Origin of the sequence: Mesorhizobium sp. M0317, from assembly GCF_040321555.1 — a bacterium.
GTDB lineage: Bacteria > Pseudomonadota > Alphaproteobacteria > Rhizobiales > Rhizobiaceae > Mesorhizobium.
Window position 1 is genome coordinate 1 of record NZ_JAMYRV010000023.1, and the last position, 97,843, is coordinate 97,843.

General features: G+C 60.7%; 94 protein-coding genes and 2 pseudogenes. 55 read left to right on the top strand and 41 right to left on the bottom strand.

The window, feature by feature from the left end:
• Nucleotides 1-125 precede the first annotated feature (125 nt).
• From NKI88_RS17085 to NKI88_RS17095, 3 genes are read right to left on the bottom strand one after another with little or no spacing between them, the layout of a single operon-like run.
• Nucleotides 126-647 (bottom strand): ferritin-like domain-containing protein, encoded by a 522-nt coding sequence (locus NKI88_RS17085; RefSeq protein ID WP_023687824.1) that lies wholly within the window; start codon nt 645-647, stop codon nt 126-128.
• Between the two features lie 47 nt (nt 648-694).
• Complete coding sequence (gene glf, locus NKI88_RS17090) at nt 695-1,837, bottom strand: UDP-galactopyranose mutase (RefSeq protein WP_023681140.1); 1,143 nt, start codon at nt 1,835-1,837, stop codon at nt 695-697.
• Nucleotides 1,838-1,839: 2 nt separating this feature from the next.
• Nucleotides 1,840-3,012, bottom strand: coding sequence for a glycosyltransferase family protein (locus NKI88_RS17095; RefSeq protein ID WP_023691418.1), 1,173 nt, complete (start codon nt 3,010-3,012; stop codon nt 1,840-1,842).
• A gap of 353 nt (nt 3,013-3,365) precedes the next feature.
• Here NKI88_RS17095 and NKI88_RS17100 point away from each other — a divergent pair, with 353 nt between their 5' ends.
• Nucleotides 3,366-4,283 carry a glycoside hydrolase family protein gene (locus NKI88_RS17100; protein ID WP_023691417.1) on the top strand — a complete coding sequence of 306 codons (918 nt, stop codon included), beginning with the start codon at nt 3,366-3,368 and terminating at the stop codon, nt 4,281-4,283.
• A 183-nt stretch (nt 4,284-4,466) separates the two neighbouring features.
• Here the strand turns inward: NKI88_RS17100 and NKI88_RS17105 are convergent, their stop codons facing one another.
• Nucleotides 4,467-4,769, bottom strand: coding sequence for a hypothetical protein (locus NKI88_RS17105; RefSeq protein WP_155923928.1), 303 nt, complete (start codon nt 4,767-4,769; stop codon nt 4,467-4,469).
• Nucleotides 4,770-4,785: 16 nt separating this feature from the next.
• Here NKI88_RS17105 and NKI88_RS17110 point away from each other — a divergent pair, with 16 nt between their 5' ends.
• Both NKI88_RS17110 and NKI88_RS17115 read left to right on the top strand, forming a co-directional pair.
• Nucleotides 4,786-5,295: a pyridoxamine 5'-phosphate oxidase family protein gene (locus NKI88_RS17110; protein WP_352656271.1), complete on the top strand. Its 510-nt coding sequence runs from the start codon at nt 4,786-4,788 to the stop codon at nt 5,293-5,295.
• A gap of 40 nt (nt 5,296-5,335) precedes the next feature.
• Nucleotides 5,336-5,935 carry a cupin gene (locus NKI88_RS17115; RefSeq protein ID WP_023691414.1) on the top strand — a complete coding sequence of 200 codons (600 nt, stop codon included), beginning with the start codon at nt 5,336-5,338 and terminating at the stop codon, nt 5,933-5,935.
• Between the two features lies 1 nt (nt 5,936).
• On the opposite strand, the gene NKI88_RS17120 is transcribed toward NKI88_RS17115, so the two are convergent.
• The 6 genes from NKI88_RS17120 to NKI88_RS17145 form a co-directional block, all read right to left on the bottom strand.
• Nucleotides 5,937-6,233 (bottom strand): SemiSWEET family sugar transporter, encoded by a 297-nt coding sequence (locus tag NKI88_RS17120; protein WP_023681146.1) that lies wholly within the window; start codon nt 6,231-6,233, stop codon nt 5,937-5,939.
• Between the two features lie 15 nt (nt 6,234-6,248).
• On the bottom strand, nt 6,249-6,818 hold the full coding sequence (locus tag NKI88_RS17125; protein ID WP_031207947.1) for a hypothetical protein: 570 nt from the start codon (nt 6,816-6,818) through the stop codon (nt 6,249-6,251).
• Between the two features lie 114 nt (nt 6,819-6,932).
• Nucleotides 6,933-7,709 (bottom strand): exodeoxyribonuclease III, encoded by a 777-nt coding sequence (gene xth / locus NKI88_RS17130; protein WP_023696334.1) that lies wholly within the window; start codon nt 7,707-7,709, stop codon nt 6,933-6,935.
• Nucleotides 7,710-7,777: 68 nt separating this feature from the next.
• Entirely contained in the window at nt 7,778-7,990 is a 213-nt protein-coding gene (locus NKI88_RS17135; protein ID WP_245259911.1) for a hypothetical protein, read from the bottom strand.
• Nucleotides 7,987-8,142, bottom strand: a complete 156-nt coding sequence (locus tag NKI88_RS17140; protein WP_155923313.1) for a hypothetical protein — start codon at nt 8,140-8,142, stop codon at nt 7,987-7,989. The genes NKI88_RS17135 and NKI88_RS17140 overlap by 4 nt, the downstream gene beginning before the upstream one ends.
• A gap of 63 nt (nt 8,143-8,205) precedes the next feature.
• Nucleotides 8,206-8,733, bottom strand: coding sequence for a YciE/YciF ferroxidase family protein (locus tag NKI88_RS17145; protein WP_023681150.1), 528 nt, complete (start codon nt 8,731-8,733; stop codon nt 8,206-8,208).
• Nucleotides 8,734-9,156: 423 nt separating this feature from the next.
• On the opposite strand from NKI88_RS17145, the gene NKI88_RS17150 reads away from it, so the two are divergent.
• The gene (locus NKI88_RS17150; protein ID WP_352500317.1) at nt 9,157-10,557 is read left to right on the top strand and encodes a phospholipase D family protein; all 1,401 of its coding nucleotides are present in this window, start codon (nt 9,157-9,159) and stop codon (nt 10,555-10,557) included.
• A gap of 91 nt (nt 10,558-10,648) precedes the next feature.
• On the opposite strand, the gene NKI88_RS17155 is transcribed toward NKI88_RS17150, so the two are convergent.
• Together NKI88_RS17155 and NKI88_RS17160 are read right to left on the bottom strand one after the other, a co-directional pair.
• Nucleotides 10,649-10,945, bottom strand: coding sequence for a hypothetical protein (locus NKI88_RS17155; protein WP_023668045.1), 297 nt, complete (start codon nt 10,943-10,945; stop codon nt 10,649-10,651).
• 73 nt (nt 10,946-11,018) lie between these two features.
• Complete coding sequence (locus NKI88_RS17160) at nt 11,019-12,011, bottom strand: YihY/virulence factor BrkB family protein (RefSeq protein ID WP_352656274.1); 993 nt, start codon at nt 12,009-12,011, stop codon at nt 11,019-11,021.
• Nucleotides 12,012-12,203: 192 nt separating this feature from the next.
• On the opposite strand from NKI88_RS17160, the gene NKI88_RS17165 reads away from it, so the two are divergent.
• From NKI88_RS17165 to ligD, 3 genes are all read left to right on the top strand, one after another.
• Entirely contained in the window at nt 12,204-12,428 is a 225-nt protein-coding gene (locus NKI88_RS17165) for a hypothetical protein (RefSeq protein ID WP_155921617.1), read from the top strand.
• Complete coding sequence (locus NKI88_RS17170; protein WP_023817832.1) at nt 12,425-12,718, top strand: hypothetical protein; 294 nt, start codon at nt 12,425-12,427, stop codon at nt 12,716-12,718. Before NKI88_RS17165 ends, NKI88_RS17170 begins: the two co-directional genes overlap by 4 nt.
• 164 nt (nt 12,719-12,882) lie before the next feature.
• Nucleotides 12,883-15,525, top strand: coding sequence for a DNA ligase D (gene ligD, locus NKI88_RS17175; protein WP_352656276.1), 2,643 nt, complete (start codon nt 12,883-12,885; stop codon nt 15,523-15,525).
• Here ligD and NKI88_RS17180 read toward each other — a convergent pair.
• Entirely contained in the window at nt 15,505-16,389 is an 885-nt protein-coding gene (locus tag NKI88_RS17180; RefSeq protein ID WP_352656278.1) for an alpha/beta fold hydrolase, read from the bottom strand. The two genes, ligD and NKI88_RS17180, sit on opposite strands and share 21 nt — an antisense overlap.
• A 174-nt stretch (nt 16,390-16,563) precedes the next feature.
• The gene (locus tag NKI88_RS17185) at nt 16,564-17,034 is read right to left on the bottom strand and encodes a GFA family protein (protein WP_352656280.1); all 471 of its coding nucleotides are present in this window, start codon (nt 17,032-17,034) and stop codon (nt 16,564-16,566) included.
• A 703-nt stretch (nt 17,035-17,737) separates the two neighbouring features.
• Between NKI88_RS17185 and NKI88_RS17190 the strand changes: the two genes are divergently transcribed.
• From NKI88_RS17190 to NKI88_RS17200, 3 genes are all read left to right on the top strand, one after another.
• Complete coding sequence (locus NKI88_RS17190; protein ID WP_352656282.1) at nt 17,738-19,225, top strand: alpha,alpha-trehalose-phosphate synthase (UDP-forming); 1,488 nt, start codon at nt 17,738-17,740, stop codon at nt 19,223-19,225.
• 247 nt (nt 19,226-19,472) lie between these two features.
• Nucleotides 19,473-19,637 (top strand): hypothetical protein, encoded by a 165-nt coding sequence (locus NKI88_RS17195; protein ID WP_023729495.1) that lies wholly within the window; start codon nt 19,473-19,475, stop codon nt 19,635-19,637.
• Between the two features lie 340 nt (nt 19,638-19,977).
• The gene (locus tag NKI88_RS17200) at nt 19,978-20,241 is read left to right on the top strand and encodes a hypothetical protein (protein WP_023681159.1); all 264 of its coding nucleotides are present in this window, start codon (nt 19,978-19,980) and stop codon (nt 20,239-20,241) included.
• A 228-nt stretch (nt 20,242-20,469) separates the two neighbouring features.
• Here NKI88_RS17200 and NKI88_RS17205 read toward each other — a convergent pair whose 3' ends face one another.
• Both NKI88_RS17205 and NKI88_RS17210 read right to left on the bottom strand, forming a co-directional pair.
• Nucleotides 20,470-20,760 (bottom strand): hypothetical protein, encoded by a 291-nt coding sequence (locus tag NKI88_RS17205; RefSeq protein WP_031197822.1) that lies wholly within the window; start codon nt 20,758-20,760, stop codon nt 20,470-20,472.
• Nucleotides 20,761-20,762: 2 nt separating this feature from the next.
• A complete protein-coding gene (locus NKI88_RS17210) occupies nt 20,763-21,329 on the bottom strand; it encodes a response regulator (RefSeq protein WP_023668059.1) in 567 nt (188 codons plus the stop codon).
• Nucleotides 21,330-21,475: 146 nt separating this feature from the next.
• Between NKI88_RS17210 and NKI88_RS17215 the strand changes: the two genes are divergently transcribed.
• Both NKI88_RS17215 and NKI88_RS17220 read left to right on the top strand, forming a co-directional pair.
• Nucleotides 21,476-24,589 (top strand): CheR family methyltransferase, encoded by a 3,114-nt coding sequence (locus tag NKI88_RS17215; RefSeq protein ID WP_023729494.1) that lies wholly within the window; start codon nt 21,476-21,478, stop codon nt 24,587-24,589.
• Nucleotides 24,586-25,002, top strand: coding sequence for a response regulator (locus tag NKI88_RS17220; protein WP_023804850.1), 417 nt, complete (start codon nt 24,586-24,588; stop codon nt 25,000-25,002). The genes NKI88_RS17215 and NKI88_RS17220 overlap by 4 nt, the downstream gene beginning before the upstream one ends.
• A gap of 177 nt (nt 25,003-25,179) precedes the next feature.
• Here the strand turns inward: NKI88_RS17220 and NKI88_RS17225 are convergent, their stop codons facing one another.
• The 4 genes and pseudogenes from NKI88_RS17225 to NKI88_RS17240 form a co-directional block, all read right to left on the bottom strand.
• The gene (locus NKI88_RS17225; RefSeq protein WP_023681163.1) at nt 25,180-25,428 is read right to left on the bottom strand and encodes a hypothetical protein; all 249 of its coding nucleotides are present in this window, start codon (nt 25,426-25,428) and stop codon (nt 25,180-25,182) included.
• A 90-nt stretch (nt 25,429-25,518) separates the two neighbouring features.
• Nucleotides 25,519-25,921, bottom strand: a pseudogene (locus tag NKI88_RS17230) (SDR family NAD(P)-dependent oxidoreductase); the annotation flags it as partial.
• Between the two features lie 255 nt (nt 25,922-26,176).
• Nucleotides 26,177-26,487 (bottom strand): annotated as a pseudogene (locus tag NKI88_RS17235) (glutathione-dependent formaldehyde dehydrogenase); the annotation flags it as partial.
• Between the two features lie 37 nt (nt 26,488-26,524).
• Nucleotides 26,525-27,310, bottom strand: coding sequence for an SDR family NAD(P)-dependent oxidoreductase (locus NKI88_RS17240; protein WP_352656285.1), 786 nt, complete (start codon nt 27,308-27,310; stop codon nt 26,525-26,527).
• A 529-nt stretch (nt 27,311-27,839) separates the two neighbouring features.
• On the opposite strand from NKI88_RS17240, the gene NKI88_RS17245 reads away from it, so the two are divergent.
• From NKI88_RS17245 to NKI88_RS17260, 4 genes are read left to right on the top strand one after another with little or no spacing between them, the layout of a single operon-like run.
• Nucleotides 27,840-28,301 carry a hypothetical protein gene (locus NKI88_RS17245; RefSeq protein ID WP_352656287.1) on the top strand — a complete coding sequence of 154 codons (462 nt, stop codon included), beginning with the start codon at nt 27,840-27,842 and terminating at the stop codon, nt 28,299-28,301.
• The gene (locus NKI88_RS17250) at nt 28,298-29,518 is read left to right on the top strand and encodes an NRAMP family divalent metal transporter (protein WP_352656289.1); all 1,221 of its coding nucleotides are present in this window, start codon (nt 28,298-28,300) and stop codon (nt 29,516-29,518) included. Before NKI88_RS17245 ends, NKI88_RS17250 begins: the two co-directional genes overlap by 4 nt.
• Nucleotides 29,518-29,877, top strand: a complete 360-nt coding sequence (locus NKI88_RS17255) for a hypothetical protein (RefSeq protein ID WP_023668067.1) — start codon at nt 29,518-29,520, stop codon at nt 29,875-29,877. Before NKI88_RS17250 ends, NKI88_RS17255 begins: the two co-directional genes overlap by 1 nt.
• A 2-nt stretch (nt 29,878-29,879) precedes the next feature.
• The gene (locus NKI88_RS17260) at nt 29,880-30,212 is read left to right on the top strand and encodes a hypothetical protein (protein WP_023681169.1); all 333 of its coding nucleotides are present in this window, start codon (nt 29,880-29,882) and stop codon (nt 30,210-30,212) included.
• Between the two features lie 79 nt (nt 30,213-30,291).
• On the opposite strand, the gene NKI88_RS17265 is transcribed toward NKI88_RS17260, so the two are convergent.
• A complete protein-coding gene (locus NKI88_RS17265; RefSeq protein ID WP_023681170.1) occupies nt 30,292-30,867 on the bottom strand; it encodes a GNAT family N-acetyltransferase in 576 nt (191 codons plus the stop codon).
• Nucleotides 30,868-31,068: 201 nt separating this feature from the next.
• On the opposite strand from NKI88_RS17265, the gene NKI88_RS17270 reads away from it, so the two are divergent.
• From NKI88_RS17270 to NKI88_RS17290, 5 genes are all read left to right on the top strand, one after another.
• Nucleotides 31,069-31,389, top strand: a complete 321-nt coding sequence (locus NKI88_RS17270) for a hypothetical protein (RefSeq protein WP_031195797.1) — start codon at nt 31,069-31,071, stop codon at nt 31,387-31,389.
• A 632-nt stretch (nt 31,390-32,021) separates the two neighbouring features.
• Nucleotides 32,022-32,432 carry a DUF427 domain-containing protein gene (locus NKI88_RS17275; protein WP_023704637.1) on the top strand — a complete coding sequence of 137 codons (411 nt, stop codon included), beginning with the start codon at nt 32,022-32,024 and terminating at the stop codon, nt 32,430-32,432.
• A gap of 40 nt (nt 32,433-32,472) precedes the next feature.
• Nucleotides 32,473-32,892, top strand: coding sequence for an HD domain-containing protein (locus NKI88_RS17280; RefSeq protein ID WP_023714626.1), 420 nt, complete (start codon nt 32,473-32,475; stop codon nt 32,890-32,892).
• 330 nt (nt 32,893-33,222) lie between these two features.
• Entirely contained in the window at nt 33,223-33,729 is a 507-nt protein-coding gene (locus NKI88_RS17285) for a YciE/YciF ferroxidase family protein (RefSeq protein WP_023668075.1), read from the top strand.
• Between the two features lie 128 nt (nt 33,730-33,857).
• Nucleotides 33,858-34,904, top strand: coding sequence for an ATP-dependent DNA ligase (locus tag NKI88_RS17290; RefSeq protein WP_023815880.1), 1,047 nt, complete (start codon nt 33,858-33,860; stop codon nt 34,902-34,904).
• Between the two features lie 654 nt (nt 34,905-35,558).
• On the opposite strand, the gene ku is transcribed toward NKI88_RS17290, so the two are convergent.
• Complete coding sequence (ku, locus tag NKI88_RS17295; RefSeq protein ID WP_023681176.1) at nt 35,559-36,386, bottom strand: non-homologous end joining protein Ku; 828 nt, start codon at nt 36,384-36,386, stop codon at nt 35,559-35,561.
• Between the two features lie 212 nt (nt 36,387-36,598).
• Between ku and NKI88_RS17300 the strand changes: the two genes are divergently transcribed.
• From NKI88_RS17300 to NKI88_RS17325, 6 genes are all read left to right on the top strand, one after another.
• Nucleotides 36,599-37,084 (top strand): DUF6894 family protein, encoded by a 486-nt coding sequence (locus tag NKI88_RS17300; RefSeq protein ID WP_156933725.1) that lies wholly within the window; start codon nt 36,599-36,601, stop codon nt 37,082-37,084.
• 23 nt (nt 37,085-37,107) lie between these two features.
• The gene (locus NKI88_RS17305; RefSeq protein WP_352656293.1) at nt 37,108-37,728 is read left to right on the top strand and encodes a cysteine hydrolase family protein; all 621 of its coding nucleotides are present in this window, start codon (nt 37,108-37,110) and stop codon (nt 37,726-37,728) included.
• Between the two features lie 314 nt (nt 37,729-38,042).
• Nucleotides 38,043-38,300 (top strand): hypothetical protein, encoded by a 258-nt coding sequence (locus tag NKI88_RS17310; RefSeq protein ID WP_352656295.1) that lies wholly within the window; start codon nt 38,043-38,045, stop codon nt 38,298-38,300.
• Nucleotides 38,301-38,702, top strand: a complete 402-nt coding sequence (locus tag NKI88_RS17315; RefSeq protein ID WP_352656297.1) for a response regulator — start codon at nt 38,301-38,303, stop codon at nt 38,700-38,702.
• 181 nt (nt 38,703-38,883) lie between these two features.
• On the top strand, nt 38,884-44,595 hold the full coding sequence (locus NKI88_RS17320) for a HAMP domain-containing protein (RefSeq protein ID WP_031198412.1): 5,712 nt from the start codon (nt 38,884-38,886) through the stop codon (nt 44,593-44,595).
• A 10-nt stretch (nt 44,596-44,605) separates the two neighbouring features.
• The gene (locus tag NKI88_RS17325) at nt 44,606-46,681 is read left to right on the top strand and encodes a PAS domain-containing hybrid sensor histidine kinase/response regulator (protein ID WP_352656299.1); all 2,076 of its coding nucleotides are present in this window, start codon (nt 44,606-44,608) and stop codon (nt 46,679-46,681) included.
• 84 nt (nt 46,682-46,765) lie between these two features.
• Here NKI88_RS17325 and NKI88_RS17330 read toward each other — a convergent pair whose 3' ends face one another.
• The 7 genes from NKI88_RS17330 to NKI88_RS17360 all read right to left on the bottom strand — a co-directional run bounded on the left by NKI88_RS17330 (nt 46,766) and on the right by NKI88_RS17360 (nt 52,408).
• Nucleotides 46,766-47,194, bottom strand: coding sequence for a GFA family protein (locus NKI88_RS17330; protein WP_081726065.1), 429 nt, complete (start codon nt 47,192-47,194; stop codon nt 46,766-46,768).
• Nucleotides 47,187-47,378 (bottom strand): PPC domain-containing DNA-binding protein, encoded by a 192-nt coding sequence (locus NKI88_RS17335; RefSeq protein ID WP_023815879.1) that lies wholly within the window; start codon nt 47,376-47,378, stop codon nt 47,187-47,189. Before NKI88_RS17335 ends, NKI88_RS17330 begins: the two co-directional genes overlap by 8 nt.
• A 27-nt stretch (nt 47,379-47,405) precedes the next feature.
• Nucleotides 47,406-47,723, bottom strand: coding sequence for a plasmid stabilization protein (locus NKI88_RS17340; RefSeq protein WP_352656302.1), 318 nt, complete (start codon nt 47,721-47,723; stop codon nt 47,406-47,408).
• 269 nt (nt 47,724-47,992) lie between these two features.
• Nucleotides 47,993-48,964: an SDR family oxidoreductase gene (locus tag NKI88_RS17345; protein ID WP_023687856.1), complete on the bottom strand. Its 972-nt coding sequence runs from the start codon at nt 48,962-48,964 to the stop codon at nt 47,993-47,995.
• A gap of 183 nt (nt 48,965-49,147) precedes the next feature.
• Nucleotides 49,148-49,789 carry a hypothetical protein gene (locus NKI88_RS17350; RefSeq protein ID WP_352512503.1) on the bottom strand — a complete coding sequence of 214 codons (642 nt, stop codon included), beginning with the start codon at nt 49,787-49,789 and terminating at the stop codon, nt 49,148-49,150.
• Nucleotides 49,790-50,239: 450 nt separating this feature from the next.
• Complete coding sequence (gene ftsZ / locus NKI88_RS17355; RefSeq protein ID WP_023702103.1) at nt 50,240-51,220, bottom strand: cell division protein FtsZ; 981 nt, start codon at nt 51,218-51,220, stop codon at nt 50,240-50,242.
• A gap of 318 nt (nt 51,221-51,538) precedes the next feature.
• Nucleotides 51,539-52,408, bottom strand: a complete 870-nt coding sequence (locus NKI88_RS17360; RefSeq protein WP_352512505.1) for a LysR family transcriptional regulator — start codon at nt 52,406-52,408, stop codon at nt 51,539-51,541.
• Nucleotides 52,409-52,642: 234 nt separating this feature from the next.
• Here NKI88_RS17360 and NKI88_RS17365 point away from each other — a divergent pair, with 234 nt between their 5' ends.
• Together NKI88_RS17365 and NKI88_RS17370 are read left to right on the top strand one after the other, a co-directional pair.
• Nucleotides 52,643-52,798, top strand: a complete 156-nt coding sequence (locus tag NKI88_RS17365) for a YjiS-like domain-containing protein (RefSeq protein WP_023681184.1) — start codon at nt 52,643-52,645, stop codon at nt 52,796-52,798.
• 141 nt (nt 52,799-52,939) lie between these two features.
• A complete protein-coding gene (locus NKI88_RS17370) occupies nt 52,940-54,037 on the top strand; it encodes a DUF930 domain-containing protein (protein ID WP_352656304.1) in 1,098 nt (365 codons plus the stop codon).
• A 71-nt stretch (nt 54,038-54,108) separates the two neighbouring features.
• Here the strand turns inward: NKI88_RS17370 and NKI88_RS17375 are convergent, their stop codons facing one another.
• The 6 genes from NKI88_RS17375 to NKI88_RS17400 form a co-directional block, all read right to left on the bottom strand.
• Nucleotides 54,109-54,852: a ribonuclease activity regulator RraA gene (locus tag NKI88_RS17375; RefSeq protein WP_023752140.1), complete on the bottom strand. Its 744-nt coding sequence runs from the start codon at nt 54,850-54,852 to the stop codon at nt 54,109-54,111.
• 23 nt (nt 54,853-54,875) lie between these two features.
• The gene (locus NKI88_RS17380) at nt 54,876-56,039 is read right to left on the bottom strand and encodes a mandelate racemase/muconate lactonizing enzyme family protein (RefSeq protein WP_352512509.1); all 1,164 of its coding nucleotides are present in this window, start codon (nt 56,037-56,039) and stop codon (nt 54,876-54,878) included.
• A gap of 31 nt (nt 56,040-56,070) precedes the next feature.
• A complete protein-coding gene (locus NKI88_RS17385) occupies nt 56,071-57,168 on the bottom strand; it encodes an ABC transporter ATP-binding protein (protein ID WP_027048644.1) in 1,098 nt (365 codons plus the stop codon).
• Between the two features lie 123 nt (nt 57,169-57,291).
• Nucleotides 57,292-58,182, bottom strand: a complete 891-nt coding sequence (locus NKI88_RS17390; RefSeq protein WP_352656306.1) for a carbohydrate ABC transporter permease — start codon at nt 58,180-58,182, stop codon at nt 57,292-57,294.
• Nucleotides 58,179-59,138 (bottom strand): carbohydrate ABC transporter permease, encoded by a 960-nt coding sequence (locus NKI88_RS17395; RefSeq protein ID WP_023681191.1) that lies wholly within the window; start codon nt 59,136-59,138, stop codon nt 58,179-58,181. Before NKI88_RS17395 ends, NKI88_RS17390 begins: the two co-directional genes overlap by 4 nt.
• Before the next feature lie 81 nt (nt 59,139-59,219).
• Nucleotides 59,220-60,698 (bottom strand): ABC transporter substrate-binding protein, encoded by a 1,479-nt coding sequence (locus tag NKI88_RS17400; protein WP_023668101.1) that lies wholly within the window; start codon nt 60,696-60,698, stop codon nt 59,220-59,222.
• 205 nt (nt 60,699-60,903) lie between these two features.
• Here NKI88_RS17400 and NKI88_RS17405 point away from each other — a divergent pair, with 205 nt between their 5' ends.
• From NKI88_RS17405 to NKI88_RS17425, 5 genes are read left to right on the top strand one after another with little or no spacing between them, the layout of a single operon-like run.
• Entirely contained in the window at nt 60,904-61,614 is a 711-nt protein-coding gene (locus tag NKI88_RS17405) for a GntR family transcriptional regulator (RefSeq protein ID WP_023691374.1), read from the top strand.
• Between the two features lie 54 nt (nt 61,615-61,668).
• Entirely contained in the window at nt 61,669-62,835 is a 1,167-nt protein-coding gene (locus NKI88_RS17410; RefSeq protein WP_352656309.1) for a mandelate racemase/muconate lactonizing enzyme family protein, read from the top strand.
• Nucleotides 62,836-62,891: 56 nt separating this feature from the next.
• Nucleotides 62,892-64,250 carry a mandelate racemase/muconate lactonizing enzyme family protein gene (locus tag NKI88_RS17415; RefSeq protein ID WP_352656311.1) on the top strand — a complete coding sequence of 453 codons (1,359 nt, stop codon included), beginning with the start codon at nt 62,892-62,894 and terminating at the stop codon, nt 64,248-64,250.
• Between the two features lie 47 nt (nt 64,251-64,297).
• Nucleotides 64,298-64,624: an NIPSNAP family protein gene (locus NKI88_RS17420; protein ID WP_352459544.1), complete on the top strand. Its 327-nt coding sequence runs from the start codon at nt 64,298-64,300 to the stop codon at nt 64,622-64,624.
• A gap of 8 nt (nt 64,625-64,632) precedes the next feature.
• Entirely contained in the window at nt 64,633-65,835 is a 1,203-nt protein-coding gene (locus NKI88_RS17425; protein ID WP_352459545.1) for a mandelate racemase/muconate lactonizing enzyme family protein, read from the top strand.
• Nucleotides 65,836-65,909: 74 nt separating this feature from the next.
• Here the strand turns inward: NKI88_RS17425 and NKI88_RS17430 are convergent, their stop codons facing one another.
• Nucleotides 65,910-66,548: a MarR family winged helix-turn-helix transcriptional regulator gene (locus NKI88_RS17430; RefSeq protein ID WP_352656313.1), complete on the bottom strand. Its 639-nt coding sequence runs from the start codon at nt 66,546-66,548 to the stop codon at nt 65,910-65,912.
• Nucleotides 66,549-66,665: 117 nt separating this feature from the next.
• Between NKI88_RS17430 and NKI88_RS17435 the strand changes: the two genes are divergently transcribed.
• Nucleotides 66,666-68,195 carry an MDR family MFS transporter gene (locus tag NKI88_RS17435; protein WP_352656315.1) on the top strand — a complete coding sequence of 510 codons (1,530 nt, stop codon included), beginning with the start codon at nt 66,666-66,668 and terminating at the stop codon, nt 68,193-68,195.
• Between the two features lie 69 nt (nt 68,196-68,264).
• The gene (locus NKI88_RS17440) at nt 68,265-69,101 is read left to right on the top strand and encodes an amidohydrolase family protein (protein WP_352656317.1); all 837 of its coding nucleotides are present in this window, start codon (nt 68,265-68,267) and stop codon (nt 69,099-69,101) included.
• Nucleotides 69,102-69,156: 55 nt separating this feature from the next.
• Here the strand turns inward: NKI88_RS17440 and NKI88_RS17445 are convergent, their stop codons facing one another.
• Entirely contained in the window at nt 69,157-69,942 is a 786-nt protein-coding gene (locus NKI88_RS17445) for an SDR family NAD(P)-dependent oxidoreductase (protein WP_352656319.1), read from the bottom strand.
• 83 nt (nt 69,943-70,025) lie between these two features.
• On the opposite strand from NKI88_RS17445, the gene uxuA reads away from it, so the two are divergent.
• The 6 genes from uxuA to NKI88_RS17475 all read left to right on the top strand — a co-directional run bounded on the left by uxuA (nt 70,026) and on the right by NKI88_RS17475 (nt 78,041).
• Nucleotides 70,026-71,210: a mannonate dehydratase gene (gene uxuA / locus NKI88_RS17450; protein WP_352656321.1), complete on the top strand. Its 1,185-nt coding sequence runs from the start codon at nt 70,026-70,028 to the stop codon at nt 71,208-71,210.
• Nucleotides 71,211-71,511: 301 nt separating this feature from the next.
• Entirely contained in the window at nt 71,512-71,895 is a 384-nt protein-coding gene (locus NKI88_RS17455; RefSeq protein ID WP_352656323.1) for a hypothetical protein, read from the top strand.
• 194 nt (nt 71,896-72,089) lie between these two features.
• Nucleotides 72,090-73,379 carry a D-arabinono-1,4-lactone oxidase gene (locus NKI88_RS17460; protein WP_023815861.1) on the top strand — a complete coding sequence of 430 codons (1,290 nt, stop codon included), beginning with the start codon at nt 72,090-72,092 and terminating at the stop codon, nt 73,377-73,379.
• Entirely contained in the window at nt 73,376-74,548 is a 1,173-nt protein-coding gene (locus NKI88_RS17465; RefSeq protein ID WP_352656325.1) for an alanine racemase, read from the top strand. Before NKI88_RS17460 ends, NKI88_RS17465 begins: the two co-directional genes overlap by 4 nt.
• Before the next feature lie 77 nt (nt 74,549-74,625).
• On the top strand, nt 74,626-76,338 hold the full coding sequence (locus tag NKI88_RS17470; RefSeq protein ID WP_023826421.1) for an aldehyde dehydrogenase family protein: 1,713 nt from the start codon (nt 74,626-74,628) through the stop codon (nt 76,336-76,338).
• A gap of 50 nt (nt 76,339-76,388) precedes the next feature.
• Nucleotides 76,389-78,041, top strand: a complete 1,653-nt coding sequence (locus NKI88_RS17475) for an FAD-binding dehydrogenase (protein ID WP_023826422.1) — start codon at nt 76,389-76,391, stop codon at nt 78,039-78,041.
• 239 nt (nt 78,042-78,280) lie between these two features.
• Here NKI88_RS17475 and dgoD read toward each other — a convergent pair whose 3' ends face one another.
• Both dgoD and NKI88_RS17485 read right to left on the bottom strand, forming a co-directional pair.
• Nucleotides 78,281-79,429, bottom strand: coding sequence for a galactonate dehydratase (dgoD, locus tag NKI88_RS17480; protein WP_023714596.1), 1,149 nt, complete (start codon nt 79,427-79,429; stop codon nt 78,281-78,283).
• Nucleotides 79,430-79,436: 7 nt separating this feature from the next.
• The gene (locus NKI88_RS17485; RefSeq protein ID WP_023687899.1) at nt 79,437-80,177 is read right to left on the bottom strand and encodes a FadR/GntR family transcriptional regulator; all 741 of its coding nucleotides are present in this window, start codon (nt 80,175-80,177) and stop codon (nt 79,437-79,439) included.
• A 194-nt stretch (nt 80,178-80,371) separates the two neighbouring features.
• Here NKI88_RS17485 and NKI88_RS17490 point away from each other — a divergent pair, with 194 nt between their 5' ends.
• The 4 genes from NKI88_RS17490 (at nt 80,372) to NKI88_RS17505 (ending at nt 84,709) form a co-directional block, all read left to right on the top strand.
• Complete coding sequence (locus NKI88_RS17490) at nt 80,372-81,361, top strand: arabinose ABC transporter substrate-binding protein (RefSeq protein ID WP_023668118.1); 990 nt, start codon at nt 80,372-80,374, stop codon at nt 81,359-81,361.
• A 70-nt stretch (nt 81,362-81,431) separates the two neighbouring features.
• A complete protein-coding gene (gene araG, locus NKI88_RS17495; protein WP_352656328.1) occupies nt 81,432-82,943 on the top strand; it encodes an L-arabinose ABC transporter ATP-binding protein AraG in 1,512 nt (503 codons plus the stop codon).
• An 11-nt stretch (nt 82,944-82,954) separates the two neighbouring features.
• Nucleotides 82,955-83,905, top strand: coding sequence for an L-arabinose ABC transporter permease AraH (gene araH, locus NKI88_RS17500; RefSeq protein ID WP_352656330.1), 951 nt, complete (start codon nt 82,955-82,957; stop codon nt 83,903-83,905).
• Nucleotides 83,906-83,929: 24 nt separating this feature from the next.
• A complete protein-coding gene (locus NKI88_RS17505) occupies nt 83,930-84,709 on the top strand; it encodes an SDR family oxidoreductase (RefSeq protein ID WP_023668121.1) in 780 nt (259 codons plus the stop codon).
• A 62-nt stretch (nt 84,710-84,771) separates the two neighbouring features.
• Here NKI88_RS17505 and NKI88_RS17510 read toward each other — a convergent pair whose 3' ends face one another.
• Complete coding sequence (locus NKI88_RS17510) at nt 84,772-85,719, bottom strand: GlxA family transcriptional regulator (protein ID WP_023685300.1); 948 nt, start codon at nt 85,717-85,719, stop codon at nt 84,772-84,774.
• An 86-nt stretch (nt 85,720-85,805) separates the two neighbouring features.
• Between NKI88_RS17510 and NKI88_RS17515 the strand changes: the two genes are divergently transcribed.
• The 7 genes from NKI88_RS17515 to NKI88_RS17545 all read left to right on the top strand — a co-directional run bounded on the left by NKI88_RS17515 (nt 85,806) and on the right by NKI88_RS17545 (nt 92,940).
• The gene (locus NKI88_RS17515; protein ID WP_023691357.1) at nt 85,806-86,513 is read left to right on the top strand and encodes a DJ-1/PfpI family protein; all 708 of its coding nucleotides are present in this window, start codon (nt 85,806-85,808) and stop codon (nt 86,511-86,513) included.
• Between the two features lie 121 nt (nt 86,514-86,634).
• The gene (locus NKI88_RS17520; protein ID WP_023691356.1) at nt 86,635-87,369 is read left to right on the top strand and encodes a FadR/GntR family transcriptional regulator; all 735 of its coding nucleotides are present in this window, start codon (nt 86,635-86,637) and stop codon (nt 87,367-87,369) included.
• Entirely contained in the window at nt 87,366-88,562 is a 1,197-nt protein-coding gene (locus NKI88_RS17525) for a PLP-dependent transferase (protein ID WP_352543015.1), read from the top strand. Before NKI88_RS17520 ends, NKI88_RS17525 begins: the two co-directional genes overlap by 4 nt.
• A gap of 26 nt (nt 88,563-88,588) precedes the next feature.
• Nucleotides 88,589-89,866, top strand: coding sequence for an ABC transporter substrate-binding protein (locus NKI88_RS17530; protein WP_023685297.1), 1,278 nt, complete (start codon nt 88,589-88,591; stop codon nt 89,864-89,866).
• Between the two features lie 231 nt (nt 89,867-90,097).
• Nucleotides 90,098-91,021, top strand: a complete 924-nt coding sequence (locus tag NKI88_RS17535) for a carbohydrate ABC transporter permease (protein WP_023685296.1) — start codon at nt 90,098-90,100, stop codon at nt 91,019-91,021.
• Nucleotides 91,021-91,869, top strand: a complete 849-nt coding sequence (locus tag NKI88_RS17540) for a carbohydrate ABC transporter permease (RefSeq protein WP_023691354.1) — start codon at nt 91,021-91,023, stop codon at nt 91,867-91,869. The genes NKI88_RS17535 and NKI88_RS17540 overlap by 1 nt, the downstream gene beginning before the upstream one ends.
• Nucleotides 91,870-91,872: 3 nt before the next feature.
• A complete protein-coding gene (locus NKI88_RS17545) occupies nt 91,873-92,940 on the top strand; it encodes an ABC transporter ATP-binding protein (protein ID WP_023736032.1) in 1,068 nt (355 codons plus the stop codon).
• Nucleotides 92,941-92,942: 2 nt separating this feature from the next.
• Here the strand turns inward: NKI88_RS17545 and NKI88_RS17550 are convergent, their stop codons facing one another.
• Nucleotides 92,943-93,785: an AraC family ligand binding domain-containing protein gene (locus NKI88_RS17550; protein WP_081725414.1), complete on the bottom strand. Its 843-nt coding sequence runs from the start codon at nt 93,783-93,785 to the stop codon at nt 92,943-92,945.
• 247 nt (nt 93,786-94,032) lie between these two features.
• On the opposite strand from NKI88_RS17550, the gene NKI88_RS17555 reads away from it, so the two are divergent.
• A complete protein-coding gene (locus NKI88_RS17555; protein ID WP_023754420.1) occupies nt 94,033-95,499 on the top strand; it encodes an alpha-glucosidase/alpha-galactosidase in 1,467 nt (488 codons plus the stop codon).
• Nucleotides 95,500-95,596: 97 nt separating this feature from the next.
• On the top strand, nt 95,597-97,732 hold the full coding sequence (locus NKI88_RS17560) for an ABC transporter substrate-binding protein (RefSeq protein WP_502896814.1): 2,136 nt from the start codon (nt 95,597-95,599) through the stop codon (nt 97,730-97,732).
• The last annotated feature ends 111 nt before the right edge of the window (nt 97,733-97,843 follow it).

A 97,843-nucleotide genomic window follows, 5' to 3' on the forward strand; every position in this document is an offset into this window, starting at 1 on the left:
CCCGACCCGCCCGCCGCCCACCCCCTCCTAGCGGGGGCCCCCCCCCCCGTGCTGGGCGCCACCAAACGGGGCGGGGGGGGGGGGGGCCGTCTGTTTCGAACCGCCGCCCGCGCCGGTGCGGTGCATCAGCTTTTTGCAGTCGCCCCAGCCTCGCGCAGCCTGGCATATCGCATGGTAACGTCGCTCAGATTTTCCTTGAGCCAGTTGGCCATGGCTTCCTCTTCGTTCAGGTTCTGCTTGAGGGCCCTTTCAGCATCCTGGAAGCCCCCGGCGTCGGCCAGTACCAGCAGCGAATTGTAGGCAGCGATCTCGTAGTTCTCGAATGCGAAATTCGCCAGGCTGTTCTTGATGATCTCGTCGCCGGCCATCGAATGTCCAATGGCGGCCACGCTGCCAACCATCGACAAGGCGGTGTCCTTGAGGGTGGAGTGCTCCTCGCCAAGGCCCTCCAGGACGGACTCGAGTCTCGTGATCTGGCCTTCGGTTTCCTGAATGTGCCGGCGCAAGCGATCGGCCACCTCCGGATAGTTCTCTATACGCTCGACCTGAGGCTTCATGATCGACAGCGCTTGATTTTCCATGGCGTGCGCGTTGCGCAAGCCGACGATAAATATCTCACGGCTTTCCGAGTTGAAGTTTGTATCCATCGAGTTTCTCCTTCTGATACCCGCCCGATCTTCCGTCTTGGAAGAAACTATCTTCTCGGCTCGGCCAACAACGGCTCCTCCGTGCGTGCCCAGGCCGGGAGGCTTTTTTGGATGCGCGCGAAAGTGGCCAGAGCCTGTCCGACTACCTGGTCCATGTTGTAATAGCGGTAAGTTGCAAGCCGACCGACAAACCACACGTCTGGGCAGCTTGCCGCGAGCGCTTCATAGCGCTTGTAGAGCACTTCGTTTTCGGGCCGGGGCACGGGATAGTACGGGTCCCCGATGTCCGTGGGGTATTCGTAGGTCAGGCTGGTCCGCGAACTCTGCTGGCCGGTCAGATGTTTGTACTCGGTAATGCGCGTGTAATCTTCCGTCTGGGGATAATTGACCACGGCAACCGGCTGAAATTGCTCGCAATCCAGTGTAACGTGCTCGAAACGAAGCGAACGGTACGGAAGGTGCCCGAGCTGCCAGCCGAAATATTCATCGATCGGGCCGGTATAAACCATGCGCCTGAACGGTATCTTCTCACGAATTTCACGGAAGTCGGTCTGCAGCATGATCTTGATGTTCGGATGATCGAGCATGCGTTCGAACATCCGCGTGTACCCGCCGGCCGGCATTTTCTGGAAGCTGTCGCTGAAATAGCGGTCGTCACGGTTGGTCCTGGTCGGCACTCGTGCCGTCACGGATTTGCTCAGCTGACTGGGATCGACGCCCCATTGCTTTCTTGTGTAGCCGCGGAAGAATTTTTCATAGAGCTCGCGCCCCACGGTGCTGACGACGACGTCCTCAGCCGTTCGGACATCCTCCACCGTTTCGCGTCGCGACGCGAAGAAATCCTCCAGCTGTGCCGAGGTCAGGTCTAGCCCGTAAAGCCGGTTGATGGTGTCGAGATTGATCGGGATGGGAACCAGTTGCCCGTCCACGGCCGCCAACACCCTGTGCTCGTACGGCCGCCATTGCGTGAACTGCGAAAGGTGGTCCACGATCGTTTGGCTGTTGGTGTGGAAGATGTGCGGGCCGTAGCGATGGATGAGGATGCCGGCTTCATTGTAGCAGTCGTAGGCGTTGCCTCCCACATGGCTGCGGCGATCGATCAGCAAAACGCTTTCCTGACGCTGCGACGCTATCCGTTCGGCAAGCACACTGCCGGCGAAACCCGCGCCGACGATCAGCCAATCGAACATGGCTATGCACTCCTGCGAAGGGGCACGACCTTCTTGCGTTGGTAGGCGCGCTCAATGTGAGCTGCCATGGCATTCCATGTCCGTTCCCAGGACATGTCCGCAAGATAGGCATCGACTTGCTGCAGGAGCATCTGACGCGGTCGCGAAAGGACGGAGCGCAGCTTGATTTCCAGATCGTCACAGTCGGCGATTTCCACCAGCCCGGCAGCACCGTAACTGCGCACCACGTCGACGATTGCCGTCGAGATCACCGGCAGACCCGCCGCGAGAAATTCCGGCGTCTTGGTCGGGCTGATGAAACGCGTCGCCTCGTTGAGGGCAAACGGCATCCATCCGGCGTCCCAATGGCGCAAATAGTCGGGCAGATCGCAGTAGGCTTTCGGGCCAAGCCAATGCAGGTTTTCGGCTTGCGGCAGGCTTGCAGGGTCGATCTTGACAACCGGACCGAGCATGACGAAATGCACGTCCGGCATTGTCTTTGCCGCTAGCGCCACGAGATCGACGTCCAGCCGCTCGTCGATGACGCCGAAATATCCAACCCTCGGGGAAGGAATGCCCGCCTGGTCGGCTGGGTCCCTTCCTGGCCGTCTTGCGGTGTGAAAGTGCCTCACATCGATGCTGCTCGGAAATGGAAAGATGGCGGGATGGAGGTGACGCTTGGTCTCGAACAAGCTTAGACCACCGGTGAAAACCAGATCCGCGCGGCGCAGAAGCGCCTTTTCCATCTGGCCCAGCTCGGGGGGCGCATTCCTGAACGCAGAGAGTTCGTCCATGCAGTCATAGACGCATATGTCTGGGTCGAGGAATTCCGTAAAGCGAAGAGCCATTGGGGTGTAGTACCAGGCGATCAGCCGGCTATGCGGCATAGAAGCGATGGTCTGCTGCACAAATCTCCGCTGGACGGCATCTGCTTTCGCGGCCGACGTGCCAAGCGGCAGCACTGGTGTGACAATCAGAATGTTTTCCGATGCCACGCTCGTCCGCATCAGCGGCTGCGGCAATTCTTCGAAAACGGGTTCTTCAAAGTAGACCACTCGCTGCTGAGCGGATGCGAGAGTGAGGAGATGCTGCGGACGCTGGTGAACAAAATTCCATCGTAAGTGGGAGAAGCAAACCAGTATATTTTCGCGACGAACATATTGACTGCCGGTTACCCCGCCAAAGGCCGCATCCATTGACATACTCCCTCTGTGACACTATTTATGTTACGATTAACATTTGTTAATCGCGAATGGAGAGAACTACTTAGTTCCAGCTCCTAACTTTCGATCAGGTGAGTTGTTCCAACTGAAATGAAGAAGGCCCGGTCGCCCGCTTGTTCCACGCACGAAGCGGGATCTGGTTGCGGAGGCGAGGGCGGCTGTCGGAACCCGGCCGCCACTGAAAGCGTGGTTCAACGAGGAATGCTGGTGGACAGCGGCATTGCCGTATTTGCGTTGAACTCGTTGGCTATAGAATGTGCCTAACATCAATGATTCGCCTGTATCTCTGCGCGTCTCCGACTGCCGAGGCGAATTCCGGGGCTGACATGAACATCAACTTTGAAACCAACGTTTTTCCACTGTTTCATCCGCAAAGCGTGGATGATCTCAAGGACCCGTGTCCTGTCTTCGATGGCCGTGTCTGGCACGTCTTCGGGTCAAGCGGCACGGTCACCACTGAGACGTGGAGAATCTTGCATGCCACGGCGCCCGATCTGTATGGACCGTGGGCCGAGCATGAGCCGATCGAACTTCCAATCAACGGCACTGGTGTTGCGGCTCCCGGTGTGACCCACGAGTGCGGCGTCTTCCACATGTTCATCCAGACGGAATTCATGAAGTCGGGTGGCCGTTGCGAGCATGCGGTTTCCAACGACGGGTTCCATTGGGTAGTCCTCAGTCCGGCCATTCTGGCCATCCCGGACACGGAAGAGGACGGAATTTACGATCCGCATCCGGCAGTCATTGGCGGTGGGCGCTACCTCGTTTATTCGGCTATGCCAAAATTCACCAGGGTGCCTCAGCCCGACATCTATCTGGCGCGTAGCCAGTCCGACTCGTGGTTCGGTCCGTGGAAGCGGATCGGCAAAATCCTCGACCACAACGACGTTCCCCACCATAACACCAGAGATGATCCCGACTACGAATGGGGCATTGAGGGCGCGCAACTGATCGAATTGCCGGACGGCCGGGTGCTTCTCAATGCCACGTGCTTTCTTCCGGACGGCCTTCGGGGAAACCGGCAACGGGTGTTTTTTGCCATAGCCGACGAGGTCAGCGGACCTTACGTTTCGATCGGCCCGGTGCTGGAGCCAGGTCAACCGGGCGAGAACGGCCACTCGACAGTGATGATCGATGGCAGTCAGCTTTCACTGTTCTACCAGAGCCGGGTTGCCACAACCGATCACCGATGGCGCTATGGTTTGGCCAGATGCGACGTCGCTCTCTTTTCAAAGGTCGCGTGATTCCAGGCTGCCATTAGCGCCTTGAGGCGGATCCGCGTCATGCGGCCATGGAACTCCGGAGGGTTGAAGGTGATCCGCGTCGGTGACGGTAGCAAAGTGTCATCGCGAAATGATTTCAGCCCGTTCGTCAATTGTCTCCGCGCATCGATGACACCGCCAGATGCCCGACTAATGGGCTCATAGCTATTTCTTCGGTCCCTTGACAGGGAATGTCGCGTCGCCGTCTTTTTTGCCGGAGATCACCCGCGGATCGGCGCTGGCGACGCCATCGCTTCCCCCGCCCTTGTGGTCCTTTTCCGACTGACCCTTTGCGTCCTGCTCGGGTGTCCGTTTTGATGTTCGAAGCGTCTTGTCCACCATCATGGCCTCGCGTTTGCCATCCAAACTTCCGGCAATTTCGAAAGTTCCACCGCCGCTTAGCAGGTCGAAGGAACCAGTGAGTTGGAACGTCGTGGCGGGACGTGAGTTGTAAGCGAGGATATTCACCCGCAGGAGGACGCTTATGGCTAACCGCCGAGAGCAGCAGACGGACCTCACGCCCGCCGAGGCAACAGACCGCATCTGGGAACTCGCCGAGGACATCGACGTCTGCATGTTTGTGACCTGGGACGGCGAGTACAATCGAGCCCGTCCGCTATCTGCGCGTGTGGTCCGTGAAGAAAACGCCATATACTTCCTCGTCAATGACGACAGCGCCAAGAGCAAGCAGCTGTCGACCTATCCAAAGGTCACATTGGCCTGGAGTGACAACAGCCACTACAAATACGTCACGATGTCAGGCCCGGCCACAGTGACAAATGATAGGGAAAAGATCGCCGAGCTCTGGGAGAAAACTGACTCAGCCTGGTGGGATAATGCCGATGATCCCGAGATTCGTCTGATAACGGTCAAACCCGACGAAGGCGAATTGTGGGACAGCCCGGGGCTAATGATGGCTACCGCAACGATGGTGTTTGCGGCCTTTACCGTCGCCAAGCCGAATGTGGGCGACAACGCGAAGGTCGAGCTCTGAGCGAGCGGCTAAACTAACCTCTGCTTTAGAGGCAGCGTCGATGAGCATTTTGGAAACCAGCAAGAAAGTGATCGAGAACGTCACCGGTTTCGCAAGACCGCGCAAGCAAGCTGTCGCCGGATTTGTGAGGCAGCGAAAGTCGAATGAGTTCTGGTTCAAGGATGATGGACTTGTACCCAATCATCCAGCATGGCCGCTCGTCGTTTATCGCGGCGCCGTCGAATTGCCCGAAGGACTTGATCCAGCAGCCGTCATGGAGGTGCTTTTCGATGCAAACGGATGGGGCGATAGCTGGCGAAACGGCATCTATGATTACGTTCACTATCATTCGCAAATACACGAGGTTCTGGGAATTGCGCGCGGAAATGCTGAAGTCCGATTTGGCGGCAAGAAAGGACGAACGCTGTCGCTGAAGGCCGGTGACGTCGCGGTCCTCCCGGCAGGGACCGGGCACCAATGCCTCTCGGCATCCGATGATTTTTTGGTTGTCGGCGCGTATCCTCCGTTTGGGAGTTATGACGAATGTAGGAGCAAGGATCAGCATAGCGATGCGCTCGCAACCATCCCCAGCGTGGGGCGTCCGCGCAAGGATCCTGCATATGGCAGCCAAGGTCCGCTGCTGAAAAGTTGGAAGCGCTAATTTAGTCGTCGGGGTCGAAAGCCTTGGCAACTGCGTCTTTCTCAGCCTGCGGCAGGACTGTCATTGTGAGAATGAAGGCTGACAGCAGGAGACAGACGCCATTCGTGATTATGATCGGCCACTCTGCCTTCATGATGCCGAAGGCCAGCCACAAGGCGAAGCCCAACACAGTGATGGCATACGTCGGCGCGGAGATGCCGCTTGTCTCCCGTGTCCTGATGATTTTCCAGGCTTGCGGGGTGAAACTGCTCATCGAGCAGACGGTCGCGAGATAGCCGATGAGCGTGACTGTCTGCATGGAAGCGGCCCTGGCCTACGTCGCAGATATGCGCTTGAGATCAGATACGCGGACCACGCCGTGCTGGCTGACAAAGGTCAGGGTGGAGGCCGTGCTCTGGCGCTGCGAAACGCCGGATATGCGATGGTCGCCTGTGTCATAAATCTCCATCTTTCCATGATCGTCGATGACCAGGCGGCTTCGCTCAGGAAACGCTGCGTAGCGCATATTGTTTTGAGAACCAGCGGCAGACGGGCTCCCAAGCTCCTCAGGCCACCATGAGCCGGCGTGGGCCATAGCTGCAGAACGATAGCTCACATTCGTGTCGGCGCGTTTTGGCTTGGCGGGATGATCGAGCAGGTAGGCCGAGAGCTCCGCCGCGATAGCGTTGAGCTTCGCCTTGAGGCTGTCATTGAACATGTCGCCGACCATCGTCATGCCGGAAGACCATTGTGACATTCCTCCGAAGTCGACGTGGCTGAACTGGGCCATGGTTCCACCACCACGCCGCAACGCCTCGAGGACAGCCATGACAGCGCCATCGGTGACGCCATGCTGGCGTGCAAGACGCGCAATCAGTTCAGCTTCCTTTTGACTGTTTGTCATCATTGCGTCCTTTGAATCGCTTGGCGCCGGAAGTCCTCATTGCTGGCATGACATGCGGCCAAATCTAATCACGAAGGAGCGCCACCAGGCCTTCAGGCTCCTTGCCGAGGAAGCTCAATCAAGTTCTATCCAGGCTGGGGCATGATCGCTCGGCTTGTCCCATGCACGCGTTTCGGCATCTACTCCGGCATTCTTCAGGCGATCCAATAGGGATGAACTCAGCAAGAGATGGTCCATCCGGAGCCCGGAACTCCGATCGTACCCGCCGCGGTAGGAGAAGTTCCAATAGGTGTAAATTCCCTTTTCTGGATGAATGCGACGGACGGCATCGATCCAGCCCTGAGCAAGCATTTCGGCGTACGCGCTCCGGCTCTCGGGGAAGTAAACGGCATCGCCAACCCAGCGCCCCGGCACCGCCGCGTCGATCGGGCCTGGAACGACGTTATAGTCGCCGCACAGGATGGTCGGTGAGCTATCGCCGAGCAGCACCTGGCCATAGGTGATCAAACGTTGGAACCAGCGAAGTTTGTAGTCGAACTTCGGCCCCGGCGCTGGATTGCCATTGGGCAAATACAGGCAGCCGACAACAAGCCCATTCACATCAGCCTCGATGTAGCGGCTGTGCGAATCGTCGGGATCGCCCGGCAGACCTCGACGACGTTCCAGCGGCTCAATCCCGCGAGCGAGGATTGCCACGCCATTGTAGGATTTCTGTCCGTGCCAGATTGCGCCATAGCCGGCGTTTCTAATCGCATCGACGGGAAATTTTTCGTCAGAGGTCTTCAGTTCTTGAAGGCAGACGATGTCATAGCCGGTTTCGCCAAGCCACTTGAGAAGCACTGGCAGTCGGCCGTTGACGCCATTGACGTTGAAGGTTGCGATGCGGGTCATCTCGACGATTTAACGTCTTTGCGCCGATTCGATGCGACATAGGGTCGGTAGCCAAATCTTGCCTTTTGTCATCGTCCATCTGCATTTTTGCTCGAAGCATTGGTGCTTTGACCGGAAGCAGCGGATGTCTTTGCATCTTTGGAATGCGCGGCAATCGCCGGACCCGCGCCGGTAGCTTTACGCATATCGCCGCTCCCCTTGCCGTCAGTCGATTTCTTGCTCAACAGTCCTGAGAAATATTTTCCAAAGAAGCCCATCCGACTCTCCATCTTGGCGCTCATTCGGCGACTTTGCGGGCCCTGAACTCATCTCTGCGCTGTTCTCGCAACTGCCGAGGATCGCTGCGCGAACCACCAAGGGCGCGGCGCCTGACCAGCGCGGCCGAACACTCAAGCAGGAAACATTCCAGTCCTTTGTAGATATGCGTGATCATGTCCTTCATCTCCCGGGACCGCCTCGGCACATAGGTCGCCGAGGCGGTTGGGTAGGCGATCAATCAAGCCGCTTTCCGTTCTGCCGCTCGTTCGTTGACGCCGGCTTCACCGAGGGCAGTCAGCGCCTCGTCGGTGGCCTTCTCCTCCTCAAGTGTCGCATTGAGGAGCGCAACCACGTCATCCTTGCCGAGCGTCGTAGCCCAGGCAATCAGGGTTCCATACCTGGCAATCTCATAGTGCTCCACGGCTTGCGCGGCACCGACGAGCCCTGCATCGAGCGAAGTCGAACCCTTGTACTCCTGAAGGATTTCAGATCCTTCCTCCAGGATGCCGTCGATCGCCGGGCAGGTTTTGCCGCGCGCGGCCGCGCCGAGAATCTCGAAGACCTCCTCCAGACGTTCGACCTGCCCCTCGGTTTCAGCGAGGTGCTTCTCGAATGCTGCCGAAACTTGCTCTTCGGATGCGCCTTTGGCCATCTTCGGCAAGGCTTTCAGAATTTTCTTCTCGGCATAGTAGATGTCTTTGAGGCCATCGAGGAAAAGGTCCTCCAGGTCCTTGTTGTTGCCATTGGCTTTCTTGGCAGTGGGCATTGTGCCGTCTCCTCTGTTGAAAATTGCCCGTCGCGAGCATTTTCTTAACTCGGAAACCCGAACCCGGTTCCGGCATAATGGAGATATCTAAATTTAAAGGGTCCTGCGCTTCACTGAGAACAACGACCACGTCATTCTCGTCGAAGAGCCGCGGCGGGGCGCACGCCATCGGGCTCCCGCCAACGGTCGTGCGGTCTGAGGGCCTGGGACTGCAGGAGACGCAAGTTCCGCGGCGGCAGCAGAGCAGTCGGGGCAACGCCTCTCAAGCCTCCTGACCGCTCTGCAGCCGCTTGATTGCTGGCCCTACTTGCATCCAGCAATTGGGTGATTGGACGCTGCGTATGCAACCAGAATACCTCAGAATGGTTCTAGCTATGATTTGAGCGGGATGGCAGCGAGCGCCGTCCAAAGGTGGCAATTTTTATGGACGTATCACTTTCGCGAACCGCAGACGACAACATCAAGGCCGGCAAGAGCGGCTTGCTGCTTGTCTCGGACAATTATGACGCTTTCGCCGTGCGCGTGCTGGCGGCAAGGAGCGCTGAGCGCAGCCTCGACCTGATGTATTACCTTTGGCATGATGACCACACCGGCCGCTTGCTGCTTCGCGAGGTTTTTCGAGCTGCTGAGCGCGGTGTTCGGGTGCGCATGCTCCTTGACGACGTCAATCCGCGCAAAAATGATGCGGCATATCTGGCGCTGAACCACCATCCAAACATCGAACTGAAGTTGTTCAATCCGAGCGGTATCAGGCGCGGCCGGATCATGCGTGGTGTGGAAGTGCTGTTGCGGCTCTTTGCATTGACGCGACGGATGCACAACAAGGCTTGGATCGTTGACGACAAATTTGCCATTGTCGGCGGTCGGAATGTTGGCGATGCCTATTTCGATGCGGCAGAAACCAATTTCCGGGATCTCGATCTGCTGCTCCTGGGGCCTGCGGTACGGCAAACCGCGGCGATATTCGATGCCTTCTGGGCTTGCAATGAAGCCAAGCCAATCAAAACCTTGGGATCAGTGGCTGAGCATGAGCATGCCAAATGGCTTGAAGGAAGCGATACCGGCCCCGATCCCAAATTCCTGAACGGCATCGGCAACCGGGGCTCGATCACGGAGTTTATTGCGGCCAGCAACGACGTTCATTGGGTGGATGGCGTGCGGGTCATCTCCGATCCGCCGGAGAAAGTTCGTGGTTGGAGACGTCGCAGCTGGCTTATGAAAGAGCTGCGTCCGATCATCCAATCCACGCGCGGGTGTCTGGAAATTGTGTCGCCCTATTTCATCCCCGGCAAAAGGGGCACAGCGATCTTGCTGGACCTTGTCGGCGCCGGTGTTGACGTTTCGGTTCTGACCAATTCCCTGGCCGCCACGGACGTCGCCGCAGTCCATGGCGCTTACGCAAACTATCGCAAGCGGCTGCTGAGGAATGGCGTCAATATTTTCGAGCTTCAGCCGTTCAACCGGCGCTCCGCAATCTCGGTGTTTGGCTCGAAGGGCGCCAGTCTGCATACGAAAGCTTTCACCGTCGACGACAATATCGGCTTCGTCGGTTCCTTCAATTTCGATCCACGGTCAGTGTCCTTGAACTCGGAAATGGGCGTGCTGTTTGAGGATCCGAAATTGGTCGCCGAGCTGCGGCATCGATTCCAATCGGAAATATCTCCGGAAACAAGCTATCGGCTCGAACTGAAGCACAATGTTCTGCATTGGCATGGATGCGGCGAAGGCAAGATTCAGGACTATACGCATGAACCAGAAGCCGGATTTTTTCGCCGTATCCTGGCGGTCTTCGTCCGTCACCTCCCGATCGAATCTCAGCTCTAGCATCCGACGATGGCCGAGGACCTCGCGATCTCAGCAAATTGCCCTGCCGGGGATCGCGTGAGCGAAACGTGAAACCCTGATCTACCACGGGTCAGCCAGACCGCATCACACCCGGTTCTTCGACAACCGCGTCGCCAATCCCATGCTGTCCGGCGTCCGGATCACTCGGCAACACGTCGGAAAAATTGACTGTGGCGACCAGGTATCCGGCTTCATCGTAGACCTTGATAGTCGATCCCGATTGCTTGGTTCCTGACCCAGGATCCGCCGCCACCGCTACGCGCGCCATCTCTATTGCTCTCGGACTGGCCATCTCCGCACTCGCTAGCTCTTCCTCGAGAGCGGTAGTCTGGCCGGATACTGTCGTCTCAAAGCGGAATTTTGGCATGGGCAACCTCCTGTTCCTATGCAATTCCGGTGTCCGGGTTGCGTTCCAAAGAAACAGAATTGGTGGGAAGCAGCTAAGATCGCCGCGATGGCCAGACCCGTGTCGCCACGAAGGTCAGCAAACCCGTGATCACAATCCAGGCCTGCACCTCGCGTTGGATAGTTGGCCCAGGGTTCGATGTCTGTCGCGACGGGCTCTCTGCCTCCACTATCGGTTGAAGGTCGGACCGACTGCCGAGACGGACGGAATAGGCCCGCGTGAACTCGGCGCCGAGCAGGAATATCTCAGACGAATAGTAAACCCAAAGCAGCACGACCAGCAGTGCACCCGCCGCGCCATAGGAGGATGCGATCGCGCTGGTTCCGATATACCAGCCAATCAGCGACTTGCCGATGGTGAAGAGCAAAGCGGTCACTGCCGCGCCAATTGCGACATCGCGCCAAGCGAGCGACCGGTCCGGCAGGATCTTGAAGATCGCGGCAAACAGAGCGGAAATCAGCACGAATGATACAATGCCGTTTATCGACGCGAGAATGATGGTGCCGAACGGCAGATGGGCGTTGATGACAGCGCCAAGCGCGGAAATGGCGGCACTCGCCGCCAACGACACAAGCAGTAGAAATCCCAACGCTGCAACCAGACCCAGGCTGGCCGCCCGCGCCCGCACCAATCGCGACACAGACATGGGTGGTGGCTCAATCTTCCAGATTGTGTTGAGCGAAAGCTGCATTTCGCCAAACACCCCTGAGGCTGTCACGAAGAGGGTGACAATGCCCACCAAAGTGGCAACAGTGCCGGCGGTTCTGTGAGAAGCGCTTTCGATGGTGCTGCGCAGAAGGTCGCCGGTTTGCGATCCCATCACGCCTGCGATTTCGGCCGACAGAGCGAGTTGAGCTGCTTCATGCCCAAAGACAAGTCCAGCAATCGCAACAACGATCAACAAGATCGGGGCCAGGGACGTAACGGCATAGAATGCCATCGCCGCACCGTGGCTGAGGGCATTGTCGTTGATGAGTCCGAGGATGCTCTCCTTGCCAAGAACCCAGGCTTCGCGTGCCACCCGCATGGGGAATTCCTTTTGCCTCAACGAGTAACCTAGTGCTGTGGGCAACGAAAGCGAGACCTGCCGCCAGTGCGCGAGGCGTGACTGCCGAGACACGCCCGCTTGTCTCTGCACCACGCCCAGAAATGTTCCATGCGGCGCCGGAACTCGCCGGGCTCGTAATGGTTATCGGTCATCCGATTGGAGTCATCAAAAATGCCTGATAATGAAAACCGTCGCGAGACCGGCGCAACGAAGTACCCGGCTAGAACAGGTCCTGATCCTTCGGATGCGTTCTCTCAGGATGCGGCCGGCAACAAGAAACCCAAGAGTGGGGTCGGTCTGACGCGGCCAGTCAACGAGGTGGATGACAAGACGCACCAATCCGATGGCCAGAACGCCCCGGCGAGGCCGGGCGGCGGAAACACGGTTAAGCCATGAACGTTGCCAATCTTCAGCTTGAAGGGTTGATGATGGCGGTCGCGTCAATCAACAATCTGCTCGTTCACAAAGGTCTGCTGTCAATTGACGAGATCGATACCGCCCTGCGAAAGGCAGAGGCGTCCATGACAAGTGACGAGCGGACCTACGAAGACATGTCACCGGCCAACCGTGACGCGATCTGCTTCCCGATCCGGCTTCTGCAGATCGCAAACAACGCGCAAGGCGAACTGGACATCCCACCATTTTCAGAGCTTGCAAAAATGGTTGGGCAAACCAAGGAACCTTAACGTCAGCGGTGACGACAGACGTGTAATCTCCGTGAAGGCCTACATTTGACGGCGATGCCACTCTGAAGCGGAAAAGCAGCATCGGCGCCGTCTCGGCCATGAACCGAACCAAATCTCACCCACTGCGTTGAGTCCGGCGATGCGTCATTAGTCGGGGCACTTCCATGAAAATGGGCGAGCTTTCAACCTACCGGGCGAAAAGGGATTTCGCGAAGACGAAAGAGCCCAGCGGCGAAAGCTCGATTGCGGGTTCGAATCGACTTCGGTTTGTCATCCAAAAACACGCGGCCACGCGGCTGCACTATGATCTTCGCCTCGAGCTTGGCGGGGTCTTCAAATCATGGGCTGTGACCAAAGGTCCATCACTGGATCCTCACGACAAACGACTTGCCGTGGAGGTTGAGGACCACCCGCTGGAGTACGGCGACTTCGAAGGCACAATTCCCAAAGGACAATATGGTGGCGGCACGGTGCAGTTGTGGGATCGCGGATATTGGGAACCGGAAGGCGCCATGTCTCCCGAAAAGGCGTTGGAAAAAGGCGACCTGAAATTCACGCTGCAGGGCAAGCGCCTGCATGGAAGCTTCGTCCTCGTGCGCATGAAGCATGACCGCAATGGCGGGAAGCGGACCAACTGGCTGCTGATCAAACACCGCGACAAATACGCGACAGAGGGCAATGGCGATGCGGTGCTGGCTCAGGACCGATCCGTCGCCTCCGGTCGGAGCATGGAAAGGATTGCAGCGGGAAAGGGGGCAGGTCCGAAGCCGTTCATGATGAAAGGTTCATCGTCGGCCGATGCGGATGCCGTTTGGGACAGCAAGCGCGGCCATGCCGACAAGCGCGCCGCCAAGTCGGCAAAGCCTGCTCCGCGGCCGAAGCGAGCCGCTGGTGCCTCAGCGGCGAAGATGCCCGACTTCATCCCACCACAGCTTTGCGCAACGCTTTCCCGGCCGCCGGCCGGGACGAACTGGGTTCACGAAATCAAGTTTGACGGTTATCGCGTCCAGTTGCGCGTGGAAGACAAGGACATCGCCCTTAAGACCCGCAAGGGTCTTGACTGGACGGAGAAATTTGGCGCCATCGCAAAGGAGGCCGCCAGCCTCCCCAACGTCATCATCGACGGCGAAATCGTAGCGCTTGACGAGAACGGCGCGCCCGATTTTGCCGCACTGCAGGCGGCGCTGTCGGAGCGCCGGACGAAAGACCTGATCTACTTTGCTTTTGACCTGCTCTTCGCAAATGGCGTCGATCTGCGAAAGATGCCTCTCTCACAACGGAAGGAACGTCTGAGCGAGATGCTCGGCGAAGTCGATCGCGGCGCGCAAAATCTCATCCGCTATGTCGAGCACTTCAGCAATGGCGGCGACGCGGTGCTGCGTTCTGCCTGTCGCCTTTCGCTTGAGGGGATTGTCTCCAAGAGGGCCGATGCAACCTATGTTTCGGGGAGGACCGACACCTGGGCCAAATCGAAATGCCGCGCCGGGCATGAGGTGGTCATCGGCGGCTGGTCGACGACCAACGGCAAATTCCGGTCATTGCTCGTCGGCGTCAATCGCGGTGAACATTTCGCCTATATCGGCCGTGTGGGGACCGGGTTCAGCGAGGCAAAGGTCAAGCAGCTGATGCCCAGGCTGCAGGAGATGAAAGCCGCGACGTCGCCGTTTACCGGCGATGGCGCACCGAAAAGGAATTCAACCGTCTTCTGGACGAAGCCGGAATTGGTCGCGGAAATCGAGTTCGCCGGCTGGACCGGGGGTGGCAATATCCGGCAGGCCGCCTTCAAAGGCCTGCGTGAAGACAAGCCCGCAAAAGACGTCGAGGCCGAGCGTCCAGCTGATCCTCAAGAGACGCCGATTGCCGACCCTGCCAAGGTGACTGGCAAGACAGGAAAAAGCCCGGTTGTCATGGGCGTCATCATTTCCAAGCCGGACAAGCCGCTTTGGCCGAATGCCGGCGACGGTCAGCCCGTCGACAAGCTCGATCTTGCAGAATATTTCGAGACCGTTGGCCCCTGGATGATCAGACATATCAAAGGTCGTCCCTGTTCACTCGTGCGCGCGCCGGATGGCTACGCCGGCGAGCAGTTTTTCCAGCGCCACGCAATGCCAGGCACATCCAATCTGCTGGAACTGGTAAAAGTCTTCGGCGATCACAAACCGTATCTGCAAATCGACCGCGTCGAGGGTCTGGCCGCGATCGCCCAGATAGGCGGCCTTGAGCTTCACCCCTGGAATTGCCAGCCGGGTCATCCCGAAATACCTGGCCGACTTGTCTTCGACCTTGACCCCGGTCCGGAAGTCCCTTTTGCGAAGGTGGTCGCGGCAGCCAAGGAAATGCGCGATCGTCTCGAAGATCTGGGCTTGGTGAGCTTCTGCAAAACGACGGGCGGCAAAGGCTTGCATGTCGTGACGCCATTGACGGCCCAACGCAGCAAGACGACATGGGCCGAGGCCAAGGCCTTCGCAAAGGCCGTCTGCATGCAGATGGCGGCAGACAGCCCGGATCTCTACCTCGTCAACATGGCCAAGAAGCTGCGGACATCGCGGATTTTTCTCGACTATCTCAGGAATGATCGCATGGCGACAGCCGTCGCCCCTCTCTCCCCTCGCGCCAGGGAAGGCGCGACTGTATCCATGCCGCTGACCTGGAGTCAGGTGAAGGCGGATCTCGATCCGAAAAAATACACCGTTCGCACGGTCCCGGGCCACCTAAAAAAGACCGTCGCCTGGGCTGACTACGACGATGGCGAACGGTCGATCAGCGGTGCCATCAAACGGATTGGTTCAGCAAAGCTCGCCGCATGACGACGTCGGTTCGCGCAAGAACGCCATGACGGCTGCGGCTACCGCGTCGGCTGCTTCTTCGGCCATATGATGTCCGCAATCGATCGGTTGGCCCTTTAGTTCGGTGGTCCAGGGTCGCCAAACATCGAGCACGTTGCCGTAGAGTGCCCCAAGATCATCGCGGGCGGACCAGAGCGCCAAGGTCGGGCACGCGACCCGGCGACCAGCTTTCCTGTCGTCGGCATCGTGCAATTGGTCGATGGCCAGACCTGCCCGATAGTCTTCAAGCATGCCGTGAACAACATTCGGATCGTGGATTGCGTCCTTGTAGTCGATATAGGCCTCAGCCCCCATGGACTCGGCTGAGCCGCCATACCATGCGTCAGGATCGGCCATGATTGCGCGTTCGGGCTTGTCCGGCTGTGCGAAAAAGAACCAATGCCACCAGAGCTTCGCAAAGCGGGCGTCGCAGCGTTCGAGGGCTTCCAGGATAGGGACGCTGTCCATGACGATCAGATGGCTGATCGCCGACGGGTGATCCATGGCTGTTCGGAACGCTGTGTAGCTGCCGCGGTCATGGCCTGCGATGGCAAACCGGCGAAAGCCGAGATGTCCCATGAGAGCAATGCAGTCCCTGGCCTTGGCACGCTTGGAGGATCCAGCATGGTCCACGGCGTCCGCCGGTACCGAGGACTGGCCAAAGCCCCTCAGATCGGGGCAGACAACTGTGTGGTCGGCGGCGAGAAGTGGGGCTACCCGGTGCCAGGTAACGTGCGTCCGAGGATGGCCATGCAGCAAAAGAAGCGGCGGGCCTGAACCTCCATACCTGACTCTCAGTGAGGATTCGGGCAGATCCACGGTCTCTAGCTTGAATCCTTCAAACATCCGCTTCTTTGTCGTCAGACTGTGAAAACAAGTCCCGCATGTCCATCTTCAACCCACCCCGGTGAAATTGGTTTCGGGCATTTGTCCGTTTGGACATTTCTCTCATTCCAATGGTTCGGCCGCCGTTCAGGATCCGCCAGCCCTGGCGCTGACGCCCGGATCCAGCCTCCTGCCTCACCGGTCTCTGGGATTGCCCAGGGTGGGGTCGCGCGCTCGGGTGTAGCCCTCGACGCGAGGCAAACGGTCATCCATCCTGATAAACGGCAGTCGCATTTCCCAATAGGCCTGGGCTTGGGGATGGAACTTCTCGGGCGCGTCCATGAATCCGATCGAGATGTAGAACTCGTTTGGCAAGCCTTCATCGGTGTACCCAATCGAGGTGCCACATTCCGAACAGAAGGAGCGCACGACGCCCCTGGTTTTCGAGAATGTTTTTGGTTTGGGGCCGAGCCAATCGACCTGATCTGGACGATAGCCAATCCAGATCGTCAGCGGGCTGCCGATCGCTCGTCGGCAGTCATCGTCGTGGTCGAAACAAATCCAAAAGGGATCGCCACTGAATTCAGCTGTGATGGCTCCGCAAAAGCAATGCCCTCGATCAATCCGGGCCGGTTTTCTGATCGTCGTTCGTGGTTTGTCGTCCATGGTAGTCTTCCGGCCAGCTTGGTGGCGTAACGCCGCGAACGGCAAGCAGTTCCTTTGGACGTCACAGAGCCGCAGATGCGCGCAACTTGCACGTTGCTCGTCAATATCATTTGAGGCAGATCAGGCCTTAGTTTGTTGGGAACATTTTTTCAGGTCCGCACTTTGTTCGCCGTCTGACCAAAGGAGGCGACCTTGAAAACACGACGCATCGACAGGGAAAAGATCGAGAGGGCGGATCGAGAATCCAAGTTGCTGTTGGAAGCGGAGCGGCATGCCAGGGAAGCCAAGACGGCGCGGCTTAGAGAACAGCGACAGTTGTTGGAGGCATCGATAGCGCGGACCCCGCCCGCGCCCGTAGCCGCAAAGCAGCCGCCCCGTCAACGAAAGCCGACGCGCAAGGTAATCGAGGTGGACTGACGGTTCGGTCAGTTGGGGCTTTTGCCAAGGTGGGGAGTTGATATGACAGGGCAGGGGATCCGGCAGCATGAATACCAAAGCGGTAAGGCCGGCCGTCGCCAAAGCGGCTGCTCGGCGTGCTGGATCGGGGTCTCATCACCGGTGTGTCCGACGACGATCCTGCGAGAGCCGCTGAAAAAGGCGCCCGAGCGGGCCGAGAACCAGCGAATCCGGCTGGACACTTACGTCGGGAACAATCGCACGCGCGGACCGTTCCCCAAGCGATCTTCACGCTCAGGATTTGCTCTTGTTGCAGCGACCGGATGAAATTCTCGACGAGGCTTCGCAAACGGTTGGTGATCCTCTTGAACGCGACGCCGGAGGTGGGGAGCTAACTGGCGATCGCGCCATCGCGCGTCGTCTGGTTGTCGTCTCGAACAGGCTGGGGAACATTCGCGATCTGTCGCAAGCCGGCGGACTTGCTGTAGGCATCGGGGATGCGTTGGCCGAGCGTGGAGGCCTGTGGCTAGGAGCAAGCGCCGAGTATCAGGACTACGCCGCGAGCGACGAACCGCTGATCCGCTTGGAACGGGTGGGAAAGATCGAGACGGCTGCGCTTACCCTGCCCTATGAGGAGTATTCGCTCTATTACAATGGCTATGCCAACAGCACGCTGTGGCCGCTTTTTCATTACCGACTCGACCTGGTGAACCACCGGGCAGAGTTTCTACACGCCTACCGGCAGATCAATGCGCGGTTCGCGAAGGCGCTCGCAGGACTGCTGTCGGGCAACGACGACCTGGTGTGGGTTCACGACTACCACCTTATCCCCTTGGCCGCTCAGTTGCGGCGGCTGGGAGTCCGGAATCGGATCGGTTTTTTTCTTCACATACCGTTCCCGCCGCCCGACCTGTTTGTAGCCACGCCCGACCATGAAGAACTCATCGATGATCTGCTTCAATATGACGTCGTGGGGTTCCAGACCGAAACGGACGTGGGGAATTTCCGGCGCTCAGTGCAGGCGGCCAACTCCACTACTTTTGATATCAATGGTTCGGCTGAGATGAACGGCCGCACGGTGTTATCGAGGTGTTTTCCGATAGGCATCGACGTCGATTCAATCGCACGCATGGCCAATGAGGCGGCGGAGGATGTGCAGATCGATTCCATGCGCCGCCAGATTCTGGGCCTCAAGCAAATCATCGGCGTCGATCGGCTGGACTACTCCAAGGGTCTCCCCGGCCGCATGCAGGCTTTCGCGCGTCTTTTGGAAAGGCATCCGGAACACGAGCGGGCGGCAACCTATTTGCAGATTGCGTCGCCGACGCGCGAGGAGGTCAGCGCCTATGCCGACATCCGGGCCCAGCTTGAAGCAACCGCCGGCGCGGTCAACGGAAGATACGCGGATTTGGCTTGGACCCCGATCCGCTACATCCACCGTGCCGTATCACGCTCTCGGCTTGCTGGCCTGTTGCGCGCTAGCCAGGTCGGATTGGTCACACCCCTGCGTGACGGAATGAACCTCGTCGCCAAGGAATACATAGCCGCGCAGGACGAAGCCGACCCCGGAGTGCTGATTTTGTCGCGTTTTGCAGGTGCGGCCGAAGAACTTGCCGAATCCTTGATCGTGAACCCGTATGCGGTCGACGAGGTTGCCGATGCGATCGCAAAAGCGCTCGCGATGCCGCTTGACGAAAGAATTGCAAGGCATAGTGCACTGCTCAAGCGCATCAGGCGCAATGACGCAGCAGAATGGCGGCGGTCATTTCTCGCCACGCTCGCGGGCGAGAACTAGCGCCTGGCATCGATGCCTGAATCCGTCCGTGTGTCACGCGTTCCCACACGGTCATAGCCCGGCCATAACCCGGCTGGCCGGAGCAGTTCGAAAGGCCTTGAAGCTGATCATGTACCTTGTCAGCCCGCATCAGAAACTTTTCGCTCGTTACCGGAAGCGCGATAGCCCGCCTCAATCGGTGGACTATCGAAGGCTCCAGGGAACACACCGCCGGTCCGGTCGTTTGGGCTCTGATAGGAGATCTGCGATGACAAGGAACCCCACGCGAAAGGACAGTGATCTCTCTGAACAAGAGGCAATCAAGTTGGCCGAAGCCACCGACGTGTCACCCGGGCAGGCCAAAGAGCTTGCAGCCGAGCACGGCAAAGACGGCGCCAAGAAGGAAGCAAGAAATTACAAGGCGGAGGGCTGACTATGGCGGCCAGTGGATCCGCAAACGACAGAGACGCACGAGCCACTCTCTACGCACAAGGCGTAATGGAAGCCGAGCGTAAAGCGCGGGAAGAGAAAACGGCGCGATTGCGCAAAGCCCGTTTGGCGCGCGAGGAGATCAATCCGCCTGCACCCGAGCGGAAACCGGCAGTGCCGAATGCGCCAAAGCGGGTCGCCAAACCAGGCAGCCGAAAAGCTGGAGAAGATTAGCTTCAGCTTCTTCGGCTGTGCCGGCGGCACGCGTCGGGGAAGGGCAGACCGTGCGGTTGATCCTGCACGATAAATTTGTACCTCATCGAACGACACAAAGGAGTCCAGTGATGACGGAGCATGTGTCCCGGAAGGAAGAACAGCGTGGCACCCGAAATGTACTCGGGTGGGGCGTCGTCATTGCGGCTGTGATCTTCGTCGCCCTGCTAGCCTTCTTTGTGTTCATACCCCTTTCAGGCGGATCGTGGCAGACATCGCCAGTAAAGCGCACCCCGGAACAGAACCAAGGCGGCAATGCCCCCGCCGAGACATCACCCGCGCCCGGCGTTAAAAAGAACCCGCAAGAAAATACCGAGATGCCAGGGCAGCAGTGATTGACCTTGGGCTGCGACCCAAGTTGGCCCTGATCTTCCTGGTCGTCTCATCGGCGTCATGATGGGATCAGGGCCTTTTTCTGGGCGCAGGAACCGCTGAGCTATTGAGACTGGGGTTTCGCCCACATCAAGCGCAGAAAGATTACCGCAGCAGCATGGGTCTGGCGAACGAGGCGATGACACCATCGTGGAACTCGAGGCAAATCAAGATGCCTAGCTGCAGGCCGTTCAGTTGGGATTTTTCAGCTGCTTTGACAACAGCAGTTGCTGCTGCAGCTCAAGGGCGAGCTTCAACAGCCGTTCAGGTGTTTCCTCTTCCGCGATTTCGTCGAGCAGCGCTGCGAGTGCGTCGCCCTCAACAGGATCGCGGAATGAGTCAGGTTTGGTTTGCGGAGGTTTGGCCACGAGGATTTCTAGCAGGAATGCGGCCGTATTTGCAAGACGAAGCGAAGCGCTCTTGGGGAGGGGTACCGTAGCGGGGGCGGTCGACAGGGCGGCCTGCGGCAAACTATCGGACAATCTTAATTCATGATGCCAGACCTGTCGTTGCGGAGCACCTCCTCCATGAGTGTATTGAGCCATTCGCTCAAGGGAAGGTCATGCCGCGTCGACAACCGCTCCTCCAGCGCCGCCTTCAATGTCCGTTCGACGAGGCGATCGGCCGCCTGTGGGTCGCCCAGCAGCAGCCGCGCGGACAGCCTCAGTTTTGGAAGAGCGCGGAAAACGTTGTCTTCGCCAAGCGCTGTTGATTGCGCGGCGAGGATCCCGGCAACCGTCCTGAACCCGGCCGGCTTGGAGAGGTTTTGGGTGTACCGGAACCGCTCCGGCAGGGTGATCTGATCGTTTCCGGAGAAGAATACGAACGGGATGCCTCTGTCCGTCAGCTCATCGGCGAGGGGAAAAACAGTCTCACCGTTGAGGTCGATGTCCAGCACCGCCCCATCCGCTGAATCGATATATCGTCGAGCCCGGCTAACTGACGACACCGGCCCCAAAACGGTCGCCCCACAATCGCTGAAATAGGAGGCAAGTTCGCTTGCCAGCAAGAATTCGTCCTCGACGAGCAGAATTCGCATGCCTAATAACATAGCAGCCCTCCGGGCTTTAAACGGCGATCGCGTCCATCGGTTCCGTGGCTATCGGCGGTGCGGGATGGGAATTCGACCAGGAACGGTTTACACATTGGATCGAAATCAGCGCTGCCGCGTTGCATTTCACTGAAGCAGGACAATTGATGCAAAAGCTGCCGAGGTTCCCCATAGTCGGTATTGGCGCCTCTGCGGGCGGCATTGCCGCCATGGAGGGATTTTTTCGCGGGATGCCGTCTTCGAGCGGGATGGCGTTCGTGATCGTCACGCATCTCAGCCCGGAACGGGAAAGTCTGCTGCACGAAGTGATTGCGCTTTACACCGGAATTCCGGTTCGTGTCGCTGAAGATGGAATGGGTATCCATCCTGACACCGTCTACGTGATGCCGCACAACGCGATCCTCACCATCGAAAATTCCAGCCTAAAGCTGCGCCAACCGAATTCCGTGTCCAGGGAGCGCAAGCCCATCGATATCTTTTTCAGCGCGCTGGCCGAGGATCAGGGCGAATACGCCGTCGGCGTCGTCCTGTCGGGCGGCGATTCCGACGGTACGTTGGGCATCAAGGCAATCAAGGAGAATGGCGGCCTGACGCTGGCGCAACTCTCCGACGAGTCGGGTCCGAGCAATCCCGACATGCCGCGCAGCGCGATCAGTTCCGGTCTGATCGATATCGCCATCCCAGCCGATGAGATGGGTGCGAAACTCATGGAATTTGCCCACAGCTTTGAACTGCTCGACGAGCTTGAAGCTGACGACGGCAAGGCCAGTGCTTTGAAACTCCGCAAGGGCCAGGAAGAAATCTACGCGATCCTGCGCAGCCATTCGGGACATGATTTCTCGGGCTACAAGGCCAAGACGTTCTTGCGTCGCGTCAGGCGACGCATGCAAATAACGCAGAACACCGCGATCGATGCCTATATAGAGTTGCTTCGTTCAAATGCGGAGGAAGTGCGGTCGCTGTTTCGCGACCTGCTGATCAACGTGACAAATTTCTTCCGCGACACGGACGCTTTCAAGACCCTGGAAGAAACCGTCATCCCCAAACTTTTCGAAGGCAAGGACGCCAACGATACGATCCGCGTCTGGGTGCCCGGCTGCGCAACCGGCGAGGAAGTCTTCTCGATCGGAATGCTGATGCGCGAGCATATGGATACACTTTCGGCTGTGCCGCGCATCCAGATTTTCGCCACGGACATCGATGACGCGGCGCTGGGCATCGCACGTTCGGCGCGCTATCCGGAGTCATTGCTTGCGGGCGTTTCGCCTGGACGTCGCGAACGCTTCTTCAGCAATGACGGCACAAGTTTCATCTTGAGCAAGAGCGTACGTGATCTCTGCATCTTCTCGGCGCACAGCGTCATCCGCGATCCACCCTTCTCGCGCATGGACATGGTGTCGTGCCGGAACCTCCTGATCTATTTCGGCCCCGATGTGCAAAAGCAGGTTATTCCGACCTTCCACTATTCGCTGAAGCCCGGTGGCTATCTGTTCCTTGGCACCTCCGAAAGCATAAGCCAGCATGCCGACCTGTTTGCACCGGTCGACAAGAAACAACGGATCTTCAAGGCACGAGAACATTCGGCGCCGCCGCGGCTGCCGATCTTGTTGAATGCTGCGCCTGCAACCAACTTTTCCAGCGCCAATGACACACATGCCCGCCGCGGCTTGTCTTATTCCCTAAGGCAAACCGTTGAAGCGCAGGTTCTCGAACGCTTCGCTCCGGCTCACGTCGTCGTCAATGGTGATGGAGATGTCGTCTATTACTCGGTCCGAACCGGCAAATATCTCGAGCCGCCGCAAGGGGTGCCGAGCAGACAATTGCTCACAATGGCACGCAGCGGCCTGCGTCTGGAATTGCGCGGCGCTTTGCGGGAAGCCGCCGAGGGCCGGCGCACGGTTGTGCGCGAAGCGATAGCCATTGAAGAAGATGAAGATCGTGTCCAATTCGTCACATTGACGATCGAGCCCTTGACTGATCGCGGCAGCGGCGAGCCGCTGTTTCTCGTCCTGTTCGAGCCGGTGGGCCAGCCGCAGCCGCGGCTGGAGGCTCTAAAGGTTCGACAGCCGGTGGCATCTGGGATTGCTGATTTCGAACGCGAGCTCCGCGATACGCGCGAGCGCCTGCAATCGACGATCGAAGAATATGAGACCGCGTTGGAGGAGTTGAAATCTTCCAATGAGGAACTCGTCTCGGTCAACGAAGAGGCCCAGTCCTCCAATGAGGAGCTCGAGGCCTCCAAGGAAGAAATGCAGTCCCTCAATGAGGAATTGAACACCATCAATGCCGAACTGGTTTCCAAGATCGAGGATCTCGATCGTGCCAACAGCGATCTGAAGAACCTGTTCGAGAGCACACAGATCGCGACTGTTTTTCTCGATACCAAGCTGGTTATCCGCAGCTTCACGCCGGCGGCGTCTTCGTTCTTCAACTTGCTGCCGACCGACATCGGAAGACCGCTGACCGATCTTGCCAGCCGGCTCGATTATCCGCACCTGCGCGACCATATTGCCCAGGTTTTCAGGGCCGGCGAGATGATCGAGCACCAGCTGCCGCGCGATAGCAACGGCATCCACTATCTCGTGCGGCTGATCCCCTACCGCGACAGCGCGCGGAAAATCCAGGGCGTGGTGGTGACCTTTGTCGATGTGACGACCATGGCTGAAGCCGAAGCCCACCAGCGGGTATTGATCTCGGAACTCAACCATCGGGTCAAGAACATGCTGGCTGTTACGGTCAGTATTGCCAGTCAGACCCTGAAAAATGCTCCCTCTTCGGAGGCTTTCGCCGAAGCGCTCATCGGTCGCCTGCGCGCCATGGCGCGGGCCTACGGAGTGCTCTCGCGCGAAAGCTGGAAAGAGGTCTCGGTCGAGGAAATCGTGCGGCAGGAAGTCGAGCCGTTCGGGCTGGAACGCATCAACACCACAGGCGAGGACATTCGGCTCAAGCCTCAGCAGGGCCTGTCGCTTGGCATGGTGATCCATGAACTTGCCACGAATGCTGGAAAATATGGCGCCTTGTCCGTGCCAAACGGCGTGGTGTCCGTGACTTGGTCGGCGTCGGATCACGGTTTTCAGCTTGAATGGTTAGAAAGCGGCGGTCCCGCTGTCAGTCCGCCTGAGAAGACGGGATTTGGTCTTTCGCTGGTGAAGGGCGAAATTGAGTATCGGCTTGGCGGAAATTTTGAAACATCTTTCGGTTCCGATGGTTTGAGCTTGCGGATTGAGTTTCCGTTTGATCATCGGGAGAGCGAAACGTGACTGCATCTCGTATCCTTATCGTCGAAGATGAATGGCTGGTCGCGGAGGAGCACCGCGCAATTCTGGAAGAGGCCGGCTTCGCCATCGCCGGGCCAGTGCCGTCCGTTGCTCGCGCGAAAAAGCTGATCGAGAGTGAAGTCATATCTGCCGCGGTCCTGGACATTGGTCTCGGCGGCGAGACCAGCGCTGCCCTTGTCCCTCTTCTAGCGCAACGCGGAATTCCGTTTGTTTTCGTCAGTGGGTACACGGCATCCGACATCCCGCAAGATTTGCGTCATCACAAGATGCTGTCAAAACCCGTGTGGGCTGCTGCGCTGGTCGAGGCCGTGCGAAATATGCTCGGTGTTCAACCGACAGCTTTGGCAAGACACCAGGACAGCGGAACGGTGCCAACCCAACGAGAAGCCCGGTAACTGCACAAAGACACTGGTTTTTCATCAGATATGCGACGACATTCGGGTCCAGGCCCGAGACGACGTCGCCGGCAAGTGCCTGCGATCCGGCCGGCACGATTGGCATGCTCCCGGTCTGGCGTATTCCAGAGCTGGGCGAAACTTCGCGACCGCGCGACGATTGGTCAGGCGATGAGCCTAGCAAACAACGGGCAGTTCGCCCTCGGTTTGCTTCGCGTCGAATAGGACGCCAAGGCCGTAAGTGACGGCGCCAGCGGCAATCATCTCTGCCAACGCTGCGTTTGACACCGGGCAATGCGGCATGACCGCCTTGATCGCGAGTTCGGCATTCGCGATCGACACGAAATCGTGCCGTCGCTTACGGGTCTCCAGATATTGTTCGATCAACATCTGCAGTCGCCTTCTTTCTATTTCATCGCCAGCCATTGGTTCCTCCTGTAGACAGTCTGAAAGCCCACCACGCCTAAGGAGCGGTGGCCTTGGCGGCCCTTTTTGAGGACCGTGGACTCGAGTGAGGCGGGCAGCGTTGCTGACCAGGATGTCGAGACCGCCGAGGGGCGTTGCTGCTTCATCGACCAGCTTTCTGCAAAAGGCCTCATTGCGGATATCGCCGGCAAGCCTTTTGACCTGCCGCTTTTATTAGGTCCACCAGTTCGTCGGCGTCTTCCTGTTCTTCGGGGAGGTAGCCGAAAGCAACGTCCGCACGCTCGCGCGCGAATGCAATCGCCGCCGCACGACCAATACCGGAATCGCCGCCGGTTATCAGCGCTTTGCGGCCGGCAAGCCTGCCTGATCCTTTGTAGGTTGTTTCGCCGTGATCCGGGCGCGGCACCATCTTGCTGGCCAAACCCGGCCACTTCTGTTCCTGTGGCTTGAAAGGCGGCTGGTGATATTGCGTCACCGGATTCTGTTTTAGCATCGGGCTCGCAGGGCCTGCTTTAGCAGGCACTGTTCCCGTATCGGCTGACGCCGTGGAAGCATAAGCCGCGAGAATTCCTCCCGCCATGCTTCCGACGACAAGTCTACGCGCTGCGTCTGGTACATTGTCATGCTGGTCATGGTTCATCATGGGCTCGCTTTGACGGCAGGTGACCATTACGGAAGTGGTACCTAACCGGCCGTCGACGCGAATGTTCCCTTGTGATTGCAGTGAGTGTCGGTCGCCTTGCCCGTCTTAGCTGTGAGGCCGCGTCACGACTTTGATACAGCCATCCTGCTTGTCGCGGAACGTCTTGTAGAGATCCGGCCCTGCTTTCAGATCGGCCCGGGGGTAATCACAAGGAGGGATCGATTGCGCCGTTCTGGACCATGGCCAATAAAGGTTCCAGGTAGCGTTGCGTATGCGTCTGGCCCATCGGGAAAGCCGGTCCCTTATTAATCGCCGCCAAACGGGATGTGATCGACCAGACCAACATAGACGCCGGGAACCGAGATGGTGCCGCCCCTGCGGCAGCGATAGATTGCCTCGCGCAGCACATGCGGCCTTGGGAATGCCAGCCCTTTTGATGACGCGAATATTGGCTCAGTCGCTGGACGCCGACCCCGGCTCGGCCATCCTACGGTGCTGTTCGGCCAAGGTGCCTGCCGGCGTGACATGCGCGGCGGCGACCTGCAGCTTGTTTTTCCAACCGCTGACGACCTGTTCATCACCGGCCATCATCGCCTCGTAACCCGTTTTGGCGACATCGGCCGGATTGTCCTTTTCATCGGTGCCGATCTTGGTATCCATCATTTCAGCGCGCTCGAAGAATCGCGTCTGCGTAGGGCCAGGTATCAGCACGGTGACCGTCACCCCGCTATCTTTCAGCTCATGGCGGAGCGCGATCGAGAAGGAATCGATGAACGCCTTCGTGCCGTTGTAGACGGCCTGGAATGTGCCGGGCATGAAGCCGGCGATCGACCCGGTGAACAGGATGCGTCCGCGACCTCGCCGGGCCATCTTGGCGCCGAGTTCATGCGCCAGATAGACCGTTCCGGTGACATTGGTGTCGATGATCCGGCGGACTTTTCGCCAGTCCTGGTCGACGAAGCCGTTGCCGAGCCCGCGTCCCGCATTGAGAAACAACAGGTCGATATCGCGATCGCCGATCTGGGAGATCAACCGATCGGCGCCCTCGACGGTCGCCAGATCGGCCTCAATGGCTTCGACCGTTACATTGTGGGTCTCAAGTGCCTCTGCCGCCTGCCGGATAGCCGGCTCGTCGGCGGCGATGATCAGGTCGTAACCGTCTTTAGCGCACAGCTTTGCGAGTTCCCTTCCGATGCCACTCGAGGCGCCGGTCACCACAGCGAGTTTGGCGTCCGTCATCATATCCTCCATCTTCGTGCCATCGGAACCACGAGCGGGCACAATTGTTCCGTGGCGTTTGCGCTGGATTGATCGTGCGCTGTCATGACGGTCAGGCGACGGTCGTCGTCGCGGTCGTCGCGCGCATTCATAGAGAGCCGTTGCGACAAAAACCGTTCTACGCCATGAGAACTCGCGATGGCCTACCTTCAAAAAAAGGCCCCCCGAACGCATGGATTGAGTACTCAGAACGGATCAGTTGAAGTTGGAACAAGTGGCCCAGTTGGAAGTTCGAACCGTGCAGCGTTGTTGCCCTCCCATGTTGATGCTGCGCGATCGGGTCATCCCCTCAGCCCGATCTGCCCGCGCTTCTCCGCGCCAAAGAGAAGCGCGGGCCCCCGCACTTTCACGGCTGTCCGGGATGGAGCGTTTTGTTACGTGGGACTAGCCGACCTCACAGGCTCGTCGTCGGTTTCGTTTGACGAGCTCTCCGAGCGCTCTAGATCATTGATGCCGGACGCAGTTGGTTCGGGCCGGGGAGGAAATCCGCGTGGCGCATCCAACGCGCGCTGTACCCCATAACGACCGTCATTTTCCGGTTGGCTGCCTGTGCTTGCTTCTGATTCTAGCCGGGTTGGCCGGATGCTCGTCTTCCAATCAGGTGGCGCAGCAATCACGAACAGCGGCCTCCGCGGCACAGACCGTATCGATGGTGCTGGATGCCTGGGTGGAGGGAGCGGCACCGTCCGCCTATGCCACGGCCGCACTGCACTCGGTCGGAAAAACGCTGGCCGATGTCGAGGCGCAAACTCGATCGGCCGAGACCGCTGAACCAGCCGGGCGAGCAGGACTGACGGCAGCAGTCAACAGTTTGTCGGTGGCGGTGGCGCATGCCGAGGCGGGATTGCGGGTGAACAATCGCACCGAGGTGAAAAGCGCACAACAGGATCTTCGGGCGGCCATGCGCTCGCTCGCCGCCGCTTACACCAGCGCTTTCGGACCAAAGCCGTGAAGAAGCTTCTGGAAATATCGCTTGGCGTCGTCACCAGTGTCGGAGGTTTCCTCGAAGTCGGGTCGATGGCTACGGCGACGCAGGCCGGTGCCGCCTTCGGATTCCAGCTAATCTGGGCCATAGTTCTCGGCACCATATGCATCATCTTTTTGGTTGAAATGGCCGGTCGGTTCGCCGCGATGAGCCATCACACGATCTCAGAGGGCATTCGTGAAAGATTTGGGTTCAACGTCTTCCTATGGCCGTTGCTCGTCGTCTTTCTCGTCAATTTCATGGTGCTGTCCGCTGAGATCGGCGGTGTGGCCATCGCACTCGAACTTGCCACCGGCATAGGCTTCCAGTGGTGGGCACTGCCGGTGGCGTTGCTGGCATGGTTGCTGCTGTGGAAAGGCACGTTTGGCTTTATCGAGAAAGGCGTTTCGGTCCTCGGCCTCGTGACGCTGTGCTTCGTGGTTGGTGCGGTGATGTTAAAGCCCGACTGGACAGCGGTCGCTGGCAGCGCCGTGCCTTCGCTGCCGGCTCACGATGCCATCAATTACTGGTTCATGGCGGCCAGCATTCTCGGCGCGTCAATATCGCCTTATCTTTTCATGTTCTATTCCTCGGGAGCTATCGAGGACAAATGGGATGAAAGCCACCTTGGGGCCAATCGTGCCATCGCCGGGCTGGGCATGACCTTCGGTGGGACCATTTCGATCGGCGTGTTGATCGTCGCTGCTCTCGTTCTCGCGACGCGCGGCATCGACCAGGTGGACGACTATCACCAACTGCCGTTGATGCTGATCCCTATATTCGGCTTCTGGGGGTTCGTTCTATTCGTTGCCTCGCTCGCCATTGCCTGTTTCGGCGCCGCACTCGAAGTCGGGTTGCAACAGGCATATCTGGTGGCGCAGGGCTTTGGCTGGACCTGGGGCGAGGATCGCAAGCCGCGCGATGATCCGGGCTTCAGTGCCGTCTATACGGCATCATTGTTTTTGGCCGCCATTCCGATCATGCTTGGCCTCGACCCACTGAGGCTGACCATCTTTTCCATGGCGGTAACGGCGGCGAGCCTTCCGCTGACGGTAGTTCCATTTCTCTTCCTGCTGAATGACGAACGCTATGTCGGCGAACATCGCAACGGCATCATTTCGAATGCCGCCGTTGTCTTCATTATCGCGCTTGCCTTCGTGCTCGCCGTGGTGACGATTCCGCTGCAGATATTCGGAGGCACATGATGGAATTGATGCGTGATCTCCTGGACAAGCAGGTGTTCGACCGCCGGCGGGTCAAGATCGGCAAGGTCGACGGAGTGGTGGCCGAGTTGCGGCGGGGCAAACCACCAAGGATTGTCGCGATAGAACTCGGCTCCATCACTTTGGCGCGCCGCCTTGGCGCGCGGCCCGGGGAATGGATGGCGCAACTGGCGACGAGGGTGGGTGGCAAACGCCACGCCGAGCCACACAGGATTGCGTGGAAAAAGGTGCAGGACAACGGGCTCGACATCGAATGTGACATCGAGGTGGGCGAGACGTCGATTTTCGCCTGGCAGGACTGGTTGCGCGATCATGTCATCGGGCGCATCCCAGGAGCGTGATGATGAGGACAGTCAACCTCGAACATCTTGCCGGGCGACGCGTGCTCTCGCAGCGTGGAAAGAGCATCGGTCACATCGAAGAGATTCTCGCCGAACAGCGTGGCGACGAGCTCGTCGTTACTGAATTCCACGTTGGCATCTACGCCGCGTTCGAGCGTCTGTCGGCCTCGACCATCGGCATCGCGATGCTCGACCTGTTTCGGCTGCGCCGCCGCGACGGCCTGTACCGCATTCCCTGGGATAAACTCGATATCTCCGATCCGGCGCGACCGCGGCTACTATGCCCGATGACCGAGCTTCCTGGATGGAAAGGGCAAAAGGACCTTCGGGAGTAGATGGCTACGGCTGGGAGGGCTAAGGCGCCGGCGTTTTGCCGGCGAACAGCCGTTCGTGCAGATGGCGCCTCCGCAAAGATTACTGCAGGTTCTTGCGAAGGAAGATGCGGGCGTGTCCTGGAATAACGAATTCGACCTTGCCGAATTCCTCAAACCCATGATGCCGGTAAAATTGAGGCGCCTGGAAACTGCTCGTCTCGACGACGGCTCTCTTGCATCCACGCCTAACGGCTTCCTCCTCGATCGCCATAAGAAGCTGTGATCCATAGGATCGGCCACGCAATTTTTCAGGCAAGAAGAACATGTCGAGAAACAGGAGCCCCAGTTCCGTTCTGCCCCAAATTCCACCCCAGATCTTTCCGGAGGGGTCGGTAAGCTCCGCGCCGATCACTGCCCGGTCATCGATTCCGGTTTGTTCGATGTTGTGTCGATAGAGCGCAGCGGCCGCCTGCGTTCGTGCATCCCCGTTGTGAGCCAGAGCGATTGTAAATCCTTCGGATCGAGCCGGCATGCGTTCTGCTCCTGCGTCGGAATGGTCTTGAGATTCAACCGTCAGATTAACATCAAGGCGGCCGGTTCGCTCGCAGCTCTGATCGCCGCTTCTGTTGTAACCCGTCTTGCCCACATTCCGCATCGCGATCCGCGTCGGATGCATGCAGCCGCGCCCAACATATCGCTTTGGTGTTGAACAAAGCCCATCCTGCCTTGTCAGGTCTCATCACAATTCGTGCGCCGGCAAGAGTATCCACCTCGACGAAGGCTGCTGCGGATCACAATCCATTACGCCGGGAACAATGAGAAAAACCTGTCGTTGGGAAAGCGATCGCAATTCGGCGATTCAAACACGGAGACTCCAATGTTGAAGAAAATTCTAGCCGCGTCGGTGCTAACTATTGCCTTGGCCGGTTCCGCCCTGGCGCAGACAAATGGAACGGGTGCTGGCGGCACGGCTGGCACGGGTAATGGAACTGGTACTGGAACTGTTGGCAGCGGCGGCGCCGCTGGCAATGGCACTGGAAGCGGGAATGCGGCCGTGCCAACCGATCCGAATTCCACAAACTCGACTACAAAATCGAACGGCATGACCGACCGTTGCAAGGACGCCGCAGGCAATGACATCGATAACAACACTGCAAGTGGCGCAACGACCTCGACCGTGCAAAATTGCAACAAGTAGCCGATGGACCTAGCGGCTTCGGCCGCCCGGAGGCCCGCCATCAAGACAATGGCGGGCCTCCGAGTACGTGCCTCGCATGGCTGGATACATAGGAGCACATGTGCCCAAAGAGACCCGGCGGGCCAAACTCGATCGCTTAGCAGCCTCGATTCCGAAGCACGAATTCGAATTCCTAATGAAGATTGCAAAGCTAAGCCGTCATGACCTACTTGGCCTGATCGCTAAACACGATGGCGGCAGGGACAAGGTCTATAGGGACCTTGCGGCCCACTTGGCAGCAACTGAGGCCGCCCCGGAGCCCGTACATGAGGCGGCAGCTGACGACGGCCAAACAGCTGGAGCATCTCCAGCCACGAACTCGCCCGCCGGCAAGTGGCGGCGAAGATCATTTCGGTGCCAGCCCTGACGCTCCACGGAAGCGACGACCGTGTCGTCCTTCCAAAGTCTTCGAATGGGTTGGACGTGCATTTTACCGCGCCTTACTGACGAGTACTGCTGGATACGGCAGGCGGTAGGCGCTTTAAGGCCGGCTGCCATTCAGCTTCATCGGACATGCCGGAACCTGAAGCGCCGCCGCGCATTTCGTCTCCAGGCATGACCGATCTTGCGGTAATCGCCAGGGAGAAATTCAGATGCAAACTTCAGGCGCAACTTCACAGCAAAACCTTGGCCGATTGGCCATAGAACCGTTTTCCGGCACGGTGACGGTGCGGTTTTCCGACGCCATCGTCGCAGCTACGGAGCGGGCGAAGGTCCTGCGTGAAGACGGGCACGAGCCCGTTTTCTATATCCCCTTCGAGGACATCTATTTCGATCTTTTCGAAAAGACCGACACCACCACCCGGTGCCCGCTCAAAGGCACCGCAAGCTACTGGCGTGTCCACGCCGTCGGCAGTTCTTCCGATGATTTCATGTGGGCCTACGAAACGCCCGATGCGGCTGCTCTGGCTATTGCAGGTCACGGCGCTTTCGATCCGGAAAAGGCCCGTATCGATGTCGATCCTGCCGAGGACAAGCGACACACGCCACATATCGTCGAATAGGTTTCATCAGGCAGAGACAATCACGGTAACGACAGGCGCGATGAGCATTTTCTACCAGGCGGCAAAGATTGCGGAGGAGGTTCACGCGTCGCAGCGTGATAAGACCGGGCGGCCCTACATCGAGCATTGCCGCCGTATCGTCGACGCCGTCGAGACAATCGATCAGAAGACTGTTGCCTACCTTCATGACGTTCTGGAGAAAGGCGAAGGCTGGACCCGCGCCAAGCTCGAAGAAGCAGGCTTCGGACCGACAATTGCCGCGGCGGTCGATGCCATGTCGCGCAGGCCGGATGAGGAGTATTTCGCCTTTGTCCGGCGGGCTGCGTCGAACCCAGTGGCGCTCCCCGTAAAACGCGCCGATCTGGAGGACAACATCTGGCAGTCGAGGCAGGTCGGAGCGTCGGCGGCCAAATATGAAGAGGGCCTTCGCATACTTGACCAAGAGTTCTCCCGACAATAGTGCGCGCCCGACGCTGGCATTGCATCTGCCGAGGCAGCCATCGCCTGCGAGAGCTTGCGGCGCACAGCACGTTTCGGCTCTCCTGGCCGTCAGTTTTTCCGCGCCGGCGTGCGCCTGAGGGTCCTCGCTGGACCATGGAACGTGTGATCGGGTCAAAGCTCCTCCGGAGATGGACCGCAGCGTCTCCAAAAGGAGTAACGGCCGGCTCGGAATCAGGAACTCCTCCAGCACCGGTGCGTTGACCAGCAAGCCGGGACGAGTTCCCGGCCTCCGCGGGTGGCGGGCAAGCCGCCGCCGAACCCGAACTTCTGCACAATGAAAGGTAAGGCCATGGGCTTCTTTTCGAAGGACATCAAGACACTCGACGATCTCTTCGTGCACACGCTGCGCGACATCTATTACGCCGAAAAGCAGATCGAGAAAGCGCTGCCGAAGATGATCGGCAAGGCAACCGATCCGCAATTGAAGGCCGGATTCGAAAAACACCTCGAGCAGACCAAAGGCCATATCGAGCGCGTCGAACAGGTGTTCGAATTGCATGGCGTCAAGGCCAAGGAGGTCAACTGCCCGGCGATAGACGGCATTCTGGAGGAAGCCGACGATGTGAGCGGCGACGTCGACGACAAGGAGGTTCTAGACGCGGCGCTGATAGCGTCGGCGCAGGCGGTCGAACACTATGAGATGACCAGATATGGCACGCTCATCGCCTGGGCCAAGCAGCTTGGCCGCAGTGACTGCGCCAACGTATTGGCCAAGAACCTGAAGGAAGAGCAGGCGACCGATCGCAAGCTCACCGAAATGGCGGAAAGCAAGATCAACATGCAGGCTGCCGAGTAGGCCGTCCCAGGTCATGATGAGATTGGTTGAAATCTCATCATGACCTAACCCTGTTGGAGCATGATTTTTTCCAAAGCCGGCACCAGTGCTGCGTTGAGTCGATCTCCATCGTTGTCCACGGAACTTTCATGACGGGCGAATCTGCCATCTCTCGCGATCTGCCGACGAGTGTAAAATCGTCTTTCGGCGTGGCGTTGAGCACGGCGCCGATGGAAGCAAAGGCTGCCGACACGTTGCCGGCCGATGCTGGCCGATGGCAATACGAACCCAAATGGGACGGGTTCCGCTGCCTGGCCTTTAAATCCGGCGCGGCCGTGGAGTTGCGTGCAAAATCCGGCAAGCCGTTAGGGCGGTATTTCCCGGAAGTCGTCGCGATGTTGCATGAACTGAAAACAAAAGAGTTCGTGGTCGATGGTGAGATCGTCATCGAAATTGCAGGCTCTCTTTCTTTCGACGCCTTGCAGATGCGGCTGCATCCGGCGGAAAGCAGGATCCGGAAACTGTCGGTCGCGACGCCGGCAAAGCTGATCCTCTTTGACATGTTGGCGACCTCCGAGGGCGCCTTGATGCAGCAGCCGCTCTCGGTTCGGCGCGCTGCACTCGAACTGTTCGTAAAGTCGGCCGCGCGAAAGGATCTCGAACTGTCTCGGGCGACGCGTGATTTGGCGGCGGCAGGCAGATGGCTTGGCCAATCCGGACAAGGTTCGACCGACGGGGTCGTTGCCAAGCTTCTCGATGACGAATATCGACCCGGCGAGCGCGCCATGGTCAAAGTCAAGCGCCTGCGCACGGCCGATTGTGTCGTCGGAGGGTTCCGCTACCTGGCGAATTCGCGTGAAGTCGGCTCCCTGTTGCTTGGCCTGTACAATGACCAGGGGCAACTCGACCATGTCGGGTTCACTTCGACGATCGCCCGGGAGGACAGGGCCAAGCTTACGCGACAACTTGAAGCTTTGCGATCGGCTCCTGGCTTCACGGGAAAAGCGCCGGGCGGTCCCAGTCGGTGGAGCACGGAAAGAAGTGGACAATGGGAGCCATTGCGGCCCGAACTGGTGGCGGAGGTGCGGTTCGATCATGTCACCGGCGATCGTTTCCGTCATGGCACCAAATTTCTGCGATGGCGTCCTGACAAAAGCCCGAAGCAATGCACGTTCGAACAGATACTTGGAAAATGAGGCTTGGCGAGGCGTCGACAGGTCCACACCATCGAGACCAAATCCGTCAAGCATTCGGCGCAGCCAAATCCAGTCGCATTTCACTGGCGATCTTGAACCCGGCGGCGAGATAAACGCCTTTGCAGGAGGATGCCGGACCAAACTCGTTGTTCAGTCTGTCACCACGCCTCGCTTTGGCGGATCACGGTTCTCGTCCGGATTAGGAACTGGCACTTCGTCGGGAAGAAGATCCGGCTCAGGCTCGCGTATGTCCGGCGTCCACGTCGGCGCATCCACTGGCGGCTCTTCGGTTGGCTCTGGTTTGGGGGGCACATCTATTCTCCGGGTTTCGCTTGGGCGTGGGGTTCGGCCCGCCACAGGTCGCGCGTCGCCGCCTCTGGAGGCGAAAGGGTCTTTTCACACCCCATGTATTTTTACCGATGGCCAGCGGTCCTGGGGCTTGTCGGCGCCCGATCAGAGTCCTGCGTTCCGGCTCCTTTGAGCGCAATGTTGGCATCCGCTGCCTCTGGCTCTTTGAGGGCTGCCCTGTCGACGTTCTTGATCTCGGCCATAAGGCATCGTCCTTGGTGGCCAACGGGCAACCGCGAGAATTGTTCCGAGCGATTAAGGGCGGCTGGAGCTGCTGTGCGGACCTTCTGGCTGGGCAGTTATCAACTATGCTGTCTTGCGTTTCGGTGAGGCTCTCTTTGTGGATCTCGCCAGCCCTTCCTGTTTGAGGCTCTTCTTCAGCACCTCAGCGAGGTTGATGACATTCTCCTGTGGCCTTGGTGCGGGCTTCGGCAGCTTCTTGCCTTTGCGCTTTGCATCGATCATGGCGATCAGCGCGTCTTCATAGGTGTCTTCAAATTTCGAGGGATCGAAGGTCGTCACTTTTTTGTCAATAAGCATGCCGGCGATTTCGAGCAGATCGGGGTCGTATTTCTGCTTGGCCAATCCATCGAACACAGTGCTTTCCGAAACCATTTCGTTGTGGTTGCGAAGCTCGGTCATCACCATCCCCTTGCCATAGGGCTGAATCAGCACTTCGCGGCCGCGCTGGTAGAGCACCACGCAGGATCGAGCGGCCACGCCCTTGTTCTTCATGGCATCGCGGATCACTCCGTATGCTTCGATTGCGGCGCCGTCGGCCGGGATCAGATAGTAGGGCTTCTCGAGATAGCGCGTATCGATATCGTCAATCGATACGAATTCGCCGACTTCGAGCGTGTGCTTCGACGTCAGCTTCAACGCCTTTATGTCGTCAGGTTCGATCTGGAGAAATTCGTCCTTTTCGATCTCGAAACCCTTCACCTGATCCGCTGCATCCACCAGCTTTCCGGTCTCCTCGTCGGCGTAGACGCTCCTGACCGGCAGACCGTCCTTGCGGTTCAAAATCTTGAAATGGATCTTGGATGCTTCGCTGGTTGCGCCGACAATCTTCACGCCGCAAGTAACCGAACCAACCTTCAAGAAGCCCTTCCAAGCAGCACGTGGCGCGGCCATTTTGCGCTTATCCCGTTTCCAGCTAGGGCAACGCGTTTCCGTTCGAATTGTTCCTGCGGCGGGGGGCTCGGTGCACCGTGAATGTCCGGTGGGGAAGTCCTGTCGGTCTCGACAGCCGGGCCGGCGCCTGCATCCGCAGGAACCGAAAGCGCACCATGAACATTGTCAGACACAGGCAGGAGAGTGTCATGCAAGTCGTTCGGACCGAAGTGGTGAATGCCAGGGCGCCAGACGGGCAGTCGGTTCGCCGGGTGATATTTTGCGGCGAGGGCGGCGACTGCGTTACGGTGGACATGGCAAACGTCGGGATACAAGCTGAAGATGACGTGCTTGCCCGCGCAAAGGCAATCCTGGTCCAGACAGCGACCTTTGATCTCGCAGCCAATGAATATGACGCGAGCAGCAACGGCAATTTCGACCAGGTCGAGATAACCTCTGCAAGCGACGGCGCCGGCGACGTATATGTCTTTGAGTATCGCGATGGCGAAACCAGCCGACGCATACCGCCGTCGAGGATGGCGAGCCTTGAGGCGGCCCGGTCCGAAGCTATCCGCTGCGCAATCGATCTTCTCGCCGACCTGCAGCCTGGCACGGACGCTCTGTCCGGCTGGCTTGTGAGGGTATCCAACGAAAACGGTGAATTGCTTTACACTGTTGATGTGGCTGAGGCCGATGCAGCGCGGCAGGCAGGCCAGTAACCCAAACCCGACGGAATCCACCAGTGGCCGCCCAAGGATTGATTCACGGACCAATAGGCGACGATGGCCTGCATCTGTGCGTCGACATGCAGCGCCTGTTTGCGCCGGGTGGACCTTGGCCCGTGCCGTGGGCTGAAAAGGTGGTCCCGGCGATCGAAGAACTGGTCGCCAGACATGCCAGCCGTACCCTGTTCACGCGCTTCATTCCTGCCGCCCGCCCGGGCGAGGCGCCGGGAATGTGGGCAAACTACTATCGTCGGTGGGCGGACGTAACCCTTTCCAACATCGATCCGCGCCTGATCGAGCTGATGCCTCAACTTGCACGATTTGTACCGCCGGCGACGGTGGTCGACAAACATGTCTATTCGCCCTGGACCGAGGGGCGGCTCGACGCGCTGCTGAGTGGCTCCGGCGTGCGTGCGCTCGTGATCACCGGTGGCGAAACCGACGTTTGCGTTCTCGCGACCGTGCTTGGCGCCATCGATCGTGGCTTTCGCGTCATTCTCGTCACAGATGCCATCTGCAGCTCTGCCGACCAGACCCATGACGCACTGATGGAAGTCTACCATTCCCGCTTCAGTGAGCAGATTGAGGCGGCCAGCATGGCGGAGGTGTTGGAGTGTTGGCCACAACTCACTCGCTGACCTGGGGGGCTTCAAGTGAATGGGCCGACAATCGTCATTCTGGTCGGGTGGACTGTTTCAGTTGGCGGACGGCACTACAGTGAACCGGAAAACGTAATGAACGGCACGATTGCCTGATCTGGTCGCTCGCGTGAATCAGTGTCTGGAAGCGTACAAAGCCTTGCAGAGCTATCGACAGCGCGGCCAACCGTCATAGAATGAACAGGATACAGCGCCGAAGACTCGATGCCGGCATCTAGCAATCTTTGCGAGACATCCGGCGCCTCTGCCGTCGGCCTTCCGCAGGGAGGATGATGTGCTGAAAACCGAAGTCATTGAACCTTGAAACCTATAGCGCAGTCTACGCGGTGATCTCTGGCTATCGCGCTGAGGACATTATCTCGACGGCGTTTGCGGTCGATGAAATCCGCGCAAGGTTTCCTGAGTGTCGCTGCGACGACGAGGAATTGGTCGGGCTTATGGTCCATGCCATGTCCGGCAAGAAAATTGCCGTGAGCTTCGACCACCGGGTGGAACCGGTCAGGCGGCGTGCTGCGCTGCCGATCGCTTCGGAGAGCAAAGGACTGCGATAATTGGACCACCATAGGTCCGTTGCGATTTTGGAAGACGAGGCGTTTATCGCGCTCGAACTTGAAGACATGTTGCGCGACGCGGGGTTCGACATCGCTGGGGTCTTTTCGTCCTGCGCCGACGCGCTGGAATGGTTCAGGGGCAGTTCTCCCGACATTGTTGTCATGGATATCGGCCTGGCGGACGGGGATTGCGTACGAATAGCTACATTGCTTGACGCCCGAAAGAACCCCTTTGTCGTCCATTCGGCAAGCTACGCCAATTCGGGTTTTCACGATCCGATTTTCCTTCAAGGGACATGGGTCGCAAAGCCTGCCTCGCCTTCCGAGTTGCGCAACGCAATTGATGCCTCTCTGGCAATGGCAAACGGCGATGACGTGTCGTGGTCGGCTGAAGCCCGATAAATCGCAACCGCATCATGAAATCCGGCGTTCAAACCAAGGCGCAATCGTCGGCCTGGAATTCACGGCACGATGGAACAAAATTGAAAATGCCGCGTTTGGGGCCTTGCGGCGCGATCCACCATTGGCCGCGGGGGCAACTTTATCCGTATAAATCCATAGGGCTGGGAGTGGCGCTGTGACCGTGCAGGCATCCAAGAAGCAATTGGACCGTCGAAGCATCCTGAATTCTCTGAAAGCCTTCCGGCGCGGCGATTTCTCCGTCCGCATCGACAATGTTTATGAAGGCCTCGATTCCGAGATAGCTGAGACTTTCAATGAGATCGCTGACCTCAACGACCAAGTGACGCGCGAGTTCGAGCGCTTGAGCCGGGTCGTCGGCAAGGAAGGGCGGATAGGCGAGCGCGGCCGGGTTCGCAATGCCACCGGCAGTTGGGAATCCAGTGTCCGTTCAGTCAATGATCTCATAGAAGACATGGTTCAGCCAACGGCTGAGGTTGCGCGCGTTATCGGCGCCGTCGCCAAGGGCGACCTGTCGCAGACCATGATGGTCGAAATTGATGGCCGACCGCTGCGTGGCGAATTCCTGCGCATCGGCAAGATCGTCAACACCATGGTCGGCCAGTTGGCCTCCTTCGCCTCCGAGGTGACGCGCGTGGCGCGCGAGGTCGGTACGGAAGGCAAGCTCGGCGGCCAAGCCCGGGTCAAGGGCGTCGCCGGCACGTGGAAAGATCTGACCGACAACGTCAACGCGATGGCCACGAACCTGACCGGGCAAGTGCGCAACATCGCGGAGGTTACGACCGCGGTCGCGTCGGGCGACCTGTCGAAGAAGATCACAGTCGATGTCAAGGGCGAAATCCTAGAACTGAAGAACACCATCAACACGATGGTGGACCAGCTTAATTCCTTCGCTTCGGAAGTGACGCGCGTGGCGCGCGAGGTTGGCACCGAAGGCAAGCTTGGCGGCCAGGCGCGCGTTGAGGGTGTTGGTGGCACGTGGAAGGATCTGACCGACAATGTGAATTCCATGGCCGAGAACCTGACTGGCCAGGTGCGCAACATCGCCGAAGTGACGACCGCGGTGGCTTTGGGCGACCTGTCGAAGAAGATTACGGTCGACGTGAAGGGCGAGATTCTCGAGCTGAAATCCACGATAAACACGATGGTGGACCAGCTGAATTCATTCGCGGGCGAGGTCACGCGCGTGGCACGCGAGGTTGGCACCGAAGGCAAGCTTGGCGGCCAGGCGCAGGTGCGCGGCGTCGCCGGCACCTGGAAGGACCTCACCGACAACGTCAACTCGATGGCCGAGAACCTGACCGGTCAGGTGCGCAATATCGCCGAGGTGACCACGGCGGTCGCGTCGGGCGATCTGTCGAAGAAGATCACGGTCGCCGTGCAAGGCGAAATCCTGGAACTCAAGGACACCATCAACACGATGGTCGACCAACTGAACTCCTTTGCCTCGGAAGTGACGCGCGTGGCACGCGAGGTCGGCACCGAAGGCAAGCTGGGCGGCCAGGCAGAGGTGAGGGGCGTCGGCGGCACATGGAAGGATTTGACCGACAACGTCAATCTCATGGCCGCCAACCTGACTGGCCAGGTTCGAAACATCGCAGAAGTCACCACCGCCGTGGCGCGCGGCGACCTGTCGAAGAAGATCACCGTCGACGTCAAAGGCGAGATCCTGGAGCTCAAGGACACCGTCAACACGATGGTCGACCAACTGAACTCCTTCGCCTCTGAGGTCACGCGTGTGGCCCGCGAAGTGGGATCGGAAGGCAAGCTTGGTGGCCAGGCGCATGTCGAAGGCGTCGGTGGCACCTGGAAGGATCTGACCGACAACGTCAACGCCATGGCCGGCAATTTGACGGTGCAGTTGCGTGACGTGTCGAAGGTGGCAACGGCCATTGCGACCGGCGACTTGACCCAGAAGATCACCGTCGACGCGCTGGGCGAGATCTTGCAGATCAAGGACGTCATCAACACGATGGTCGACCAGCTCAATTCCTTCGCTTCGGAAGTGACACGTGTGGCGCGCGAGGTCGGCTCCGATGGCAAGCTCGGCGGCCAGGCCCAGGTGCGCGGCATCGGCGGCACGTGGAAGGATCTGACCGAAAACGTCAACGCCATGGCGGCCAACCTGACCGGCCAGGTGCGCAACATCGCCGAGGTAACCACCGCCGTGGCGCTCGGGGACCTTTCGAAGAAGATCACCGTCGATGTCCGCGGCGAGATCCTGGAGCTGAAGGACACCATCAACACAATGGTGGACCAGCTTAATTCCTTCGCTTCGGAAGTCACGCGCGTGGCACGCGAGGTCGGCACGGAAGGCAAGTTGGGAGGCCAGGCGCAGGTGCGCGGCGTTGCCGGCACGTGGAAGGATCTCACAGACAATGTGAACTCGATGGCCGAGAATCTGACCGGCCAGGTGCGCAACATCGCCGAAGTCACGACCGCCGTGGCGCGCGGCGACCTGTCGAAGAAGATCACCGTCGATGTGAAGGGCGAAATCCTGGAGCTCAAGTCGACCATCAACACCATGGTGGACCAGTTGAACTCCTTCGCCGGCGAGGTCACCCGAGTCGCGCGTGAGGTTGGCACCGAGGGCAAGCTTGGTGGCCAGGCGCGCGTCGAAGGTGTTGCCGGTACCTGGAAGGACCTGACCGACAACGTCAACCTGATGGCGACGAACTTGACCAATCAGGTGCGCGGCATCGCCGATGTCGTGACGGCGGTCGCGCAAGGCAATCTCAGGCGCAAACTGACGGTCGACGCGAAGGGAGAGATCGCCCTGCTGGCCGACACCATCAACGGCATGATCGAGACGCTTGCCACCTTTGCCGACCAGGTGACCAACGTCGCCCGTGAGGTGGGCATCGAGGGTAAGCTCGGTGGTCAGGCGCGTGTGCCAGGTGCCGCCGGCCTCTGGCGCGACCTCACCGACAATGTCAATCAACTCGCTGCCAATCTGACCACCCAGGTGCGTGCCATCGCCGAGGTTTCGACGGCGGTGACCAAGGGCGATCTTACCCGTTCGATCAGCGTGGAAGCCTCCGGCGAGGTCGCCGCGCTAAAAGACAACATCAACGAAATGATCCGCAATCTGAAGGATCAGACGCTGAAGAATGCCGAGCAGGACTGGTTGAAGACCAATCTCGCCCGGTTTTCGCGCATGCTGCAAGGCGAGCGCGACCTTGCCACCGTCTCGCGGCTCATCATGTCCGAACTCGCTCCTCTGGTGAACGCCCAGTATGGGGTGTTCTACGTCACCAATCGCGACGAGGAGGAATCCTATCTTGAGCTGGCGGCTTCCTATGGCGCCGAGAGCAAGGCTGCCATCAAGCAGCGGCTTGATCTGCGAGAGGGCCTGGTTGGGCAAAGTGCCGCCGACAAGCGCGCCATCATGCTGGACAATGTGCCGCCAGAATTCCTTCGGGTCACATCTGGTCTTGGCAGCGCCTCGCCAGCCAATGTCATCATCCTGCCTGCCCTGTTCGAGGATGAAGTCAAAGCCGTCATCGAGCTCGCCTCGTTCGGCGAGTTTCGTGACACACACCAGTCGTTCCTCAACCAGCTCATGGAATCCGTCGGCATCGTTCTCAACACCATCGCTGCGACGATGCGCACGGAGGGCCTGCTCAAGCAGTCGCAACTGCTGACGTCGGAATTGCAAGCGCGTCAAACCGAGCTGACAAAAAAGCAGGAAGAGCTGCATGCGACGAACGAGGAGCTGCAGGAAAAGGCGCAGCTGCTCGAGAACGAAAAGAAGCAGGTCGAAAACAAGAATCTCGAAATCGAGATGGCGCGACGCGCGCTGGAGGAGAAAGCCGAGCAACTGGCGCTCACGTCGAAATACAAGTCCGAATTCCTGGCCAATATGAGCCACGAACTGCGCACGCCGCTGAATTCGCTGCTCATTTTGTCAAACCTGCTGGCGACCAACCAGCACGGCAACCTCAACGAAAAACAGGTAGAGTTCGCCCGGACCATCAATTCGGCAGGAACCGATCTTCTCAGCCTCATCAACGATATCCTCGATCTGTCGAAGATCGAGTCCGGCACTGTTTCCATCGACATCAACGATATGCCGGTGACGCATCTTCGCCAGCACATGGAACGAACCTTTCGTCAGCTGGCGGCCGACAAGGGACTTGGCTTCACCATCAAGGTCGATCCGGCGCTTCCCGACACGGTCCGCACAGATGAGAAACGCTTGCAGCAGATTGTCCTCAACCTGCTTTCCAACGCATTCAAATTCACCTCGGAAGGCGAGGTCAGCCTGAACTTCCGGGTTGAAAAGGCCGGCCGCCGCAATGGCGCGACGCAGCCGGTGAAGGCTCTCGCGATCGCCGTCACCGACACCGGCATTGGCATTCCAGAAGACAAACAGAAGCTGATTTTCGAGGCCTTCCAGCAGGCCGATGGCACCACCAGCCGCAAGTATGGCGGCACCGGCCTTGGGCTCTCGATCAGCCGCGAGATCGCTCGCTTGCTTGGCGGCGAATTGCGGGTCGAAAGCACGCCGGGCAAGGGGTCGACATTTACCCTCATCATCCCGTTCGACGGCCCCCGCGTGACGACAGTACAGTCGACCTTGGCTCCGGCGGCGGAGGCGGTTGCTGCGACAGCTCTGCTCAGCAGTCCGCCCTCGGCAGAGCTGATCGACGACCGCGATTCAATCCTACCCACCGATCGGATCGTGTTGATCGTCGAAGACGATCCGACCTTTGGCGGGTTGCTGCTTGGCCTCGCCCGGTCGGCCGGGCTGAAAGGCGTTCTGTCGACTGCAGGTTCCGGCACGCTGGCATTGGCCCGCAAGCTCGTTCCCGACGCAATCACACTTGATCTCGGACTTTCGGATATCGATGGCTGGGTGCTTTTCGATCTGCTGCGGCATGACCAGAAGACGAGGGGAATTCCCATCCATGTCATCTCGGGTGCCGAAGACATCGACAGTCTCGCACGCAAGGGGGCGTCCAGCATTTCCACCAAGCCCGTTTCCTCGGACGAGCTGATGAAGGTGTTTCAGGATATCCACTCGAAGAAGCTCCGCGTTCAGCGCCGCGTTCTGGTCGTGGACCCTGACCCGGAGCGGCGTCTGGCGCTGGTCGAGGCAATCCGCGACGGCGTAACGTCGGTCACCGCGATCGGTCGTGTTGCGGCCAATGCAGAAGACGTTGGCCTCGCCTCCTATGATGCCGTCGTGCTCGGCTTCGGACGCTCCGCCAAGGACAACGCAAAGGCGCTGGACGAGATCACCGGCCAATTCGGCGAAGCCTTGCCGCAGCTGCTGTTCTTTACGCCTCACCCGGACGCGCTTGAACAGGTGCTGGCATTGAACCCGGCCTTGGCGGAAGCACCGCGGGCGGAGAACTTCGCTCAATTGGCGCTGCACATTTCGGCAACGCTGCCGGGAGAAGGTCGCCAAGAGGCCTGGGCAGGAACTGAACACAACGGCAAGTCCGATCTCGCCGGGGCGAAAGTTCTCATCGTCGACGACGACATTCGCAACATCTATTCGCTCACCAGTGTTCTGGAGACCTATGACATACAGGTTCTGCATGCCGAGCGGGGCCGTGATGGCATCGCGCTGCTTGAACAGGCGCCCGATGTCGACGTGGCATTGATCGATATCATGATGCCGGAGATGGACGGCTACGAGACGATGCGGCGGATTCGCGGCACACCGGCGATTGCTCATATCCCGCTGATTTCCGTCACCGCAAAGGCGATGAAGGGGGATCGGCAAAAATGTCTGGATGCCGGGGCTTCCGACTACATCGCCAAACCCGTCGACCTGGATCTCCTGCTGGCGCTGCTTCGTGTCTGGATCGGGCGTGCCCGATCCCGTGTCGAGAGCCCGGAAAAAATTCTCCTGGCAGCGAACTGACGGCCCTTCGATGCAAAAGCTGGCAAGAAACAGGGTAAGGAAACTTGAGGTGGCAGCTCTTGCCGAAGGGCCGGCAAGAGCCCGCATCCTGGCGGTGGACGACGATGAGCGCAATCTGCTGGCGATCAGCGAAGTGCTCGCGACTATCGGAGAGGTCATCTGCGCCCAATCGGGCGAAGAGGCTCTGCGTTTTCTGCTGAAAGAGGAGTTCGCCGTCATTCTCCTGGATGTCCTCATGCCAGGGTTGGACGGGTATGAAACGGCCGCACTTATCCGCCAGCGCGAGCAATCCAAGCGCACCCCAATCATCTTCTTGACCGCCATCAACAAGGAGGATGCGCATATGCTGCGCGGCTACGACGCCGGCGCAGTCGACTATGTGTTCAAGCCATTCGATCCGATCATGCTGCGTTCGAAAGTCGCGGTTTTCGTCGAACTCCACGAGAAGACGCTCGAGATCCAGCGCAAGGCGGAGGTCGAGCAGGGACTATTGGCGCAGGCGTTGCAGGCGCACAAGGACAAGCTTCAGGCCGAACGCGCGCTGCGCAGCGCCGAGCAACGGCAGGACGCCATCCTGAATTCGTTGCCGGTCTGCTTTCATGCTCGGGCAGCCGAGCCGCCCTTTGCGGCGCGCTTTGTTACGGAGGGCGTCGAGCGCTTGACCGGCTTTGCGCCTGAATACCTGACATCGGATCCGGAGTTCGGTCTCAGCCGCGTTCATCCCGACGACCTGCCGCGATTGAAGCAAGCGCTGCTGGCGGCAAAAACCACCGGCTCCTATACGTGCGAGTTCCGCTGGCAATGCGCCAATGGCGAGTATCGCATCTTTCTCGACCAGGGCGTGATGTCGGACGGCTCAGATGGGCGTGAACCGGAAATCATCGGCACATTGCTTGACATCACCGAGCGGCGCGGTCTTGAGGATCAGCTGCTTCAATCCCAGCGCATCGACGCTATCGGCAAGCTAACCGGCGGCCTGGCGCATGATTTCAACAACCTGCTCGCCGCAATTCTCAGTGGGTTAGGGCTGCTTGAACGCCGAGCTGCGTTGGATGATCAGGCGCAACAGGTACTCGACCTGACGCGGCGTTCTGCAAAACAAGGCGCTGACCTTGTCGCGCGAATGCTGGCATTCTCTCGGCGCCAGACCCTGAAGCCGGAAGCGGTGCGCCTTGCTGCGCTGGGCGACACGATGAATGGATTGGTGGCGCCTGTGCTGGGGGGGTTGATCCGTTTCGACTGGCAGATCGATGACACGATCTGGCCGGTGCATGTCGATGCAGGCCAACTTGAATTGGCCTTGATGAATCTGGTTTTCAACGCGCGTGACGCCATGCCCTCTGGCGGGACAATAACCGTGCATGCGCAGAATCGATCGATCGGGACGCCAACAGAGGATATTCCGCCGGGCGACTATGTCCTGATCGCCGTCAAGGACACCGGATCCGGCATACCCCCCGATCTTGTCGCCAAGGTCGTCGAACCGTTCTTCACCACCAAGCCGGTGGGTAAGGGAACGGGCCTCGGCCTCAGCACGGTCTACGGCTTCATGAAGCAGTCAGGTGGGACACTTCGCATAGAAAGCGTCGTCAACCGCGGAACTACCATGCAACTCTGGCTGCCACGTTCGACCGAACAGCCGGTCGATCCTGTGGTGGAACCCGGCATTGAACGAGCGTTCGCCGATGCCGGAATGGAGCACCCATCAATCCTCCTGATCGACGACAGCCATGTTTTGCGGCAATTGACCGCCGAGTCCCTTCGCCAGCGTGGTTTCGAGGTGACCTGCGCGGGAGGAGGGGCGGAGGCGCTGGCCATGATGGAGCGCACTCCCGACGAGTTCGACGTCATTATCACCGATTTCGCCATGCCACTCGTATCCGGCGTCGACGTGATCCGCTTCGCGCGCAATTTGCGCTCGGACTGGCCAGCGGTCATGATCACGGGCTATGCCGATGCCCGGGAGATTGCCGATCGGCCAGCCGACGTGCCCTTGCTCGGCAAGCCCTTCCGGGACGAGGATCTGTTCGAAGCGATTTTCCTCGCGATAGAGAATGCGGCCCCCCAAAGGATCAAAACCGGCTAGCGCTTAGGGGTTGTCAACGGTCTGGCCACGGCGACAAGGGCCGCATTCCTGATCGGCAATCTAGGTCATTCGCAACAGGCGGCGCTACCAGCGCTCCTCGGTGTCGCGGTCCGGTAGGTCTATTCCGCAGCACACCCAACCAAGGCGCTGCGCTGAACCGTAGTTGTACCGAGGCATCAGGTGAGCCGGATCATCGAAGGTACCGACGTGCAGCGCGATCTCGGTTGGCGACGCGTCGTAGCAAAGGCTGAGCGGCGACCCGCATTCTGGGCAGAAGCCTCTTTGCGCGATCGGCGAAGACCTTCGATATGTTGGCGTTCCGGAATTCCAGGTCAGGCTTTGGCAGGGCATCCAGGCAAGAACTGCAAACGCGCTGCCGGTCGCTCGTCTGCACATATCGCAGTGGCAGTAGTGAACCCTCGGTTCGATCCCGGCGCTGAATCGGATCCTGCCACAGAGACATCCGCCCTTGATGGCCAAGGAGCCGGGTAGGCGCTTGCCAACCTCACGCATTAAGATCGATCAAGGCGGCGCCGAACGCTCCGATCGCAGTCAAAGAGGCACTGCCGATGTTCTTGTCGGCGATGTTCTTGTCGGTTGCGAAGGCGGTCAGCGCGGCGAAGCCTTCGTCGCCGAGGTCGAGCACCACGACGAAAATTCTTTGCCCGCTGACCTGATTGACGAGCTTGGGTTTCATGGCGTTCCGAACCCTGTTGCGGGGCAGTTAATGGGCATGGTGCTCGGCATTCCGCTTGCGTGTTGCCGCTGCCTTCTTTGCCAATTCCGATCGGCTTGCGGCTGACCGTGAAGCCGATGCCTTGCCGCCGCTTTTCCCACCCTTGTGGGCCGCGGGGTGTCCGGTGTGTTTACCACGACCCGAGCCGCCTTCTTTCTTGCCGCCGCCATCGTCCTTGTTGACGGTCGCCCATGCCCGGCGCTCGGATTCCTTCTCGGAAACACCGCGCTTCTCATAGCCTGCGGCAATGTGGTCGGCTTTGCGTTCCTGTTTGTCGCTGTATTTCGATTTGTCGCCTCGTGGCATGGTCGTTCTCCTGGCTCAATGATGTTTGAACGGGATGCCGGCGGGAGAGTTCCAAGCGGAAATTCAGAAAACTGAAAACGCGGGCGAGGATTTCGACCAACGCGGAGCGCTATTGCTCCGGAGCCGTGGCGGGTGCCGTGTAGCGGCGGCGCACGGCACCGATCACGCGTTTCTTGAAGCGACCGAGCACGGCAAGCGTCTCCCTGGAGACGACGTCGTCGCGTGCCGTCTACTCGGTAGCCCAATGCAATGAAATACGTTCCGCGACCTCAGTAGCCACCGACCACCGGCAGGATCTCTCCCGTGATGTAACTCGAGCAATGCGACGAGGCGAGGAACACGTAAGCCGGGGCAAGTTCTTCCGGTTGCGCTGGCCGTTTCATCGGCGTATCCGCGCCGAATTTCGAGACGTCGTCGGCTTCCTTGTCCGAAGGGTTGAGCGGCGTCCACACCGGACCTGGCGCGACCGCGTTTACCCGGATGCCCTTGCCGATCAGATTGCCCGAAAGCGCTCGCGTGAAGGCATGAATGCCGCCCTTGGTCATCGAATAGTCAACCAGTTGCTTGGAACCGTCGATGCCGGTCACCGAACCGGTATTGATGATCGCGGAGCCCGGCTCCATGTGCGGCACGCTCTCCTGCGCCATATGAAAATAGCCGTAAAGATTGGTCTTCAGCGTCGTGTCGAAATGTTCCTCGGTCAGGTCGTTGAAGTCACTGGAATGGATTTGGAAAGCGGCGTTGTTGACCAGCACGTCGATCCTGCCGAATTTTTCGACCGTCAGCGCCACGGCGTTGCGGCAATGCTCGCGTTCACTGACATCGGCTTTTATCAGTATGCAACGCCGGCCTTCCTTTTCGACGGCGTTTTTGGTCGCTTCGGCGTCCCTGTCTTCACTCAAGTATACGATCGCAATGTCGGCGCCCTCGCGGGCGAACAAGACTGCCACCGAACGGCCGATGCCGGAATCACCACCCGTGATAAGCGCTACCTTGTCGTCGAGTTTTTTCGATCCGAGGTAGTAAGGCGCATCGTAGAGCGGAGCGGGCTCGATCGCCCATTCATGCCCCGGTTTGGGTTGATGCTGCTCGGGAAAAGGTGGCTCGGGATATTTGCGGGCGCCGGCTTGCATCGCTTGTTGCATTTTGCCATTGCTCTTCGTCTCGTCTTTGGCATCGATACCACGCTGGATATGGCGTTGCTTGGCGGCTTCGGCTGAAGTCTGCGACTTAGTCTGCATGGCTTTCTCCTGTGCTCGGAGAACGAACAACGCATGCCGGGCAAAAAAGTTTGCGCAAATATCTCGATCCCGAAAGGGCTCGCCATTGCGAACAGCCTGCGAGGGGCGTGGAGCATTGGTCGTCAATAAGATCGGAATTGCCATGCCGGTGGCGTTCAGACAAACACCACATTCATTACCCGCTCAAAGCACGCTCTTTTCAGAACCATAGGGTTTGGCAATGCGGACCATGCCTTTCGTCCGGAGGCGCTGGTATAAATAGAAAATCGTCATCAAGCCGATTGCTGTTCCAGCGCCAAGACACAGCGCGAGCAATAGGTCTGCACCGACACGAAACGCAAGCAGAGTAACGCCCGCCGCCGCGACGATGGCATTTATGAATGCGATCATAGTCGCTGCAGTGGTCAGGTACGCCAGGAGAGGCCCAGTACGAAGAGAAGGTTCGGCGTCATTTTCGGGCCAGCGACCGAATTCCTTGGAAAACTGGAAGGCAGCCTCGTCGCCCAAAGTTCGATAGTAGGCTCTGATCCGGGCAATGCCGATATGGGCCTGCATGTTCTCAGCGGCGATGTCGACCAACCTCAAGACGGTAAAGGCACCCAGTAAAAAGACCGATGGCAGCACAACCGCGACAAACGGCAGGAAGAACTCGGAGGACTGCGTAACAAAGCCCGTTGCCACCAGAGCGCTCGACAGAGCCATAATGTAGATGGTCGTCCGCGACGCCATTTCACTTATGGACGTGCTGATCGCTGTCTGCTGCACGAAATGCTCTGTCGTCAGGGCCGCGAGAAACGAAGCATCGGGTGTCGGCGTGTCAGCCATGGAGTATGCTCCTGTCGGGTCGACCTGAGTTTTTCTTCGATATAGCGCTTGCGAGGCTGGCCGCCACTGGATGCTCCCGACGTCTGACCCATGCCGGTTTTATTGTGCCATATCCAGCGAGCCCGCATCACCGATCAGAAAGGGCCGATCATGTGGTCAGCAGACGCTGGCCATATCGCAGGCGAAATGTCTGCCGCGGTCAATCTGTATGGCCTCCTGTTGGGGATCCGGGTCGAAGCGCATTCGCGGCGCGGTTGCAGTTGGGAGCGGTTCCGCGGCGGCGCTGATGCGAGTTCGCGCATTCGTGGCAGCGGCCTCGAAACGAATTCGGTCCCTAGGCCGGCAACTTCACCGGCAAGTTCAATGGTGCGGGCTTGCGGGCCGACTTTTCGGTGGCGAAGCCCATGACCACGGTCCACCAGACTCATAAATCAGCAGCCCGGATCCTGCCTACTGCGGTATCTCCAGGCCCTGCCGCAATCCTGTCGCGACGACTGAGACCCTGAATTTTCCGGCGAGTGCCCGGTCGAATATGGCGCCGACGATGATGTCGGCGTCGGCGTCGACCTCCTCGCGGATGCGGGTGGCGGCCTCATCGACTTCGAACAGCGTCATGTCCATGCCGCCCGAGATCGAGACCAGGACGCCCTTGGCGCCGATCATCGAGGCTTCGTCGAGAAGCGGGTTTGCTATCGCCGCTTCGGCGGCCTTCCTGGCGCGGTCCTCGCCCGTGGCTTCCCCGGTACCCATCATTGCGCGGCCCATGTCGCGCATCACCGACTTCACGTCGGCGAAGTCGAGATTGATCAGCCCCTCCTTGACGATGAGATCGGTTATGCAGCCGACGCCGGAATAAAGGACGCGATCAGCCATGGCGAAGGCGTCCGCGAAAGTCGTCTTTGCGTCGGCGATCCTGAAGAGGTTCTGGTTCGGAATAACGATCACGGTATCGGCGCATTCGCGAAGCTGCTCGATGCCCTCTTCGGCGGCTTGCATGCGGCGCTTCCCTTCGAAGGTGAACGGCTTGGTGACGACCGCCACAGTCAGGATGCCGGCTGCCCGTGCAGCGTTCGCTATGACGGGCGCGGCACCGGTTCCAGTTCCGCCTCCCATGCCGGCGGTCACGAAGCACATATGGGTTCCCGCAAGGTGGTCCCTGATCTCGTCGATCGATTCCTCGGCTGCCGCGCGGCCGACCGCCGGCAGGGACCCGGCGCCCAAGCCTTCCGTGACATGGGCGCCCAGCTGGATCAGCCGCGATGCTTTCGACATGGTCAGTGCCTGGGCATCGGTATTGGCGACGATGAACTCCGCACCCTGCAGATTTTCGGCAATCATGTTGTTGACCGCGTTGCCGCCGCCACCGCCGACACCGATAACGGTTATCTTCGGCCGCATTTCCGAGATGACGGGCCTTGCCGCGGTGCTCATCGTCTTGTCTCCTTGGAATTGATCGATAAAAAAGTTCCCGGAACGCGCCGCTTGAACACGCCAGGTGCAAGAATCAGGTTCTATCGCCTTGGCACAGGGAATCAGAGGGTGATCTTTGCGGCAAGACAAGATGTGGGACTTGTACCATATACGCCTGAATGAGCCGACCTTTTGAACGAGTCTCCAGTTCAATCTTCCGGAACCGGCTCGGATTCTGGCCAGCGAAAATCCACATCCGGGATCCAACCCCTTCAAGCTTCACGCGCCCGCCTCACGCGCCAGAACCTGAGAATGTGGCGGCCGATCGACCCCTGAGGCTTACCGGATCGGCATCTTGCCGCTAAACAACGGCTGACGGGTCCGCATCAGGGCGGCAATCCGGTCGGCAATCTTTCGTACTGGCGGGGAGTGGCGTTCCTCATGGTGGGTGACGATCCACTGGTCGGTTTCGAGTTCTGGGATAGGCTGAGCGACGCGAACCAGCCGCAGGTCGCTGTCGCCGACGAAACACGGAAACACTGAAAGGCCGGCGCCCGCGGCCACAAGTTCTCGCACCGAATGGGCGTTGTTCCCGCGCACGGCGATGCGGTCGCCGTGATGGGCTTGCAGCCAGCGCGCCGAGGCGACGTTCGCTCCTTCGCCGGTGACGCCGACGAACAAGCCGGCAGCGATGCCGTTAATCAGGTGGCGTCCGGAATAGATGGCATAGGCGACCTTGCCGCTCTGGCGGCCGGCCAGCCACTGTTCGGTTGGGCGCTCGCTGCGGATGCCGATATCGGCGGCGCGGCGACCGATGTCGACCCGATCGGTCGTGGTGACGAGTTCCACCCTGATGCCGTCATCGACCGTCCAGATTTCGCCGATATGGGCCGAAACGAAGGCCGAGGTCCAAGGCCCGGCCGAGACGCGGACAATGCGGTCGGGCAGGTTTCCCTCGCGCCAGCGGGTTAGCGACTGCATTGCTGCTTCGACGTCTTCGGCGCGCCGCAGCAGTTCTTCACCGACCGGGGTTAGCCGGTAGCCGGTCTGCTGCCGTACGAACAGCGCTTCGCCGATCTGCTTTTCGAGCGCGGTGACACGTCGTCCGAGTGTGGCTGCGCTGAGGCGCGTGGTTGCCGTAGCCGCGCTCAGACCACCCAGCCGCGCAACGTCGAGAAACAACCTCAGATCGTCCCAGCCAATATCCATATTGCAGAAATGAAAAACTCCTTGCGACCGTGGCTGTAGCGCGAAGCGGACATCATGCGCAAGTATGCAGCCGTTAGAGGCGCTGGAAATTCCTGCCCTGGTGGGACAATGACAGGCACCTCGGTTGGCCAGGAAGTCAGTCCAATCCTTCGATCGTGCATACGCTTTGCGCGATTGCTTTGCGTTTTCGACCAACTCAAGAGCGTGAGGTATTTCGCTCCCAAGGAGACGATCATGTTGCATGAACTTCGACACCGTTTCGCCCGCTGGCTTGCCTATCGCCAGACGCTTGCGAGCTTGAGGCGGCTTCCAGACAGCATATTGGCGGATGCGGGCCTTTCTCGCGAAGAGCTCCGCGAGCGTGCCCGCGACGCCAGCCTGCGTCGCTGAGATTGGAGGCGGGCATGCAGAGAATGGAGCCGGCGGCGAGAAGCAATCATGCGTCGTCTCCTCACTGCTGAGCTGCGGCTGAATGCGCCAATACGGTTGCCACGCTTGATGCCGCCGCAGTTTCGCTCCACATCGTGAGGGATGAAGACCGAGACATCCGAGCGGCGTCGGACTTTGCTGTGGGCCTTGCCCGCATCGCTGGTCCTGCATGCGCTCATCACCGCGTTCCTGGTCTATGGCCTGCCCGTTCCTGCCCAGCAGCCGCAGGAGGAGCAAGCGGTGAACGTCGCGCTCGTGCCGCCGCCCGAACCGCCAAAGCCTGAGCCCGCTCCCGCGCCGCCTCCACCGCAACCTGGAAAGCCGCCGGAGCAGAAGGTTGAAAAGCCGGCACCGGAAAAGCTGCCGCCAATCGAGGTCCTGAAGCCTGTTTTTCAGTTCGGCGACAAAGACACTGGCCCCAAAAAATCCTTGGATGGAGGCAGCGCTCATGACAATGCGCCATCGCCGGCCAAGGATAACGAGCCACAGTCGGCTGTCGCGCCAAAGGATGCGGAGAGTAAACCCGCCCCAGCGCCAGACGCCGGAGGGCCGGCAGAGTCAGCCAAGATTAATGAGAAGCCGGAAGCGGACAAACAGGAGGCTGCGACCCCTCCCGCTGACAAACAGGCATCCGCGGCCGCAATGCCTTTGGCTGCCCATGGGGACGACGGTGAGATCGAGCTTCCCGCGTCGGCTCAGGCGCCTCGGACCAGACCCGAAAACGTGCCGAAACGCCGCCCGGCAAAGGCTACGAAGTCAGGACGCGGAATCACCGAAGAGCCAAACTCCATCGACGTGGCCTCGGCTACACCGCGGCCATATTCGGGCCTTCCGGGCGTTCGCAAACTCTTTTCGCAAGGCGCTGCCGGTGATGTGTTCGCAACGAACTCGATGGCCGACGTGCCTCGCGATCAACGGGCCGCCAGACTTTGCGCCAGCGTTCTTGAGCAAGAGTTGAACGACGCCTCTTATTCTCCCCAACTGATCCCAAGCATTCCGCTCAAGGCCGGCAATGTTCTTGACGCCCCAGACACCGCTTTCCGCACGGCAACGACATGGTACCATCTGAGCTTCCGGTGCGGTATCGACATCAATGCGACGCGGGTCACGTCGTTCGCCTTCCGTGTCGGAGCCGCCGCCTCGCCAGACGAAAGCGCCTTTCTTGATCGGGACGTTCGTCGGCGGCGCGGTCCTGGCTGAGACGTCCTCCCAGTAGTCTGTCGGGGCGCACATCAAATTTCACCGCATATGGATCGTTTTGAATGCCTGCTTCAATCCGCCGGGCGGTTGGCTTTGCGCCACTCCTCATATTCGCCGCGAGCATCGTCGTGCAGCGGATAATAGCGCTGCAGCGGGGCGCCCTGCATGAGCTTCTCGCGCGAGAACTCCTCCCAATCGTGATGTTTTTTCGATTCTTCAATTACCTTTGCCGCCATTGCGACGGGAAGCACAACCGCCCCGTCGTCGTCTGCGATGATAATGTCGCCCGGGATCACCGTGACACCACCACAGGCTATCGGAACGTTGACGGCGTTCGGATAGATGCTGGTTTGCACATGGTAGTTGGGCGTCCAGCCGCGCAGCCATAGCGGCAGATCGAGCTTTTCGACATTCGGCCGGTCGCGCATGCATCCATCGATGACGATGCCCGCGCCGCCTCTGCCCTTGAAGTAGGTCGACATCATATCGCCGAAGACGCCCGAGCTCATGTCACCGCGCGCGTCGACGACGACCACATCGCCTTCCTGCGCGTGATAGAGCACGTGCCGGTGCAGTTGCGTTTCCGGGTCGGCGTATTCTCCCTCGCTGAAGAGGTCCGGCCGCTGCGGCAGGAACTGCAGCGTCAGCGCCGGCCCGACGATCGACTTCCCATGGTTCTGCGCCACCGGACCGACCATGTGCGGATTGCGGAAACCCATGTGGCCCAGCGTGCCGGCAACCGTCGCGGCGCCGATTTCCCTCAGGGCGTCAATGAGGTCTTTGGACGGTCGCGTGATGTCAGGGATATGCGTCATTGTGGACTCCGGTTGAGATGGAACTACCAGTTCGTAACAGACCCGTCCCGGCGCCTGAGGTGAGGCGCTTCCCAGAAACGAAAAGCCTCCGCCCGGACCGCCGCTTCGTTGACCTCGACGCCGAGCCCCGGCAGGTCGCTGACCGGATAGTCGGGACCGTCGAGCCGTGGCTGCACGGGGAAGAAGTCGGAATTGTCGAAGCCCAGCTTCGTCTCGGGTTCCCTGGTCTCGAGCCACGCGAAGTTGGGTACCGCGGCGGCGAGATGCAGGGTCGCGGCCGTGCACACCGGACCAAGCGGATTGTGCGGCATCAGGTCGACATAGTGCGCCTCGCTCCAGCCGGCGACTTTCATCGCCTCGGTGAGCCCGCCGACATTGCAGACATCGAGACGGTTGAACTGATGGATGCCGCGCTCGATGTAGGGCAGGAACTGCCACTTGCTGGCAAATTCCTCGCCGATGGCAAAGGGAATGTCGGTCATCCTGCGCAGGGATTCGTAGGCTTCAGGTGTCTCGTCGCGGATCGGCTCCTCGAGAAAATCAAGCACGCCGCGGCCGAGCTTGTTGCAGAAGCTCGCCGCCTCTGCCACCGACAGCCGATGATGATAGTCGATGCCGAGGACGACGTCGTCGCCCAGCGCCTCGCGCGCCTTGTTCAGCATGCTCGCGGTAGCGCCGATCGACTCGCGGGGTTCGAAGATGTCCCTGCTGCTTTGCCCTACGGGGAAGAAGCGGATCGCCTGCCACCCCCGTGCGCGCAGCTCCCGGGCTCGTTCGATGGCGAGGTCGCCCTCGGCCTCGTCTCCGGTCGAGGCGAAGGTGGGGATGCGGTCGCGCTGCTTGCCGCCCAGCAGTTCGTAGACCGGCACCCCCAGCGCCTTGCCCTTGATGTCGTGAAGGGCGATGTCGATGGCGGAGATAGCCGCCTGCAGAACGCGCCCGCCTTCGAAGTACTGGCTGCGATATGCCTCCTGCCAGATCCGCCCGATCTGCATCGGGTCACGGCCGATGAGAAACTCGCGAAAATGCTCGACCGCGCCGGCAACGGCCTTTTCGCGCCCGCTCAAGCCGCTCTCGCCCCAGCCGAAGACGCCCTGGTCGGTCTCGATCTTGACGAGCATCTGATTACGCGTTCCAACCCATACAGGATAGGGTTTGATCGCGGTGATCTTAAGCTTTTCAGTCATCCCCAACGTTCCCAATGAACCCCGTCTTGTCTCAGCCGGCCTTGAGGGCCAGTTCAGTTTCGCCATCGAACAGATGCAGCCGCTCCTGGTCGAACTCGAGCCAGATCTGCTCGTCAGGTGCGACGGCGATGTTGGGGGACACGCTGATGTTGACGATGGCGCCTGACAGCAACGCCTGCACGAAGGTGACGTCTCCGGTCGGCTCCACTGTATAGGCCCTGGCCGGGACGCTGCCTGGCACCGCGCTCTTGTGGAGCCTGATGGTCGAGTGACGTGCGCCGAGCACGACTTTCCTCGACGTTGCCCCCGCAACCTTCCGGGCGTTGAGCGGCGAGAGCTCAAGGCTCCAGCCCTCCGCGCCGGTCAACGCAGTGTTGCCGTTTGCTGTCGATGCCTCCAGTGGAACAAGGCTCATCGCCGGGCTGCCGATGAAGCTGGCGACGAACATGTTCACCGGATGGGCAAAGACCTGCGCCGGAGAATCGTATTGCAACAGGTAGCCGCCGTTCATCACCGCCATCTTGTCGGCCATGGTCACGGCTTCGAGCTGGTCGTGCGTGACATAGATGATGGTCGCCTTGAGGTCCTGGTGGAAGCGCTTGATCTCCGAGCGCATCTGGACGCGCAGTTTGGCGTCGAGGTTGGAGAGCGGCTCGTCCATGAGGAAAACGGCAGGGTCGCGGACGAGGGCGCGCCCCAAGGCGACACGTTGCTGCTGCCCGCCTGAAAGTTCGCGCGGCTTGCGCTCGAGCAGGTGCGTCATGTCGAGCACGCGCGCCGCTTCCTTGACCTTCCTGTCGATCTCGTCCCTGGGCAGCTTGCGCATCTGCAGCGGGAACGCCAGGTTCTTGTAGACCGATTTCTGCGGGTAGAGCGCGTAGTTCTGGAACACCATCGCGATGTCCCGGTCCTTGGGGTCGAGGTCGTTGACCACGCGGTCGCCGATGACGATGTCGCCCGATGTGACCGGGATCAATCCCGCGACAAGATTGAGCGTGGTTGTCTTGCCGCAGCCCGAAGGGCCGACGAGCGCAACGAACTCGCCGTCATTGACCGTCAGCGAAACGTCGTTGACAGCTTTGAAGCCGCCATAGGTCTTGACGAGATCTCTCAGGACCACGTGGGCCATCGGCAACTCCCTACGGCATGATGCCGAAAAGTGTGAAGCGGTTTTCGGACGACATCATGCTCTATCTCTTTGATTTAGAGGCGATTCAGATTTCAGGTCGAACAGACCTGAAATCATCCGGCTCTAGTGTTTGACCGCGCCTTCTGTAAGGGCGCGTACGAAGTATCGTTGCAGGAGGAGGAACAGCACCACGACGGGCACGCTCATGATGAAGCTGGCCGCCATCAGGCCCGGAAAGTCCGTCGTATTCTCCGAGAAGAAACGCTGTATGCCGACCGGCAGGGTCAACTGCTCGTTCTTGGAAAGGAAGGTGTAGGCATAGATGTACTCGTTCCAGGCGCCAATGAAGGAATAGATCGCGGTGGCGATGATTCCGGGCGTCGAGAGAGGCATCACGATCAGGATGAAGGCCTGGAACCGGGTCGCCCCATCGATCCGCGCCGCCTGCTCGAGCTGCACCGGAATGTTGTCGTAAAAGCCCTTGAGCAGCCAGATCGCCAGCGGCAGGCCGAAGGTGAGATAGGTGAGAATGAGCGAGCCATGCGTGTTCACCAGCCCGATCGCGCGCATCAGGATGAAGAGCGGCACGAGAAAGATCACCGCCGGGAACATGTTGCGCAAAAGCACGGTGAAGAACAGGAAGTTTCGACCGGGGAAACGAAAGCGCGAAAAGGCGTAGGCCGCAGGAACGGCCACGATCACCGAAAGGATTGTGGTGACCGTGGACACGTAGAGGCTGTTCCAGAAAAAACGCAGGAAGTCCTGGCCGACGCTGTTTTGCGGATCGAGCAGCTTCTGGTAGCTGGCCAGGGTAGGCTCTTCCGGCCACCATTGCGGCGGGAACTGCATCGCCGCGAAGCCGGACTTGATCGAGGTGATCAGCATCCAGATCATCGGCAACGCGGTGTAAAGCAGCATGAACACAAGGAAGATGCGCCCGGCCCAACGCCATCCGTCGATGCGCATGCGGCGCCGGGCCGGACGTCGAGGGACTGTCTCGACGATCGTGCTCATGCGCTCCCCTCTTTGCGCTCGTTGCCGGCCAGCGCACGGACGTAGAAGTAGCCCAGCACCATCAGCATGAGGAACAGGAGTACCGAATAGGCCGATGCGACGCCCCATCGCTGCCGGCCGAAGGCGAGCTCATAAATGTGGGTGATCCAGATGTGCGAAGCGTTCGACGGCCCGCCACCGGTCATGATCCACGGGATGATGAAGGAATTGAAATTGGCCACTGCGAGCAGCAGGATCGTCACCGTCGAGACGTTGCGCAGATGCGGGAAGGTGACGTGCCAGAAACGCTGCCATGCATTGGCCCCGTCGACTTCCGCGGCGCGCAACAACTGGTCGGGGACCGTCTGCAAACCGGCCATCATCATGATCATGGCAAACGGAAACTCGCGCCAGATATTGACGACGATCAAGGAGGGCAGCACCGTGCTGACGTTGTCGATGAAGTTCGGCGGCCGGTCAGCCAATCCGAGGCCGACCAGCACCGCGCCGATGATGCCGAAGTCCGAATGGTAGATCCACTTCCAGATATAGGAGGCGGCAACCGCGCTGATGACCCAAGGAATGATCAGGATAGCGCGCAGGACACCCCGGCCGATAAACTCGCGGTGGAGGGCCAGCGCGGCGGCAAATCCCAAGGCAAAGGCAACGAAGGTAGATGCGATCGTCCAGATCAGGGTGTTCAAGGTGACTTTCCAGAACACCTGGCTGGTGAGGATGGCCGTGTAGTTGTCCAATCCGATGAAGGTCTTGTCGCGGAGCTGCAGGCCAGGCGGCGTCTTAAAGAACGACAGCTCGACCGTGTAGTAGATCGGATAGGCGATGACGATGAGCATCACGGCGATCGCTGGAAGCACGTATGCGTAGTCGGCGCGATGCTCCCAGATATTCCGCAGCACGCCGGAGCTACCGGGTTGCAATCTTCGGCGAGCCTCGGCCTTGCCGGTCACGATCGTCACGATGGCGTGCCCTTGTTGTTAGGAGCAAACCGGCTGCACGCACTGTCGGCACAGCCGGTCGGATCGCAGGTCAGGCCCGGACTAGAGTCCGTCCATCAGGTTTTTCACCTTCTCGGCCGCATCGTCGGCAGCCTGGTCGACGGTCATCGCTCCGGTCAGGGCGTTCTGCAGCATGTCCGGGACGATGATATTCATGATCTCGGGCGACTGCGGCAGCGCCGGGAACGGAATGCCGTATGGCAACATCGAGGTGGTGACATCGAGGAACTTGATGTTGTCCAGACGTTCCTTCATCCATTTGGTCTTGAAGCCGTTGAGGTTGCCCGGGTTCGAGCCGGCATACGCCATCTTCAACGACCATTCAGGGCTCGTCCACATGCAGATGATGGCCTTTGCGGCCGGCTCGTCCACCTTGCCGCCCTCGACATATTCGGGCTTCAGGATGTGAATGTTCGAGCCACCAAACACGACGGCCCGCTTGCCGTCGGGGCCGGTCGGAATCAGGCCATAGCGCATGTTGTCGATGACGGTCTGCGCCTTGTCCTTGTCGGCGCCCGTTGCCTTCTTCTGCAGGTCGAGCATGACGTTATAGTCGGACGGGTGCGAGACCATCATGCCGAGTTGGCCGGCGACGAACAGGGGCTGGTTATCGGCCTGCTGGTTGGTGAGGGCCGAAACCGGAACCGACTTGTCGCGAACATACATGTCGTAGGAGGCTTGCAACGCCGCCTTGCTCTGCGGGCTATTGAGCTCGACCTCCTTATAGGTCGGGTTCGCGGAGGCTTCGTCGAAGACACCGCCGCCATAGGCCCATAGCTGCGGCATGAAGCGGTACGGCGTGTTGCCGGCGTTCTTTCGCGCCACGAGGCCGTAGCCGGCAATGCCGAGCTTGTCATGGATCTGCTTGGAATATTTGACGACGTCGTCCCAGGTCGCCGGAGCCTTGTCCGGATCGAGGCCAGCGCGTTTGAAGATGTCGGCGTTCCAGATGAACGCCATCGTCTCATTGTTGGTGGGAATGCCGTAGGTCACGCCATCCCATGTCACCGCCTTCATGGCGCCGGGCCAGAAATCCTCTGTGGGATAGCCCACATCTTCCGGCTTGAGCGGCTGCAGATAACCCTTCGAGGCGAACTCGGTTCCACCCAGGATTTGCAGGCGGACCGCCATCGGCGCCGCATTGCCGAGCAGCGCCGTGCGGAATTTGTCGAGAAGGTCGTTGTAGGTGAGGGCCTGATCCTCGAGCTGGATGTTCGGATAGGTCTTGCGGAAGGTCTCGAAGAAATCCTTGTAGTACTGGCGCAGGAGATCGGGGTCGCCCTCGAACACACCCTGATACCAGAACGTCAGTCGCCCCTTGTAGTCGAGCGGAGTGACCTTGCCGCAATCGGCGGCCGTGTCGAAATCCTGTGTGCCGGCGATGGAGCGCACATATTCCGGCGACCACTTGCTCAAATCGACCGGCGGCGAACCCAGCGCCGATCCCGACATGAGCGACGCCATCAAAGCAGTGGCTACTGTGCCGCGCAGGACGGCACCGCCGAGTGTAATCCTCGTCATAGTATCCTCCCAGATTCTCCCATGCCGCCGTGCGCCAAGGGGCTCGTTCGACCGTGCGGGATGTGTCCTTCTGCTCAACGTATCCCTTCGATCATCTGGTACGTTTTCAGATCGTGGATTGCCTGTCAACGCACCCGATCGTACATTGTTTGCAAAACCCGTGTATGATATCGAGCATGTGATGTACTAATCGGGGGAGCCGGCTTTGGCCGAAACAAGCGATTTCAAAGCAGAGCCACCCGTGGGGATTGATCCCATCGCGGCGTCCAGCGAGGGCGCCTCGCTTTATGAACTGATCCGGGAAGACATCATCGAGGGACGGCTCGCCGCCAACGAACGACTTGTGGTTACCGATCTCGCCCGGCGTCACGGCACCTCGACCAACCCCGTACGCGAGGCGCTGCAGCTGTTGCGAGGGGAGGGCTTCGTCACCTTTGTCGCCAACCGTGGCGCCCGCGTCCGACCCATAGACCAGGATTTCGTCCGGGATATCTACGAGATCGGAGTCCTGATCGAGCCGGCCCTGACGCGATGGTTCGTGAACATGGCGACCGGCGAGGACATCGCCGAACTCGAACGCATCCAGGCTCTGATCGAAGAGAACAACTTCACCGACACATTGCGGCACAGTGAATTGGATACCGCCTTCCACACCGTAATGTACCAGCGCCACTACAACCGCCATGCCGCCGAGCTTTGGTGGAAGCATCGCGAAGTGCTGCGAGCCGTGAGCCGGCGTTTCAATTTCACGCTCGCGCGGCGGGCCGCCATCATGCGTGAACACCGCGAGCTCATCGCGCATATCAAAGCGGGAAATGCCGACGAGGCGGCCGAACTCATTGCCCGCCATGTCGAGGGTTCCGGCCGGCACGTTCTCGAACAGATGCGTGCGCGCAATGCCGCTCGAGCCGGATAGAATTTCCAGCCCAGAACATCATTGGTCCGGCCATCAGGCAGAGGTAGTTGAGAAATGAAAATCACGAGCGTTCGGCCGTGGCTGATCAAGTCCGATGCTTCCTATTGGGGAGAGTTCCTGTTCATCGAGGTGACGACCGACGAAGGGGTGAGTGGCTGGGGGGAAATCACCACCACCACAAGGCTCGCCAACCGCGCCCTGTGCACGATCTTGCGGCAGATCGGTGTTGCCGTCACAGGCGAGGATCCGGCGCGCATCGAGCATCTCTGGCACAAGATTTTTCGCAGCTTCACCTATATGGGCAGCCGCGGCGCCGCAGTCGAATGCGTGAGCGCTATCGACATAGCGCTCTGGGACATTCGCGGCAAAGATCTCGGCAAACCGATCTACGAGTTGCTGGGCGGACCGGTGCGCGACGAAATCGCGCTCTATACCCATCCCAACCAGGCCAAGTTTACCAGCAAGGAGGCTGTGGTCCGCGAAATTCGAGACATTGTCGAATCCGGACACACCGGGCTGAAGTTCGATCCTTTCCCCCATCAGGGTCGCACCGCCGATGGCTTGGCGCGCGAACAGCGGGACGGCTACCTCGATGGCAGCATGACCCGCAAGGACGAGCGCGAGGCCGCCGAACTCACGGCCCTGATCCGCGAAACGGCGGGGCCCGATGTCGACATTCTGATCGATGCGCATGGCCGCTTCGATGTGCCCACCGCCATTCGCCTCTGCCGGAGCCTCGAGGAAGCCGGCCAGATCGACTGGTTCGAGGAGCCATGCCCGCCAGAAAGCCTCAATGCTCTCAAGCAAGTGCGTGAGAAGGTCAGTGCCGCCATCTCGTGGGGCGAGCGCGGCCACACCAAATGGGATTTCGTGCCGGTGCTCGAGAACAGGCTTGCGGACTACATCATGCCGGACGTTACCTGGACCGGCGGCATTACCGAACTGAAGAAGATTTCCGCCCTGTGCGAAGCCTACTACATCCCGGTCTCGCCCCATGACGCCGCGGGACCGATCAATGTGGTTGCGGGAGCGCAGGTGATGATGACGGTTCCCAACTTCTACAAGCTGGAAACGTCGGAGTGGAACCTGGACAAATATAATCACCTCATCGACGAGCCACTCGATGTCTCGAACGGCAGCCTCAAGCTGGCGTCGAAGCCGGGTCTCGGTGTCGAGATGAACCGAGACTACCTGCAGGCCCACGAGATAGAGCTTGGCTAGCAACGCTTATGCAGGCCGGGGGTGCGGGGCGCCACCAATCAGAACGAGGATAAGCCATGGCAAACACGGGTAGCGCCGGCGAGGCGCTCAATCGGGTAAATACGAACTCCAGGCCGAGCGACCTGCGCATCACCGACCTGCGCGTTGCCGAGATCGTCGGCGCGCCGTTCACCTCCGCGCTGGTCAAGATCTACACCAACCAGGGCATTGTCGGCCTGGGCGAAGTGCGCGACGGCGCCAGCGCGACCTATGCGCTGATGCTGAAGAGCCGGTTGCTGGGCGAGAACCCTTGCGACGTCGACCGGCTGTTCCGCCGCATCAAACAATTTGGCGGCCATGGGCGGCAAGGTGGCGGTGTCTCGGCAATCGAGATCGCGCTTTGGGACCTCGCCGGCAAGGCGTATGGCGTGCCGATCTACCAGATGCTGGGAGGACGGTTTCGCGACAAGGTGCGTGTCTATTGCGACACCGACGCGGACAAGCCCAGCGGCACCGAGACCGGAAAGCGGCTCAAGGCGCGGATGGATCTCGGTTTCACCTTCCTCAAGATGGATCTCGGTCTGGCGCAGATTTCGCACATATCGGGCGCAGTGGTGGCGCCGGCCGGCGTGCTCGACGGTTTCCGCAGCCATGCCGCGCGCGGTCCGGCACGCACGCTGGACGAGCGCCGGGCGCGTAATGCCGCCTATGACGCGCAAAACGTGCCGCATCCCTTCACCGGCCTCCACTTCACCGAAAAGGGCATCGACCTGCTCGACCAATATATCCACGAGGTCCGCGAGGTGATCGGCTACGAGGTTCCGCTCGCCATCGACCATGTCGGCCACATCTCGCTGCAGGACGGCATCCGTCTGGCCCGGCGGATCGAGAAATACGCACCGGCCTGGCTCGAGGACGTGATCCCCTGGCAGTACACCGAGCAGTATCGGCAGTTGCAGCAGGCGACCTCGGTGCCGATCTGCACGGGTGAGGACATCTACCTCAAGGAAGGCTTCGAGCCGCTGCTCAACGCCGGCATCTCGGTCATCCATCCGGATCTGCTGACCACCGGCGGCATTCTCGAGACCAAGAAGATCGGCGACGCGGCGCAGGAGCATGGCGTCGCCATGGCCATTCACATGGCGGAAAGCCCGATCGCGGCAATGGCCGCCGCGCATGTCGCGGTGGCGACGGAAAACTTCATGGCGCTCGAATATCACAGCGTCGAAGTCGACTGGTGGGACGATATCGTCACCGGCCTGCCCAAGCCGCTGGTCAAGGATGGCTTCATCACCGTGCCCGACAAGCCTGGTCTGGGCATCGACGACATCGTCGACGAAGTGATCAGCCAGCACCTGCAGCCCGGCGTCACCGGCATCTGGCAACCGACCGATCACTGGGACGACGAATACTCCTGGGACCGCACCTGGAGCTGACTCTACACTTCTCTCCTCGGAGGGAGAGGTGAACAGAAGGATGGACCATGATCTACGAACTTCGCATTTACGACTGCGTGCCGGGCCAACTGCCGGCGCTGCTCAAGCGTTTCAACGACCATACCTTGGCGCTGTGGGATAGACATGGCATCCGCCAGGCCGGGTTCTTCACCACGGTGGTCGGCGAAAACAGCAATCGACTGACCTATTTCGTCGCCTGGGAATCCCTTGCCGAGCGCGAAGTGAGATGGAAGGCCTTCACCACCGATCCGGCATGGCTCGAGGCCCGCGACGAGTCCGAGCGCGATGGCCCGATCCTGGCCAATATTTCCAGCCAGTTTCTCGCGCCAACCGCCTTCTCGTCGGTGAAATAGAGGACATCATGAAGATCACCGATCTCAGGTGCGCCGTCATCGGCAGGCACCCCATCGTGCGCATCGTCACCGACGAAGGCCTCCATGGCCTCGGCGAGGTCGAGTACACCAAGCCTTATCTGAAACCCTGGGTGCTGCATTTCCGCGACGCGCTGATCGGCGAGGACCCGACCGATGTCGAACGCGTGATGTTGAAAATCCGCCAGCGCGGCTCGTTCAAGCCCTACGGCGCCGCCGTCAGCGCTATCGAGCATGCGCTGTGGGACATCGCCGGCAAGGCGGCAGGCGTTCCGGTCTACAAGCTGCTCGGCGGCAAGGTGCGCGACAAGGTGCGGGTCTATAACGGTTCCATCCGCAAGAAGCGCACCGGCGACAGGCCGGAGGATTACGCGGCCGACGTCAAATGGATGATGGAGCGGCCGGAAGGTTTCTTCATGGTCAAGCAAGGCATCAGCTTTCATTCCAACATGAAGACCAGCGTCCCCGACTTCCACTACGGCGTGCGTCAGCCGCCGACCTATCACGGCGCGATGGACCAGGGGCAGATCAGCGAGCGCGGCATGGCGCATATGGTCGAATGCGTCATCGCCATGAAGGATGTGCTCGGCGATAAGGTCTCGCTGGCGCTGGATTGCGGCCCCGGCTGGTTCCTGCCCGACGCCATCCGCTTCGCGCGGGCCGTCGAAAAATACAATCTGATGTGGCTGGAGGATATGCTGACCGGCGACTACGTGCCCTGGGTCAATCCGCAGGCCTACCGCGAACTCACCACATCGACGTCCACCCCGATCCATACGGGCGAACAGATTTATTTGCGCCATAATTTCAAGGAACTGATCGAAACACAGGCGGTGCGCGTCATCGGCCCGGACCCCGCCGACATCGGCGGTATCGCCGAGCTCAAATGGGTGGCCGAGCACGCCTACATGCACTCGATCATGATGGCGCCGCACGGCACGGCGAACGGTCTGCTGGGCCTCGGCGCGCTGATCAATGTCTGCGCCACGCTGCCGGCCAACTACATCGCCTTCGAATATCCCAGCGCCTCCGACCCGTGGTGGGAGGACATCGTCATCGGCCTGCCCAAGGGGCAGATCGTCAGGGACAGTATGGTGGACCTGCTCGAAGCGCCGGGACTCGGCCTCGACATCGACGCCAAGGCAGCGAAGAAGTACCTCGCGGAAGAGGACGCCGGTTTCTTCGACCGATAACGATCCGACGCGACTCGAGCGTCAAGGGCTATCGAACGGCTCGCACACATGGGTGAGCGTCCACGCCGTGCCGCCTATTTCGTTTCGGACAGCATCTCGTCCATCAACTGCTTGACGGCGTCGGCGGACCTTTTCATCCCGGCTTCGTCCATGGCCCATCCCGCGAAGCGTTCCAGCAAGGTGGCGAACGTTACCAGGTCCTGTTCATCCCACTGTGCTAGCGATCCGGCGAAAATCCGCCATTTGGTCTGGCGCACCGCCGCCACGAAGCGCTCGCCCTTGGCGGTGAGTTTGAGGCAGATGCGCCGGGCATCGCGTTGCGACGCGACGCGGCATGCAAAGCCTCGCTCGACGATGTCGGCTGAGATGCGGCTCGCGCGCGACGGGTCGATCTCGAGGCGCTCGGCGATGACACCGACCGTCACCTCGTCCTGCTGGGTATCGCTGAGACCTGAATTGTTCGCGATGGCGCCGATCGCATCGAAATGGCTCACTTCCAGCGAAGGGTCTACGCGCGCCAGGATCATGCGGCCGAAGTCGCGGCGCTGGATCGAGCGGCGCACCTTGCTCATCACCGCATCGATGGCGGCCACGGCCTCGGCCGCCGGTTCGGACAGGCCGCTGCCGCGCGCCAGATCGGCGAGATCCCGATCGCCGCGCGTCTGGAACAGGGGTGGAAATCGGTCAGGACTGCCGGAGGCGTTGCTGCTCATCCCATAGCGGGCTAGCAAAAATATATGCTGATGTCAATTATATGCTATGCGCACATATATGGTTGACACCTCCTGGTTGTGGGCACATAAATCGCGCCCCAAGCTACGGAGGCACCGATGACTGTCGAGCAGACGCTGCCGGACACAGCGCCCGTTGAGGCCGAAGCCAGGCCCGATCTGACGACATTGATCGTCTATTTTGGCGCGCTGATCGCCATGTTCATGGCCACCATCGACATGCAGATCGTCGTCACCGCCTTGCCTACCATTGCGGGCGAACTCGGCAATCTGCATCTGTTCGGCTGGGTGGGTGCCGCCTATCTGCTCTCGACCGCCGCGGTCTCGCCGTTCTACGGCAAACTCGGCGACATGTATGGTCGCAAGAATGTCGTGCTGACGGCGATCGGCCTGTTCCTGGTGGGCTCGCTGGTCTGCGGCATGGCATGGTCGATGGAGAGCCTGATTGCCGCGCGCGTGCTGCAAGGCATCGGCGGCGGCGGCCTGATGGTCTCCGCCTTCGCCATGATCGGCGAACTGTTTTCGCCGCGCGACCGCGCGAAATATCAGGGCTACAGTTCGGCGGTGTTCGCGCTGTCGTCGGTGCTCGGCCCGTTGGCCGGCGGCTACATCACCAGCCTGTTCGGCTGGCGCTGGGTGTTCCTGGTCAATCTGCCGATAGGCATCATCGTGCTGGCGGTGCTGGCCTTCGCCATGCGCAGCCGGTTCAACGAGAAGCGGCACCGCATCGACTATCTCGGCGGCGCGCTGCTCGCCATCGGCACGACGGCGGTCGTTTATTGGGGCTATCACGTGCTCGACCCCAGCGGACCGGACCTCATCACCTTCGCGCTGCCGCTGCTGGCAGTGGTCGCCATCACTTTGTTCGTCATGGTCGAGCGGCGGGCCGAAGAGCCGATCGTACCTCTGCGGCTGTTCGGCAATTCGACGGTCAGCATCGTCTCGGGCGTGTCGCTGGTCGCCGGAACGGTGACGCTGGGCATGTTCTTCTATTTCGCCCTCTACATGCAGACGCTGACGGGTCTCAGCCCGGCCGAAGTCGGCTTCCTGTTCCTGCCGGCGTCGCTGACATCGATGGTCATCTCGATCGTCGCCGGGCGGGTAATTGCCGCAACCGGACGCTACAAATGGATGCCGGTGGTCGCCATGGGTATTGGCGGGTTTCTGATGCTGGGCTTTGTCCTCACCAACCAGCACACGCCGATCTGGGTGCTGGCGACGATGATGGCAGTGTTCGGCATCAGCATGGGCCTGCAGTTCCAGGTGCTGATCGTGGCGATCCAGGCGGCAGCACCGCTGCAGGATATCGGCGCGGTGACGTCGCTGATCACCCAGGCGCGGACGCTCGGAGCATCGCTCGGACTGGCGCTGAATGGCGCGGTGATGATCTGGGCGCTGAACCGGCAGACAGCCGAGCTTCCTGCAGACGCCGCCGCCCGGCTGCCGGGTGGCCTGAACGGGTTGACGCCGCACCTCGCATCGAGCCTGCCGGGCGCGATCCGCGAAGTGGTGCTCGACCATTACTCCAGTGGTTTCAACGTGATGTTCATCTGGGTGGCGGCGCTCTATTTCGTCGCCATGGGGCTGACGCTGCTGCTCGAGGACAAAGAGATCCCGAAGCGGGCCTGAGCCAAAGCTTGTGTCATGCGCTGGGTTTAGGCATTTGGCGATGATCTGAAATCACCGAGGAGGACAGCCATGATCATCGACACTCATCTGCACCTGATCGACCTGTCGGCGCTGCGCTATCCCTGGCTCAGCCGCGAGCCGGCGCTCAACCGCGATTTCCCGCACGCGGAATATGCGATCCAGGCCCGCCGCGCCGGCATCGAGGCCGCGCTGCATATGGAGGTCGACGTCGATGAAGCCGACATCCAGGCCGAGACCAGCCATGTGAAGGCGCAGTCGCTGGAGAAGGGCAGTCTGTTGCGCGGGGCGATCGCCTCCTGCCGTCCGGAGGAGGCCGGCTTCGCCGTCTATCTCGAGCGCCAGCAAGCCGACCCCTTCGTCAAGGGGTTCCGCCGCGTGCTGCATGTCATGCCGGACGAGCTTTCGGACAGCGCGCTGTTTCGCGAAAACATCAAGCGGCTTGCCGGCACAGGCCTGACCTTCGACCTCGTCGTCCTGCCGCATCAGATTCCAAGGGCGGTTGCGCTGGCCGATCTGGCGCCGGATGTGCAGTTCGTGCTCGACCATTGCGGCGTGCCCGACATCAAGGCCAGTGCGGAACATCCGTGGCGCGAGCATATGAGCGAGATCGCGCGGCGTCCCAATGTTATCGGCAAGATCTCCGGCGTCGTCGCCTATGCCGATGCCGGCTCATGGACAGTCGAGACCTTGCGCCCCTATGTCGAGCACACGATCGGCTGCTTCGGCTGGGACCGCGTCGTGTGGGGCAGCGACTGGCCGGTGTGCACGCATGGCGGTGGCCTTGCAACCTGGGTGGCGGCGACGCATGCGCTGATTGCGGGAGCCAGTCCCGACGAACGGGCGAAGCTGCTTTCGGGCAATGCCAAGCGGATGTGGAGGCTCTAGAGACGGTGGACAGCGCTCGAGATCGCCGGCGAACGGGCAGAGCACGATCAGTGCTCTATCTGACGCCAATACCTGCCGTCAGGCCGCCATCGATCCTGTAGTCCGCGCCGGTGCAGAAGCCGGCCTTCGACGAGCACAGGAAGGCGATGAGTTCCGCCACTTCCTCCGGTTCGCCGATACGGCCGAGCGGATGCGCGGCGCCGAAGCGCTTATATGCCTCTTCGACATCGGCATCGCTGCCGCCGTCACCGCGCGCAGCCTTCTCCAGGATCGGCGTGCGGATCGAGCCCGGGCTGACCGAATTCACCCGAACGCCTGATGCCGCGTAGTCGAGCGCCAGCGAGCGCGTCAGCGTGTGGATGGCGCCCTTGGTCGTGGCATAGGCGGCGACGTTCTGCTGGCAGGCAAAGCCCTGCACCGAGGCGACGTTGACGATGGCGCCGCCTCCGCGCTTGATCATTTCCGGAATGCCGAAATGCGCGGTCAGGTAGATCGAGCCGACATTGACCGTCATCGTTCGGTTCCAGGTTTCCCAGTCGGTGGTCGTCGCCGTGCCATAGGGATGGACGGCGGCTGAATTGACGATGACATCCAGGCCGCCGAACTTCGCGACGCCAGCCGCGACCGCGTCGCGCACCTGATCGGAAACGGCGACGTCGGTGTCGATGACCAGCGCTGCTGCTCCAGTGCTTTCCAGTTGCGCTTTCAATGACGCGTTGGCGGCGCGGTCGATGCCGCAGGCGATGATTGCGGCGCCACCGGCCGCAAGGCGTGTGGCGGTTGCCAGGCCGATTCCGGTCGTCCCGGTCACCAGGGCGACCTTGCCGTCGAAATCCATCATTTCTAAAAACTCCTCCATTTTCTATCGACTCCCATCGGGGTCCAACAATAAGTTGCCAACCTCTCGCAGAAGGAAAGCCGAAAATGGAACAATGCTGGCGCTGGTATGGGCCCGATGATCCGGTGACGCTCGATCATGTCAAGCAGGCGGGCGCCACCGGCGTGGTCTCGGCGCTCCACCATATCTATGACGGCCGGGCGTGGCCTGAGGCCGAAGTGCTGGAGCGCAAGCGCATCATCGAGGAAGCCGGACTGACCTGGTCGGTCGTCGAGAGCATTCCGGTCCACAATTCCTTCAAGATCGGTGCGCCGGAACGCGAGCGCTATGCCGGCTACTATCGCGACTCAATCCGCGCGCTGGCCAGGGCCGGCATCGCCACGGTCTGCTACAATTTCATGCCGGTGGTGGACTGGACCCGCACCGATCTTGCCTACCGGCTGCCGACGACAGGCTACGCCTTGCGTTTCGACGCGATCGATTTCGCCGCCTACGATCTGTTCGTGTTGAAGCGCAAGAACGGTGCGGCAAGCTATACGCCGGCGCGTATTGCGCAGGCGGAAGCGCGGCTGAAGGAATTGTCGCCTGAGAGGATGGACCAGATCGAGCGCAACCTGATCGCCGGCCTGCCGGCGACAGAGCGCAAATATGACCGCGATAGTTTTCGCGAGGCGCTGGCGGACTACGATGGGATCGGGCCGAAGGAGTTGCGCGACAACCTCGCCTGGTTCCTGCGCGAGATCATTCCGGTGGCGGAAGAGGAGGGGGTGCGCATGTGTATCCACCCCGACGATCCGCCGTCTTCGCTCTACGGCCTGCCGCGCGTCGTTTCGACCGCCGAGGATGCGCGTTTCATTCTCAATGCCGTCGACAGCCAGGCCAATGGGCTGACGTTCTGCACCGGGTCCTACGGCACGCGCGCCGACAACGACATCGTCGCCATGGTCAAGGAATTCGCCGACCGCATCCACTTCGCCCATCTGCGCAACATCACCATCGAGGATGACGGCTCGTTCTACGAGGCCGAGCATCTCGAAGGCGGCACCGACATGGCGCATGTCATCCTGGCGCTGATGCAGGAGGAGGCGCGCCGCCGCAAGGAGGGCCGCGCCGACTGGCAAATCCCGATGCGGCCGGACCATGGCCACCTGCTCGCCGACGATATCGGCAAGACAAGGATCAATCCCGGCTACTCGCTGATCGGCCGCCTGAAGGGCTTGGCCGAATTGCGCGGCATCATGCGGGCCGTGGAAACGTTTGGGCTGGCTTGAAGGGGCAACGAACTGCGTTCAATGCCGACGCCGGCTCAGCGTGCGTCGCTGTAGATAATGCGGCCGGCGCGGAATGTCGTCCGATGACAATCAGATACCACGCTCGATCACGATCGCCCGGTCGCGGTGAGGCTCGTGATACAGCCGGTTGCCCTCATGGATTTGCACGGCCCTTAGTACGGCGCGCGGCTCGCTGACGGACGAGGAACCTAGCCGTTCGCCCCACGACCTGGCGGCGTGCTATTGTGTAGTGAAGTTCCGTTGCCCCGAGGTGAGCTAGAGGAGTACTCGGAAATCAAGTATGAATCAGGATAATGCAGTATTGATTTACGTTCGTGCAAGCAAGGGAACTGTAGTGATGGATGGGCACGACGGTCGTCGGAATGCGTTAAAGAAACTATACGTTTTCTCGATGCTTTTCGTTTTATTCACTTCAACATTGGTTATTTACGGAATTGGCGGATGGGTGGTTGCGTTTGGCAGCAGTGACTTCCGAGAAAGCCATGATAGGAGAGGTATTTTTTTGGTTTTGTTAGCATGCTGCATGTTTTATGGATATATAAAGTATGACGAACATGAAACAAAAATCAGAATAAAACGGGATGAGCGCAAAGCTCTTGTGATGAGATTTAAGCAGATTGTTTTAATTATATTTGTGTCCTTGTTTGTCCTTTTAATTGCCTAGAGATAATCTCACTATCGGAATGCGCCCAATCATGGCGAAAGGCCATGCACTTGAACACGGGACCACACAAGACACCTCCGATTGCCAGGTTGACAGAAAGCTGACAATGTATCATATCCGAAAAGCTGAGTATGTATCATATTATTCAGCGCTAGGAGAAAGACCGGCAAAGCCGGCGTCCCAGGGAGGCAATTTTGGGAGAGGCTATCAGCCAGTGGAGCAATTGGTCGGGCTATGTCACGGCCACGCCGCAGGCTTTTGCCGAACCGCAGAGTCTCGATGAGCTGAGTGGTGCCATTCGCAACGCGCCGGGACCAGTTCGATTCGCTGGCACGGGCCATTCCTTCACGCCTCTGGTTAAGAATGACGGGACGATCCTGTCGCTTGATCGCTTCGAGGGCCTGAGGTCGCACGATCCCGAAAGGCTGACAGCACGGGTCGGCGCCGGCACCAAGATCGGCGCGCTGGCAAAGCTGTTGCACGGCGTCGGCCAGGCGCTGCCGAACATGGGCGACATCGACAAGCAGGCGTTCGGCGGGGCGCTGGGCACCGCCACCCACGGCTCGGGCATCACGCTCGGCGCTTACCATACCCAGCTCGAGGCGATGCAGATCGTCGACGGGCGTGGCGCCGTGAAAGAGTTCGACCGTGCCAAGAGCCCCGACATGATCGAAGCCATGGGCGCTTCGCTCGGCGCTTTCGGCGCCGTCACCGAAGTGACGATCCGCAACGTGGCGAGTTACCGGATGCGGCACCGCCGCTGGACGGCGCCGATTGCCGATGTGCTTGCGCAATTCGAAAGCACCATGACGGCGCATCGTTCGGCCGAGTTCTACTATGTGCCGTTTTCCGGCCAGGCGCTGCTGATTGCCAGCGACATCACCGAGGCGCCGGCGACGGTGCGTCCGCCGACGGAAGACGACGATGCGGTGACGACGCTGAGAAAACTGCGCGACTATCTCAGCTGGCTCCCTTGGCTGCGCCGCCGTCTCATCGGCTCGGCCTTCGCCAAGGTGCCGGCCGAGGATTATGTCGAGGAGTGGCTGAAGGTCTTCACCTCCGAGCGCAACGTCAAGTTCAACGAGATGGAATACCACCTGCCGTTCGAGGAAGGGGCGCCCGCACTCAGCGAAATCATTGCGCTGCTCGAGACGCGGTTTCCAGAGGTCTATTTTCCGATGGAGGTGCGCGTCGTCGCGCCCGACAATGTCTGGCTCAGCCCCTTCTACAAGCGCCCAACCTGTTCCATCGCCATCCATCACGGCGTCGAGCGCGATCCGATGGCGTTCTTCAACGCCGCCGAGCCGATCTTCAGGAAGCGCGGCGGCCGCCCGCATTGGGGCAAGATGCACAGCCTGACATCAAGGGAATTGAGCGCGCTCTATCCGCGCTGGAACGATGCGATGGCGGTCCGCCGCGAGATGGACCCGGACAACCGCTTCGTGTCGCCCTATATTGCCAGGCTGCTCGGCGTCGCGGCATGAGCTTGACCGACACCTATTTCGCGGAAATGTCGGGCGCGCTCAGGGCAGCCGGGATCTTTCAGCCTTGCCTGGTGCTCGATCTCGACCGGCTCGATCACAACATCGCTGCGATCAAGGCGAAGTTCGCCACGGGCCTCGATCTGCGCCTCGTCGACAAGTCGCTGCCATGCCTGCCGCTGATCGACCATATCCGCGCGGCGTTTGCGACCGACAGGCTGATGACCTTTCATCTGCCGATCAGCGCCGAGATGCTGAAAGTGTTTCCCCAAGTCGATCTCCTGTTGGGCAAGCCGATGCCGGTTGCCGGCGCCAGGCACGCGCTGACGAAGGGCGTTCTCGCCGGGCTCGGCGAAGCTACGTCGCGCATCGTCTGGCTGATCGATACCGAGGAGCGGCTGGCCACCTATGGCTCGCTTGCCGCCGAGCTCGACCGCGAGCTGCGCGTCTGCTTCGAGGTCGATGTCGGCCTTCATCGCGGCGGTATCAGCGATCCCGACTCACTGGCCCGGGCAGTTTCCGCGTTGGCGAATTACCCGCGGCTGAAATGCGAAGGCGTCATGGCCTACGAGGCGCATATCGGCCATATCCCCAAACTGCTGGGAGGACCGGCCAAGGCGCGCGTCAAGGCGATCAGCCTGTTTCGCCAGTATGTCGCTTGCCTTGCCGCCGACCAGCGCAAGATCCTCAATCTTGGCGGCAGCAGCACCGCATTGCTCTATGACAGCTGGGTCGGCGCCAATGAATTGTCCATCGGATCGGCTTTTATGCTGCCGACCGATTTCGATGTGCCGAGCCTCAGCCAATTGCGGCCTGCCGCATTCATCGCGACGCCGATCCTGAAGGTGGTCGATGTCCAGGTGCCGGGCCTCGACCAGCGCTCCTGGCTGCTGCAGAAGCTCGGGCTGTTGCCGCGGCGCGGCTGTTTTCTCTATGGCGGAAAATGGATGGCGAAGCCCGTCCATCCCGTGGGGATGAAGACCGACAAGACGTTCGGCTTTTCGACCAATCAGCAATTCATGGCGCTGCCCGACAACGTCAATGTCGGGCCTGACGACTACGCCTTCCTGCGTCCGACCCAGAGCGAATTCGTGCTACAGCAGTTCGGTTCGATCCAGGTCTATTCCGGCGGGAAATTCGTCGAGCAATGGGCCGCACTGCCGTTTTCGTAGAGCAATTCCAGGAAAAGTGTGAAGCGGTTCCGTCCGGAGTTGCGTCAAACAAAGAGACCGAAGTGGAGGAGGATAGGATGGTCGCCAAGGCAGTCAAAACTCAGCCCGTGCAGCCTGAATGGGCAGCCGAACTCGACCTCGCCCTCACCGATCTCGACGCCAGGAAGGACGACTGGGCGCAGACCTCGAATGGCGAGCGGATCGCCTTGCTGCGGCAGGTCAAGGATCACATCCGCGAGGTCGCCGAGGCGTGGGTCAAAACCGCGACGCGCAAGAAGGGCATCCCGACCGGCTCGCCGCTGGAAGGCGAAGAATGGCTGGCTGGCCCGGCGGCGCTGATGGATGGCTGCAACCAGTTCATCCACACGCTCAGCCTGATGGAGGGCAAGAAGTTTCTCGACAGACTGCCGGTCCGCACCTTGCCTAGCGGACAGGTGGCGGTAACGGTGGTTCCGAATTCGCTCTGGGACAAGGTGTTGTTCACCGGGCTGAAGGCCGAGATCTGGATGCAGCCCGGCGTGACCAAGGCGAACCTCGCCGCAAACACCGCATCGGCCTATGACGCGCCGCGCACCAGCCGCAAGGGCAAGATCGGCCTCGTGCTCGGCGCCGGCAATGTCGCGTCGATCGCGCCGCTCGACTGCCTGCACAAGCTTTTGGTCGAGCACCAGGTGGTTCTGCTCAAGATGAACCCGGTCAACGACTATCTGATCGATTTCCTGCGGCCGGCGCTGCGGCCGCTGATCGAATTCGGAGCGCTGCGCATCGTGCGCGGTGGCGCCGATGTCGGCGCGTATCTGTGCAACCACGATCTCGTCGACGACATCCACATCACCGGTGCCGCCGCCTCGCATGACGCGATCGTCTGGGGGCCTGGCGAGGAGGGCCGCAAGAACAAGGCGGCGGGCACGCCGCGCAACAGCCGGCGTATCACCTCGGAGCTTGGCGGCGTGGCACCCACCATCGTGGTGCCCGGTCCGTGGTCGGATGCCGATATCACCTACCACGCCGAACTGATCGCTACCCAAAAGCTCAACAATTCCGGTTTCAACTGCATCGCCTGCCAAATGCTCGTGTTGCCCGAAGGCTGGGGCAAATCCGATGCGCTTTTGGCAGCACTCGAAAAGGTGATGCAGAAAGCCCCGTCGCGCCCGGCCTATTATCCCGGCGCGACCGAGCGCCTCGCCGCCTTCGAGGCGCACGCCGACACGGCACAAAAATTCGAGCGGCCTGGCGGGCCCGCCTGCGTTGTGGTGCCGTTCCGGCCGGGCACGGACGCCTATCTCGAAAATGCCGAGGTGTTCGCGCCGGCGCTCAGCGTCATGCGGCTGCCGGCGGGCAATGCGGAATCCTATCTGCGCGCCGCTGTCGCCTACGCCAATGAAAAGCTGCACGGCACGCTTGCCGCCAACATCCTCATCCATCCCAGGACGATCGCCGAGATCGGCCGGCAGCGCTTCGAGGAAATCATTGCCGAACTGCGCTATGGCGGCATCGGCATCAATTCCTGGAGCGGCGTTCTGTTCGCGCTGCTGCGCCCGACCTGGGGTGCTTTCCCTGGCCACACGCTCGACGATGTGCAGAGCGGCATCGGCGTCGTCCACAACACCTATTTGTTCGACAGACCGGAGCGCAGCGTGCTCGAAGCGCCGTTCCGCATCATGCCGAAGCCGGCCTGGTTCCTGACCCACAAAAGGGCACACATGGTCGGCCGCCTGATCACCGAGTTCAACTACCGGCCGAGCTTCCTGAAGCTGCCGCGCATCATCTGGAACGCGCTGCGCGGCTAGCAACGAGCATCCGATGTCAAAAACAACAAGCCGGGACAGGAGTTACGACAATGGCTGACACGGATGCAATCATCGTCGGCGGCGGGCTGGCCGGCCTGGCCGCAGCCGCGGAACTCGGCGATGCCGGAAAGCGCGTGATCATCGTCGAGCAAGAGGGTGGCGGTTTTCTCGGCGGCCAGGCATTCTGGTCGCTCGGCGGCCTGTTTTTGGTCAACACGCCCGAGCAGCGCCGCCTGCGCATCAAGGACAGCCGCGACCTCGCCTGGCAGGATTGGCTGGGTTCTGCCCAGTTCGACCGGCCCGAGGACCATTGGCCAAGGAAAGTGGCGGAAGCCTATGTCGATTTCGCCGCCGGCGAGATGCGGCCGTGGCTCTACGCCATGGGCATGCGCTGGTGGCCGGTGGTCGGCTGGGCCGAGCGCGGCGGCGCGCTGGCCAATGGCCACGGCAATTCAGTGCCGCGCTTCCACCTGACATGGGGCACTGGGCCGGGCGTGGTCGCGCCGTTCGAAAGGCGCGTGCGCGAGCACGTCGCCAAAGGGCTGATCACTTTGAAATTCCGTCATCAGGTCAGCCGGCTGATCAAGACCAACGGCGCGGTCACCGGCGTCGCGGGCGAAATCCTGGAGGCATCCGATGTCGAGCGCGGCAAGCAGTCGAGCCGCACGGCCGTCGGCGATTTCGACCTTTCGGCCGGTGTCGTGATCGTCACCTCGGGCGGCATCGGCGGCAATCATGAGTTGGTTCGCAAGGTTTGGCCGGTCGGGCGGCTGGGGCCAGCGCCGAAGCGTATGGTTGCCGGCGTGCCGCACCATGTCGACGGCCGCATGGTGGCGATCACCCAGGACGCCGGCGGGGCCGTCATCAACGCCGACCGCATGTGGCACTATGTCGAGGGGATCAAGAACTGGAATCCGATCTGGCCGAACCACGGCATCCGCATCCTGTCGGCGCCGTCGCCGCTATGGTTCGATGCTCTGGGACAACGCATGGAGGCGCCGTTCTTCCCGAGCTTCGATTCGCTCGGCACCTTGAAGCGTATCCTGTCGACGGGACACGATTATTCCTGGTTCGTGCTGAGCAAGACGATCGCTTCGAAGGAGTTCGTGCTGTCGGGTTCGGAGCAAAACCTAGACTTTACGGCCAAGGATTGGCGGGCCGTGCTGAAGAACCGGCGCGGCGGCAAGGCGCCACCATCGGTGGCAGCGTTCCTGGAAAAGGGCGAGGACTTCGTCGTCCGCGACAACCTGGCCGACTTGGTCGCCGGCATGAACGCGCTGTCAGGCGACAATCTGCTCGACTACGACCGGCTCAAGGCGCAGATCGTGGCGCGCGATCGCGAGGTCGACCATGCCTATACCAAGGATGCGCAGGTCACAGCCGTCCGCGGCGCCCGCAACTACATTGGCGACAAGATCTTCCGGGTGACCAAGCCGCACAAGATACTCGATCCCAGGCACGGGCCGCTGATCGCGGTGCGCCTCAACATCCTGACGCGCAAAACGCTTGGCGGCCTGCACACCAATCTCAATTCGCAGGTTCTCGACGGCAATGGCGAACCCATTGCCGGGCTCTATGCGGCAGGCGAGGTGGCCGGCGGCGGTGGCGGCGGCTATCACGGCTACAATGCGCTGGAAGGGACATTTCTCGGCAGCTGCATCTTCTCCGGCAGGAACGCAGGCCGGCACGCCGCGGGCAGGTGACGCGGCTGGCGGGCCAAGAAAAGGTCGATGAGAACAGGACATCCGCCATGTTCCATGGATAGCGACTGCTTTCGATCGCTTGCGGCAACCCAGGCGGTCAGCGAGTTGCGGCTTGCCGGCGCCGACGGTTCCCATGCGCTGGTGCTCGGCGCTGCGGCCCATCAGAGGCCTGCGTTACGCTGGCGCCACCGCGAAATTGAGCTCGAGGTCCTGAAGGCCTGGCCGCAAGGTCGGCCGAGCTACCACTCGGCGAAGGAGCCGTCCTTGTGACGCCAGACCGGGTTGCGCCAGCGGTGGCCTTCCTTGGCGCGTTCCTTGACGTAGTCCTCGTCGATTTCGACGCCGAGGCCGGGACCATCGGGGATTGCGACATAGCCATCCTCGTAGCGGAAGACGTCCTTGTTGGCGGCATAGTCGAGCAAATCGTTTGCGGCGTTGTAGTGGATGCCGAGGCTCTGTTCCTGGATGAAGCAGTTGTAGCTGACGGCATCGAGCTGCAGGCAGGCGGCGAGCGCGATCGGGCCGAGCGGGCAGTGGGGCGCCACCGCAATGTCATAGGCCTCGGCCATCGCCGCGATCTTGCGGCATTCGGTGATGCCGCCGGCATGCGACAGGTCTGGTTGGATGATGTCGACGGCGCCTTGTTCGAACACCGATTTGAAATCCCAGCGGCTGTAGAGCCTCTCGCCGAGTGCGATCGGCGTCGAGCCGAGGGCGGCGATCTCCTTCAGCGCCTCGCGATTTTCGCTCAGCACCGGCTCCTCGATGAACATCAGCCGGTAGGGTTCCAACTCCTTGACCAGCATGCGCGCCATCGGCCGGTGGACGCGGCCGTGGAAATCGACGGCGATGCCAATGTTGGACCCAACGGCCTCGCGCACCATGGCGACTCGTTCGACAGCCGCATCTATTCTGTCATGGCTGTCGACGATCTGCAGTTCCTCGGTGCCATTCATCTTCAGCGCCTGAAAACCGCGCGCCACCACTTCCCTGGCGCCATCAGCCACTTCCGCCGGCCGGTCGCCGCCGATCCAGGAATAGACCTTGATGCTGTCGCGCAGCTTGCCGCCGAGCAGTTCGTGCACAGGCACGCCGAGCGCCTTGCCCTTGATGTCCCACAGCGCCTGGTCGATGCCGGCAATGGCGCTCATCAGGATCGGCCCGCCGCGGTAGAAGCCGCCGCGATGCATCACCGTCCAATGGTCCTCGATCAGGCGCGGGTCCTTGCCGATCAGATAATCGCCAAGTTCCTTGACCGCTGCCTCGACCGTCAGCGCACGGCCTTCGACCACAGGCTCGCCCCAGCCGGTAACGCCGGCATCAGTCTCGATCTTCAGGAACAGCCAGCGCGGCGGGACGATGTAGGTGGTGAGCGAGATGATTTTCATGCTGGTCTCAGTTGTTCTTGAGTTTCTTGGCGCTGACCAGGTCGCGCGCCGCAAGGTCGAGGATCCGGCCTGCCGCCGCACGCGCCGCCGCGGCATCGCGCATGCGCAGCGCCTCGACCACCTCACGGTGCGCCGCCACCGCTTCCATGCGCCGGGCGAGCGAAATGGTCGCCGTTGCTTCGAGCGAGAATTTCAGCCCGGTGTCGATAAGATTGCCAATCTGGCGGAAGATCGGGTTGTGGCTCGCGGCATAGACGATCTGGTGGAAAGTGATGTCCGAGCGCGAGAAGGCGGCGAGATCCTCGCCGGCATTGGCCATGCCGCGCCAGGCGGCTTCGAGATCGGCGATCTCCTGCAGCGTCGCACGAGTCGCCGCCAGTTCAGCTACCAGCGGCTCGATGGCGCGGCGCGTCTCGAGGATGGCGTCGAACAATTTGTCGTCCAGTGCATGCGGCGCGTGCCAGGCCAGCACCTGCGGGTCGATGATGTTCCAGTTGTCCTGTTCACATACAACCGTGCCGATGCGGGGCCGCGACAGCACCAGCCCCTTGGCGGCCAGCACCTTCAAGGCCTCGCGGATGACGGTGCGGCTGACGCCATATTCGACGCCGAGTTCGTTTTCGGTCGGCAGGGACGAGCCGGCGGGATAGCGTCCGGAAAAGATGTCTGAGGCAAGCGCCTTGGTCACATCGGGCATGACGCGCGGGCGGCGGGTGTCGCCTGATGCCTTCTTCGAAGTGTCGGTCACCTCAGCCCTCCTCCAAGGCGGCGAAACCACTGATCTCGCGTCCCCGGCCTTACCGGATGCGGATGATTTGCGCCAGCGATCCCTGGTCAGAGCATGTAGCTCAATTATCATACCAGATCAATTGACGAGTATGATAAAAAGAATTAGAGACTCTGCATCCGGGCTGAGCGCCCGGCCATCGCTGGGAGGTAATCATGCGACTTCTGAAGACCGCGCTCGTCGCGGGCGCCCTTGCCGTGCTGTCCGTCACGACCATCGCTGCATATGCTCAGGACACCAAGATAGGTTTTATCGTCAAACAGCCCGAGGAGCCGTGGTTCCAGGACGAATGGAAGTTCGCCGACCAGGCCGCCAAGGAGAAGGGTTTTACCCTGGTCAAGATCGGCGCCGAGGACGGTGAGAAGCTGATGTCGGCGATCGACAATCTCGGCGCGCAGGGCGCGCAAGGCTTCATCGTCTGCACGCCTGATGTGAAGCTCGGCCCCGGCATCGTCGCCAAGGCCGCCGCCAACAATCTCAAGCTGATGACGGTTGATGACCGTCTGGTCGGCGCAGACGGGAAGGCGCTGGAAGATGTGCCGCATATGGGCATTTCGGCGACCAAGATCGGCGAGGCCGTCGGCCAGGCGATCGTCGACGAAATGAAGGCGCGCGGCTGGAAGGCCGACGAGGTTGGCGCCATCCGCGTCTCCTATGATCAGTTGCCGACCGCCGTCGACCGGGTCGAAGGCGCCATTTCGGTGCTCAAGGCCAACGGCTTCAAGGCCGAAAACATCTTTGACGCGCCGCAGGCCAAGACCGATACCGAGGCTGCGCTCAATGCGGCGACGGTGGTACTCAACGCCCATGCCGACATCAAGAAGTGGGTCTCCTTCGGCCTCAACGACGAAGCCGTTCTCGGCGCCGTGCGCGCTTCCGAAAGCGTCGGCATCCCGGCCGAAAACGTGATCGGCGTCGGCATTGGCGGCGCGGATTCGGCGATCAACGAGTTCAAGAAGCCGACCGCCACCGGCTTCGTCGGCACGGTGATCATCTCGCCGAAGCGTCACGGCTACGAGACTGCGCTCAACATGTATGACTGGGTCGCCAACAACAAGGAACCCGAGAAGCTCATCCTGACCGCCGGTGCGCTGGCCAAGCGCGACGACTACCAGACGGTCCGCAAGGGTCTCGGCATCGAATAATCCTCCCTGTACAAACAGGCGGCGGCTCACAGTCGCCGCCTGTTTGGCATGGCAAAAGGATAGGCGCCCCATGTCCTTTCTCGACTTCTCGGAAATCACCAAGACCTATCCGGGCGTCAAGGCGCTGTCCGGCGTCTCGTTCAGCGTCGACAAGGGCGCCGTGCATGGCTTGATGGGCGAGAACGGCGCCGGCAAATCCACGCTGATCAAGATCCTGTCGGGCGACCAGCATGCCGATGACGGCGAGATCCTCATCGACGGCAAGATGCAAGCCTATGCAACGACGCGAGATGCCTTCGACAATGGCGTCATCGTCATCCACCAGGAGCTACAGCTGGTTCCTGAGCTCACTGTTGCCGAAAACCTCAGCCTTGGCCGCTTCCCCACCAACGCCGGCATCATCGCCCGCGCCAGAATGCTGGAAGACGTCGGCGCCAAGCTGAAATCGGCGGGCATCGACATCGATATCAGCCGCAAGGTCAAGACGCTGTCGATCGGCGAACGGCAGATGGTCGAGATCGCCAAGGCGATCATGCTCGACGCGCGCGTCATCGCTCTGGATGAGCCGACCTCGTCATTGTCGTCGCGCGAAAGCGAAATTCTGTTTGCCCTGATCGACCGCCTGCGCGGCGAGGGCAAGGTCATCATCTATGTCTCGCACCGGCTGGACGAAGTGTTCCGCCTCTGCGACAGCCTGACCGTGCTGCGCGACGGCAAGCTCGCGGCGCACCATGCGTCACTGAAAGACGTCACGCGCGATCAGGTCGTCGCCGAAATGGTTGGCCGCGAAATCTCCGACATCTGGGGGTTTCGCCCACGCCCGGCTGGCGATGTCCGGCTGAAGGTCGACGCTGTTTGCGGAGTAAAACTGACGACGCCCGCCAGCTTCGAGGCGAGGGCGGGCGAGATCGTCGGCTTCTTCGGTCTGATCGGCGCGGGCCGCTCCGAACTGATGCGGCTGGTCTTCGGCGCCGACCCGCGCTCAGGCGGCACCATTACCGTTGATGGCAAGGTCGTTCATGCCACCGATCCGCATGACGCGATCCGCGCCGGCATCGTTTTGTGCTCGGAAGACCGCAAGCATGACGGCATCATCCAGGGCCGCTCGATCGAGGAGAACATCAACATCTCGTCGCGGCGTCATCACACGCGCTTCGGAATCCTGAACCGCGCCAGCGAGATCGCCACCGCCGAGACCTTCATCAAGAAGCTCAAGGTGCGCACGCCGTCGCGCAAGCAGGACATCATCAACCTCTCCGGCGGCAACCAGCAGAAGGTCATTCTCGGCCGCTGGCTGTCGGAGCAGGGCGTGCGCGTGCTTATCGTCGACGAGCCGACACGCGGTATCGACGTCGGCGCCAAAGCGGAAATCTACGAACTGCTCTACCAGCTTGCCGAAGACGGCATGGCGATCGTCGTCGTCTCGTCCGAACTGCCGGAAGTGATGGGCATTTGCGACCGCATCCTGGTGATGTGCGGCGGGCGCATCAGTGCCGAACTCGCCCGCGACCAGTTCGCCGAAAAAGCGATCCTGGCCGCTGCTCTTCCCGATCAGAAAACCCCCGACGCGATCGCATCCTGAGGATCTTTACCATGACCGATCAGTTGAAGAAGATCCTGCTCGGCGAACAGGGCCTCGTCGTCATCTTCATCGTCGCCTTCGTGCTGGTGTCGCTGCTGGTGCCGAACTTCCTCACCGACCGCAACATGCTCGGCCTGCTGCAGTCGGTGGTCACCGTCGGCATTGTCGCCTGCACGATGATGTTCTGCCTTGCCGAGCGTGACTTCGACCTCTCGGTCGGCTCCATCGTCGCCTTTGCCGGCATGGTCGCGGTAATGGCGTCGAACTATACCGGTTCGATCCTGCTCGGGCTTCTCGCGGCAATCGCCTGCGGCGCCTTCGTCGGCTTCATCAATGGCGTCGTCATCGCCAAATTCCGCATCAACGCACTGATCACGACGCTTGCCACCATGCAGATCGTGCGCGGCCTTGCGCTGATCGCATCCGACGGCCGCGCCGTCGGCATCAACAGCCCGGATTTCTACCAACTGGCGCTGTCGAAGCTGTTCGGCATTCCGACGCCGGTCTGGGTCCTGGCCGTGCTGTTCTGCATCTTCGGTTTTGTCCTCAATCGTACCGTGTTCGGCAAGAACACGCTGGCCATCGGCGGTAACCCGGAGGCTTCGCGCCTGGCCGGCGTCAATGTCGACTGGACGCGCATCTGGATCTTTGCTCTGCAGGGCGTGGTCTGTGGCATCGCCGGCATCCTTTTGGCCTCGCGCATCACGTCGGGCCAGCCCAATGCGGCGGTCGGGCTTGAACTCTCGGTCATCTCGGCCTGCGTGCTCGGCGGCGTCTCGCTTGCCGGCGGCCGCGCCACCATGTCGGGCGTCATCGTCGGCGTGCTGATCATGGGCATCGCCGAAAACGCCATGAACCTGCTCAACATCCCGGCGTTCTACCAATACATTGTGCGCGGCGTGATCCTGCTGCTTGCCGTTTTGCTCGACAATCTGCGTTCGTCGGCACTGGGCCGGCGCTGACCATCTTCCAGTGGAGTGACAGCTATGGCTGAGCGCCTGTCCGGCAAACGCATCTTCCTCACCGGCGCCGCGCAAGGCATTGGGCTTGCCATCGCTGAAGCTTGCCTCGCCGAAGGGGCAAGGCTGTTCCTGGTCGATCGCGACGGCGCGCTGCTGGACAAAGCGGTCGCCGGCCTAGCAGCGCCGCAGGGCCATGTCGGGCATGTCTCAGCCGACATCAGCGACGGTGCCGCGATTGCCGCAGCCGTCGGTCAAGCGACCGACGCGATCGGGCCGATCAACGCGCTGATCAACAATGCCGGCATGAATGTGTTCTCGACGCCGCTCGAGGCGACCGAGGAGGAGTGGAACCGCAATTTCGACGTCAACGTCAAGGGCGCCTGGAACTGCGCCAAGGCGGTGCTGCCGGCAATGATCGCAAATGGCGGTGGCGCGATCCTCAACATCGCCTCGACGCACAGCTTCACCATCATCCCTCATACCTTCCCCTATCCCGTGGCCAAGCACGCGCTGCTTGGGCTGACCAAATCGCTGGCGCTGGAATATGCCGGGCAGGGCGTGCGCGTGAACGCCCTGGCGCCCGGCTATGTCGAGACGCAGAAGGCGACCGACTATTGGAACAGCTTTGCCGACCCGGCGGCCGCGCGCGCCAGGACGCTGGCGCTGCATCCAGGCGGCCGCATTGCCTCGGCGCGCGAGATCGCGCTGGCCGCTGTGTTCATGATTTCTGAGGAATGCCCGTTCATGAACGCCGCGACCCTCGTTGTCGATGGCGGGCTCAGCCAGCTACAGCATCCCGCCTGAATGCTAGAGAGGCTCTATTTCTACGGCGTCGACCGCCGGCTTAATGGCGCGAGCCGTCGCGATCAGAAACGCTCGCGATAGGCGCGCGGATTGGTGCCCAGCACGCGCAAAAAACCGCGCCGCATGGTTTCTTCCGAGCCGAAACCGCAGCGGCGGGCCGTCTGGTTGACGGGCTGGCCCCGCTCCAGCATCCGTCGCGCCGCCTCGATCCGGATCTCCTCGATCGCGCGGGCGGGTGTCCGGCCCGTGGCCTCGCGATAGCGCCGCGAGAAGCTGCGCGGGCTCATATTGGCGTGGTCGGCCAACTGCGTGAGCGACAGGTCGCCGGCCAGATTTTCGAGGATCCAGCCATGCAGCCGGTCGAAGCGCCCGTCGCCTTGCTGCAGCTTGAGGGTCTGGCTGAACTGCGCCTGGCCACCGGGACGTTTCAGGAAGACCACCAACTCGCGCGCCACGCCGAGCGCCGTGTGCCGGCCAAGGTCGGCCTCGACGAGGGAGAGGGCGAGATCGATCCCCGCCGTTACGCCGGCGGATGTCCAGACATTGCCGTCGCGGATGAAGATCGGATCGGGTTCGAGCCGGACCGCGGGAAAGCGCCGGGCGAACTCCGCGCAGCGTCCCCAATGGGTCACCGCGCGGCGGCCGTCGAGCAGGCCAGCCGTCGCCAGCAGCATGGCGCCGCTGCAGACGGAAGCGGTTCGGGTGGCATCGCGCGAGCGACCGGCGATCCACTGGACCAGCACGGGATCGTCGCAGGCCGCGTTGACGCCCCATCCTCCGGGGACAAGCAGCGTGTCGATCTTACCTCCGTGGGTCGGCAGCACTGCTGCCTCCAGCACGAGACCGGCCGATGTCCGGATGCGCGGTGAGGCGGCGACGACCACGACCTCGTAAGGAGCCGGTTCGCCGGCCTGCCTTTTGAAATCATTGGCGCTGGCAAAGACCTGCAGCGGTCCGCTGACGTCGAGGAGCTGGATGTCGGGATAGGCAAGTACTTCGATACGGCGCATTGGTTTGGCCCGAAGCGAGGGATGAATGGCAATCGTGCCAAACCATGATGCCGTAGATTGCCGGAAGTCAACCCACGGAGATTTCCATGCCCCTTCGTTTCGGCATCCTCGTATTCCCCGACGTCCAACAACTCGACCTCACCGGCCCATACGAAGTCCTGGCATCGGCCAAGGATGCCGAGGTGGAACTGATCTGGAAGGATCGCAACCCGGTGACGTCATCGACGCGCCTCTCGCTGACGCCAACCGCGACCTTTGACGATTGCCGGCCCCTCGACGTGCTGTGCATTCCTGGCGGGGGCGGGGTCAACGCGCTGCTGGAGGACCAGACAGTCCTCGATTTCGTGTGGGAGCGCGCGGGGCAGGTGCGCTACATCACCTCCGTTTGCAGCGGTGCCCTGGTGCTTGGGGCGGCCGGACTGCTGAGGGGCAAGCGCGCGACCACGCACTGGTATGCGCATGATTTCCTTGAGGAGTTCGGAGCGATCCCGGTCGACGAGCGTATCGTCGAAGACGGCAAGCTCATCACCGCCGGCGGTGTCACTTCCGGGATCGATTTCGGCCTGGCGCTGGTTGCGAGGCTGCTTGGACAGGAGGAGGCCGAGATCGTGCAGCTCTCGCTCGAATACGCCCCGGCTCCTCCCTTTCGGTCCGGCACGCCCGCCGAGGCGTCGCCTGCGGTGCTGGCGCAGGCAAAAAAGCGCCTCTCTGGTTCGAGGCGGGTTCGCGAGGCAATCTTCGCTCGCTGGCGCGAGGCTCGCGCCGCCGCTGCGCCGGCGCGCATCCACGGCTGAAGCAGCAAGGCCGAAGGTGCATCCCCTGGCCCTTCGGCCTTGCTGCGTTTCCACTGTTGACAGGTCCCTTCGTCTGTGCAGAAATTGGTTGGACCATTGAACCACTTCGGTAATAGCCCCGGTGACCCAATTCAGCCTTCCGCCGATCCAGACGACGGCCCGCGACGACGCGGTGCTGAAGGCGTTGGCCGGCTTCGTCATGCGCGAGAAGCTGGAACCCGGTGAGAGGCTGCCGACCGAACGCATCCTCGCTGAGCGTCTGAAGGTCAGCCGCAATACGGTGCGCGAGGCGCTGACGCGCTGGGAAGGGCTTGGCCTGGTCGAGCGCCGGCAGGGCTCGGGCACCTATCTCAAGGCCGCCGTCTCGCTCGACATGCTGCACATGCCGCTGACGCTTGCCGGCGGCAATGATTTCACCGGCCTGATGCGCACGCTGGAAATCCGCCGCGCGCTGGAAGCGGAAGCCGCCGCCCTTTGCGCCATTCGTGCCGACAGGGACGACCTCGCCGAGATCGAGCGCAAGCTCGACATCATGGAGGAAGAGTTTCTCAGCCGCGCCGGCATGTCGTCGGAAGAGGACTGGGAATTCCATCAGGCGATCTACCGCGCCTGCGGCAATCCGCTGTTCGAGCAGATTATCGCCGCCATGCACGAACTGTTCCACCGCTTCTGGGAACATCCGCTCGGCGTGCGCGATTTCGGCCACGCAAGCTTTCCCTACCACCGCACCATGTTCGACTGCATCGCCGCGCACGATCCGGAAGGCGCCCGGGCCGAAGCGCTGAAACTGATCGCCACGGTCGAGGACGATTTGAAGCGCGGCGCCGCCAACCTCAAACTTTCGGTCCGCACATGAACGAGCACAGCTTCGACCCAGGCATTTCCGGCAGCGACTATCTCGCCGAGGCGGCGACGCTTCTGGCGCATGACGACCCGTTCCCTGGCAATGCGGTGGTGCCGCCGATCTACCAGACCTCGCTGTTCACCTTCGCCAGCTATGCCGACATGGCCGACACCTTTGCCGGGCGCAGGAAGCAGCCGATCTATTCGCGCGGCGACAACCCGACGGTGATGGAATTCGAGTCACGCGTCGCAGCGCTCGAAGGTGCGGAAGCCGCGCGCGGATTCTCCAGCGGCATGGCGGCGATCAGCGCGACATTGCTTGCCTTTGTCGGCGCCGGCGAGCGCATCGTTGCGGTGCGCAACTGCTATGGTGACGCCTACCGACTGTTCGAGCGGTTGTTCCCGCGCCTGCACATCAAGGTCGACTATGTCGACGGCTCCGATCCGGATGCGGTGGCCGCGGCTCTTCCCGGCGCCAAACTGCTCTACCTGGAAAGCCCGACCTCGATGACGTTCGAGCTGCAGGATCTCGAACATCTGACGCGGCTGGCGAAAGAGCAGGGCATCGTCACCACCATCGACAATTCCTGGGCGACGCCGGTGTTCCAGAAGCCGATCCTGCACGGCGTCGATCTGGTGCTGCATTCCGCCTCGAAATATCTCGGCGGTCACAGCGACACCGTCGCCGGCGTGGTGGCCGGCTCGGCCGCTCACATCAAGCATATTAACGACCAGACCTATTCGCAGCTCGGCGCAAAGCTGTCGCCCTTCGAGGGCTGGCTTTTGCTGCGCGGCCTGCGCACGCTGCCGCTGAGGCTGCCGCATCACATGAAGAGCGGGCTCACCATCGCCGAGCGGCTGAAGGCGCATGACAAGGTCGAGCGGGTCAATCATCCCGCCTATTCCAACCATCCCGGCAAGAAGACGCTTGCCGGCTATGCCGGGCTGTTCTCCTTCGAGGTGACGGAGGATGTCGACATTCCCGCTTTCGTCGATGCGCTGAAATTTTTCCGCATCGGCGTCAGCTGGGGTGGTCATGAAAGCCTGGTCGTGCCGGCAAAGGCCTCGCTCGAGCAGACGCCGGGTCTCAATTCGATGGCGCGCTTCGGCGTCAGCCCCCGAACCATCCGCTTCAATGTCGGATTGGAAAGCGTCGAAGACCTCTGGGCCGACATCGGCCAGGCCTTCGACAAAGCAAAAAAATGACTGGGTTCAAAATGGGAGTTCTGAACATGAAAAGACTGAGCATCATGCTTGCCACCGCTGCCGGCCTGGCGATGTCCGCCAGCGGCGCATTGGCCGACACCACCCTCAAGCTGGTCGAGGTCATCACCAGCCCGCAGCGCACCGAATTCCTGAAGAAGCAGATCGCCGAGTTCGAGGCCGCCAATGCCGGCGTCAAGGTCGAGGTGGTCTCGCTGCCCTGGGGTCAGGCCTTCGAGAAATTCCTCACCATGGTGCAGGCCGGCGATACGCCCGACATCGTCGAGATGCCGGAGCGCTGGATGGGCCTCTACGCCACCAACGGCCAGCTCGAGGATCTCGGTCCCTACATGGCCAAATGGGATGATGCCAAAACGCTCGGCGACCGCGCCAAGCAGTTCGGCTCGACCGTCAACAACACCCAGTTCATGATCCCGTACGGCTACTATGTGAATGCGCTGTTCTGGAACAAGAAGCTGTTCAAGGAGGCCGGTCTCGACGGCCCGCCGGCGACACTCGACGACTTCATCGCCGACTCCAAGAAGATCTCCGCCATTCCAGGCAAGTACGGCTATTGCTTGCGCGGTGGGCCGGGCGCCTTCAACGGCATGCACATGTTCATGAACATCGCCGCTGGCAAGGGCGGCTACTTCAACGAGGACGGCACCTCGACCATCAACGAGGAGGGCTCGGTCAAGGGCCTGCAGATGCTGGCCGACATGTACAAGGACGGGCTGGCGCCCAAGGATGCGGTGAGTTGGGGCTTTAACGAGACCGTCACCGGCTTCTATTCCGGCACCTGCGCCATGCTCAACCAGGATCCGGATGCGCTGATCGGCATTGCCGACAAGATGAGTGCCGACGATTTTGCCGTGGCGCCGCTGCCTGTGGGGCCAAGCGGCAAATCCTATCCGACGCTGGGCTATGCCGGCTGGGCGATGTTCGCCAATTCGCAGCACAAGGACGATGCCTGGAAGCTGATGGCGACGCTGTTGTCGCCCAAGGACAATCTCGAATGGGCCAAGGAAGTCGGCGTCGTGCCGATCCACAATGGCGCCGACCAGGATGCCCACTTCAAGACCGAGCAGTTCAAAGGCTGGTTCACCGAACTCAGCGACACTTCCAAATATGAAATGGTGACGCCGCCGACACATCTGGAGAACCTCGGCAATTTCGTCGACCAGGTGGCGATCAAGAATTTCCAGGAAGTGCTGCTCGGCCAGAAGTCGGCCAAGGACGTTGCCGATCAATGGGCCGCGTTCCTGACCAAGGAACAGCAGGACTGGCTGGCCAAGAACAAGAAGTAGTTCTTCCACCTTCTCCCCGTTTACGGTGAGAAGGTGGCCCGAATGCATGTCGCCCAAAAGTGCGTAGCGGTTTTGGGACAACGACATGCACAGACAGGCCCGGATGAGGGGCAGCGCGAGCACCCCAAGGCTGGCGCCGCCCCTCATCTGCCTGCCGGCATCTTCTCCCCGTGAACGGGGAGAAGGGTGCTGTTGCCGCTGTCGGCACCCACCCATGATTGTTGAGCGCTAATGACTTATGCCGTGTCCGAAATACGATCCGCCGGCCGGCCGCGAAAGAAGCGGCTGACGCATGCAGCAATCGAGCCCTGGCTTTATCTCAGCCCGGCGATCGTTCTGCTGGTCGTGGTGCTGCTGGTGCCGCTGATCATCGGCATCAGCTATTCGTTCCGGAAGTTCTCCGCCTTCAAATCCGAATATGTCGGTCTAGGCCAGTATCAGGCGATGCTGACCGACCAGGTGCTGGGGCAGGCGCTGGTCAACACGCTGTGGTGGACCGTCGCCAGCCTGTTCTTCCAGTTCTTCCTCGGCCTGGGTCTGGCGTTGCTGCTCGACAAACCGTTTGTCGGGCGCAAGTTCGTGCAGGCGGTGGTGTTCCTGCCCTGGGCGGTGCCATCTTTCCTGTCGGGCCTGACCTGGGCGTGGCTGTTCAATCCGATCATCGGACCACTGCCGCATTGGCTCTTCACGCTCGGGCTGAAGGCCGAGCCGACCAATGTGCTGTCCGATCCGGCGACCGCCATGTGGGGGCCGATCATCGCCAACATCTGGTTCGGCATTCCGTTCTTCGCCATCACGCTGCTGGCGGCGCTGAAGTCGATCCCGTCGGAACTGCATGAGGCGGCCGCAATCGACGGCGCTTCGCCTTGGCAGCGCTTCACCAAGGTGACGCTGCCGTTCCTAGCGCCGACCATCGTCATCACCGTCATGCTGCGTACGATCTGGATCGCGACCTTCGCCGATCTGATCTTCGTCATGACCGAGGGCGGGCCGGCCGGCTCGACCAGCACGGTGCCGGTCTACATCTATGTCAGCGCCTTCAAGTCGCTGGACAAGGGCTATGCCTCCGCGGTGGCGGTGCTGCTACTGGTACTGCTCATCGCCTATGCGATCGCGCTGATCGCCATCCGCCGGTTGCTGGTGAGGCACGTCTGATGATTGCCGGACGCTCTACCTCCTCGCGCATCTTCAGCGGCGTCGGCCTCTACGCGGCGATTGCCGCCTATATGATCTTCGCCCTGTTCCCGATCTTCTGGACGCTGAAGATTTCGGTGACGCCGGAGCGGCTGCTCTATTCCGAGGGCATCACGCTGTGGCCGTCGCAGACGACCTTCCGCAACTTCATCACTGTCCTGGAAGCCTCTGACTTCCCCCGCTATTTCCTCAACAGCGTCATCGTCTCGGTGTCGACCGCGGCGCTCGTCACGGTCATCGCCACCCTCGCCGGCTACGCCATGTCGCGCTTCACCTTTCGCGGCAAGGCGACCCTGGCGATCATGCTTTTGCTCACGCAAACCTTTCCGCTGGTGATGGTCATTCCGCCGATCTACCGCGTCATGGGCGAGCTTGGCCTGACCAACAGCCTGGTCGGTCTGATCATCATCTACACGGCCTTCAACACCGCCTTCGCCACCTTCCTGATGCAGTCCTTCTTCGACGGCATTCCGAAGGATCTGGAGGAAGCGGCGATGATCGACGGCTGCACGCGGGCGCAGGCGATGCGCAAGGTGATCGTGCCGCTGACCTTGCCCGGCATGGGCGCCACGCTTGGCTTCGTCTTCACCGCCGCCTGGAGCGAATTGCTGTTCGCGCTGATGCTCATTTCCAGCGACGACCAGAAGACGTTTGCCGTCGGCCTGCTCACCTATATCGGCAAGTTCGCCGTCGACTGGGGGCAGATGATGGCGGCGTCGATCCTGGCGCTGATCCCGGTCTGTATCTTCTTCGCCTTCCTGCAACGCTATCTCGTCACCGGCCTCACCGCCGGCGCGGTCAAAGGATAATCGATGGCTTCCGTCACGCTGCAAAACGTCGAGAAGGACTACGGTTCGCTGCGCATCCTGCACGGCGTCGACCTCGAGATCGCCGATGGCGAGTTCGTCGTGCTGGTCGGCCCGTCCGGCTGTGGCAAGTCGACCCTTTTGCGCATGATTGCCGGGCTGGAGGAGGTGTCGGGCGGCGAGATCCATATCGGCGATCGGCTGGTCAACGATGTCGCGCCGAAGGACCGCGATATTGCCATGGTGTTCCAGTCCTACGCGCTCTATCCGCACATGGACGTGTCGTCGAATATGGGCTTCAGCCTGCTTTTGAAGAAGGCGGAGAAGACGACGATCGACGGCAGGGTAGGGGCGGCGGCCAAGCGCCTCGGCCTCGACAGTTTCCTCGGACGTCTGCCCAGGCAACTGTCCGGCGGCCAACGCCAGCGCGTGGCCATGGGCCGCGCCATCGTGCGCGACCCCAAAGTGTTCCTGTTCGACGAACCGCTCAGCAATCTCGACGCCAAATTGCGCGTGCATATGCGCGCCGAGATCAAGGCCCTGCACCAGCAGCTCAAGACCACATCGGTCTATGTCACCCACGACCAGATCGAAGCCATGACTATGGCCGACCGCATCGTCGTCATGCATGACGGCTATGTGCAGCAGGTCGGGCATCCCCTGGAACTCTACGATCGGCCGCTCAATACTTTCGTGGCCGGCTTCATCGGCTCGCCCGGCATGAATTTCTTTCCGGCGACAGTCGCCAAGGGCGGCAAGGTGGATGCGGTGCTGGCCGACAGCCAGAAGCTGAGATTGCCGGATGGATTGCCGCTCACGGATGGTGACAAGCTCACCGTCGGGTTACGGCCGGAGCACATCCAGCTCGCCGACGACGGAGGGCTCATGGCAGAGGTCGAGGTGGTCGAGCCGCTCGGCCTGTCGACGCAGTTCTATGTCCGGCTCGCCAATCAGCTGGTTTGTGTCTTCGTCATGGGACGCAGCACTATCCGGCCGGGCGACACGGTAAGACTGTCTGCCGATCCGGCGGCCCTGCATCTGTTCGATCCCGCAAGCGGCAACCGCATCGGGTAATCCTATCGAAGGCTGCCCAGGCTGGCATACATGCCGGTGGTGCGGAACTGCGTCGGGTTGATGCCGTAGAGCCGGCGGAAGACTTTCGAGAAATAGTTGGCGTCCTCGAAGCCGCACAGGATGGCGACCTCCTTGACTGGCAGGAAATCGGCTTTGGTTAGCAGCTTCGCCGCCCGCTGCAGCCGCTGCTGCAGCACGAACTCGGCCGGCGGGACGCCTTCGCTCTCGGCGAAGCAGCGCGAGAAATGGGCGCGGCTGAGGCCGCTGATCTGGACGAGCTCGGCCACGGGCAAGGGCTTGTCGAGATTGGCGTTGATATGATCGATGACCGGCTGCATGACGCTCTGTTTCTCAGTGAAGGCGTGCGAGCCGAAGACATCGTCGTAAAGCGCCATCGCCGCCTCATAGGCGATTGCCGAAGCAGCGCCAGGCGAAGCGCCACCCTTGATCAGGCGCAGGCTGCAATCGGCGAGATGATCGATCGTCTCCGGCTGCAGCCGAAACACCGGGCCGGAGACGCTGAGTATGGATTTGTGGACGCGCAGCGCCTCCTCGCCATTCATCGAGATCCAGAAATATTCCCAGCGGTCGCCCTTCTCCAGCCAGTAGCGATGGTTGTGTGGCACCAGCACCAGCAGCGTGTCGTTGGCCTGCAGGCGGTAGTTGCGGTTCTCGTAGCGCAGCTGGCCGGTGCCGCTGATCGTGTGCTGCAGCACGGTGAACGGTGTCTGGCCGCGCTTGCGCCCATCCCAGTCATAGGTCACGCCCTCGCGTACTTCATAGCCGGTGCTGGTTGGCATGGCATGCAGGCGCTGGCGGCCGCGCGGCAGCGAGATGGTGCGCATCAACTGTCCGTTGGCGATCAGATCATGCAGCACAAAATTACCCTCGAAAGCATAATCGTTCTCTGGCCGCGCCCTGGAATAACGGCATAATCCAAATCCTGAGAACGCGAAAGACCCGCGGTCGAGGAGCGGGCGGGGAGGAGAACGAGCCGGAATTCCGGCTCGAATGGCATGCGCGCCGAGGCGAGCCGCCATTCCCTTTCCTGTTGCTCCTTACCCGGCATTTCGAATGCATCGAGGTGAGGTGATGAGTTTCAAAATCGCTATTATCGGCGCCGGCAGCGTCGGCTTCACCAAGAAGCTGTTCACGGATATTTTGTGCGTCCCGGAATTCAGCGACATCGAATTCGCGCTGACCGATCTCAGCGAACACAATCTGCAAATGATCAAGGCGATCCTCGACCGCATCGTCGAGGCCAACAAGCTGCCGACCAGGGTGACGGCGACGACCGACCGCCGCAAGGCGCTGGAAGGCGCGCGCTACGTCATCAGCTGCGTCCGGGTGGGCGGGCTCGAAGCCTATGCCGACGATATCCGCATTCCCTTGAAATACGGCATCGACCAGTGCGTCGGTGACACGATTTGCGCCGGGGGCATCCTCTACGGCCAGCGCAACATCCCGGTCATCCTCGACTTCTGCAAGGATATATTGGAGGTCGCCGAGCCAGGCGCCAAATTCCTCAACTATGCCAACCCGATGGCGATGAACACCTGGGCGGCGATCGAATATGGCAAGGTCGATACGGTCGGCCTCTGCCACGGTGTCCAGCACGGCGCCGAACAGATCGCCGAAGTGCTCGGCGCCAAGTCGCACAGCGAACTCGATTATGTCTGCTCCGGTATCAACCACCAGACCTGGTTCATCGATTTGCGGCTCAACGGCCGCAAGATCGGCAAGGACGAACTGGTGGCTGCCTTCGAGGCGCATCCGGTCTATTCGCAGCAGGAAAAGCTGCGCATCGACGTGCTGAAGCGCTTCGGCGTCTACTCCACCGAAAGCAACGGTCATCTCTCCGAATATCTGCCCTGGTATCGCAAGCGGCCGGACGAAATCACCCGCTGGATCGACATGTCCGATTGGATCCATGGCGAGACCGGCGGCTATCTTCGCTACTCCACGGAAACCCGCAACTGGTTCGAGACGGAATATCCGCAATTCCTCGAAGCGGCGTCGAAGCCGCTCGACGTATCGAAGCGCTCGAACGAGCATGCCAGCCATATTCTCGAAGCGCTGGAGACGAACCGCGTCTATCGCGGCCACTTCAACGTCAAGAACGCCGGCATCATCACCAATCTGCCGCAGGACGCGATCATCGAATCGCCCGGTTTCGTCGATCGCTTCGGCATCAACATGGCGTCAGGCATCACGCTGCCGGAAGCCTGCGCGGCCACCTGCATGGCTTCGATCAACGTTCAGCGCATGTCGGTGCATGCGGCTGTTACGGGCGACATTGACCTGCTCAAGCTCGCGGTGCTGCACGATCCGCTGGTGGGTGCGGTGTCGACGCCGGAAGAGGTCTGGCAGATGGTCGACGAGATGGTCGTCGCCCAGGCGCGTTGGCTGCCGCAATACGCCGATGCCGTGCCGGCCGCCAAGGAGCGGCTTTCGAAATCGATGGTGAAAACCCGCGACTGGGCGGGTGCGGCGCGGCGCAAAGTGCGCTCGATCGAGGAACTGCGCGCCGAAAAAACGGCCCTGAAACAGGCCGGCTGAGAATGCTGGCAGGCGGACAGCGGGAGGCCGGTTCGCCAATCAGCCGTCATGAATAGATGCGGCAGCAGCAGACGTCGAAACATCTGGGAGGAACACAATGAGGAACTTTCGTGGAATTGGCATTCTCGCCGGTCGAAGAATTGGCATTCTCGCCGGGCGAAGAATTGGCATTCTCGCCGGGCTGGCGCTGAGCGTCTCGGCATTGGCGCTTGGCAGTGCATACGCGTCCGAGCCGACCACGCCGCCGGCGCCGGCGGCGTTTCCCGCCGAGGGCAAGATCAAATACGTCGCCCGCGATTCCATCCTGGAGTTCAAGGCGCTGCCCGAATATCACGAGCCCGAGTGGGTCACCGAGAAATACGTCAAGACTGGCAAGCTGCCGCCGGTCAAGGATCGCCTGCCGAAGGAGCCGCTGGTGTTCAAGACCGGCAACATGCCGGACGGCATCGGCGTTTATGGCGACACCATGCGCCACGTCATTGGCGGCCGGCCGGAAGGCTGGAATTATGGCGCCGGCCAGACCCAAGGATGGGGCGGCATCGACATCGGCCTTTCGGAATGCCTGACGCGCACCGCGCCTTTGTTCCAGGTCGAGGCCAAGGACACCGAGCCGCTGCCCAACCTCGCCAGGAGCTGGGACTGGTCGAAGGATGGCCACACGCTGACCATGCACCTGGTCGAAGGCGCCAAATGGTCTGACGGCGTTGCCTTCAATGCCGACGATGTCATGTTCTACTGGGACGATGAGGTCGTCGACCCCAATGTCTCGCCGTTGAACGGCGCCACAGCGGAAACCTTCGGTGTCGGCACGACGCTGAAGAAGGTCGACGACTACACCGTCGAGTGGACCTTCAAGGACGCTTTCCCCAAACAGTATCTCTACGCCATGGCCTACGGCACCTTCTGCCCCGGCCCGGCGCATATCCTGAAGCCGCAGCATCCGAAGTACTCGAAGAATACCTACGAGCAGTTCAAGAACGCGTTCCCGCCGGAATATATGAACATTCCGGTGATGGGTGCCTGGGTGCCGGTGGAGTATAGGCCCGACGACATCATCGTCTTGCGCCGCAATCCCTACTACTGGAAGGTCGACGAGAAGGGCAACCAGCTGCCCTATCTCAACGAACTGCACTACAAGCTGTCGACCTGGGCCGACCGCGACGTGCAGGCGGTGGCAGGGGCCGCCGACTTCTCCAACCTCGAGCAGCCGGAGAATTTCGTCGCTTCGCTGAAGCGAGCGGCGGACAAGGACGCGCCGGCCCGGCTCGCCTTTGGCCCGCGCCTGATCGGCTACAATCTGCGCATGAACTTTTCCGCCAATGGCTGGGGCAATCCCGACGAACGCGGCCAGGCGATCCGCGAGCTCAATCGCAATGAGGACTTCCGCAAGGGCATCACCATGGCGCTCGACCGCAAGGCGCTCGGCGACTCGCTGGTCAAGGGGCCGTTCACCGCCATCTACCCCGGTGGCTTTTCCTCGGGCACCAGCTTCTATGACCGCAACTCGACCGTCTACTATCCCTTCGACATCGAGGGCGCCAAGGCGGAACTGGCCAAGGCTGGTCTCAAGGATACGGATGGCGACGGCTTCGTGAACTTCCCGGCCGGGACCGCCGGCGGCAAGAATGTCGAGATCGTGATGCTGGTCAACAATGACTACGGCACTGACAAGAGCCTCGCCGAAGGCGTCGTCGGCCAGATGGAAAAGCTTGGCATCAGGGTCGTGCTCAACGGCCTCAACGGCACCCAGCGTGATGCCTCGCAATATTCCGGCCGCTTCGACTGGCTGATCAGGCGCAACGAGCAGGAGCTGACTTCCGTCGTGCAGAATACCGTGCAACTCGCGCCCGTCGGACCCAAGACCAGCTGGGATCACCGCGCGCCCGAAAGCGGCGTGGTCGACCTGATGCCGTTCGAAAAGGAGCTTGTCGACATCGTCAACAAGTTCGTCTCCTCGTCAGACAATGACGAGCGCGCCAGCCTGATGAAGACGTTCCAGAAGATCTCGACGGAGCATGTCTACAATATCGGACTGACCGAATATCCCGGCGCCCTGATCATCAACAAGCGCTTCTCCAACATCCCGCAGGGAACGCCGATCTTCATGTTCAACTGGGCCGAGGATTCGATCGTGCGCGAACGCGTCTTCGTCGCCGCCGACAAGCAGCAGAAATACGAACTCTTTCCCGACCAGCTTCCCGGCAAGCCCGGCGACAAGGGTCCGACGAACTGAGTTTCCTCCCCTGGCTGACGCCCGGGGGGGCGGCGGGGGGGGCGGGGGGGGGGGGGGGGGCGGGGGCCCCCGTATAACGACCGGGGGGGGGACGCGGGGGGGCGGGGGGGT

Excerpts from the sequence above, each read along its gene's own strand:
- NKI88_RS17255 (WP_023668067.1), top strand. The coding sequence starts at position 29,518 with ATGGAATTGATGCGTGATCTCCTGGACAAGCAGGTGTTCGACCGCCGG.
- NKI88_RS17135 (WP_245259911.1), bottom strand. The coding sequence starts at position 7,990 with ATGAGCGCCAAGATGGAGAGTCGGATGGGCTTCTTTGGAAAATATTTC.
- NKI88_RS17180 (WP_352656278.1), bottom strand. The coding sequence starts at position 16,389 with ATGTTTGAAGGATTCAAGCTAGAGACCGTGGATCTGCCCGAATCCTCA.
- NKI88_RS17285 (WP_023668075.1), top strand. The coding sequence starts at position 33,223 with ATGGGCTTCTTTTCGAAGGACATCAAGACACTCGACGATCTCTTCGTG.
- NKI88_RS17360 (WP_352512505.1), bottom strand. The coding sequence starts at position 52,408 with ATGGATATTGGCTGGGACGATCTGAGGTTGTTTCTCGACGTTGCGCGG.
- NKI88_RS17095 (WP_023691418.1), bottom strand. The coding sequence starts at position 3,012 with ATGGATGCGGCCTTTGGCGGGGTAACCGGCAGTCAATATGTTCGTCGC.
- uxuA (WP_352656321.1), top strand. The coding sequence starts at position 70,026 with ATGGAACAATGCTGGCGCTGGTATGGGCCCGATGATCCGGTGACGCTC.
- araH (WP_352656330.1), top strand. The coding sequence starts at position 82,955 with ATGACCGATCAGTTGAAGAAGATCCTGCTCGGCGAACAGGGCCTCGTC.
- araG (WP_352656328.1), top strand. The coding sequence starts at position 81,432 with ATGTCCTTTCTCGACTTCTCGGAAATCACCAAGACCTATCCGGGCGTC.
- NKI88_RS17560 (WP_502896814.1), top strand. The coding sequence starts at position 95,597 with ATGAGGAACTTTCGTGGAATTGGCATTCTCGCCGGTCGAAGAATTGGC.
- NKI88_RS17430 (WP_352656313.1), bottom strand. The coding sequence starts at position 66,548 with ATGAGCAGCAACGCCTCCGGCAGTCCTGACCGATTTCCACCCCTGTTC.
- NKI88_RS17145 (WP_023681150.1), bottom strand. The coding sequence starts at position 8,733 with ATGCCCACTGCCAAGAAAGCCAATGGCAACAACAAGGACCTGGAGGAC.
- NKI88_RS17505 (WP_023668121.1), top strand. The coding sequence starts at position 83,930 with ATGGCTGAGCGCCTGTCCGGCAAACGCATCTTCCTCACCGGCGCCGCG.
- NKI88_RS17445 (WP_352656319.1), bottom strand. The coding sequence starts at position 69,942 with ATGATGGATTTCGACGGCAAGGTCGCCCTGGTGACCGGGACGACCGGA.
- NKI88_RS17335 (WP_023815879.1), bottom strand. The coding sequence starts at position 47,378 with ATGAAACCCAAGCTCGTCAATCAGGTCAGCGGGCAAAGAATTTTCGTC.
- NKI88_RS17150 (WP_352500317.1), top strand. The coding sequence starts at position 9,157 with ATGGACGTATCACTTTCGCGAACCGCAGACGACAACATCAAGGCCGGC.
- NKI88_RS17125 (WP_031207947.1), bottom strand. The coding sequence starts at position 6,818 with ATGACAAACAGTCAAAAGGAAGCTGAACTGATTGCGCGTCTTGCACGC.
- NKI88_RS17490 (WP_023668118.1), top strand. The coding sequence starts at position 80,372 with ATGCGACTTCTGAAGACCGCGCTCGTCGCGGGCGCCCTTGCCGTGCTG.
- NKI88_RS17110 (WP_352656271.1), top strand. The coding sequence starts at position 4,786 with ATGGCTAACCGCCGAGAGCAGCAGACGGACCTCACGCCCGCCGAGGCA.
- NKI88_RS17385 (WP_027048644.1), bottom strand. The coding sequence starts at position 57,168 with ATGGCCCACGTGGTCCTGAGAGATCTCGTCAAGACCTATGGCGGCTTC.
- NKI88_RS17540 (WP_023691354.1), top strand. The coding sequence starts at position 91,021 with ATGATTGCCGGACGCTCTACCTCCTCGCGCATCTTCAGCGGCGTCGGC.
- NKI88_RS17380 (WP_352512509.1), bottom strand. The coding sequence starts at position 56,039 with ATGACTGAAAAGCTTAAGATCACCGCGATCAAACCCTATCCTGTATGG.
- dgoD (WP_023714596.1), bottom strand. The coding sequence starts at position 79,429 with ATGAAAATCATCTCGCTCACCACCTACATCGTCCCGCCGCGCTGGCTG.
- NKI88_RS17530 (WP_023685297.1), top strand. The coding sequence starts at position 88,589 with ATGAAAAGACTGAGCATCATGCTTGCCACCGCTGCCGGCCTGGCGATG.
- NKI88_RS17275 (WP_023704637.1), top strand. The coding sequence starts at position 32,022 with ATGCAAACTTCAGGCGCAACTTCACAGCAAAACCTTGGCCGATTGGCC.
- NKI88_RS17455 (WP_352656323.1), top strand. The coding sequence starts at position 71,512 with ATGAATCAGGATAATGCAGTATTGATTTACGTTCGTGCAAGCAAGGGA.
- NKI88_RS17370 (WP_352656304.1), top strand. The coding sequence starts at position 52,940 with ATGAAGACCGAGACATCCGAGCGGCGTCGGACTTTGCTGTGGGCCTTG.
- NKI88_RS17260 (WP_023681169.1), top strand. The coding sequence starts at position 29,880 with ATGAGGACAGTCAACCTCGAACATCTTGCCGGGCGACGCGTGCTCTCG.
- NKI88_RS17515 (WP_023691357.1), top strand. The coding sequence starts at position 85,806 with ATGCCCCTTCGTTTCGGCATCCTCGTATTCCCCGACGTCCAACAACTC.
- NKI88_RS17415 (WP_352656311.1), top strand. The coding sequence starts at position 62,892 with ATGGCAAACACGGGTAGCGCCGGCGAGGCGCTCAATCGGGTAAATACG.
- NKI88_RS17100 (WP_023691417.1), top strand. The coding sequence starts at position 3,366 with ATGAACATCAACTTTGAAACCAACGTTTTTCCACTGTTTCATCCGCAA.
- NKI88_RS17470 (WP_023826421.1), top strand. The coding sequence starts at position 74,626 with ATGGTCGCCAAGGCAGTCAAAACTCAGCCCGTGCAGCCTGAATGGGCA.
- NKI88_RS17525 (WP_352543015.1), top strand. The coding sequence starts at position 87,366 with ATGAACGAGCACAGCTTCGACCCAGGCATTTCCGGCAGCGACTATCTC.
- ku (WP_023681176.1), bottom strand. The coding sequence starts at position 36,386 with ATGGCCGCGCCACGTGCTGCTTGGAAGGGCTTCTTGAAGGTTGGTTCG.
- NKI88_RS17440 (WP_352656317.1), top strand. The coding sequence starts at position 68,265 with ATGATCATCGACACTCATCTGCACCTGATCGACCTGTCGGCGCTGCGC.
- NKI88_RS17140 (WP_155923313.1), bottom strand. The coding sequence starts at position 8,142 with ATGATCACGCATATCTACAAAGGACTGGAATGTTTCCTGCTTGAGTGT.
- NKI88_RS17215 (WP_023729494.1), top strand. The coding sequence starts at position 21,476 with ATGCAAAAGCTGCCGAGGTTCCCCATAGTCGGTATTGGCGCCTCTGCG.
- NKI88_RS17115 (WP_023691414.1), top strand. The coding sequence starts at position 5,336 with ATGAGCATTTTGGAAACCAGCAAGAAAGTGATCGAGAACGTCACCGGT.
- NKI88_RS17185 (WP_352656280.1), bottom strand. The coding sequence starts at position 17,034 with ATGGACGACAAACCACGAACGACGATCAGAAAACCGGCCCGGATTGAT.
- NKI88_RS17350 (WP_352512503.1), bottom strand. The coding sequence starts at position 49,789 with ATGGCTGACACGCCGACACCCGATGCTTCGTTTCTCGCGGCCCTGACG.
- NKI88_RS17160 (WP_352656274.1), bottom strand. The coding sequence starts at position 12,011 with ATGCGGGTGGCACGCGAAGCCTGGGTTCTTGGCAAGGAGAGCATCCTC.
- NKI88_RS17195 (WP_023729495.1), top strand. The coding sequence starts at position 19,473 with ATGACAAGGAACCCCACGCGAAAGGACAGTGATCTCTCTGAACAAGAG.
- NKI88_RS17345 (WP_023687856.1), bottom strand. The coding sequence starts at position 48,964 with ATGCAGACTAAGTCGCAGACTTCAGCCGAAGCCGCCAAGCAACGCCAT.
- NKI88_RS17465 (WP_352656325.1), top strand. The coding sequence starts at position 73,376 with ATGAGCTTGACCGACACCTATTTCGCGGAAATGTCGGGCGCGCTCAGG.
- NKI88_RS17425 (WP_352459545.1), top strand. The coding sequence starts at position 64,633 with ATGAAGATCACCGATCTCAGGTGCGCCGTCATCGGCAGGCACCCCATC.
- NKI88_RS17435 (WP_352656315.1), top strand. The coding sequence starts at position 66,666 with ATGACTGTCGAGCAGACGCTGCCGGACACAGCGCCCGTTGAGGCCGAA.
- NKI88_RS17375 (WP_023752140.1), bottom strand. The coding sequence starts at position 54,852 with ATGACGCATATCCCTGACATCACGCGACCGTCCAAAGACCTCATTGAC.
- NKI88_RS17510 (WP_023685300.1), bottom strand. The coding sequence starts at position 85,719 with ATGCGCCGTATCGAAGTACTTGCCTATCCCGACATCCAGCTCCTCGAC.
- NKI88_RS17390 (WP_352656306.1), bottom strand. The coding sequence starts at position 58,182 with ATGAGCACGATCGTCGAGACAGTCCCTCGACGTCCGGCCCGGCGCCGC.
- NKI88_RS17240 (WP_352656285.1), bottom strand. The coding sequence starts at position 27,310 with ATGACGGACGCCAAACTCGCTGTGGTGACCGGCGCCTCGAGTGGCATC.
- xth (WP_023696334.1), bottom strand. The coding sequence starts at position 7,709 with ATGACCCGCATCGCAACCTTCAACGTCAATGGCGTCAACGGCCGACTG.
- NKI88_RS17210 (WP_023668059.1), bottom strand. The coding sequence starts at position 21,329 with ATGTTATTAGGCATGCGAATTCTGCTCGTCGAGGACGAATTCTTGCTG.
- NKI88_RS17270 (WP_031195797.1), top strand. The coding sequence starts at position 31,069 with ATGTTGAAGAAAATTCTAGCCGCGTCGGTGCTAACTATTGCCTTGGCC.
- glf (WP_023681140.1), bottom strand. The coding sequence starts at position 1,837 with ATGTTCGATTGGCTGATCGTCGGCGCGGGTTTCGCCGGCAGTGTGCTT.
- ligD (WP_352656276.1), top strand. The coding sequence starts at position 12,883 with ATGAAAATGGGCGAGCTTTCAACCTACCGGGCGAAAAGGGATTTCGCG.
- NKI88_RS17265 (WP_023681170.1), bottom strand. The coding sequence starts at position 30,867 with ATGCATCCGACGCGGATCGCGATGCGGAATGTGGGCAAGACGGGTTAC.
- NKI88_RS17120 (WP_023681146.1), bottom strand. The coding sequence starts at position 6,233 with ATGCAGACAGTCACGCTCATCGGCTATCTCGCGACCGTCTGCTCGATG.
- NKI88_RS17165 (WP_155921617.1), top strand. The coding sequence starts at position 12,204 with ATGCCTGATAATGAAAACCGTCGCGAGACCGGCGCAACGAAGTACCCG.
- NKI88_RS17365 (WP_023681184.1), top strand. The coding sequence starts at position 52,643 with ATGTTGCATGAACTTCGACACCGTTTCGCCCGCTGGCTTGCCTATCGC.
- NKI88_RS17225 (WP_023681163.1), bottom strand. The coding sequence starts at position 25,428 with ATGGCTGGCGATGAAATAGAAAGAAGGCGACTGCAGATGTTGATCGAA.
- NKI88_RS17545 (WP_023736032.1), top strand. The coding sequence starts at position 91,873 with ATGGCTTCCGTCACGCTGCAAAACGTCGAGAAGGACTACGGTTCGCTG.
- ftsZ (WP_023702103.1), bottom strand. The coding sequence starts at position 51,220 with ATGAGCACCGCGGCAAGGCCCGTCATCTCGGAAATGCGGCCGAAGATA.
- NKI88_RS17200 (WP_023681159.1), top strand. The coding sequence starts at position 19,978 with ATGACGGAGCATGTGTCCCGGAAGGAAGAACAGCGTGGCACCCGAAAT.
- NKI88_RS17330 (WP_081726065.1), bottom strand. The coding sequence starts at position 47,194 with ATGCGTGAGGTTGGCAAGCGCCTACCCGGCTCCTTGGCCATCAAGGGC.
- NKI88_RS17400 (WP_023668101.1), bottom strand. The coding sequence starts at position 60,698 with ATGACGAGGATTACACTCGGCGGTGCCGTCCTGCGCGGCACAGTAGCC.
- NKI88_RS17085 (WP_023687824.1), bottom strand. The coding sequence starts at position 647 with ATGGATACAAACTTCAACTCGGAAAGCCGTGAGATATTTATCGTCGGC.
- NKI88_RS17325 (WP_352656299.1), top strand. The coding sequence starts at position 44,606 with ATGCAAAAGCTGGCAAGAAACAGGGTAAGGAAACTTGAGGTGGCAGCT.
- NKI88_RS17420 (WP_352459544.1), top strand. The coding sequence starts at position 64,298 with ATGATCTACGAACTTCGCATTTACGACTGCGTGCCGGGCCAACTGCCG.
- NKI88_RS17340 (WP_352656302.1), bottom strand. The coding sequence starts at position 47,723 with ATGCCACGAGGCGACAAATCGAAATACAGCGACAAACAGGAACGCAAA.
- NKI88_RS17155 (WP_023668045.1), bottom strand. The coding sequence starts at position 10,945 with ATGCCAAAATTCCGCTTTGAGACGACAGTATCCGGCCAGACTACCGCT.
- NKI88_RS17410 (WP_352656309.1), top strand. The coding sequence starts at position 61,669 with ATGAAAATCACGAGCGTTCGGCCGTGGCTGATCAAGTCCGATGCTTCC.
- NKI88_RS17280 (WP_023714626.1), top strand. The coding sequence starts at position 32,473 with ATGAGCATTTTCTACCAGGCGGCAAAGATTGCGGAGGAGGTTCACGCG.
- NKI88_RS17535 (WP_023685296.1), top strand. The coding sequence starts at position 90,098 with ATGACTTATGCCGTGTCCGAAATACGATCCGCCGGCCGGCCGCGAAAG.
- NKI88_RS17555 (WP_023754420.1), top strand. The coding sequence starts at position 94,033 with ATGAGTTTCAAAATCGCTATTATCGGCGCCGGCAGCGTCGGCTTCACC.
- NKI88_RS17170 (WP_023817832.1), top strand. The coding sequence starts at position 12,425 with ATGAACGTTGCCAATCTTCAGCTTGAAGGGTTGATGATGGCGGTCGCG.
- NKI88_RS17550 (WP_081725414.1), bottom strand. The coding sequence starts at position 93,785 with ATGCGCACCATCTCGCTGCCGCGCGGCCGCCAGCGCCTGCATGCCATG.
- NKI88_RS17475 (WP_023826422.1), top strand. The coding sequence starts at position 76,389 with ATGGCTGACACGGATGCAATCATCGTCGGCGGCGGGCTGGCCGGCCTG.
- NKI88_RS17290 (WP_023815880.1), top strand. The coding sequence starts at position 33,858 with ATGACGGGCGAATCTGCCATCTCTCGCGATCTGCCGACGAGTGTAAAA.